The sequence below is a fragment of the Agrobacterium sp. RC10-4-1 genome, assembly GCF_014138475.1.
In the GTDB taxonomy this organism is placed as follows: Bacteria; Pseudomonadota; Alphaproteobacteria; order Rhizobiales; family Rhizobiaceae; genus Agrobacterium; species Agrobacterium pusense.
Genome location: NZ_JACJIT010000001.1, coordinates 1 through 115,343, shown reverse-complemented (window position 1 = coordinate 115,343; position 115,343 = coordinate 1). Strand labels below are relative to the sequence as shown.

Below are 115,343 nucleotides of genomic sequence, written 5' to 3'. Positions count from 1 at the left end.
CGGCCTGTTGCCATCACCAGTTTCCGGGTGATGATCGGATCAGCCTTCCCGCCGTCGATCTCAAGCTCCAGAAGCCCATCGGGCCGTGGTATGACGCGGGTGACGTGGATGTTGTTTTCCACCGGGATCTCCATCACCTGCCGGTACCAGCGCAGATATTCCATCCACATCGGTCGCGGAATGCGGAAGAGTTCCTCCCAGGCCTCTTCGCCAAAGCGGGCGGTGTACCAAGCCCTGAAGGTGAGCGATGCCATACCGAGCGCCGGACCGAGCAGGTTCTTGGGCGAGCGCAGGGTTTCCATGCGCGCGTAAGTCACCCAGGGCCCCTCTTCACCTTTTGCGGCGCGGTCCACAATCCGGATATTGGCGATCCCTGCCCTTGTCAGGGCATGCCAGGCGACGAGGCCGCACATGCCGCCGCCGATAATCACGACATCGCTGGCAAGCTGACCGTCTGAGGTCGAGACCGGTTTCGACCAGTTTGCTGCGGGATAGTTGAGGTAGGATAAATCCTGCCTCACCCGGGCGTTGAGCGCAGCTAGTCTCTGCTGCTCGGTCCGGTTTTGCTGTTCTAAAGTCATCAGGTGATCTCCTGAAATTCATTGTTGCCCATCGGCACCGACGGGCATGAGGATTAATCGGCGAGCACCACGGCGTCGCGATCGCGCCAACCCACCCAGACCGTCTCGCCATCAAGATGCGAGAGCGCCACCGGATCGAGCTGGGCCGACAGGAGCGCGCCGTTAACGAGGCGGATCGTCAACGTCGTATGCGCGCCTTTGAACACGCGCCGCTCGATCTGGCCCTTGAGGGCAAAACGATCACTCGGCTGCTCGGGCAGACAGAACAGGGCTTCCGGACGCAGCGCGATCGTGACGTGGCTGCCAACCGCGTGATGGTGGCCGTTAAGATCGGCCCGGATCAGACTGCCCTGCCATTCAATTGTTGCAACATCGCCCTCGGCAGACACCAATCGGCCTTCGAGAAAGTTGCTCTGACCGATGAAGTCGGCGACGAAGCGGCTACGGGGGCGGGCATAGAGATCATCAGGCGCTCCCATCTGCTCGATCCGCCCCTTGTTCATCACCACCACGACGTCAGACATGGTCAGGGCCTCTTCCTGATCATGGGTAACGAAGATGAAGGTCTTGCCGGTCGTCTGCTGGATCGACTTCAACTCGATCTGCATCTCATGGCGCAGCTTGGCGTCGAGTGCCGATAGCGGCTCGTCGAGCAACAAGACGTTCGGGTCCGGCGCCAGCGCCCGCATGAGGGCCACGCGCTGGCGCTGACCGCCCGACAGTTGCTCAGGCATTCGCCCGGCAAAATCCTGCAGCTTGACGAGACCGAGGAGTTCCATGACCCGGCGGTGGATGGACGCCGAATCCAGCCCCTTCAGTTCAAGTCCGAAGGCAATGTTGCGCTGAACTGACAGGTGCGGAAACAGGGCATAATCCTGAAAGACGATATTGACGTTGCGCCTGTTGGGCGGCAGATGCGAGATCGGCTGCCCGTCGAGGTAGATTTCGCCGGAAGATGGCGTTTCGAACCCTCCGAGCATTCTCAGCGTCGTGGATTTGCCGCAACCGGAGGGGCCAAGCAGGGTAACGAATTGGCCCGGCGCGACCGCCAGGTCCAGATCATCGACAGCAAGAGAAGCGCCGTAAGACTTGTTGACGTTTTTAAAATGAACAACCGGCTGCATAACTCAGCTCCTCGAACGGCGGGTAAAGTGCTCGGCATAAAGGCCGACGGCGGCGGTGACGATGAGGACGATGGTCGCCATCGCGTTGATCTCGGGCGACATGCCGCCCTGGACTTTAGCGAAGATGAGCATCGGTAGCGTCGGCTTGTATCCACCCAGGAAGAAGGTACGCACGAAATCGTCGATGCTGGTCAAAACACAGAAAATCATGCCGCCGGTCAGGGCCGGCAGGATGTAGGGGACCGTAACGCGCATGAAGGCGATAAATGCGTCAGCCCCGAGGTCCCTTGCCGCATCGACGAGATTGGCGGGCATGGAACGCAGGCGCGTCAGCACCATGATCACGACAAACGGCACCGCATGGACGGTATGGGAGAGGATAATCGCGAAGGTGCCCGTGGGGATATCGACCATCCGGATGAATATCCGCATCGAGATGGCGTTGATCAGGCCGGGAACAACGGCAGGCAGGCAGGCGAGCGCAAAGAGAATGGCCCTGCCGCGGATGCCCTCGGTCGAAATCAGCAGGGCAATCCACACACCGATGACGGTCGCTCCGATCGTGGTGGCAAACGCTATTCCGACCGAATAAAGCGAGGCTTCGATGAACTGCTTGTCCTGAAGTACCTTGCCATACCAATCCAGAGTCCAGTTACTGATAGGAAAGGCGATGAAGTTTGCATCCTTGAAGCTCATCGCCATCATCAGGGCCAGCGGCAAAAGCAGATAGATAACGAAAATGGCATAACAGGCGCCAAGTGCCGTCTTCGGAAGGTCGTTTAAGGGGGACCGCATCATCATCTCCTACATCAGCCGGACAGAGCGACCGCCAACGACCCGCATGAAGAGACCAACCGTTGTCAGCGACACGGCGAGCATCAGCATGGCGAAGGCAGCGCCTTCAGGCCATTTGTCGTTGGAGGAGTGGAAGAGCGTCGCGATCACCTCCGGAAAGATGACGGCGTTCGGCCCGCCGAGCAGCAGCGGAGCGGCGAAGACGCCGACGGCGGTGAGGTAAACCAGGCTGCAGCCGGACACGATACCGTCTTTCGATAGCGGCAGGATAACGCGGCGGAAGCGTTGGAAAGGGCTTGCGCCTAGATCGGCAGCGGCGTGCACCAGCTGTACCGGGATCTTTTCTATGGCTGAATAGAGCGGGAGCAGCATGTAGAGCGCCAGGAGGTAGATAACGCCGAAGCTCAGCGAGAAGGACGTGTAGAGCATCGGGATGGGCCGATCGATGACGCCGATCTCGCGCAACAGGACGTTGACGGCTCCCCGATTGGCCAGAAGCATGATGACCGAGAAGGTCCGGATCAGTTCTCCGGCCCAGAACGGGATGAGCAGGAGCAGCAGCGCCCGCATACGCTGCTTCGGCTGGAGCACCTTCGCCACGTAATAGGCAACCGGATAAACGATCACCAGGGTCGACACGGTAACGACGGCGGCAAATACGAGGCTGCGTATGAAGGGCAGCACGTAAATCGAATCCGAGAAGAACAGGGCATAGTTGGCGAGCGTATAGCGCGTGGCCTCGTTCGGTTGAGGCGGATAGTTGTCCGTGAAGCTGATATTGGCCATTTGCAGGATCGGCCCGACATGCAGGACGAAAAGCCATATCACGGGTATCCCGGCAAGGAGTGCAAGGCGCGCATGGCGACTGTCTGCCAGCCGGCCTATGGTGGTTCGGTAAAGGGCTGAGCCTGTCACCTTGCCAATCCATCCGGAATAATGCGCCGGGGCTGGCGCGCCTTCCTCTCGCAGTTCAGTCATTGTCGTGTTCACCATGATCGTTCCCAGCTCTGGACAAGCTTTTTATTGGGGTCCTGCGAACCCGGCCGAGGTCGGGTTCGCATCGCAGCCGTAACTCAGGCAGCCTTGATTTCGGCAGCTGCCTTGTCGATCATCGCGTTCTTCATGGCCCGGTTGACCGAGCTGAAGAACTTGATGCGCTCCATCTGGTCCTGTGGAAGCGCCATGGCGGCCCGTTCGCGGTCGTTGAGCAGCTTGTCGACGCCATCAAAGGCCGAGGCGAAGCCCGACTGCCGAACCATGGCAGCCCCGATTTCCGGCGAGGCGAGGATAGCGTCCAGGAAGGTATAGGCAGCGTCCGCATTCGGACCGTTCTTCACCACGTTGAAGGAGTAGAGGAACCCGTAGGTGCCTTCCTTCGGAACGGACAGCTCGATGGGGTGACCGTCCATGATCAGCTTGGACGTCGGACCGGACCAGGCCTGCGCGACATAGATGTCCTCGTTCAGGAACATCTGCTGCACCTCGGAGCCCGCATCGTAGTATTTGCGAACCTTGTCCTTTTGGCTGATCAGGAAGTCGCGCGCCTTGTTGGTGGCTTCCTGGGCAACGGCTTCCTTGCCTTCATAGGTGACATAATCGCCGTCATTGCCCTGATAGAGCATGGTCAGCGAAAGGAAGTCCGAAATGATGTAGGATGTCAGGCCCTTGTATTCATCGTCGAACATCATGCCCCAGCTATCGGAAGGCTTGGTGTATTCCGTATTGCGGGCCAGACCTTCAAAGCCCGCCAAAAGCGGAACGCCGTAGGTAGAGCCGTTGATGGTGAGCTGCGGTGCGCCTTTGTAAGCTGCTGCCAGCTTGTCCCAATTCTTCAGTCGGCTGGTATCAAGCGGCGAAAGGAGATTGGAGCCGATGAACTGGGAGAGCCGGTGGCCGGTTACCGTCACGATATCGGTCGACGGCGTGGCGCCTTCAGCCGTAAGGATGTTATATTGCTTGCCCTGATCGTCCGTCAGACGGATGCGGATCTCGATCCCCGTGTCCTTCTGAAACTGGTCGATGAAAGACTGCGGCACGAACTTGTCATATGTCGTGATATTGACGACCTTGCCCTGCGCGTGGGCGGAGCGCATCAGGCTGGGCGCCGCCAGGATGCCAGAGCCGGCAGCGAGCAGCTTGAGGGTGGAACGACGGGTCGCTTTAAACTCTTTCATGGCAATCTCCTTGTTTTTGTTTGACCGGTTTGATGGGCTGAGCACTTGCATTTTTAGGGAACATCTCCTTCGACGGTTCCCCCATAGGTGACATCCGCAACACGGCCTGATGCGCCAGGATCGTGAGCGGTGAAATCGGGCATGCGTGCGGAAGCAACACGGATGATCAGCTGGATCAGCTCCTGGGCAGTGGCCGACAGCGGGCGCGCTGTTGCCGAGAAGATTCCCCAGAGGAACGGGATGTCGACGTCGAGCGGTCGCACAGTCACGCCCGCGGTCAGGGGACCGTAAGCGGTTGCCGGTTCGACAATCGCAATCCCCATCCCGGTCGAAGCGATCTGCACCGCACTCATCGCCGCGCTCGTCGCTATGATCCGTCGTGCGCGAACATTTGCCTCCTGCAGAGCCTTGTCCACCCGGCGACGCAGACGGAACGGATTAGCAAGCGTAATGACTGTCTGGCCGGCCAGGTCGGCCACGGAAATGACATCCTTGGCGGCCAGCGGATCGTGAACGGACAGAACGGCTGCACAGCGGCCCTGAAAATATCCGTGCGCTTCGAGGCCGGGCTGTTCGGCCGGGAGCGACGTCACACAGAAATCGGCGGTACGCCCCAGCACCGCCTGAACGGCGGCTTCGGCAGGCATGCTTCTTAAAAAGACCGTATGCGGAAGAAGGGCTTCCGGTAGTTCGGCGAGAGCAAGCGGCACCATACCCGTGGCAAAAGCAGGCGTAGCGGCGATCTCGACCGGTTCGGGCTCCTTGAGACTGATCCTTTGCGCTCGATTGCGCAGATGCTCGATGCCGCTGATGAAGCGTTCCGCTTCAGAATGAAAAGCGATCCCCTTGTCACTCGGCGTTATGCGCGGGCCATTGCGATCAAACAGCGGAAATCCAAGCGACGTTTCAAGGTCCTGGATAAGACGTGTGACCTGGGATTGCGAACGGTCAAGCAGGCGCGCAGCACCGGTGATGCTGCCTGCGGACATAACCGCAAGAAATGCCTCCAGTTCGCGTATCTCCATCGCTATCATGCATCCTTTGCATTATGACAAATTTAATGTGCATTAAACGCATGATGTCTGCTAGTGACAAAAGAGAATTTTTCGTTTGGGACGCGGAAGATGAAAAAGATGGCTTGCTGACTTCGAACTGTGCAGAAAATTAAGCCTCGGGGTGTGGCTTTTGCTCGTGCAGCACATGCATTTACTGGAAGGAGCCAGAATTTGCTGAGGGCGTAGGCAGGCGCGCGGATAAATGAGGCAGGGGAACCGCAAACACAGCCTCTGGCGCGCCAGAAAAAATGATGCATTTGCGCAACGATCGGCAGGCAATGTACAGAACCGGTTTGTGTTCTACGCGAAAGATAGAGACCAGAGGGTGGCGCCATGTCCACTCCTACAACCGAAAGGACAGATGACATGCGGATAGCCATTCTCGGTGCGGGTTCGATTGCTTATGGCATGGCGGCTTTCCTCGCCAATGCGGGGCATCATCCGTGCCTATGGTCGCCCTCCGGCCGCAGTGCCAAGCCGTTGTCGGAAGGCGAACCGCTCGTCGCTACCGGTGCGTTGGACTTCGTCGGTCCGGTCGAGGTCGCGGCGACCTGCGAGACCGCCATTGCGGATGCAGATGCGGTCATCATTGCAATGCCCGCAAACGGTCATCGTGCCGCCATCGACGCGGCGCTGCCGCATTTGCGGTCGGGACTGCCCGTCATCATCAGCTCCCATAGCTCCTTTGGAGCGCTCTATCTGTCGAAGCGGCTTTCCGAACGACAGCTCCGTCTGCCGATCATTGCTTGGGGGACCACGCTTCTGACGGCCCGCCGCCAAACCGACGGGCGCAGCGTCGTCGTCAACACCATCCGCCAGAAGGTGGACTTTGCCACCCTGCCGAAGTCGGCAGCCGCTGAGGGTCGGAGCCTGTGCACTGAACTCTTCGGTGATCGCTTCGTCGAACGTGACGGTTTGCTTGCCATCGCGCTCTCAAACCTCAATCCTCAAAATCATCTCGGGATCGCATTGCTCAACCTGACACGGATGGAAAAGGCGGAGAGCTGGGGACAGGGCGAACATGTCACACCGGCGGTCGGTCAGTTGATTGAGGCGCTCGACGCCGAGCGACTGTCAATTGCCGAGAGCTTCGGCCTGGAGGTCAAAACAGTTCGCGAACACTTTTCTCTCTCCTTCCATGTGCCCCTCGCCTCTGTTTCCGAAATGAACCAGCAGATGCATCGTGAAGGACGAGGCGGAATGGGCCCTTCCTCCATCGAAAGCCGCTACATTTTCGAAGATGTGCCGTTCGGCCTACTCCCAACCGTGCTTCTCGGCCGCATAGTCAACCGGCCTGCGATCCTGCACGAGGCAGGCGTTCGCATCTTTACCGCATCGGTCGCACACAATCTGGAGGCAGACAATGACCTGCTGCCGGAGCTTTCACTTGATCATCTCGGTCCGAGCGAGCTGCGGGAGCTTTGCGAGAGCGGATTTTAACGGAGCAGAGGAGCCGCCCGTGATCCCGACCGGCAGGAGCCGAGGGCCTTTCAGCGGGCCTTTGGCAATCCGCAGATCCTGAGAGAGATCGGCTTCCTGCAACGGCGGGCTGGCACGCGAACCGCAGTCCTGGATCGATTACACGAGCAGCTGGGCAGGCTCAGTCATCGTTACGGCATAGCTAAGTGAGCGCTTTCCGTCATGGCTGTAATTGGCCCGACGCGGATGTTGCCGGTTATTCACGAGGCCACAACTCTATTGCGTCCTTGTGCCTTGGCGAGCAGAAGGGCCGCATCCGCCCGTGCCAGCAGCGTGTCCAGCGGCCCGGCCTCCGGCGAGGTTGCCACACCCACGGAAATTGTTACGGTTCCAAGAAGTTTCCCAGCATGGGAGATGGCTGTAGCACTTACTGCCGTTCTCACTTTATCGGCCAAACCAGCAGCGTCGGCCTTGAGCATCCCCGGCAAGAGCGCGGTAAATTCCTCTCCCCCATAACGGTAAGCCTCACCGTGATCGCCCAGCGTGTCACGAAGCGTTCGGCCCACATACTGCATGACCTTGTCGCCGGCATCATGACCATATTCGTCATTAAAGCGCTTGAAGTGGTCGATATCGATCATCAGGCAGGCAAGTGGTGTCTTTAATTCGTCGCTCGCGAAACGTTGCACCCTTTCATCCAGATGCCGGCGATTGAACAACCCGGTCAAAGGGTCTTCGATAGCCATCAGCGTCAACTTCTCACGCAGCTGCAGATTGGCGATGGCAAGCCCGACATTTTCGGCAATCAGTTCGAGATAAAGCCGTGACGCATCGAGGTGCAGCGCCTGCCCTTCTTTTTCTTCCAGGTAAAAAAGCCCGATCATGTCGCCTTGCGCGGTCAACGGGACGCAAAGAGCGATAGCATCCGGATCATCCAGATGCTGACACGGCACATCGGTGTCGGAGAACCCGTTGGCGTGCGCCCGCCCGCGGCGCATCCCCCAGCACGCAGACGCAGGAAAACTGTCTCCGGCATTGTCAGGCGCTAGCCACTCCGAACTGCGGTTGAGGATATTCTTGCTTTCGTTCAGGATATAGAGACCGCCGGCAATGCCGGGAAAGATTTGCGGCGCAAAGCGCGCGACGATGCTGGCGAGCTCGCCCTGGTTCTGGCAGGCCTGCAGGCGGTGCATCATCTGCAGGATGAGGTCCTTGGTCTGTTGGTCTGCCCGTCGTTCCGCGTCGAGCCGATCGCGCTCGATGCCGCTCGCCCGGAAGATTTCAATCGCGGTGTTCATCTCGCCGATCTCGTCCCGGCGACTGTCGGGCAGCACCTCGACGGAATAATCCTGCTTTGCAAGCCGGTCGATGATCCCGCTCATCCGCACCAATGGCATGGCGATCCGGCGTCTCAGGATGAAATAGAGCACCGCCAGGAACAGCCCCCCCGTCAGCCCCAGCATGATCTTGGCGATGACGCTCCACCAGTCGCTACGCGCTCGCGCCGCGGCCAACTGCGATCCGGTTCTTGCGGCTGTCAAATCCCGAAAATGCGCGACAGTCGCCAGAAGATCCTCTTGCAGTCTTTCATGCTCGGGGCCGAACAACGTGGACTGGGCAGCGCTCTTCTCACCGCGCTGAAATGCTTCGACCGCCGCGATCTCGAACTTGTCGAGTGCGTCCGCATCCCTTTCGATCTTTCGCAGCGCATCGACCTCGGCCTTCGGCAGCACTTTCGACAAGAGCTGGTCAACTGCGGCTTCCCGGCTTCGCTCGCTTCCATCTTCAGCCCGGAACGCGTTGAGATGACGTGCTTCGCCACGCATGACAAACAGCCTGGCCTCGTCGGACCGGACCTCTGCGCCAAGTGCGAGGTCTTCCGCCAGACTATCCAGCGTCAGATGCTCTTCCACCGCGACACGCTCTTCGACGGCGCTGCGAGACGACATGATGAAGGCCGCGCCGGACAAAGCCGTCAAGACGACTGTCACTCCGTAAGCCCAGTTGGTGATCGCGCTTATTCTCATTCTCTAATACTACACACCGCTGCTTGCGGGAGGATTAAGACGCCGGTTGCGATTGCATGGTGCCTGCTCGACATTGCCGGCGCCGGCAGGCCCAGAGTTCAGCAAGCTGGCCGAAGTTGACTGGACAGTCAACGAGGGCAGCGCATGAATAGTTTGAACCTTTACAGGAGCGCCCACGGAGATCACTCATTCCGTCCGTGCGGAGATCGAGGTTCCAAATGATGCCTGACATTTGCCGAAGCATTAGTCACACTGAACAATTGCGGCTATGTTATTGTGGCAGATCACGGGAGGCGGCCTTCGAGGGCCGGTGATTGATGGGTTTTACGGACCACGTTAAGGAAATCGAGCGGGTCGGACAGGGAACCAACACGGGCCGCGACGCCGTTGTCCTGGAGTCCTGGCGGCGCTGTCTGGACGCCTACCAGCTCGATCCGGCGCAGGCGCGCGAGGCAGTGATCGTTTCGGAAACACGGCTGCGGGAACACCGTCAGCAGGCGGAAGATCTGGTACACATCGCCCGCTCCGGCCTGGAGCGGCTCTACCGGCAGGTTGCCGAACAGAATTACGTGTTGCTGTTGTCGGATCGGCTTGGTGTCACCGTTGAATTCCTGGGTGACCCCTCCTTCAACAACAATCTTCGCAAAGCGGGGCTCTATCTCGGTTCCGAGTGGTCCGAGCCCCGGGCCGGCACCTGCGCGGTGGGCGCCTGCATTGCCACGGGCGAGGCCCTGACGATCCACCAGACCGACCATTTTGACATCACCCACACACCCCTGTCCTGCACGGCAGCCCCAATCTATGATACGCAAGGATCATTGGCGGCCGTTCTCGACATTTCACTCCTCAGTTCGCCAATCCTGAAAGCCAGCCAGAACATGGCGCGTCATCTCGTCTCGTCGACGGTGCGGCGGATCGAGCTTGCCAATCTCATGGCAAACAGCCGTCACGATCTGGTCCTGCGCTTTGCGGGAGCGCCGGAGTTTCTCGACGTCGATCCGGAAGCGGCGATATCCGTAGACGGTGCGGGGCGCATCACCGGCATGACCCACGGCGGCGCCCGGCTTCTTGCCGCGTCGCGCGGTCTCGACTGGCGCACGCCCGAGCTTCTGATCGGCAAGCCCGTTACGGACTTCTTTCATGCGGGGCTCGACGAGTTAGCCTCGCTGACCCGGGCCAGCCTGCCCCAGGACCGGCGGATCGCCGTTCGAGACGGCTCGCTGCTCTTTGCCCATGCCATAGAACCGCAGCAACGCACAGGCAACGTGCCGCCTGCCCGCACTTCCGGCCGATCGCCGGCGATCAACAGGCTCGGCGGCAATGTTCCGGCGATCGACGACCTCAGGCGCAAGGTAGTCAAACTTGCACCCAGCAGACTGCCGATATTGCTGCAGGGAGAGACCGGGACGGGCAAGGAATATCTCGCCCGCATCATTCATGAGATGAGCGGGCTTTCTGGCCGCTTCGTGGCAGTCAATTGCGCCGCCATTCCGGAGCAGCTGATCGAGAGCGAACTTTTCGGTTACGTCCCGGGGGCTTTTACCGGGGCGCTGGCCAAGGGGAAAAAGGGGTTGATCGAGGAGGCCGAGGGCGGAACGCTGTTCCTCGACGAGATCGGCGACATGTCCTATGCCGCCCAGAGCCGGTTGCTCAGGGTTCTCGCCGAGGGCGAGGTACTTCCCGTCGGCGGCTCGGTCGCGCGCAAGGTCGGTTTCCGTGTCGTCTCCGCTTCGCATCGATCGCTGGCCAGCATGGTCGCGGCAGGCGGGTTCCGCGAAGACCTCTATTATCGGCTCAACGCCGCCGTCCTGTCGCTACAGCCGCTCCATGAACGCGAGGATTTGCCGTGGCTACTCGAGCAGCTGCTCGATAAACACAATACGAAGGACGGCCGCCTGACGCTGTCGGGCGCGGCGAGGCTGCTGCTCCTCAACCATCGCTGGCCAGGCAATATACGCGAACTCGACAATGCCATCGCCTTTGCCGCAGCGCTGTGCGACGATGGTGTGATCGAGATCACGGACCTGCCGGATCATTTGTCGCAGCCTGCCAGCGTGCGCATCGGCGACAGCCTCGAAGCAGACCTGCGTGCCGTCCTCACGAGTTGCAAGGGCAACGTCTCCGAAGCCGCCCGCCGTCTTGGTATCGATCGCACAACGCTCCATCGCCGGATGAGACGGTTCGGTATAGAGCGTCCGCACTAAGCCATTCATTGCGGCATCCACCACACCTGTCGCGCCACAGCTGTGGCGCAATCGTCGTCACATTCCCTGAAAACGCTGTGATTTCCAGCCCTCTCGACGATCGGCTCGGCTGGCACGGCGGTTGCTCCTCCTGATGGCATGAAAAGCAGCCTTAAGGAGGAAACATGCGCGCCCTCAGATTTCACGCAGCAAAGGACTTGCGGCTCGAGGACATCCCCGAGCCGAAACAGGCGGGACCGGGCCAGGTCATCGTCCGCAACCGCTTCGTCGGAATTTGCGGAACGGATCTTCACGAATACAGCTATGGCCCGATCTTCATCCCGACCGAGCCGCATCCGTTTACCGGCGCCCACGGCCCGCAGGTCCTCGGCCACGAGTTCGGCGGCGTTGTCGAAGCCATCGGTGAAGGCGTGACCTCGGTCGCCATCGGCGACCGCGTCTCGATCCAGCCTCTCGTCATGCCGCGCTCCGGCGACTACTTCGCCGACCGCGGCCTTTTCCATCTCAGCCCGCAACTCGCACTCGTGGGTCTCAGCTGGAATAGCGGAGGCATGGCTGAAGCCGCGCTGGTTCACGAATATAATGTCCAGAAGATCCCAGACGAGATGACCGATGAAGAGGCCGCACTCGTCGAGCCGACGGCGGTTGCCGTCTATGCCTGCGACCGTGGCGGCGTCACCGCCGGTAACAGCGTTCTCGTTACGGGTGCCGGCCCGATCGGCATGCTGACGCTGCTGGCGGCCCGAGCGGCCGGTGCCACCAAGCTGTTCGTCTCGGACCTGAACGATGCCCGCCTCGAGCTTGCCAAGAAAGTCCTGCCCGACCTTGTCGTCATCAATCCGAAGCGCGAAAAGGTTGGCGATGTCGTCCGCGCCCAGACCGAGGGCCAGGTGGGATGCGACGTTGCGATCGAATGCGTCGGCAACGAACACGCCCTGAAGGCATGCGTGGATGCTGTGCGCAAGCAGGGCGTCGTCGTTCAGACAGGCCTGCATCCGCATGAGAATCCGATCGACTGGTTCCAGGTCACGTTCCGCGATCTCGAGGTCAAAGGCTCCTGGGCCTATCCAACCCATTACTGGCCGCGTGTCATCAGCCTGATCTCATCCGGCCTCCTGCCGGCGACGAAGATTGTCACCAAGCGCGTCACGCTTGAAACGGCCGTGAAAGAGGGCTTCGACGCCCTCCTCGATCCGGCTGGCACCCACCTGAAGATCCTGATCGATCTCTCGAAATAAGCATCTCGGCCAAGGCCTGAAGGGAGAGGAGCCCTGAAGGCGGCGGTTTGGAGGCTTTGACGGAACGCCCGGCAGCGGCGTTCCGTGACCATCACCAAGCAATCATGGAGGAGAATAAATGCTCGATATCAGCCCCGGAACCAAGATCGACACGGCCCTTGCGAAGCTCGAAGGAGCGCTGGCGAAAGGCGACGTGGACGCGGCCGCCAACCTGTTTCAGGCGGATTGCTACTGGCGAGATCTGGTGACCTTTACCTGGAACCTGAAGACCCTCGAAGGCCGCGAGCAGGTCCGCGACATGCTTTCCAGCCAGCTTGCCGCAACCAAACCGTCCAACTTTGTGCAGGACACCAAGGAGGCCGCTTCCGAAGCGGGCGGCGTTACCGAAGGCTGGTTCGAATTCGAAACGGGGGTTGCCCGCGGCTATGGCCATATCCGTTTGAAGGATGGCCTGATCTGGACCCTCTTGACCACCATGACCGAACTGAAAGGCCATGAGGAGCCGAAGGGCTTCCGCCGCCCGATGGGGGCGGAGCACGGCCATGACAGAAACCGCACGACCTGGAAGGAAAAGCGCGAAAGCGAGGCGGCGGAACTCGGTTACACGTCCCAGCCCTATGTCGTCATCATCGGTGGCGGCCAAGGCGGCATCGCGCTCGGTGCACGCCTTCGTCAGCTCGGCGTTCCGACGATCATCATAGAGAAGAACGAGCGGCCCGGTGACAGCTGGCGCAAGCGCTACAAGTCACTCTGCCTGCACGACCCTGTGTGGTACGATCACCTTCCTTACATTCCCTTCCCGGAAAACTGGCCGGTATTCACCCCAAAGGACAAGGTGGGCGACTGGCTGGAAATGTACACCAAGGTGATGGAACTGAATTACTGGGGCTCCACGACCTGCAAATCCGCCCAATACGACGAGAAGACCGGCGAATGGACCGTCGTCGTCGATCGCGACGGCAGAGAGGTCGTCCTCAAGCCGAAGCAGCTCGTGCTGGCAACGGGCATGTCGGGCAAGGCCAATGTGCCGAAATTCCCCGGTCAGGACATCTTCAAGGGCGAGCAGCAGCATTCTTCCCAGCATCCGGGTCCGGATGCCTATGCCGGCAAGAAGGTGGTCGTCATCGGCTCCAACAACTCGGCCCACGATATCTGCGCAGCGCTCTGGGAAGCCGGCGCCGATGTCACCATGCTGCAGCGCTCGTCGACGCATATCGTCAAGTCGGACTCGCTGATGGAGATCGGCCTTGGCGATCTTTATTCCGAGCGGGCGGTTCAGGGCGGCATGACGACGCGCAAGGCCGACCTGATCTTTGCGTCGCTGCCCTACCGGATCATGCATGAGTTCCAGATCCCGATCTACAACAGGATTCGGGAAAGGGATGCCGAGTTCTACCAAGCGCTCGAAAAGGCCGGTTTCATGCTCGACTTCGGCGACGACGATTCGGGCCTGTTCATGAAATACCTGCGGAGGGGATCAGGATATTACATCGACGTGGGGGCCTGCGATCTGGTCATCGACGGTTCGATCAAACTGAAGTCTGGCGTCGACGTCTCGCATCTGACAGAGAACGCAGTCGTCCTGAAGGATGGGACGGAGCTGCCGGCTGACCTCGTGGTCTACGCCACCGGCTACGGTTCAATGAACGGCTGGGCCGCCGATCTCATCTCGCGCGACGTGGCGGACAAGGTCGGAAAATGCTGGGGCCTCGGCTCCAACACCACCAAGGATCCAGGCCCCTGGGAAGGCGAGCAGCGCAACATGTGGAAACCGACACAGCAGGAGGCGCTGTGGTTTCACGGCGGCAACCTGCATCAGTCACGCCATTACTCCCAATATCTGTCGCTGCAGTTGAAAGCCCGCCAGGTGGGCATCGAGACACCCATATACGGAATGACCAAGCCGCATCACCTGGCCTAAGCACAAAAAGAGCGTCGGCTTTACCGGCGCTCTTTTTGTAAGCATCCTCCGTTGTTGAGTTAAATGGCCGGCCCCATCCTTCACGCTTGAAGAAATTGCCCGCCATGCAAACGTATCAAAGGCGACAATCTATTCGCGCGTTGCAAACAAGGAAGAACTCATCGAGGCGGTAATCCAGCGAGAATCCGACCTCACGATCACCGGCGGGCAGTTTCGAGCGTCCGAGTCACTGTCGATCAAGGAAGCTTTGATCGCTTTCGGCACGCGCTATCTTAATTTCATCAATGGACGTGAACTGCACGGATGGGACAGATTGATCGCATCGGCATCAACGGCCCATTCCGATCTACCGCGCAAATTTTTCGACGCTGGCCCCGGCCGCGGCCAAAAAATGCTCACCGAGATTATCGCAAAGGCTTTGTCCAAAGATGAACTGTGTGCTCTTGATCCCGGCGTCGCTGCGGAAGACTGACCGGATTGTGGCTGGGTTTTGTCAATCTGGAGATAAAGCTTGGAGCCCGCCAGCCTCTGACGGACGCCGAGATCCAGCACAAGGTTGCAAGGGGCGTGGACCTCTTTCTCAAGATCTACGGACCTTCAGACACGGTTTCACGCTGAGCAAGACCAAGTCACTCCCGGAAAATTGAACCGCGTGTCGGCAATCCCTGGCCCGTCTTAAAACCTGACGGTCAGTCCTGCCGTGCCGACAAGACTGTAGCTGCTGCCGAAACTGACGAGACTTGTGTTGACGCCCACTTGCCCGTGGACGGCGTATTTTTCGTTACCCCAGGCATATGTCCCGCCGATCCCGAGACCACCCCAGAGGTTGTCCTGGGTGTTGACGAGCGCCGTGCCGGCGACCTCGGTCCTGCTATCCGGCAGACCGTTGTAGTAGAAATTGGCAATGCCATAAGCATGAATACGGCTGGTGTCGCCGCCCTCATCCTTCCAGCTGTTCTGGTAGTCGGTCGAAAGGCCCAGCCGGATAGTAAGGTCGTCACCCTCGTCCAGCGAAACGGCGGCGCCATAGACGTCGGTAAAACGATCATACGTAACGTTGGAATAAGTGAGTTGCGCCTGCGGAGTCATCGACCAATTGCCGGCGAGTGCGATCTGCTGGCCGGCCTCGACGCCAATCGCATAGCCAAAGCCGCCATTGTCCGATGCCAGACGGGTTGCCGCGGTTGAGGAATCAAGTCTGCTGTCATACCAGGTCAGGCCGGCTTGGGCATCAAGGTAAAAGCCGCCAGATCCGTACCAGGTCAACGATCCACCCACACCATAGCCGTCGCTGCTGATTGAACCGTTTCCGAAAACCGACGTCACGTCACCTGCAATGGTGCCATATCGTACCGATAGCCCTCCGAAAAGATTGCCTGCCTCGCCTGAAAACAGCTGCTGGTCGAGGCCGGCCTGCAGTTGCCATGTGTCGATGTCGAGGTTGGCGCCGGTGGTGGAGAACCGGGAATCCATGCTGGCGTGGCGGCCGACAATGCGGCCCCATATGCCGGTTTTGTCCTCAGCTGCTTCGGTCAACGCGCCTGTCTCGCTCGTGCCGGTCATCCATGAACGGTTGCCGACGCGCTGCTGCAATGTTTCAGGCTCGTTGAGCCCCTGCAGCGCCGCGGCGTAGACCTCGTAGACCGGGGCTCCCGCCTGGTATAGCGGCCCAGTCGGAACGCTGCCATTGAGCAATGCCGACCGCAGATACCAGTCGCCGTCGGCGGGTGAGCTTATGCCCCCCTGGTTGAGACGATAGGCATAGGCTCCAGCAACGACGGCAGCGTCCCCCTCGAAGGTATAGTTCCCAAGCAGGTGGAAATCGCCCGTGGATACGCCGCCGACATCGACGATTTTGATGCCTTCGCTGGTCTGCGCACCGACGCCGCCGAGATTGATGACGCGAACATTTGTGCTGCCCGAGGTACCACCGGTTACCACCAGCAAATCCGTGGCCGAATTGTCGCCACCCAGAACCGTTTCGATTTCCAGCACGCCGCCATTGCCGGCATAATCGCCTGCGACTGTAAGGGTGCCGATCGAATTGCCCGGCGCGATGGTTCCGCCGGCAAAATTCGTCGTAGTCCCTACCTGACCAACGCCCTGCAACCGTCCGCCTATGACTTCGATCGACCCGCCAAGCACACCATTAACCGAAAGGATGCCACCATACACCCTGGAGACACCCGAGAGGCCTGAACTATCGGCACTGAGAATGGTCTGCCCGGGACCCACCTGCCAAACGCCACCCGTCCCGGTAATCGTCCCGCCGAAGGTCACTATGTCGGAGCGATTGAAAGCCAGGACGCCGCTGCTGTCGACATTTCCGAGGATGCTGCCGCGCGTCCCGCCATCGCCCAGCTGCAGGACGCCGGCTGCAATCGTCGTACCGCCGCCATAACTATTGGCACCCGTGAGCGTCAGCGTGCCCGGGCCGTCCTTCGTAAGACTACCCGGTCCGGTCATTACCGGAGCGACGCGGATATTGTGACCGTTGGTATCAATGATACCGCCGCCGGAACCCAGGGTGACCTGCTGCGCGCCATAATTGCTGAAAAAATTCGTATTGTCTCGGATGGCGCGGACAATGCCGCCATTAACCGTGACGTTCGCCGTGCCCAGCCCGCCTCGGAAACCGCTGGTTTCCAGAACCCCGCGCGCGCCCGGCGCACCCAGCACATTCAGCGTGCCGCTGGCCGTGGTGTCCGATATGCCAAGATAAACGCCGCTGTTCGCGTAGACCCTCGCGCCATCGTCGATGGTCATGACACCGGTTCCGTAATTGCCCAGGTTAAGGTTGAAGCTGGTCATTTCCCAGTTCGATCCCGCGCCGGTGACGGTGACGTTGCCATTGCCGCCGGAATTGGCGCCCACATAGCCCTGGCTGCTGGTCAGGCTGGCGCCGTCTTCGATCCGCAGATCGCCTTGGCTGAACAACCCCACCGTGAACTGATCCGTGACGGTCCAGGACGAGCCCGACGTTAGAAGGGCCTCTCCGTATCCGCTGATACCGATAATGGCGTCATAGCTTGAGATTGTGGCACTATCGGAAAGCTCAACATTGCCTTGCCCCCAGGAACCGACGCTGACCCGCCCCGCGATAGAAACATGACCACCCTGCCTGACGTTCAGAGTACCGGCCCCCTCCTCTCCGATATTCAGGTCCTGCCGGAGAGACCAGCTGGATGCAGTGCCGGAACCGTCATCGCCCGAAACCGTCACGATGCCGATGCCGCCGGTGCTGGCGCCGATGTAGCCGGTTTCCCCGGTCACGAGCCCACCTGCCAGGATGTCGATGGTTCCTCGGCCATATTGCCCGATGACGACATTCTCCAGATTGTCCCATCGCGAATCCTGGCCCGAGACCGTTACGACGCCAAATCCTCCCGCATCGCCGCCGACGTAGCCTGCGTTGTTCGTCAATATGCTGCCATTGAAAACGGTCAACCTGCCGAAACTGGTAAAACCGATGTCCAGGTCGACACTGCCATCGACGAGCGCGGGATCCGATGGTGTGCTGTCGCCGCCAATCGATACCTGTGCCCAGGCGGGCGAAAGCGTCGCCTGCGCCACGACCAACAGTGCCGTCGACATGAGGCATTGGCGGGATGCACGAACGTTATGGAGGAAACGGCTGTTCTGCATCGCAGACCTAGTTGAAAAATTGAACCAAGCAACAGCGATGGTGGGAGGATTATGCTTAACAAATCACTAACTTCACTTCTCGCCGATTAGCAGGTTGCAAAGAAATCGCTATTTCTGAAAATATCAGCTCCTGATTGCGGTTTATGGATACTGCAGAAGCCATTCCCGAAATCGAGTGAGCAGCTCAGCCGGACACGTGTGGAGCGTAAGGCCGGACGTTGAACCAACGAAACGAGCGACAGTCGCCTCATCGATCCGGAAAAGCCTTTGCGCTCCTCGCCGGGCCGGCTGGACGTCAGGTTTCCCTGAGGTCGCTGATCAGTGTCGGCACCAGCTCTCCGACCGTTGGATGGATTGGCACAGCCCAGCGCAGTTCTTCAGCTGTGGCCCCCAGGTTGATGGCGTCGAGCACGCCATAGACCGCCTCGTCACCTCCGACCCCCAGGAAAGCGGCACCGAGTATCCGGTCGGTTTCGGCGTCGGCGACGAGTTTCATGAGGCCAAGCGTTTCACCTTTCTCAACGGCCCGGCCGACGCGGCTCATCGGTCGGGTCGAGACCTTGATCCGGTGACCGGCCTCCTTCGCCTGACGCTCCGTCATGCCAACGCGTCCGAGCGGCGGATCGATGTAGAGGCCGTAACCGAGGGTGCGGTCTGACACTTTTCGATTGCCGCCATCAAGGAGGTTTGCCGCGACGATCTCGAAATCATTGTAGGACGTATGCGTGAATGCGCCTCGCCCGTTGCAGTCACCAAGGGCCCAAATGCCTTCTGCGGTGGTCTGCAAGCGCTCATCCACCGTGATGAAGCCGCGTTGATCAGTCTCGATGCCAGCAAGATCGAGACCGAGATCATCGGTGTTCGGCCGCCGTCCGAGGGCGACCAGGACATGGCTCCCACTGACTTCGCCCTGATCGGTCCGCACGACGACGCCCACATCTTCCTTGGTGAAGGACAGGAGTCTGCGGTTCAAAAGAACCTCGATGCCATCCCTACTCAGAATCTCCGCAATGGCTTGCGAGATATCGGTATCCTCCCTGGGCGCCAGTTGCTGCCCACGCTCAATGACCGTAACCTCGGCGCCGAAGCGCCGATACATCTGGGCGAATTCCAGTCCGATATAACTGCCACCAAGAACAATCAGATGTTTCGGCAATTTCTCGAGCGCGATCACCGACGTGCTCGTGAGGTATGGCACGTCCTCAAGGCCAGGAATGTCTGGGATGTGTGGCCGCGCGCCGACATTTATAAAAATCTGCGGCGCAGTATAGTCTGTCCCGTCCACGGACACGGCCTTCGCACCGACGAATTTGGCCTGGCCGTGGATCACATCCATCGTTTCGAGACTGTCAAACCAGGATGCCAAACCGTTTCTCGCATCAAGGGTCACCTTCCTGGCGCGGGCCGCTACGGCCGGCATGTTCACTATCGGCTCACCGCTGATGGTGACGCCGAATTCGGATGCGCGCCGCGCAACCTCCGCGGTCTTGGCGCTGGCGACCAATGCCTTGGTCGGCATGCACCCGGCGTTGACACAGGTGCCGCCAAGATATTTGCGTTCGATCAGGACCACCTTGCGGCCCATCGCCGCCATGCGGGCGGCAAGGAATGGTCCGGCCTGACCGGCCCCGATGAAGATCGCGTCATACTCCCTCATGACACGGACACCACGACGATCAGTGCGAGCAGGATGGCGACCGCATCCTCGATCAGGGCGGCGGGAAGGTCGCGGCCGAAATGCCTGGCGAGATAAGCGCGGCCGGATGCACCGCCGAAGGTTCCGACGACAGCGCCGATGACCCCCGCGAGAAGCCCGGGAACCACCATTCCTGCAGTTGCGGCGACCGTCGCACCGCTGAGAGCGCCCATTATAACCCTTGCTCCGAATTGAACGGGTACCTTGCGTGAGGGCGTGCCGGGAAGCTGGTCGGCAATCAGTTCCACGATGGCAAGCACAGACAAAATCGCCGCAGCCCAGAGCGAGCCCATGAAGGAGAGAACGCTTGGAGAAATATCGAACCACCCGAGATAAGCGCCCCAGGAGACTGCGGCCGGGGCAGTCATGGTGCGCAGACCGGCGACAAGCCCTATCAGCATTGCGAGAAGAATGAGCATTCAGATCCCCTAAGCTAAGTCGGCATGCCGCGGCGCCCGGCTGATGCGCAGTTGACAGTTCCCTTGCCCGTCCGGGCCGTCCTGGGTCGACACCTCCGAAGGAAGGCCGGAAGATCGGTCGCGACGGCGTCCCGGATTGATCCTCAACTTGCCGTTACCTACCGGACAGATCGCAACCGTACCATGGCGTGCCAGTTTGGTCGACAGGGCCGCTGCGTGGTGCCGTGAGCCAGCGCCCCGTCGTTTCGGTTGTTTGAGGTCCTGCAAATTTGTTGAAAGGGGGCACGCTATCTGCTTACGGCAGGCCCTTAATTTTTTCCCGAAGAACAGTGCCGCCCCGGGCACGGGCACGTCTTGCAGTAATCCAGTCCGTCGATCAGATATCGGATACAACAGACGCGGCGGAGCCGCTCCGGCTGGCCATCGCTTCCAGGGTAAAGGATAGGTCTGAAAAGCGGGTTACGTGAGCCATCTGCCATCTGAGGCAGCTCAAGCAATGCCAGTGCATCCGCGACGCCTGCACCAGGGCAATCATTATCCGCGGCGTAACCGCGGGCGATACCTTCGAACAGGTTGCCCGCATTTGACCAAAGGACGTTGCGAGACAGCCCGCTCACCTCGGACACAGCTCGGATAACTGCTTCGATATTGCCCCTGATCAGAAAATCGAAACGCTCCTCTGCGGACTTCGCTCGGACCGGGTGGCCGAAATCAGTCAGGCCGAGCGAAACGACCTCCCCTTCACCGCTTATTTCGATGCTCAAGTCCGCCGGCGTCAGAGTTACCCGCCAATCCAGTAACATGGCTGCGGTGGCAATCGGTCTCATCACCCTTGCGAAGTACCGCTTTGACCACTCCCCGGCAACGGCGGCAATGGGCGCGTTCGCCCCGTGGCGGCGACTGTAACTGTTGAGGACAGCCAAAAGACAATCGGGCTCCAGCAATTCAGTGAAAGCCAGATCAGTGGGCCGCCTGCGCCGGAAGCAATCCCGCCATTGCGAATGTGCCGACTGCCGCAGCAATTCGCCAAGAATCTCCGACCTTCGCATACGCTCCCGCAGCCTAAACGAGCCGGGTGACAATCTGGCGAGCCAGATGCTGCAGTGATGCCGTGGAGCCGAATGGCCAGGATGGCATGCCGGTCAAACGGACATTTCCTTGCGCTACGACCGGCAACATAGGCCAGAGCGAAGCATTGAGAAGATCAGCCGGAACGGTCTCGCCGAGGACGAACAAGGTGCTGTCGCTCCCAAGGGAGGCAAGTCCTTCAAGATCGATTGTCGTAAAACCGAAAGGTTGCGCTGACATTTCAATGCCATCGGCAAAGCCGATCTTCCTGAGAAGGCCGGAAATTGCGGCGTTGGGCGCAAAGACGCGCAACCGCGGAACGCCCGGCAACGGTTGCGCCACGACCAGCTTGCGGCCTGCCACCTGCCCGGCATGGCGCGATTTCAGGTTTTCGATCTCATCATCGAAACGTCCGAGGAGCCTTGCGACGTCATCCGATCGCGAAAGCGCTGCGCCCGCCTGACGGGCGCTCTGACAGACGCCCGCCAGCATGTCACCGCCATTTTCCTGATCATCGATCAGATGAACCGGAGCGATCTCACCGAGCGCATGAGCAATGGACGCGTGCCGATACCGCGACGTCAAGATGAGGTCAGGCTGCAGTTTGCGGACCGCCTCGAGGCTGGGCTGCTGTCGTCTTCCGACGTCGACGGCATCGGAAAGGCCTTCATTTGCGACATCGACCCATGTTCTGTACCCGGAGATTTCCGCGCATCCAGCCGGCGATATTCCAAGGGAAAGCGCAATCTCGGTCGCAGTCCAATCGAGCGTGACCAGGCGCGAGGGTCCTGAGGCGGCAAGCGACCCTGGCGCCGCAATCAAAGCCACCGCGCCACTCAAGAACGATCGTCTGCCTATATCCGCTACCACTTCACGCTCACTGTTCCGACAACAGTCAAACCCTGCCCGTAATAGCACTGCGTGGTGGTGTTGCAACCGGCGACGTAGGTCTTGTCTCCGAGATTGTAGCCGTTGAGCTGGAACGAATAGCGATCATGTTCGTAACGGGCAAAGGCATCGACCAGCGTATAACCGGGAACGAAGAATGAGTTCGCGGTGTCCCCGGCAGTCTTGCCGATGCGTCGGACACCACCACCGACTGTCAGCTTGCCGTTCCAGCTGTCCGGCATCGGCAGATCATAACTCACGAACAGCGACTGCTGCTGCTTTGGAACGGTATACGGCATTTTCCCGATCTGGGTGGGCGTCTGGCTCTCGGTTACCACAGGATCCTGCCAGCTCGCCGCCGCAGTAACATTGAGACTGTCCCAAAGGGTGGCGTTGGCCTCCAGTTCGATCCCGCGGACGCGCACCTCGTCAGTCTGGTAATAAACGCCTGCAACACGGTTGACGACATTCTGCTGCGTCGCCTCGAAGCCGGAAAGAGTGAGGCTGAAGTCCTCGCCCTGTGGCGCAAATTTCACGCCGATTTCCTTCAGCTCGCCTTTGGTTGGCTTCAGCGGCGTTGGCGCCAATGTCAGCACCGGGGAGAAGGACGTGGAATAAAGCGCGTAGGGCACAAGGCCGTTATCAAGGACATAAGCGGCACCGACCCTGCCGGTGAAGGCTCTATCGTCCTGCCGGTATCGGGTGGTAAGACCGCTGGCAAGCGTGGTGCTGTCGGAATCGTTGCTGACATGGTCCTGGCGGCCGCCAACCGTCAGTCGAAGCCCGCCGAGTTCCATTTGATCCTGGAGATAGAAACCGACCTGACGCTGCGTCTGATCAAGACGTGTCGTCAGTGCTGCCGGCTGTACGCCAACGCCGTAGACCGGATTGAACAGGTCGAGTGTGGGGCCACTGCGTGATCCTGTCCTGTTCACAAGGTTTTGCCACTGCACGTCGATACCGCCGAGAAGCGTATGGCTGATTGGCCCACTGTCGAACTTGTACTCAAGATTGGTATCCAGCGCCACGGCGTTGAGCGTTGGCTGCGCATTGTAAACGAGGCGTGAAAGTGTGCGCTGGTTGGCCGAAAGGCCGTTGCCGAAAAGGTTTTGATAATTGACGTCCAGATATGAGTACCGGAAATTCTGGCGTAGAACGAGATCGTCGTTAATTGCATGTTCGAGCCGATATCCAATATAGGCCGTTTCCTTGTCGTAAATCGCCAACGAGGGATCGCCGTCCGAAAAGCTGCGCGGTATCGTCAAACCGAGACTATTGGAATAGATGCTCCCGAGTGCTGGAATAAGCGAAGGCACCTGGCCGGCGTCATCCTTCATATAGGCGCCATAAACCGTGAGACTGGTATCTTCATCCGGCGACCACCTGACTGTCGGGCTGATGGCGAAACGGTCGTTCTTGCCGAAATCGTTCATTGTTTCGCTGTCGCGGATAATGCCTTCCAGGCGATAGGTAAGATTTGAATCCGCACCGACAGGGCCCGTGACGTCAAACCCTGCTTCCTTCTGATTATAACTTCCGAAGCGCGCGTAGACTTCTCCGCCAGCGGTCTCTGACGGATCCTTGCTGACCATGTTGACGACGCCGCCGACATTCGTTTGTCCAAAAAGCGCCGAACTTGGTCCGCGCAGCACTTCCACGCGATTAAGGAAGTAGGGTTCCACTCGAAAGCCGGCATAGCCACCGGTCTGGTTTGCAATCTGCGGCACGCGTAAGCCGTCGAGATAGAGATCGGCGCTAAAGCCGCGGATGCTGAAGTAATCCGAACGGGGGTCGTTACCGTAGCGTTGGCCGTTGACGTTCGCGCTATAGAGCAGGCTGTCCGCCACCGTCTGCACGGCTCGATCCGTCATCGCGCCACGGGTAATCACGGAGACGGATTGCGGCGTCTCGGCAATCGCCGTCGTCGTCTTGGTGGCCGAAGCCGATTGCGTCGCAACGTAGCCACGCTGTTCGACACGCGCCCCTTTGGCGCCCGTCTTTCCCTGTACGACGATTGGCTCAAGCACGGTGGACCCATTTGCCTCTTGCGCCTCAACCCTTCCCGGCTGGAGGACAAGCGCCCCCAACGCAACGCCTGACACCAGAAACAGGAGCTGCTGTCTGGTGACGTGGCAGGTTGATGTGCGAAGGCGAAGGTGGGTGTTCTGCATTCGAGGACCTGTGATAGGAATACTGCGTAAGGGCTACTCCGGACTGTCCGCAGTGATTTTCTTTTCCCGCACGCTTGGCCGCTTAACTAGACTTTTTTTATCAGCATTGTCAGGTCAAAATCGAGCTCTTGCGGGCCATTTTGTGGCCCGATCCTGTTAGATGATATTATTCTGCTCCATCGGGCCAATTTTTCCTTTTGAAATACGGACGCGACGCGACTATGGCTCTTCCCGTTGGATGCGGCGGCAAGGCCCCCGTGAGGAATCCCATTGCCTGGAAACACGATGAAACAGCCGCAAAGGGCAGCCGATCTTCAAAATGTGCCGCGGCCTGTCGCTGCCATGGCGCGGACCTACGAGCAAAGCGTCGATTTTGGCTGGCACAGCCATCGCCGAGGGCAATTGCTCCAGATCATCGACGGCTTCATGACCGCCCGCACCCCCGACACCTCGTTCATCATCCCCTGTGGTTACGGTTTGCTGATAACGCCGGAGATACCACATGCCGTCCATTCACACGGGCGGGTTTCCATGCAGTCGGTCTATATCGAGCCGGACCCGGGGATCGCCATGCCGTGGGAGCCGCCACGTGTCATCTCGACCTCGACGCTCCTTTCGGCCACGGTTGGAGCGTTCCTGAAGGAACCAACTCTTTATGACGAAAATGGGCGCGGCGGACATCTGGCAGCTCTGATACTCGAAGAAATTGCCAATGCGGAGGAAGGCCCGTTTGCGCTTCCAATGCCAAGTGACAGGCGATTGCAGCGGCTGTGCCGGGATCTTTCCGAAACCCCATCGCTCGATCTTGATATTGACCGCTGGGCAGACAATCTCGGCATGAGCCGGCGCACCATGACCCGGAAATTCCGAATCCAGACGGGCATGAGTTTCGCCGAATGGCGGCGTCGCTTGCGCATGGCGCATGTCATGCGCCGGCAGGCGGAGGGAGCGCGCCTGGAAGAGGCGGCCGCAGACGTCGGTTATCGCAGCCTGTCCTCTCTGCGCAAAGCCATGCGCGAGGCTGCCGGATGACGGGGCTCGCAAGCAAACAGAAGACGCAGACAATCGCCGCTCAGGCGATTGGTCTCAGCGTCATCTATGATCAGACTCAAGCGCTTCGGCAGGTCGATTCGATCGCATTCGAAGGCCGTATTACCGTCATATGCGGCGCGAACGGTTCCGGGAAAAGCACGCTGCTCAAATGCCTCGCCGGGCTCGAACAACCGACGGAGGGCGAGGTCCACCTGTCCGGGCAGCAACTCAACGCTTTGTCACGGCGCACCGTCGCCCGTCAGGTTGCCGTCATGAGCCAGACGCCGGAGGTTCCGATCGGTCTGAGCGTCGAGGAACTCGTTGAACAAGGCCGTTATCCTCATCGCCCCTGGCTGGGACGCCTGTCGGCACGGGACCGCAGAATTATCGAAAGCGCCATCTTTCGCGTCGGCCTCCAGCACTTACGTGCGCGTCAACTCACGACCCTCTCCGGCGGTGAAAGGCAGCGCGCCTGGCTGGCCATGGCTCTGGCGCAGGAACCGCGTGTCCTCTTTCTTGATGAACCCACGAGCTTTCTCGACATCAGACATCAGGCCGAGCTGCTGACACTCCTGCGCAAACTCAACTCGGAGGAAGGGCTCACGATCATCGCGGTGCTTCACGATCTCAATCAGGTTATGGATGTCGCCGATGACGTCGTCCTGATGCAGAAGGGTCAGGTTCTCGCGGCTGGGCCGACACACAAGGTGCTTCGGGCTGACCTGCTGCGGCAGGCCTTTGAGTGTGACGTCGATCTCGTTCCACATCCCGACGGAAGCGGGCGAACCTATTGCATGGTCGATTGGGTCGGCACCGGCAATCGGCAAAACCGCCCGGCTTCGGCTCAACCATGACTTTGTCTCGCCTCGCCCTTCATCGATTGGCTCCATCCCTTGTCTGGCCCGTTGGCGTGATACTTTTGCTGCTCCTGGCGGCGCTGGAACTCAGAGTGGGGAGCAGTCTGGTCGGCTGGAGGGACGTGTTTCTTTTTCCGACAGCCCCGGAAACACTCGCGCAGGCAATTCTGGAAACGACCCGGGCGCCCCGTATGGTCGCAGCAATATCAACTGGCGCCGCCCTCGCGCTGGCAGGTTCGGTTCTCCAGACCGTCTTGCGAAACCCTTTGGCGGCTCCGGATATACTGTCCGTTACCAGCGGCGCGCAGCTTTTCCTCGTTGTATCGACCTTGTTGCTGCCCTTGGCTCTGCCACCCATCATCGCAACAAGCGCAGGCGGCCTCGCCGGCGCAGCTGCATGTCTCGCGCTGGCAGGCGGCTTTCAAGCCGCGCCCGGCCGGCTGGCTCTTTCGGGTATCGCCGTATCACTTTGTTTTTCCGCCATATCATCGGCCATCGTGCTTCTCGCCGACGAACGGGCGTCCGGTTTGTTGCTCTGGTCCTCCGGTATCCTGGACCAGACCGGATGGGCCAGGGTCGCCACGGCGATCCCCTTGGTGCTCCTGTCTTTCCTGATGCTGATGGTGATGGCGCGCGCCCTGGACTTGCTGGGACTGGGAGATCAGGCCTCGGCCAGTCTCGGGGTGACGCGGGCCGTCACACTTTTCGGTCTGCTCGTCGGCGTTCTTCTCTGCGGCGCCGCCGTTACCCTCGCAGGGCCGATTGGCTTCATCGGCCTTGCAGTCCCGAATGTTTTGCGCGCATTGGGTATAATTCGGCATCATCGCCATCTGCCGCTTTCGATGGTTTGGGGAGCAAACACCCTGCTCCTCGCAGATGTCGTCACGCAGTCCCTCGCGCACAATGGCACGAGCATACCCACAGGCGTTACGGTTGCCTGCCTTGGTGCACCGGCCATGCTGCTCCTGCTCCGGAAGGCGAAGATCGGGGGAGAGCGCCGAATCGGCTTGCCCGTAGGGATAGCGCCCCCGCCCCTGCCCCTTGCCGCGGCAGCGCTTGCCGCCTTGGGCCTGATAGTCATCGCGGCAAGTCTCGCGACAGGCGACGGACTTTCACTGACGATTGCCGAGGTGACGGGAAACCTCGACCTGCGCGCGCCTCGCCTTCTTGTGGCACTTGGCTGTGGTGCATTGCTGGCTACTGCCGGCACCGTCTTTCAGGCGGTGACGCGCAATCCGCTGTGCGGGCCGGAGACGCTGGGCCTTACACAGGGAGCAGCGCTGTTTAGCCTCGTCGCGCTCCTATTGGGATTTGCGCCCGCAACGCCAACTTTCCAGGCGGTCGCTCTGGCCGGGGCCATTACCGTGCTCTTGCTGCTCCGGTTGCTGGCGCCGAAATATTCTCCTGAGAAATTCGTCCTGGCCGGTGTCGCAATCGCAGCAAGCCTGGGCGCGGCCGCAACGATCATCGTCGTGGAGGCTCGCCTGCAAACGGCTCAGGCACTTTCGTGGCTCATCGGCTCGACGCACGCCCGTGGTTACGCCGACGCAGTCGTATTGATGCCATGGGTCTTCGCCCTGTCGGCCATCGGCCTGTTGTTCAGCCGTCATCTTGATGCGTTTTTGCTTGGGGACGAAAAAGCCCGCTCACTGGGCCTCGCGACGGGAAATGCGAGCAAATACGCGATGCTCTATGCCGCCGTCGCGGTGGCAATCGCCGTTTCTTCCATCGGAGCCGTCAGTTTCGTTGGCTTGCTCGCGCCCCACGCGGCTCGGCTCCTTGCCGGAGCGCGCCATGCCAAAAGCCTTCCTGTCGCGATGGCGCTCGGCGCTGTGATGCTCGCTTTCGCCGACACGATCGGTCGCAGCATTATTGCGCCACTCGAACTTCCGGCGGGCATCATCACCGCAATTATAGGTGCGCCCGCCTTTATGCTGCTGCTCCGTTCCGGATTGAGGTCGCGGTCCTGATCGAATGGAAGAGGTGCAACTCTATGGTCCCGGGTGTTCGACTGCGGGGCGGTAAAATCCGGCGACAACGCCCATCGCCTACACAGCAAGGGGCGGACGAAATCGACAGCCTCATGCGGTGAAAAACGAGATGAGCTCATGCGCCAGTTCCGCTGGAGCCTCTTCTGCCATGTGATGTCCGCAGTCTATTCCCAGACCCGAAAGGGGAAGGGTTGACCAGGGCTGCCATACCGACAGGACATCTCCGTACAACATTTCCAGATCGTCCTGCAGCGACCAAAGGACATGAAGTGGGCATGTCAGCTTTCTTCCGCAATTTCGATCATCAAGATCGTGGAGATGGTCTATGTGCATACCCGCGCGATAATCACCCAGCATGCCCTGAACAGTCCTGGGGTCTTCGACGGACGAGCGGAAGTCCGCGAAGTTTTCTTTTCCCATCGAAGCCTCGCTCCCGCCATACCATGCCAAGGGATCGGCAAGGATGGCCCGCTCGGGTTTGTCGTGTTGAGCAAAAAAGAACCAGTGCCACCATTGCTGTGCAAAGCGAAGATTGCATCGCTCCAGCGCGTCGAGGATCGGAACACCGTCGAGGATCGCGAGCTTCTCAACTCTTGCCGGGTGGTCCATCGCGGTGCGAAATGCCGTGTAACTTCCACGGTCGTGGCCGGCCAGAAAGAACCGGTCGAAACCGAGATGTTCCATGAGCGCAACACAGTCACGAGCCTTGGCCCGCTTTGACGACGCTTCATGATCATAGGGGTCAGACGGCTTGCCAGACTTGCCAAAACCTCGCAGATCGGGGCAAACAACCGTGAACTTGTCGGCCAGAATGGGAGCCACCTTGTACCAGGTTGTGTGTGTTCTCGGATGTCCGTGAAGCAGAAGAAGCGGCGGGCCCTTGCCGCCATGGCGAACCCGTAGTGTCGTTTCCGGGACATTGATCATTTCCAGCCTGAAATTTTCAAACATCGCGCTCCCCTTGGATCATGGAACGAACGGTCTCTGCCACCAGCGGTTCCATCTCGGCCTGCCGTGGCTTGGAACCGCGGGTCCCCTCAAAACTCTGCTTCGGTAGCGATCAGGGTGTGATGGCGGAGGGTAACGGATGACGAAGTGCCACCCGGTTACTCCTCTGCTCGATCGAAACGGTTGCGGTCCTTCCCGCAACGAGCCGAACCGTCTTTGGGGCGTCATCGATCTCGATCCGCACCGGGATTCTCTGGGCAAGTCGGACCCATGAGAATGTCGGGGCGACGCTTGCCAGAGAACCCGCATTATCGCTTCGCTCCCGATCCTCAATGCCCGCGGCAATGCCTGCGACACGTCCGGTGACCGACTGAGCTTCGCCCATGATACTGATCGTTACCGGATCGCCAATGTGGATCCGGGGGAGCTTCGTTTCTTCAAAATATCCTGCGACATAGACGGATTCTTCTTCCACCAGGGCTCCCACGGCGTTGCCGGAAACGACATAGTTACCCCTGCGCAGGGAAAAGTTGGTGATTGCACCGGATGCCGGTGCCCTGACCGTTGTGCGCTCCAGGTTGAGCCTTGCCAGATCCCGGGCAACCAGCGCAGATTGATAGGCGGCCTCTGCCTGATACATCCGGCTTTCGGCGTACTGACGCTCCTTGAGGCTTGCCGCCTCCTTTGATGCAAGCAGTTGATACCGTTCGAAATCGGTTTTCGCCAGCTCCGCCGCCGCCCTTGTCGCTGTTACCTGCGCTTCTGCCTCGCGCAGCGCGAGCTCGAAGCGATCTGTTTCGATGCGAAACAGCGGCGTTCCTTTCTCCACCTGTGCATTGTCCGACACCAGAACCTCGGCGACAGGCCCGGAAACATCTGGTGCCAATCGGATGATATCCGCCCGGACATGGGCATCACGCGTCCATGGTGCCTCCATGTAGAAAGACCATAGGTGCCAGCCCAGCACCGCAGCGCATCCCGTCATGGAGAAGGTGAGAAGCACTCGACCCGCGGTAAACGTCAGATTTTTCATGATCATGGAAACCAGTCGATAGCGGCAGAAAATCCGCCGACAAGGGTAATGTAAAGCGCAAGGTTGAACAGGGAGCGGTGCCATACCATCCGGTAAAACCCCATCTTTTCGAGAAGTGATGTGAGAAGACGAAATCCTGCATACGCAAACAATGCGAGCGCTGCGAACGAGGGCAGAAAAATGCCATAGAGATCGAGCTGTTCCTTCAAGCGGCTTTCCTCCAAGACCCGGGTATCTGGGGAACGGGCGCGTCAGCGTCCGGTGCAATGCACAGGCGAAGAGCAGCGGCGCGCAGCAGAAGTTCGTTATCCATCACGGTGATGGCCGCAGGAGAAAGGATCAGATCATCCAGCGCCAGGACGGCGCTTTCCAGGATTTTTCCACCTTTACCGGCACGGCCGCGGTATAGAATTGTGACCGCCTGAAAGACCGGTTGTGCAGCAAGGTGAATACCGTTCGAAACCTTGGGTAAAAGCTCCTGCATTGCAATCAGATGCAGCCCTGCCCGGATATCCCTTAACGGGTCATAGCCGCCGACCTCCGACACCGGAGGCAGTTTCGCCAGTCTTGAGGCGAACAGGCCGGCAACGTCAATCATGCGATAATGGGCGGCGAGAATGTCGGTTTGTTTACCAACGGCGATGTTCGCGACATGTTTCCGGACAACAGAAAGAAGCCTTCTCGCATTTGTCTCAACTCGCACGGATCGAAAGAGGCCGCAAACCGTGATCGTCCAGACCATTGCGAGTATGGTCGCCCCCGCAGCATTCACGAATGTGCCGAAATCTGTCGCGGGATGTGCCTGAAGGGTGAGAAAAAGGGGAAAGTTTATGCAAAGCCCCATGCCGACAATGGCGAGTGAAGGCACTGCAAGACATATGCCCGCCGGTATCAGAAACAACCCCAAAGCAGCAGAGAGCGATGCAAACCCGTCGATTACCGGAAGGACTGCAAAGCCGTAGACGAATGCCGCAATGGCTGCACCGATCGTCACATTAACAAACTTGCGCATGGCAGGAACCGGGTCGTCCATGGTGGCAAGGAGGCCGCAAAGGACACCGGATATCTGGGCGAAGGTAACTCCGTCGGACCAGCCGGTGGCGATCCAGAAGAAGAGCGATGTTACGAGGCATACTGCAACCGCCACCGACGACAGCCACGCCATTCCGATATCGCGATGCGGTGCGGGCGTTCTATCAGGCGCGCGGGCGCCTCTTGCTCCGTTTTCATCTTCAATGGATTTTCGAAGAGTAAGGCACTCGTCAGAGAGCCGAGAAACAGTCCGCAAGTCTCGGGTAAAATTGACAAGGAGGAGTTTTTCCCATGTCGGCAGCGAGGCGGGGAAGGCAAGCGCATCGATCGTGGAGAAGGAGCCTCCCGGACGCGAATCCGCCTCCGCGACTATCGCCAATGCCTTGTCCCGGCCGGCAGGGTCCAACCTTCCCAGCGATCGTCGCAAATCCTCCAGTTCGCTCAGTAGGGGCAGGAAGGAAACCATCCGGTGCTGCAGCGACTTCACCAGCGCCACTCTGCTTCGGTATCTGGATCCGTCATACTGAAGATGCACCGCGAACGACCGCAGATCGGCCGCCTCCCCCGTCAGGGCGTGGCGTTCCATCCGATTTTGGGTTTCGTCCATTTTGCCGGTTGCTGTGACTTCGAAAAGCTTCTGCGCTCTGGCCATCCATCCATCGATCCGGTTGAGAAGCGCTGTCCCCACGTGAACCGGAAAAACTACGTGACTGACAATCGACGCGCATATGATCGCGAGCCCGATCTCTTCGGTGCGGGAAACGACAATATCGAAGGTGTTTGCCGGGGCGTTGACGAGCGGCAGTCCTGCGAGAAGAACGGTATAGCCGGCTAACAGGAAAACATAACTGCGTGGTGTGCGATCGAGAAGACTGACAAAGGTGCACCCGGAGACCCATACGATGATCGCGCCGGAAAGCAATATCGGTTCGTTCACCAGGTTCGGGACCATGAGGATCGTCGCACCGCCGCCGATGACCGTGCCCAGAAGCCGATATACCGATTTCGACGATATCGCACCGGAGAGGGGATGAGCGACAATATAGACGGTTGCAACTGCCCAGGACGGTCGGTTCAAATCGAAGCTGATGGCAACAAAATATGCCAGCATGGCCGCAAGGAATGATTTCAGCGAAAAGACGACGTTCCCGCTGGTGACAACTGGCCGGCTGCTCACACCGCATCCTCCGGCGCGGGGGCGCTGCGCGCAATGCCTTGTTTATTGCTGGTGATCTCGTCTGCGAGGCTATAAGTCGCTGGCGACACATAACAAAAGAAGGGTACGGCGAGGCAGGCGTGCAGATAGGCTTCGGCCGGGTCGGCGGACTCACCGGGCGACATGGCCGGTGGATGGCGGGCAACGAGCGCTCGGGCTTTCGAAACGAGCCCGTCTGTCATCTTTTTCAGCACCGTAGCCCGGGCCAACCTTGCTCCCGGTCGTAACGGGAGAAGGGCGCAGAACCCGCGAGGTCCTTTCAGGGGAAGACGAATTTCAGTCCGGATAATATCCGACCACCAGCGGTCGTCGTATTTTTGAAGTGCCATAATCTTCTTCTCCAGCATCTTTCCGGATGACCCTATCGACAAAACCGGAAGAAGAATTTAGATATTCTCTCTAATGATCACTAAATACCACCAGAGGCCGATATCCCTGTCCGGCGCCCTCGCCGACCATGATCTCGAAAGCTCCTCGTCGCGCGTTCGCGCTGTGAGGATCGACGTGTCGCAGAACGAACGCGAGGCTCCGGAACACCAGCACCGCAAAGGCCAGCTTGTCATGCCCCTGCGGGGAGGCGTGACATGCCGCGTCCCAAGCGGCATGTGGATGGTTCCGCCTCATTGTGGCGTCTGGGTTCCAGGAGGCATGCGTCACAGCAACGTGGCGACCGCCAACGCGCGTTTGTTCTTCCTGTTCATCGAGCCGGGGGCCGCCGATCTGCCGAACCGGTGCTGCACGCTTTCCCTGTCCCCGCTCGTCAGGGAGTTGATCATCGAGATGGCCGACCAGTCCGCAGTGGCGACTGCTGACTCGGAAGTCATGGCAACGCTGCTTCTGTCAGCCTTGTCGCGGATGCCGGTTGAGCATCTTCATCTGCCGCTGACGGATGAGCCCCGGCTTGCACGCATTGCATCGGAACTGGCGGAAGATCCATCCGACCGTAGTACGATGGCACAATGGGCAAAACGAATGGCGATGAGCGAGAATTCGCTTGCCCGCCTCGTCCAAAACGAGACGGGCCTGACCTTCGGCCGCTGGCGACAACAATTGCAGGTGATTGTCGCGATCCGAAGCCTTGCCGCGGGGGCAACGGTGCAGCAGGTTTCGGGCGATCTTGGATATCAATCCGTGTCTGCGTTCATAACCATGTTCAAGAAAGCGCTTGGCACATCACCTGCCCGATATCTGGGAAATTTCGACCGCTGAACGTCAGAAAACACCGCAACACCTGAGAGGAGATAAAACATGTTCACCCACATCATGATCGGCAGTAACGACCTAGAGCGGGCCAGGAAATTCTACGATGCCGTCTTTGTCGCACTGGGCGGCAAGCCCGGCGAAATGGATGCAAGAGGCCGACTGATTTACGCCCATGAGGGTGGGCGGCTCATGATCACGAAACCGATCGATGGCAAGCCGGCGACTGCTGCCAACGGCGGAACGATCGGTATTGCGGCGGCGACCCCCGATCATGTTTTAGCCTGGCATGCCGCCGGCGTCGCGCATGGCGGCACGGCAATCGAGAGCCCGCCGACGGCGCGTCCGAACGGGGCGTTCGTCGCATATCTTCGCGATCCCGATGGAAATAAACTGACCGCTCGGACGCCTCCGACGACATGAGGCAGGCAACCTTGCGCTCGGTTGGCTGCAGAAATGAAGCTCGGTCGTGGCTCCGGAGCGGAACTTATTGAGCCATCCGCTCGCGCAGGCGGGGTGTGAGCCAGTCGAGAAAGCACCGCACTTTCATCGACAAGGGCTCGGCCGGCCCATGAATGACATTAACAGGCAGCGGTTCAGGTGCGAACTCGGTCAAAATTTCCTGTAAGGCGCCGGAACGCAGTTGATCGGCGACCTGGTAGGAGAGCACCCGGATGATGCCAATACCGGACATGGCTGCCTGAATTGCGGCCTCTGTCGTGTTGACCGCAAGCCTGGGGCGGGGTTCGACATTGAAGGTCGTCCCGTCGCGGCGGTAACGAACTTCGGGCGCGGTCGCGAAGCCCTGAAAGCTTATACCGTCGTGCCGGGCGAGGTCATCGGGATCAAGCGGAACGCCTCGCCGGGCGATATAGTCAGGACTGGCGCAGACGACCCGACGGACCGAACCGACACGGGTTGCGATCAGCGCGCTATCGGCCAGATGGCCGATACGCAGCGCTACGTCAACGGGTTCATCCGCCAGACTTATCTGACGGTCCGTCAGCGTCAGCCGCATGTCGATTTCGGGTTGTTCCCTCAGGAATTCGAGCACTATGGGCAGAACGTGGCGCTCCCCGAACGCGATCGGAGCCGTCATATGCAGCCCTCCGCGCAGCGCGCCGTAATCGCCGCTTGCCTGCCGCTCAGCCGCGTCCAGTTCCCCCAGAATACGCCGGGAAGCGGCGACGTAATTTCGCCCTTCCTCCGTCAAGGTCAGCCCGCGGCGGGTACGCAGTACCAGACGGGCTCCAAGATGCTTTTCGAGGTCGGCGACCTTGCGGCTGACCGTGGCGAGCGGCGCCTGCAATCGCCGTGCGCCGGCCGAGAGGCTGCCGGCATCGACCACCGCGAGCAGCACTGACATCGCTTCGAACCGATCCATTTCATCCTTCCATAAATTGAGAGGTAATCTCCTGAAATCGCAGGATACCCTATTGGTTTTGGATATCCTAGCTTTCATGATGTCGGGGATCTTCCCCCCATTGCCACAATAAGGAGAAAGACATCATGCCCGATCTTTCGCGTCGTGCCTTTGCCAGCGCCCTTCCTTTTGGCCTCCTCGGGGGAGGACTGATCCATAGTGCGCAGGCCATCGCCGCAACGCCGGAACCGGTCGCGACGCTGGCCAGCGTAACCCCGCTGGCGCAGATCCGCATCGGCCGCTTTACGGTGACGGCGCTGACGGATGGTTATGCGGATATGCCCTACAACTTCTTCCCGGGGCGGGATCCGGCCGAGGTGGAACAGGCGGCTGCCGCCCAGTTCACCGCCAGGCCAAGCGGAGTGCGATTTCTGTTCAATCAGTATCTCGTCGATGATGGCCAACGCCGCATCCTGATTGATGCCGGCGCAGCGGGCTCCATCGGGCAAACCGGCAACCTGCCGCAGGCCCTCGCCAGGCTCGGTCTGCGGCTTGATCAGATTGACGCGGTGATCGTGACGCATATGCATCAGGACCACATGGGCGGCCTGATCGCCGGCGGCAGGAACAACTATCCGCACGCTGAAGTCTATATCGATCGACGCGACGTCAAGCATTGGACCGACCCGGCCAAGCGTAGTGGCGCACCGGATTACCTTCAGACCAGCTTTCAGATGGCGGAAGAGATCGTGCGTCTCTACCCCAGACTTCAGGCGATGGACGGGGAGCGCGAAATCGTGCGGGGCGTCTCGATTGTCGACCTGAGCGGCCATACACCCGGCCATATCGGTGTTCGCGTGGAAGATGAGGGAAAGAGCCTTATCATGGTTTCAGACATGATCTTCCCGGTCGTACATCCGGCAGCGACTGACGTGTTCTTTCTGTTCGAACAGGACCGGGCAGCGGCCAAGGCAATGCGCGACCGCTTCTTTCCCCGCGCTGCGTCGGAAGGCACACTCATAGCGGCGACGCACATGCCGTTCCCGGGGCTGGGCCACGTCGTTGCCGATCGGGGACAAATCCGCTGGCAGGTTGCGGACTGGGCTTTGCAAGACTGAGGCCGGTTCAGGCCTCTGGAAAGGCAGATGGAAAATGAGCAGATATCTCGATATTGCCACGACTCCTTCCGTCGCGGCCGCGCAGGATAAGTATGGAAGCGCGGAGCAATGGGCGCGGATTGCCGCGCGCGGTGGCGTGGATGAAACGACCCGGGGTCAGCGCCTTGGCCCCGCAGAGGCAGGCTTCATCGGGGAGCGTGACGGTTTTTATCTTGCCAGTGTCTCGGAAACGGGCTGGCCTTACGTGCAGTACAGGGGCGGACCAGCCGGTTTTCTCACCGTTCTCGAGCCGGCACTCCTGGGCTTTGGAGATTTTCGCGGCAACCGGCAATACATTACGACAGGTAATGTGACGGCAAATGACCGTGTGTCACTGTTCCTGATGGACTACGCGCACCGGCAACGCCTGAAAATCTTTGGACGCATCCGGATCATCGACGCAGCAGATGACCCGTCGCTGGCGGAGAGGCTGACCATGCCAGACTATTCCGCTCGGGTGGAGCGTCTTGTCCTCATCGGCGTGGAGGCTTTCGACTGGAACTGCCCCCAGCACATAACGCCGCGCTTTACACTTGCTGAGCTGCAACGATGGCGACAGACACCAGGCGCGGCGCCTTGAAGTTGGTCCGAGGCGCCCGCGATGACGGCTCTTATGAACGACGTGAGCCGTTTGCGGAAATCATGTCCGCATTCGGCTCGCGTCTGTCATCAAGTAGATTGCTTCGACGGAAATGCCCTCTCCTTTTCCAGGTAAGCAATAACAAAAGCGAGAGACAGTAGCGCCAAAACCGACCAGGAGAGCCAGTTGATGCCGGAGTGTTCGAGCAACAGGCCACCAATGATGCCGCCGCCCGCAATCGCAAGGTTCCAGGCGGTCACGATCATGGCTTGCGCTACCTCCGACGCCTTTCCCGAGGTTTTGGCGGCAGCGGTCTGAAACAGTGTGGCTGCGCCGCCGAAAGCCAATCCCCATACACCGGTTGCCAGCCAGAAGAGTTCAGGCACGTTTCCTCCGAGGCCGAAGGTCAAGGCGGCGCCAGCGAAGAGCATGATGCTTGCCAGCACAAGTTCGCGCAGCCAGCGCCCGATCAGATAGCCGACAATACCAATCCCTGCGATGGCCGTTACCCCGAACAACAGCAGAACAACGTCGAGCTTCTGAGTTAATTCCGCAGGAGCCACGAGCGGGGCGATGTAGGTATAGAGGATGTTGTGCGCCAGGACGAACAGCAACGTCACCATCAAGACAGACTTGATCCCACCTGTTGCCAACGCTCCGCCGATCGTGATCCGTTCGTTGATCGTGGTGCCCGGATAATCGGGCACCTTCACCAACACCCAGCCGATCAAAACCACGGTGAGCGCGGTCATGGCCGAAAATGTACTTCGCCAACCGATCTCGGACCCTATCAGCGTCCCGGTGGGAATACCCAATGACAGGGCCAGCGGCGTACCGACCATCGCGACAGCGATGGCGCGCCCCTTGAGTTCATCCGGAACCATGCGCGCCGCGTAACCGGCAACCATCGCCCAAAGCAGGCCTGCGGATACGCCGGCAAAAAATCGCGCCATCAGCAGGATGCCAAAACTGTCCGTGACGGATGTTATCGTATTGGCCACGGCAAAACCGGCAATGGCGCAGAGGAGAAGTGGTTTGCGGCGAAACCGCTGAGTGGCTGCGGTGAGCGGAATGGCCGCCACCAGAGACCCTATGGCGTAAACCGTGACGAGTTGGCCGACTACAGCGGGGCTGACGCCAAGGTCCGTGCTCATTTGTGGAAGAAGCCCTGCTGGCAGGGCCTCCGTCAAAATGGTTATGAAGCCAGCCGTGGCAAGGGCAAGCAGCGCCGCCATCGGCAATCGATTGCCATCTGATCCTGCGGCCGTTTTGCGGTTGTCCGGGAACGAATGTGACATGGTGTCAGCCCGTCTTGCCCAATTTGGGCAAAACGAGATCGCCGACAGAGTATGTATGGAATTCGCTGGTGGAGACGGTGTCGAGCTTACGGAATTTTTCAACGAAAACCGGATCTGAAAAGAATTCGTCTACGTTGCCCGCCCCCTGAATTGCTTCGATATTGACCACGGTCAGCCCGTCAGTACTCTTCGCAAGATTGCTCCACAGAAATCCGGGCTTTCGTTCTGCCACGTAGTGGACCACGTCCTGAATGATTTGAAACGCTTCATCCTGCTTGCCCGGATGGGCATGAATGACATTGACGATGAAAGTTGTCGGCTCCGGGGCGATGGCAAATCCGGCGGTGAATGTGCTGTCCATATGCTTTCCTTTCGTGAAAATCGGTACCCATTGTCGGGTCCCACTGGATATCGGCCGAGCGATAAGCGATAAACAGTCGCGTATTCCAATCAGAGCGGAAGAATATTCCTTAATGGGAGCGATATGGATAAGCTTGGGACGCTGAGTATTTTCGTTCAGGCGGCGGAAGGCGGCAGCTTCGTTGCAGCCTCTCAAAGGCTGGGTCTCTCCAGCTCCGCCGTTGGCAAGGCCATTGCGCGGCTTGAGCAGGAGATGGGAGTACGGCTTTTCCATCGCTCGACCCGCAGCATGACGCTGACGGAGGAAGGGAGCTTTTTTCTCGATACCTGTCGGCGCGTTCTGTCTGAGCTGGACAGGGCGCAGGCGCAGCTTTCAAGGTCCCACAGCGAACCTCATGGCCTGTTGCGCGTGAGTTTTCCGCTGACGGGAATGCTGCTAATGCCCGCAATATCCGCGTTCATGAAAGCGTATCCCGACATCACGCTGGATCTCGATTTTACCGACCGACTGGTTGACGTGATAGAAGAAGGTTTCGATGCCGTTGTCCGCACTGGCGAGGTGCGCGACACGCGGCTGATGAGCCGCAAACTTGGTTCTTTCCGACACCGGATAGTCGCCTCGCCTGCCTATCTGGAGAGAGAAGGCATCCCGCTCGTTCCCGAGGACCTGTCAAGTCATCGCTGCATGCATCACCGATTTGCCAACTCGGGCAAACTGGAGCCATGGCCGCTGGCCAGAGGCGGCAAAGATCTGCGCATCGCGCTGCCGACGACGACGGTTGCCAGCACGCTTGAACCGCTTATCCACCTTGCAGAAAACGGCTTTGGCATAACCTGCCTGCCACACTTCGCCGTGGCTCAACAGATCGAACAGGGCACGCTGGTCTCGATACTCCAAGACTTCACAGCAGAAGCGGGTGTTTTCCGCGTCCTCTGGCCGACAAGCCGTTATCTATCGCCAAAAATCCGCGTGTTCGTTGACTTCATGGCTGATAATCTTTTCGTGCCGGAAAGGGCTGCAGCTCATGTCAACGGGCAGAAAGCTGGCTAAAGGTTTCCTTCACCCCGTTATTTCCGGCCGGTGTCGCGCGAGCCAGGCCACCGCAGGCAGCCGACGCCTGAGACTGCGGGCGAAGGGCTGCCGCCTATTTTCGCCAGGCGCGGTCCATGCCATTGTGTTCATGCACGTTTTGAAGGCTAAGGCAGGTTCGCATGCAGCGATTTTCATTGGGATCCATCGATCTTAATCTACTCAAGGTCATCTATGCCCTCGTCGTCAAAGGCAACATGACGGCAGCAGGCGAGTATATCGGTCTCTCCCAACCCGCCATGAGCCATGCGCTAAAGCGCGCTCGTGCCATAACGGGTGACGAATTGTTCCGGAAGACGTCAGGTGGTTTCGTGATGACGCGGTTCTGCGCGGAGATTTTTCCGGCAGTGCGGCGTATCATCGAAGACACCGAAACAGTGATGCTGTCACATCTCAAATTCGAACCGGAAACATCGCACCGCGCCTTCAGGATCGGAATGAACGACTATTTCTCCGTCGTCCTGATGCCTCGCCGAAATTTCCTCCCCGTCGTACAGGAGCATCTCGATGAAGGCACGATTGATGTCGCCGTCATGACGGCGGACAATTTTCCGGCCCGTTACCGCTGTACCTCACTCTTTACGGAGAGGCGCGTCTGTATCATGTCGGCCACCAATCCGGCCGCGCAGAAGCCGCTGACGCTGGATGCGCTGCTGTCGCTTGGACACGTCAAGGTCACCTCCGCGCCAAGCCGTCGTGGCTGGATCGACGAGCGGCTGGACGCCATGGGGCTTGAGCGAAGAGTCGTTGCCGTCGTGCCCCATTTTTCTGCCGCGGTGGCGATCATAGCCCGCAGCGATCTTGTGGCGATCATGCCGGAAAGCGTTGCAAAACTCTTCGAACGCTCGCACGAACTGCTGCTGCTGGAATCTCCCTTTGCAGAAGAAAAACAGTCGACCAGCATGATCTGGCTTGCCGAAAAGGAGCGCGATCCGGCAAGCCAGTGGCTGCGGGAGCAGATTTCCGACTGTTTCATCGGGGACGCGCCCTGATGGATCAGCGGCCTTGCAGCATCATCCGGTCGTCAACTTTGCGCGGATGAAATGATCGGCGACGCCAAGGAAATTTTCCATGGTCACCGCCGGCAATTCTTCCTTGAAGCTGCCGTCATTGCGGGCAATCGCCAGATGATCAGGGATTGCTCTCCTGTTGACGAAAACCATGTCGAGCGCTGGCAGGCACAGGATGAACTGCCCGAAATGGCCGGCGGCAACACAGGCGCCCTGCCATTCCGGCGTCTCATCCGTCACCACGGGAATCCACCAGAGATAGCTGTAGCCGGCAATCCGCGACTTTTCGCTCTCATTCATGCTTTCCGCAGGAACGCGGATCTTTGTGCTTTCTGCAACCCATTCGGTCGGCATCACCTGCGTGTCGCCCCAACGACCCTGTCGGACCATCGCAAGCCCCAGCCGCGCCATGTCGCGCCCGGACAGGAAGAAGTGATAGGCAAGGTATCGCGATGCGCCCTCGTAACCCATCATCCGCTGGCGAGAAAGGTCGAAATCCTGCATTTGCATCGGGCCTGCGAAATCTTCCTCGAATGCCTTGAAGACACTGCGGCCGGTCAACTGTTCAAAAGCGGCCCCGAGAACGTTGAAATCCCAGTTGTTGTAGTGGAAATACGTGCCGGGTTTCTTCGAGCCGCGCTCGGGAATGTTCTTGGTATTGCTGCCGGGGCTCCCAGGCCGATGGTAAACGCCGGAACTGCTGATCAGAAGGTCCCGCAGCGTCGCCGTCTTTTCGATAGGCAACAGGCCGTGATCCTCATCGATGCCGAGGTCCGCCATGGTCAGATCGAGATCGATCTTTCCTTCGGCAACGGCTTTGCCCATCAGCATCGACAGGATGCTCTTGCGGGTCGAGGCGAGATAGCTCACCTCGGAAATATCACCGTAGCTATAGAGGATTTCGCCACCGGCAACCGCGATAAACGACGTGGTCGGCAAGGCCTCCAGAGCCGCATCGACTTTCGAGCGAACATCGGCGGAAAGACCGTGGTCGGCAGGATTAGCTACCTGCTTCCATTCCTGTGAGGGAAATTCCTGGCCTTGCTCGGCAGACAAATGTTCCAGAGGTGCTGAAACAGACATATTTCTTCCTTTTGCGGTTTTGGTTTTGGATTTGCCGACGTCAGTCGTTCAGATGGCAGGCGCTCTTGTGGCGCGAACCAACCGAACGCAGCTCCGGCCGCTCGACACGACAGCGTTCCATCGCCAGCGGACAACGCGGGTGGAAGTGGCATCCTGACGGCGGTGAAAGCGGGTTTGGTATTTCCCCTTCGATCGCAGAAAAACTGCGCTGCACGGGATCGAGGCTTGGTCGTTCCTGAAGAAGGGCGCGGGTATAGGGGTGATTGGGATGGGCGAACAACTCCTCGACGGTCGCCTCCTCCACGACACGGCCGAGATACATCACCACCACACGATCGGAGATATGCTCAACAACCGAGAGGTCGTGGCTGATGAAGATGTAAGTCAGGTCCAGCTGTTCTCTGAGGTCGAGAAAAAGGTTGAGTATCTGCGCCTGGATCGACACATCAAGAGCCGCGACCGACTCGTCACAGATCAGCATGTCCGGTTGAACCGCAAGCGCGCGTGCGATGCCGATACGCTGGCGCTGCCCGCCGCTGAACTGGTGAGGGAAGCGGGACGCCATTGACGGATCAAGGCCGGCGCGCGCCATCTGCTGGTTGACGTAGTCATCCAGCTCCCGCGCCGTGGTCAGCCCATGATGCAGTGGCGCAGCACCAATGATCTCACGCACCCGCTGCCGCGGATTGAGGGAGGAGGACGGGTCCTGAAAGATCATCTGGACCTTCAGCCGCGCCGTCTCTGCCTCGTCGCCCTGCATGTCCTGAAGGCGCTTGTCCCGAAAGAGCACGGTTCCGTCTGACGCCTGCAGCAGACCAGCCACCACCCGTCCGAGCGTCGACTTCCCGCAGCCGGATTCACCGACGATACCGACGACTTCACCTTCTGCGACGGTAAGACTGACATCATCCAGAGCGCGGACGACGGGATTGGGGGATTTCAGGCCGATGAATTCGGCGCCACGTTCGATCAGGCCGGATTTGCGGCTGAAGCGCTTGCTGACGTTGCGGACCTCCAGTCGATTGCTCATGCTGGCGCTCCTTCCATGACGGGGTGAAAACAGCGAAGAAGTCGGCCTTCTACGGGCTCAAGCTGCGGTGGACTGAGACAGAGCTCGGTGGCTGACGAACAGCGGGGGTGAAAGGCGCAACCTTTCGGCATATTGGCAACGGAGGGCGTCGTGCCCGATATCTGTCTGAGCCTGAAACCGCGTTTGTTGTGCGCGGGAAGGCTCGCCATCAAGCCGGTCGTATAGGGATGCATGGGGCGTCGAAGCAGATCGGCCGTCTTGCCCTGTTCGGCGATGCGGCCGGCATACATAACCGAAAGGCGGTCGGCGAGGCCAGCGACAACCGAGAGGTCGTGCGTAACCCAGATGAGAGCAGTTCCCCTTTCGCGCGCGAGCTTCTGCACGATCGAGAGGATCTGCGCCTGGATGGTGACATCAAGTGCCGTGGTCGGTTCATCGGCGATAATGAGATCCGGTGACATCAAGAGTGCGATGGCGATGGCCACTCTCTGCCGCATTCCGCCGGAGAATTGATGCGGGTAGGCGCTCAGCCTCTCCTCAGGGCTTGGAATGCCGACCATGCCCAAGGCATCACGCGCCCTCTCGCGGGCCGCCTGCTTGCTGATCGTTTCATGGGCACGCACCACCTCGATCATCTGCGTATCGATACGCAGCACGGGGTTGAGCGTAGACATGGGATCCTGGAAAATCATGGCAATCCGGTTGCCGCGAATGGAGCGAAACTCCCGTTCAGAGAGCGTCCGCAGATCCCTGCCCTTGAAAAGTATCTGGCCACCCGTCACCTGCGCTGGTTTATCGATCAACCCCATGATCGACAGGCCGGTTACCGATTTCCCCGATCCTGATTCTCCCACAAGGCCCATAACTTCACCGGCCGCGAGGTCGAGATTGATGCCGTCGATAAGGGTGACGCGGCCTTCGGCGGTCACGACTTCAGTTTTCAAACCTTTGATTTCGAGCATGGCGGTCATTTCTGTGCAGCCTTCGGATCGAGCATTTGACGCAGGCGGTCGCCGACGAGGTTGATCGCAAAGATGGTTACGAGCAGCGCTATTCCCGGGAAAAGCGCGATCCAGTAGGTGCCCGACAACATGAATTCATAGCCGCTGGAAATGAGGAGCCCGAGCGACGGTTCGGTAACGGGCACGCCAAGGCCAAGAAAGCTGAGCGTCGCCTCAAGCGTGATGGCGCGCGCGACCTGCATGGTCAGCAGCACCACCAGCGGCGACAGACAGTTCGGCAGAAGCTGGCGAAACAGGATATTCCGGTGGGGAAGGCGCAACGACCTTGCCGCTTCAACATATTCGCGGCGCAGTTCGGTCAGTGCGGCGCCGCGGGCGGTGCGGGCATAGGTCGCCCACTCCACGAGCACGATGGCGAAAACGACGTTGCCGACGCTTTTCCCGAGCAGCGCAAGAATGAGGAGCGCCGAAAGGATCGTGGGAAAGGAGAGCTGAAGATCGACAATGCGCATCATGGCCGTCTCCACCTTGCCGCCGACATAAGCGGCTGTCAGGCCGAAAGCGGTGCCGATGACGAAGGCGATAGCCGCCGATCCGAGACCGACGATCAGGCTGATCCGCAGACCGTGGAGAATGGCGGAGAGCATGTCGCGCCCCTGATCGTCCGAGCCGAAGACGAAGATGAAGCCAGCGGAAGCCTCCGATCCCGGCGGCATGCGGCCATCCATGATGTCCAGTTGCATCAGGTCGTAGGGGTTTTGAGGCGATAACATCGGAGCGAAGATCGCCAGAAGGGCAATAAGTATGATCAGGATGAGGCCGATGAGCGCAAGCGGTGGGCGTGAAAACTGCCGCAGGAATTGCAGCCCGGGTCGGAATTTTGCGGAGACGGGGATAGCTTGCACGTCACTCTCCCTGAAGTCGGATACGTGGATCGAGCAGCCTGTAGGTGACATCGACGACGAGATTGATGATGACGAACATGATGACCACAAGCATGAGATAGGCCACGATCACGGGGCGATCGAGCGCGGCGATGCTGTCGATGATGATCTTTCCGACGCCGGGCCAGGCAAAAATCGTTTCGGTGACAACAGAAAAAGCGATCGTCTGGCCGATATCGAGCCCGACGACGGTCACGACCGGTATCATGACATTCTTGAGGACATGAATGCCGAGTATGCGCCGTGGCGAAAGGCCCTTGGCCTTGGCAAACCGCACATATTCGCTGGACATGGCCTCGCGGACACCGGCTTCCGTCAGGCGCGTCACCATGGAAATGTTAAACAGCGAAAGGCTGATTGCCGGCAGCACCAAGTGCCTGAGGCCATCCAGCGTGACGAAGGACCATGGAATGCCAAACAGGGTTTCGGTTGCACCGCGGCCGGAACTCGGCAGCCAGCCCAGCTGCACGCTGAATATCATGATAAGCAGAATGGCTATCCAGAAGATCGGCAGGCTGAAACCGAAGATCGAACCGACCATGATCATGCGGGAAAATGGGCTATCGGGCTTCCAACCCGCCATGAGGCCGAGGGGCACGCCGAAGACGAGCGACAGCAGGACGGCCGCAAAGGCAAGCTCCAACGTGGCCGGCAGGCGGGACAGGATCAGCTCGACAGCCGGCTCCTTGTAGACATAGCTGATGCCGAGATTTCCCTGGAGTACGCCTTTCAGAAACAGAAAGAACTGCTCGTAAAGCGGGCGATCAAGGCCGAGATCGGCGATCAGCCGCAGGCGGTCTTCATGCGTGGCTTCCGCCGGAAGCAGGGTTTCGATCGGGCTGCCTATCAGATGAAGACCAACAAACACGATCACGGCCATTGCCAGAGCGACCAGTATCGCTTGCAACAGGCGCTGGATAATCCATAGGGTCATGATACCCTCAAAACATTGATGATGTGGCGCAGGCCCGCCGATTTCGACATGCGGGCGCTGTCAGATATACCGCATTTCAGGCTTTGCCTTCTTGCAAAAGCCGCTCATCTGCGCGCAGGAGGTGACGGTGACGGATCGAAACAATTCCGATCCGTCAGGCAGACTTATTCGGATATATCCTTCACGAGCGTACGCTCATCAATCCGCGGTGCATAGGACAGGCCTTTGCGCGTAACCCAGGCGTTGCTCTGCTGGTAAAGCGGTATGATGGCGCCGTCATTTACCGCAACCTTGACCGCCTCCACAAGGGCCGTCTCGCGAGCCTTGTCGTCGTAAATCGTCATCGCCGTCGCGACGAGATCATCGAGTGCCGGATTGGAGTATCCGCTGTCATTTGAAGCACCCAGTCCACGCTTCGGATCAACGGTTCCGATAACGTTCACCAACATGGAGCTTGCATCATAGGTGGCGTTACCGAGCCCCAGCAGCTTCATGGAGAATTCCGATTTACGCGAAGAGAAGGTGGTCCACGGCAGGGCCTCCACATTCGTCTTCACGCCAATGCGCGTCCACATCTGCGCGACGGCCTGAACGACGGCAGGCGCATTGGGATAGCGGTCGTTCGGCACATGAACCGTCAGCTGGAAACCGTTCGGGAAGCCAGCATCGGCCAGCATCTTCTTGGCGCTTGTCGCGTCCGGCTTCGGTGGTTGAATGTCGTCGGTGTAGGAGAAGGCACCTTTGGGCAGCCACTGGCCGGATGCCGTGGCTGTACCTTCCATGATCTTATCGACGATACCTTGACGGTTTATCGCCACGGACAAAGCGTTGCGGACGCGTGCATCGGCAAGCGGGTTTGTCTCCAGCGCTTCACCATTCGGCCCCTTTACATTGGCTTTCCAGCTCTCTCCCGAGGTCGTCGGCGCCAGATAGATCACGCGCAGACCGGGCGTGGAGACGAAGGAAAGATTTGCTGTCGACTTGAATCGCGCGATATCGGTTGCGGCGGGGGCGTCGATAATGTCGACATCACCCGCCAGAATAGCCGTGGTGCGCGCGCTGGCGCTGGAGATCATGCGGTAGGTCGCATGGTCCCAGGCCACTTTCTTGCCCCACCAGTCTGGATTGCGCTCCAGCCCAACTTCGATGCCCTGCTTGAAAGTCGAGAAGCGAAAGGCGCCGGTGCCGATTGCCGCTTTTCCGGAATTGTAGTCTGCTGTGTCCGCGCCCTCCCCGACGTGCCGGGATATGACCGCTATATTGGCAAGATCGCCCGGAAGGGTAGGCGCCGGTGCCTTCGTGGTGATGAGGACCGCAAGATTTCCATCGGTTTCGACGCTTGCGACATTTCTGATGAAACCGCCGAACCCGCCGGGGCTATTTGGAACATTTCCAGCGCGGCTGAGCGTGAAAACAACGTCATCGGCGGTGAAGGGTTTTCCGTCGTGCCATTTTACGCCCTCACGAAGGGTAAAACGCCATTTGGTTTCGGAAACGGCCTCCCATTTCGTTGCAAGGCCCTCGACAAGCTGCCCTTCGGCTGTCCGCTCGGTCAGCCTGTCGAATATCTGCATGGCGATACTGTTGTTTGGAGAGGCATTATAAAAATGCGGATCAACCGATGTCACGGTGCCGCTCAATCCTACCTTAATATCCTTCGCAATAGCCGGAGAAACCGCAAAGCTGGCGCAGGCCGCCAAGCATAGAAAAACCGCACTTTTCCTCATTTCGTTCCCTTTTTATTGATTTCTTTGAGCGATGAACCGCCTTGGCCACGTTGGCTCGTAAAGTATTATTCCGGCCTCGGCCTGATTTATCAAATGAATGTTTTTTTCATTCATCATTCGCCAGGCGAATATACGGCCGCGCCAAAATCGGTCCAGGTGATCGAGAGCAACGTGCAAGGGAACTGGCCGGTCGCCTGTAATTCGATTGTGTCAAGGACAGCCGTTTATAGACGGCGCTTCCGAGTGCTCGTGAAAAGAGCAGGTTGGCGGCCGCAGAGAAATAACGCGCTGAAACCGCTTAGCGAAAATCTGTCTGCGTATAGAAAACCGGCAATATGGGTATCATTCCCAACTCTTCGCCGGCAATGCTGTCGCTAATTCGTACTGAAGCAACCGCGGCGAAAGGCGGATGTAATCCCGAGGTGTTTTCGGATTGCGCGGCTCTTCACGTTTTGAAATGAGCAGTCACCGAAAATGAGTTCCCATCGGCCAACTATGCGGTCATGTCTTGCTCAGATCGTATGGGCACCTGCTCGACGAAACGCGAAGCAAAGAGTTGACAGTATGGAAAATCCGGTTGCGTTGAATCGTCTTTCCGAAAACACGATCTTCCGTAAGGGCGATGTTTTCGTACTCTTCGGCGAATTGTTCGGTCGCGGGTATGCCACCGGCCTGCTAGACGAAGCCAGACGGGCTGGAATGGAGATTGTGGGGATCACCGTCGGACGGCGGGACGAGAATAACGCCCTGCGGCCGCTCGACGCCGAGGAACTGTCTTCTGCGGAGGCCCAGTTGGGCGGTAGGATCATCAACATACCGCTTATGGCGGGTTTCGATCTCGATGCGCCAGCAGACGGCCCAACGCCCACCGATCTTCTGGCAAAGATGACGCTTGAGAGCTGGGAACACGACAGGCTCGACTGGGACTATCTGGAGCAATGTCGAGACATTGCCACTGCGCGTTTCAAGGCATCGCTGTCAAAGGTCATGACCGCTCTGGACGGAATGATCGCTAATGGCCGCAATGTTTTCTTCGCCCACACAATGGCCGGCGGCATTCCGAAGGCGAAGACATTCCTGGTCGTCGCCAATCGAATCTACAAGGGAACTGGCCCCCGCCACATGTCTTCTCAGACGCTGCTCGACAGCGATATGGGAAAGCTCATTCTGCAGAATTTTGACGATGTTTCTGCGAACACCTTTCGCCATCTCATCGACTTTAGCACAGCGATCCGCGAGCGCATCGAAGCCTCGGGCGGACAAGTGCGATATACGGCCTATGGCTATCACGGATCGGCGGTCCTGATCGATGGGAGCTATCGTTGGCAAACCTATACCAACTACACCCAGGGATATGCGAAGATGCGTCTCGAAGGCATCGCCGAGGATGCCTGGGCGAAAGGCATTAAGGCAACCGTCTACAACTGCCCTGAAATCCGGACCAATTCGTCCGACGTGTTCACCGGTATCGAGCTGCCCCTGATACCACTGCTGCTTGCGTTGAAGAAGGAAAACGGGAGCGAATGGGCCGACGAACAATGGCAGGCCTGCGAGCAGTTGCTCATGGACGGCTTAACCATGAACGATGTTTTCCGGAAGATCACCGACATGCAGGCCAGCGAGGTCATGCGTCCATTCTATGATTTTTCGGCATGGCCCATGGCAAACAGCCAGGCACAGGCCGATTTGACCATCGGCACGTCAAACGAGATCACCCGGATGCATCGGGATGGCAAGACGATGATTAGTGATCTCCTGAGCAGTCTCGTTGTGACTGCAACAGGGCAACTGATCTTTGGCGAATCGTCTGAACCCGCGGGTCCCGTCCTTTGGCTCAACCACGATATTGTTGCCCGGCGACTTAACGCTTCCCACCCGCATTCTAAGTCTTCTGCGCCGCTCGTCGCTCACGGGACGGAATCCCCGCATCCTGAGATGGCGTGACGACGTCCCCAACCTGGCTTGGAAACCAGATGTCTTGGCCTGGAGCGACAAATCCCGCCAGGGGAACGCCCCTCCAATTGGTCCTGTGTACTGGCAGCTTGTCGCAGGCGTCATCAGAAGCGAGTCCGTTGGAGCATCCAAGAAGGGCCGAAGCTCTTTTTTCCGCGACATTGGAACAAAATCGGAAGTGGCCCATTTCATCGGCGTACAATTCTCAGGGCGCTGAATGATCGACAACCAGAACTCCCGGCAGGACGCCAAAGACGCCGGTGAGCGTCTTGTGTCAGCGCATGCATCAGAAGATCCGTTTGCGGCCGCATTCAAGGCCACCCGCATGCCGATGCTGATTACGGACCCACGGCAGCCGGACAATCCCATCATTTTCTGCAACAAGGCGTTCTGCACCCTCACCGGCTACGAGGTTGGCGAGCTAATTGGACGCAACTGCCGACTTCTGCAGGGACCACAGACCGATCCTGACGCCGTCACCAAACTTCGTGACGCCGTTGCATCGCAAAAAGACATTGCCGTCGATATCCTCAACTACAGGAAAGATGGATCCAAATTTTGGAATGCACTTTTCGTAAGCCCGGTGCGCGACGTGTCCGGAGCCGTGATCTACTTTTTCGCCTCGCAGCTCGACTTCACCAATATCAAGAGTAAGGAAGCCGAACTCGCCCGCGCCCGGCACATTGCCGAGGAAGAAGTGGCGCTCAGAACGGCCGATCTGACCGAGGCCTTGCGCGCAAAAACCGCGCTCGTGCATGAGGTCGACCACCGCGTGAAAAACAATCTTCTGACGATCGCTTCCATCGTCAAGCTCCAGGCGCGAATGACAGACAACGAGGTCGTCGAGCGGACACTGATGTCCGTGCTGAACCGCGTCGAAGCACTGAGCACCGTTCAACGCAAACTTCTGAACGATGAGGATGTTGGCCATTTCGACGTGGCGGATTTCGCCAACACCCTGATGCTGGACAAGATCGGTGCCTTGAAACGGAACGATATCAGTCTCACGACAGACCTTCACGAGGTCGTGGTTCCAGCAACCAAGGCATCTCCTCTGGCCTTGATCATCAACGAACTCATTGGAGACGCGATTGGCCGGGGACTGAAAGAAGGCGGTGGTGAACTGCATCTGGAAGTGAAGCGACTCAACGGTCACTTCCTCATTCGCGTCGTTGACACCGTTGTCCCGGTGGAAGTGGATAGCGAACAAGCCGCCTTCAGCAAGAAGATGCTGGAAGCGTCACTAAAGCAGTTGCGTGCAACGATCGTAAGGACCGTCGATGGTCGCCGTACTGACGTGCGGGTCACGCTCTCTGTAAAAGACTGAAAGGATATCGCGTGAAAATCTTGATTGTTGAAGACGAGGCTTTGCTGGCTATGGAGCTTGAGAGCGAGGTCGAAGAGGCCGGGCATGAGATCGTCGGCGTCGCCGCCGAAAGCAAGCAGGCTCTATCCTTGATCGAAAAGTCCTCGCCACAGTTCGCCTTTGTGGATATTCAGTTGCTGGACGGTCCCACGGGCATCGACGTCGGCCGTCACCTCGCGTCCCGTTCGATTCCCTATGTCTTCGTTTCCGGAAATCTGAAGCGGATTCCTGAGGATTTTGCGGGCGCCCTTGGTGCGATCGAAAAACCTTACACCATGAACGGACTGCAAAATGCGCTGGAATTCATCGACACCATTGTGAACGGTGAGCACCAGTCCGTCACCGCGCCTCCAAGCCTCGTTTTGTCACCCCGTTTGCTCGCTGCTCTGTCGGCGTGAAACGCATCCGTGATTAGGGATTGACCTTGAACTCACCATCTGAACGCATTGAAGCCGTTCGCAATTCTGGTTTGCTTGATGTTCAGGGCCAATCCGAATTCCAGGATATTATCGAGGTTGTCAAAGCCGGGCTGAAATCTCCGGTGGCACTGATTTCCATTCTTGATGAGCACCGGCAGGTCTTCATCGCCCATCTCGGCCTTCCGGAAAAATGGGCCGAGGCGGCAGAAACGCCGCTGACGCATTCCTTCTGCCAGCACGTGGTTCGCGACAAGATACCCCTCATTATCGGGGATGCCACGCTCCACGACCTCGTCAGGGACAATCTGGCCATCGCCGATCTCGGCGTGATTTCATACATGGGTGTTCCGGTCACCATGCCGGATGGCCTGGTAATCGGTGCGCTCGCGGCAATCGACGGAGAGCCGCGAAACTGGACCGAAAGCGAGCTGGAGTTGCTGAGCCGGATCGGGCGCGTCGTCTCCAATCAGATTGCGACCTTCCTCTCCGAGCGTCGATGGGGAACACTCTTTCAACAGCTGGAAGAAGGCATCGTCGTCGGCTCCGTGATCCGCGATCTTGAAGGATCGATCATCGACTGGCGGTTTGATACAATCAACCCGGCCTGGAGTGTTCTCCTTGGCTTGCCCGGAGATGGCGTCCCGGGCCGAACAATGCGGGATGTCTTCCCCGACTTCGAGGAAGAATGGATTTCCGATGTCGGCGAAGCGATGGAGACCAGGCAAAGCAAGCGTTTCACTCGCAAGATTCGCTCCCTGGATCGCTGGTTCGACGGCTATGTCCAGGCGACTGGCAACGATAAATTCGTCATCATCTTCGTTGACGTCACCGATCGGATGCAGGCGGTGGAGGCGCTACGCAACAGCGAGACGAAGCTGCGACTGATCGTCGAAGGCGCCAAGGATTACATCATCCTGACGCTTGATGAAAACCAACGCATCACCAGCTGGTTCGGCGGCGCGGAGGAGACTTTCGGCTGGTCGGAAGCGCAGATGCTCGGCAGACCGTTCGAAGAAATTTTTACACAGGAAGATCGGGCGGCGAATATTCCGCAGTTTGAGATCGAAACGGCGGGCCGCGACGGTGTTGCACTTGATCGCCGATGGCATCTTGCCGCCGATGGTACGCGGGTGTTTCTTGACGGCACCATACGCCCGATGCCCAATCACTCCTCATCCCATCTTTCCGGCTTCATCAAGGTGGCGAGAAACGCGACAGCCCAAAAGCTGTCGGAAGACCGGCAGCTCGCTTTTCTGGAGCTGGGCGAAAAGATCCGCGAACTCGACTCGGTCGCCGAGGTCGCTTTCGCAGCAGCGGAAATCATGGCTCGAAACCTGCAAGGGGCAACGCGAGCCGGTTATGGCATCGTTGATCCGATCGCCGAGACCGTGGAGATGCTGCCTGACTGGCGCGCGCCCGGAATGTTCACCGTTGCCGGCCAGCATCAATTTCGCGATTACGGTTCCTATATTGAAGACCTCAAGCGTGGCGAACTGGTCATCATAGCTGACGTTGCGGCCGATCCAAGAACCTCGGCGTCAGCGGAGCTTTTGAACTCGCTGCGCATCTCCGTCCTCGTCAACGTCCCTATTCTCGAGCGGGGCGCTTTCGTCGGCGTCATGTTTGTGCATTACGAAAAGCCGCACGAATTTTCTTCAGAAGAACGGGATTTCGTGCGGACGATTGCCGATCGCACCCGCGAAGCAATATCGCGGATACGTGCGGAACAGGAACAGCAGGTTCTCAACCATGAGATAAGCCATCGGCTGAAGAACACGATGGCGATGGTTCAGGCAATTGCGACCCAGACCCTTCGGCTCGTCACCGACAGAGCGCCCGTCGAAGCGTTTGTCAGCAGGCTGCACGCACTTTCAAAGGCGCATGAAGTACTGCTCACTCACGACTGGTCATCGGCGCGTATGATGACCGTGATCGATACCGCGCTTCGACAACTCTCTCTTCCGGATCGTTACCGTCTGTCAGGTTCCGACCTTGAAATCGGGCCGCGGACTGCGCTCAGCCTTGGCCTTCTCATGCACGAACTCGGCACCAACGCCCTGAAATATGGCGCGTGGTCGAGCGACGGTGGAAAGGTCATAGTGACCTGGAGGGTTGAGCCCATCGGTGGGGATGGCATGGTTGTTGTGGAGTGGAACGAACAGGACGGCCCGCCGGTGGAACTGCCGTCGGCAAAAGGGTTTGGATCGAAGCTGATCCGCATGGGCCTTCTGGGAACCGGGGGCGTCGAGATCAATTACGATCCTGACGGACTGCGCGTGACCATGCAGGCGCTGGTTTCACAGCTTGAGCAGTGACATCGAGCCGAAGCCATAATGAGGGGCAACCATGATCGGCAAACCAGTTTTCGACCGACCGTCCATGGCTTCCGACTGCAACTGTCAGCACCAGGGCACACCGGTGAAATACCTGCTAGTTTAGCGCTGAACCTGCAGTTAAGGATGTAGCCGAACAGCTCCGATAAGGCTCAGCAAGCACTTTGAACGTGGCCTTCGCCCGGCGCATCGGCATACCCTCTTCCTCTATACGCCCTGATGACAGCACGCAACGGCGAGGGGAAGGAGACAACCGATGGAATTCAGACAATGATGTTGGAGTATCGGCGATTTCTTGGCTGGCTGGCCTACTGAAAGAGCCGCCATCGAGGACGGCAGAGGTCGTCTGTCTAATTGGGAACCTGTTGGGCGAGTAGAGTTGTCCGGTAGCGCTGATCTGGCGTTTCTAAACCGGATTGGCACTTTCTCCTCGGACCTGAAAACGGCTGATAAGAATCGTCCTCAGGCTGGTAAGACCGATACCGGCTCATACACCAGGCAACATGGTCGTCGTTCAGCGAGGCGATTTGCAGTCGCTTCTCCGTCTCGACCAGATCTATCGGTGGGACGCAGCGCCTGCGCGGCCCGCCACTGAAGGGTTGGTAACTTTTATCGGCCTTCACATACGACCGGTATTTGCGGGAGCACCATTCATCTGATTTGTGCTCCGCGACATCAATCTCAGTCGCTTTTCCAAGCGGTAGACCGCTATCTTCTATGGATGGCTTGCTTCGCGGGACATCATTGGAAGCGAGGAGCGCGTCATCAACGTCAGCCGGTAAACGCTCATAGGCTTGCTGATTTGGATCAACACGCTTGACCTGCGTGGTCCACAAGGGCTCCTCATTTACATCAAGAATAACAGGTGGCTGGGACTGCGACCTGAGATCGGATGCAATCCTCATTCCACCGCCAACAACGGGTAATGAGCAGAGAAACAGTAGGGAGCCGACGATAACGTTTTGCATGGCACATCACTAAAAAGCATCGAAATATCGCCAGAGCAGCAGGACGGAAAATTTCGTGCCGCTCGGCACACGGGTAGCCGATCAAATTGTTGGTCGCGCCACCGCGACCAACGCTGAGTGGCCGGGAAAGCTGTCAGATCGAAAGAACGTCGATGATCTTACAGCCTGCAGGATCGATGAACGACGACGTGACATCTCGCCTCCATCGACCGCCCGGGTTACCGGCTTAGTTCATGATCCTGATGACCTTGCGGGTGCCGGGATCGACGATCGCGGTCTTTCCGTTAACGACGACGTAGCTGTAGGTGACATCCGGTGCATCAATCCTGTGCAGCTCCACCGTTTCCGGAAGGGCAGTGCCAACCACGACATCGACATCTGGCACATCCACTGAGGTGACCGTGTGCGCAGTCACGTATTTTTGGATCACAACTTCCTGTTCCGGGCTGATCACGACGGTCTGGGCGTGCAGAACGCTCGACATGCCCATAACGATCATTGCAGTCGTCATTGCGAGGACTCGGGTTTTCATATCATTCCACCTTGGCAAGTGTTGCTTTTTGCCTGCGGTTGCAGGTGGGATTTCAAGCAAATTGGGCGGAAAGTGTTCCAGACAGGGCACAAAGTCCTATGCCCGGAACTGATGCAGATCGAAAAATATTGTTTGGCTGTAGAAATTCTGCCTGAAGGAGGAACACCCATGCAGATGAAACAGCTTTCTTTCCTGACGTTCGCAATACTGGTCGCCGGCGGAGCTCAAGCTCAGGAATCGACTGTGACCGGCGCCGCTGGCGGCGCGATTACCGGGGCAATCGTAGGCGGCCCGGTCGGCGCAGCCGTTGGTGGCGTCGTGGGCGCCGTCGCAGGCACAGCTATCGATCCGCCGCCACCGCGCGTCGTTACCTATGTTCGGGAGGCTCCGATGCCGGCCGAGACAGTTGTCGTGAAGGAAAAGGTCGTTGTCGGCGAGCCTCTTCCTTCGACTGTGGTCATTCATCAGGTTCCGGACGAACCGAAATATTCTTATGCCATCGTCAACAAGCAGCGAGTAATCGTTGAACCGACCACGCGCAAAGTCGTGCAGGTTATCAACTGATGGCATTGCCTGCCGGGTTTTCTTCCCGGCAGGCCTTTTCCTGGGGGAATAAATTAGTATTTTCAGAAATAAAAATCTTCATGCCTTCAGGCTTCGCTTTCCGTCCTCGAGATCATAATTTACTGTTGTCTGAAGTTCGCTGGGCTGACCCTCGGCGGCAAAGTCACAGGCACGCGTGTCACTATGTCAGGTCGCACAATCACTCGTCTTTCATCGAAGACCTTGGGCTCATTGTCACTCGCCCAACAGTTTTTCCTCGCCGGCGGTCTTGTTACGTTGGGTGCGACGGTTTTGATTGGATTGCTGGTGACAGATCAGATTGTTGAGACTGTAACAAGAAATGCTGGCTCGACAACCGCGCTTTACGTCGACAGCATCATTGCACCTATCCTGCCGGATCTTACCCGCGCGACAAAACTCGACGATTCCATCGAACGAACGCTGGATGAAACTCTGGGACAGGGTGCACTGGGCAGACGACTGGTTTCCTTCCGGCTGTGGACAAAAGACGGAACCATTATCTACTCGAACGACAAGCGGCTGATGAACATGGTCGTGCCGCCTGGCGAAAACAGGACAAAAGCGTTCGCTGGCGAGCTCGTCGCGAATTTCGAAGAGGCAGGAGACCCAGAGAGCGACGCGGAGCGAGCGCTCGGGGAACCCCTCCTGGAGATATATAATCCCGTCTTGCAGCCATGGTCCGGAGAGGTGGTTGCCGTCGCAGAGTTTTATGAGCGGGCAACGGATCTTGAGAAAAGCCTGGCGCGAGCGCGCTGGAAGAGCTGGATCGTCGTCATCGCGGTTGCCTCTGCATTTTTCGCCGTTCTTTCCACAATTGTACTCAAGGGCAGCAGGATGATCCGGCATCAACTGCGTGAGATCGAGGACCTGGCGCGTCGCGTGCAGAAAGGATCGCAGCGCACGGTGGCCTTGAACGAGCGGCTGTTGCGCAAGATCGGTGCCGATCTGCACGATGGGCCTGCACAGCTCATCGCCTACGCAGCACTGCGGGTGGACAGCGAGAAGCTCGTCAGCGACCAGACAAGTCGGAATGAACGAGAATCCGAGACGACATCCATCAAGGCCAGTCTGGATGAAGCTATCCGGGATATCCGCAACATCTGCCGCGGCCTTGTTTTGCCAGATATAGAAAATCTGCCCATCGAAGACGTTGTTGGTCGGGCAGTTGAACATCATCAGTCCCGTGCTGGTACGCGAATAACGACCTCAATTGAGGATGTGAACGCGCAAGTCGGAGTTCCCGTTAAAATCTGCACTTACCGGTTCGTCCAGGAGGGTCTGAACAACGGTTGGCGCCACGCAGCATCAACAAATCAATGCGTGTCACTCCGACAGGAAGGCACAGAGATCGTCGCTACTGTTTCAGACGGCGGCAGTGGTTTTTCGTTCGACGAGATTGGACCCGATTGCATCGGGTTGTCAGGCCTTAAAGAACGAATTGAAAGTCTGGGAGGCCGTTTCGAAGTGCAGACATCGGCACGCGGAACGCACCTCACCATGAGACTGAACACCGTCGATGTGAGCGATCCATGACAGAAAATATAAAGGTCGTCATCGTTGATGATCACCCGATGTTTCGCTCGGGTGTATCGCAGAGCCTGAAAGAGTGTGGTTTCGACGTCCTGGGTGAAGGAGAAAACGCCGACGACGCACTAGCCCTTGCGACCAGATTAGCGCCGGACATCATCCTCCTGGATATCTCGATGCCCGGCAACGGCCTAGCGGCGATCAAATCCATATTGAGCCTCTCTCCGTCCATTCGAATTCTCATTCTCACAGCATCTGAGAGCGTGGATGATCTTCAGACAGCAATACAGTCGGGCGCGGCGGGATATGCCTTGAAAGGCGTCGGCTCTCGTGAGCTGGTACAGATGCTGCGGACCATCGCAGACGGCGGGCGTTACATTCCACCCGAACTGGGCGCCAAGTTGCTGGCTGAAAGAAAGGCCGCATCGGAACTGATCGAGCAGCGTCAGGATCTGAGCAGAAGAGAGCGGCAAGTCATGGACCTCATCGCCATCGGAATGAGCAACAAGCTTGTCGCCCGCAAACTGGATCTCCACGAGAAAACGGTGAAGCATCACGTGACAAGGATTTTTGCCAAGTTAAAGGTCAGCAATCGCACGGAGGCGGCACTTCTTTGGAGAGATCGTATCTCTGCTCAGCGTGAGCCCTGAAACCTTGAACGATCCTTGACCGTCGCAAGCCGATCAACGATGACACGGCCCTTATTGTCGCGCATCGAATACCGGCCTTTTCGTAAAGTCTCGGTGATGCCATTGGCGTGGCGCACTTCGAGAGCCTGGCCAGACTGCTGAACGCCAGCCCCGTTCTGACCGGAATTTCCGGCTGCTCCAGGATCTGGTGCTTTCCCGCTTCCGCTTCCGCTCTCGTTTCCGTTCCCTTTGCCACCTCCATTTCCATGTCCGCCATCATTGCTGCCGCCGTTGCCGTTGCCGCCACCGTTCGCGCTTCCGTTTCCGCCGCTGTTACCGCCATTTCCGTTTCCATTGCCGCCGCCGTTGTTTCCTCCGCCATTACCGCCGTTATTCCCGTTACCGTTGCCGCCGCCGTTGTTCCCTCCGCCATTACCGCCGTCATTCCCGTTACCGTTGCCGCCGCCATTGCCTTGAGCGACAGCAACCCGAACACCAGCGGCCTGCAAGAATTGGACAGCGATCAACGCAACCACGGGCCGTCCGACCATGGGAAAGGTGAAGAGGTACTTAAGCATGTTTCTTCTTGTACGCACTCCGTTCTCCATATCTGCCGTCCTGCCGGAATGGACGCGAACCAATTATCTCTGCGCAGGCTGCCAGAGTTTGGCTCGGTTGAGAACTGACCTGGGGTAGTCTTGAACCCGCTTGTTCTGAAATAATCGCCGTCTGAAAGCGACTGACGTGATGGTTGCACAAGAGCCGCGCGTAAAACAAAGTGAAGAAACCCTGCACTTTCCCGCTGGCTCAGCGCGACCAAAAAAGCAACGTCGTCTCAAAAGTAAGCGTCAGCAGCTCCCGTCCGTATCGCTTTTCGGATGAGCATCGAGCTGCTTCTGGTGGCATCTCTTCAACATTTTGTCGATCAGGGCCCTGTCTCCGTTACAGTGATCCAGAATGTCGACTGCCTTCGAAATGCTCAGAGAGTATTTTTGTTGAAGTTGCTCAACGGTGTAAGGCTCAGGTCGTAAGCTCTGGTCCATCTTATCCTCTTTACGTTCTGCAATCAGATGCTGTGCGATCGATTGCGTATCCGAGACGCCGGGCGCGAAATGCGCCCATGATTGGCTTGTGTCGAGTTCTCCGGATCGTTTCCGGCTGGAGTTCCTCGAGCGACAACTTCCAAACGATCAACACTCATTATGCGGAGGGGTTCATCGATTGGGACTTAGTGCCCAAATTTGGGTGGGACTTATTCGACTGGAACGGAAGGAGGCCTTTTTCCTCAAAGCCGATCCTCGCACGGTGCGGGTGACATTCGCACCACCCCCAAACCCAAAGCTTCCAGATCGGCAGGAAGCCCGCGCGGCGGAGATATCGCTCCGCGGTAAGCGAGCCTGGCACCAGTGAGGTCTTGACCCATGTGCCGCAGGTCGAAAGCCAAGCTCCGTCGCTTTCCAGGCGCGCGCAAGCCGGCGGCAATTAGCAAACGGGGATACGAAGTATTTGTACAGCTGGTAATTGCGGCGATCGCAACGGCGCCATGATTCGGGCTACTCTCGACAAAAATGGCCAGCACTTCTCGCATGTTGAGGATTGCATCGCGAGTGCCGCAGACCTGGATCTTGTCCTGAGGTCGGCAAAAACCTGCAAGGCTCGGCTCGACCGTTGACAGGTCGAGCTCGCAAGGACAATTGAGGCCTGATTACTCGAAGAGTAATCGGACGGAGGCAGATTGCTGGTCATCGGCCTCCGCCCGTCTTCCTGTGTCACATTTCGGGAAGAACAGCGATGTCGCGGACTTCTTTGTCCGTGCCGGTGATAGCGCCTACTTCGGTAGCGTTGCCGGTGTCGAGATCAACGGTGTAAAGCATTTTGTTTGCAGCGAGATAGGCAGTGTTCTTTCCGGCTTCCGTGCCCTGAATGTCAAAAGCATAGGTGGCTGGCTTGTCTTTGAAACCCAGCTTGCCAATTGCTTTCAAAGTGCCGTCATTCGGCTTGGTCTGCTGGATCAAGGCGCCAATCGTCGCATCGATATTGTACATTGCGGTCTTTTCAGGCTTGCCGATGGAGTTGGTATAGGCGGCTGCGACAATGTTCGGCGTCTCGCCCTTGTGCATGTCACCATCTTCGAAGGCCAGGACACCGTCGACCGTCACTGCACCGGTGTCAGGATGGACACGGTGGTTGGTGGTGCCAGTCATGAAACGAAGACGATCAGCCACCGGATTGAAATCGACGACGATCGGAGCCTGTGTCACCATCAGCGTCTTGTCCATTTTTGCGAGATCAGTGGCAGCACCGCTTTCAAGGTTGATGGTAACGATACGATGGTCCGCAGTAACACCGATCACTGTCTTGTTGGCGGGGCGGTAATCAATGCCGACGAGCTTATCGACGCCAGTTACTTCCATGGTCTTTGTAACGGCGGGCTTCGCGGTATCGAACATGACAAGTGTTTTGTCACTCGTCAGCCCGAGAACGGGTGCCGAAAAGGCTGTCGATGCCATGGCAGCAAAGGCGGCGGAGGCGGTCAGTGCGAAAAGGATGGTCTTCATGTCTTTCTCCCGTGCGTTCAACATTCGAGAAGGCGTCAGGCACTCGGCGCTTGACCCTTCATCATTGAAGACACCGCAAGGGAGGCGAATGGATGCAGGTCGTAAAAATAATTCTCAGGATGCATCCATTTGATCGCCGGATGGGTATAGTTCGTGAAAGCTGACGATTTTCACCGCTGGATCATGGAAGGATATTAATGGGTTCCGGGCCGGACGATCTGGATAAGGCGCTTGCTGCCTGCGCTAAGGGTGACCGTTCGGCATTACGCCGAATTTTCGATCAGGAGGCTGGGCGGTTGGTCGCCGTGGCGCAACGCATCGTTGGACGTCGCGAACTTGCCGAAGAGGTCGTGCAGGAAGCCTTTATCCGAATATGGACCCACGCTTATCAATACAGTGCGGACCGTGGCTCCGCGCGCGGATGGATTTATGCCATTGTTCGAAATAGAGCGCTCAATCTCCTGCGGGATGGCAAACTTGAACATTCGGTCGAAGAGGTAGAAGCGCTTCAGGAAGCCGAACAGGCAGACGCGATCATGGGTGCGTGGCACCGCCTGGACACACAATCGCGCCTGCGCGAATGCCTGGGATCGCTCGATGAGACAAAGCGACACGGTATTCTGATGGCCTATGTTGGAGGCTATTCTCACGGCGAGATCGCCGGAAGGCTGCGCATTCCACTTGGCACAGCGAAATCCTGGATCAGGCGCGGGCTTCTGACGCTTCGGGAGTGCATGGGATGATCTACGACCGCAAGGATATACCGAACCTCGCTGACGAGTATGTGTTGGGCTTGACCGAAAGCACGGCCGCCGCGGAAATCGAGGGCGCCATGGAACGAGATTCCGAACTCAAGGCCGCGATTGCTGCAAGCCGTGAGCGTTTCCTGCCGCTCGACACCGCTATAACACCGGCAACCGTCAACGAGAGCCTGTGGCATCGCATTGAATCTGGCCTGACTTCGCAGCCTGTGACCCGCCACATGTCTGTTTCCACGCTCGCGAATGACAATAACAGCAAAGGCTGGAAGATCGCTGCGCTTTCGTCAATTGCCGCCGCATTGTTGCTTGCCATCGGTCTTGGATACAGCCTCATTCACAAGGCTGAGCCGCTTGTCGTCGCCGTTTTGATCAATGAGGCTGGAGATATTCAGGCGGTTGTCGAGGACTTTGGCGATGAACGGACGATGATCCGTATACTGGCCGACTTTGCGGTGCCGAACGATAAGACCATAGAGGTATGGACGCTTCCGTCTCGAGAAATTGGGCCTGTTTCGCTCGGATTACTGAAAGGCGTTCGCTCGGCTCGCCTTGATGGACCCGCATTGCCCACCCCGCGTGACAACCAGCTATACGAGATTACGCTCGAACAAGCGGGAGGATCGCCGACAGGCAGACCGACCGGACCGATCTTGGCCAAAGGGCTGGCGAAATTTCCGCGATGAAATCCACCGTCTGAGCGTTGCTTCAGCGCCTTATCTGACAGGCGATTTTTGTCCCATCTGCTTGCTTTCCAAATTTCCAGGAACATTGGCCCTGGTCTGTGGTTCGTCGTGGCACCAACCTCATGAACTGACAGGACGGATTATGGCGGATGTATTTTGGCTGGTTGTTGTCGCTGGAGGCCCATTGCTGCTGGGTGCAGTGGTCGTTTATGTCCTGCTGCGTCAGCGCAGGTTATCCGCCAAGGAGCAACAAGAACAAGCTCGCAAGGTTCATAAGCTTTATGACGGAAAGTAACCGGAAGCGGAGACTGATATGAAATATAGAACCATATGGCCCTTGGTAGGGGCCGCGGCTGTGGCTCTCGCGATGATCGTGGCCGTCTACTTCGTCAGGACGACTCCGGATACAGCACCGTCAAATTCACCAGACAGAGGGCAGATGGAAGACCAAGCACCTGCGGGGCCTGCTGACAGGAATGCGCTGCCGGGCAGCCAGAACACGACGCCCTGACCACAATAGTCATTGAGGGAGAGTTTAACATGAAGCCATTCCATGCCTGCTGCGCCGCTCTATGTCTTTCGATGTTAATGCCCGCTTTCTCGAACGCGCAATCACCCGCGGACTTCACTGCCGAGGCGGCTTCCTTCAATCAGTTTGAAGTGGAGGCGAGCAGGCTGGCGCTTAAAAGCGCACAGGATGACGCGACGAAAATGTTCGCTAATGACATCATGCGCGACCATGAGAAAGCGCTCGTCGATCTCGCCGATGCTGCTAAAAAGGATGGTACGTCGGTCCCGACGGACCTGAGCGCCGAATATGCCGAGAAGATGAGAGCTTTAGAAACCGCTTCACAAAGTGAGTTTGACCAGGCTTACCTCTCGACGCAGGTTTCGGTCCTTGAAGATGCAAAGACGATGTTCGAAGCCTTCATCAAAACCGGAATTGCAGGCTCGCTACGTGCATACGCTGAAAATCAGCGTGGCACCGTACGAACCTATAATGTGCGTGTTCAGGGCCTGACAAATCCGTGAAAGCGACCGGATCCACTCCAGCTCAACATTCGGAATTTGGATCACCATCGACAATTCAGCGGCGAGCTATGTTGACCCAGCTTGTCTGCGCCCGGCCGGCAACCGTACTTACGTTAAACCGGCCGATCGATGAAGATATTCGATCTATTCCACCCTACCCCACCGCGACGATCAATACGTAACTTTTCATCGGGTTAGTATATATAACTCTCTGACGAGGCGCAGGCGCGCGGGGCCGTTATGATGCGTCCCTTAACCCACGCCATCCTCCCAATAGGGCGGGTCCCCGAACGACGCTTTCAAGTGAGCCGCCAGTGCGCGCAGTTTTGCCGAAGGACGGCGACCCTCGGGGTGCGCAAGAAAGACGAATTCCGCATCCGGCCGAACGCCGACATCGACGATCTTGAGCTTCCCATCGCGAATGTCCGGTCCTGCGATGAAGAGCGGAAGGAGTGCAATACCGAGACCGGCGATTGCCGCATCTCGCAGCATGTCGCCGTTGTTCACTCTGAATCCAATGCGTGCACGAACGATTTCAATGCCTCCAGGCGTAAGGAAACGCCAATCCGCAACACCCCGGTTCGTGTAGAACAAACCCTTATGGGCAGCGAGTTCGGTAGTTGTTGCAGGCATCCCGTTGACCGACAGATAGGCCTCGGAGGCCACCAGGACACGGCGGCTTGGCGCCAAACGCCAGACCATCAGTCTCGAATCGTCAATCGCCCCATGGCGCACGACGCCATCGTAAACGTCTGATGCAATATCGACTCGCCGATCGTCGAGTTCGAGCGACATCTCAATTTCGGGATTGGCAGCCAGAAACGGATACAGAGCCGGTCCCAGGTGCATCCGCCCGAAGGTAACAGGCGCAGCAATGCGGATTGGACCGCCCAGCGTTCCACGCCGCTCGGACAAATCCGCCGCTGCCTCAGAGACCTCTCGCAGGATGCGCTTGGCGCGTTCGAGAAAGGCAGCGCCATCTTCCGTCACCGAAACGCGACGTGTCGTACGGTGGAGTAAAGTAGCGCCGAGGCTGCGTTCCAATTCCGCCAGACGTTCGCTCACGACCGATTTTGACAGCCTGAGCGTGCGTGCCGCCCCGCTGATCGAGCCCTCTTCGGCGACAGCCACGAAACTCGAAATGCCATCCAGCTTCATTGTTCGGCCTTTCCGAAAGGTACGTCCGCCATTGGCACAGTAGTACGAACAGCATGCTTGCGCCACATTCGCACTTACGAAAACCCACACAACGAGAAGGAATTCGGATTATGGGTAGGCTCAAAAGCAAGCGGGCGCTCATCACCGGTGGCACCAGCGGCATCGGACTTGAGACAGCACGTCAATTCATCAGTGAGGGTGCGCGGGTAGCAGTCACGGGAACCAATCCCGAGACGCTGGAAGCTGCACGGCGGGAGCTTGGTCCCAGTGTACTGGTCATCAAGGCAGACGCTGCCGACGTGAAGGGCCAGAAGGTCGCCGCTGAAACGATCAGGGAGGCATTCGGGAGCCTGGACATCGTCTTCATCAATGCAGGCGTCGCCCTTCTCAAGCCTTTGGAAGCATGGGACGAAGAAGGCTTTGACATGGTTTTCGACATCAATGTGAAAGGCCCTTATTTTTTGTTGCAGGCACTGCTGCCGATACTGGCCAACCCGGCTTCGATCGTACTGAACACCTCGGTCAATGCCCACATCGGCATGCCTAACTCGAGTGTCTACGCCGCCTCGAAAGCGGCACTACAGTCATTCATCCGCACGTTGTCCGGCGAACTGATCACACGCGGTATCCGGCTGAATGCGGTGAGCCCAGGTCCCATTTCTACACCGCTCTATGGCAAGCTGGGTTTCACCGAGACTGACCTGAGGAATGTCGCTGAGAGCATACAAAATCTGGTCCCGGCCGGCCGCTTTGGCGAACCGTCCGAGATTGCAAAGGCGGTAGTGTTCCTGGCATCGGACGAAGCCGCCTACACGGTCGGCAGCGAGATCATGATCGACGGTGGCATGGGCACATTGTGACACTCCCCAAGCAACGGAATCCGGTGACAGCAGCGCGCCGGGCTCCGACGGTTGTCGGATGTCAAGGCGCGCATCGCTGGTGACGTCTGCTTTCGGTCAGCGGCCAAGCTGGTTTCTGTGGCCGGCATGAAGGCGCAAAACGGTTGCAACTGGCGGTCGGCATACCACGCAAGAAAATGCCGTTTCGGCGTCCTCGATCTTGAAGAGATGATCCGGTGACGTGCCAAATTGCACTTCGTGGATACAGGTCGCTTCGGCTCGAAAAGCGAAGTCCTGTCTCCTCGGCTTTTGTTATGAGCGCCGCCGTTTCTTTAATTACATTTAAACGATAACTAATTTACCATACAGCCGACAGAGCAAAATCAGGTCGCCATGACGGCATGCACCTTCTGTAATTCTTCATATCCATGCCGAATCCCCTGCAGCAGAGTTCTTTTTTCATTCGACCAGTTCCCGGTCGCAATGCTCCCTGCTTCGTGTTCGCGATTTCAAAACAGAACCGCGAGGAAATATGTCGTTTCTTAAAAATGCGAGCATTCGCACGAAAATTCTATCCCTGATCATACCTCTGTGCGTGGTGGGCCTGTGTGCCACGGCGTTTATCGCAACCCGATACAAAGCAGCAGATACGAGCTACTCCGATTTCATTTCCAATGATGCTGGCGCCAGTGTCGAGATGTCGCGCGTAAACCGAAATGTCGTCGCAACTGCTTACGCCGCCTATCAAATCCTGACCTACCGCCAAGACGATCCGGCCATGAAAACAGCCATCGACTTTTACAGCGATAGCAAAGGCAAGCTTCTTGAGCGCCTCCAGCACACGAAAGAACTTCTCCCACGTGAGAGCGCTGCGATAGACAAAATCATTGAGAGAACGAAAGAAGTCATCGTCTTGACTGACCAGGCCGTTCAACTGGGTAAAGCTGATCAGGACGAACCGGCAAGGGCGACCCTGGCAAAAGCGGACTCTTTGATTCTTCCCCTGACGACCGACAACGCAGCGTTTCTGGACCAGGTCTTGAAATCCGTGGCTGCGAGAAGTGACGAACTGACCGACCAAACAAACTCCACCATCTTTACCTCGCTGATGGTTGTCGGCATCACATTCACACTCGGCATCATCGCGTCACTCGTTGTTGCCGCCAAGGGGATCACGACGCCTATCGCCTCTTTGCGCGAGCGCATGATCACTCTGGCGCAGGGGGAGACCACTGCACTCGTCGATGGTCAGGATCGCAAGGACGAAGTGGGCCAGATGGCAAAGGCGGTCTCCATTTTTCGCGACAATGCTCTTGAGAAAATCCGTCTGGAAAAAGAAGCTGATGCCAATCGCAGCCTTTCCGAACAGGAACGATTGGAACGCGAGGCCCAAAAGGCGAAGGACGCTGCCGACACCCAATTTGCCGTTGACCAACTGGCCAAGGGGCTCGACCGTCTCGCCGATGGTGATATCGCGTATCGTATCGAGACACCGTTTGTTGCCCATCTCGATACTCTGCGCAACAACTTCAATGGCTCGGTCGCGAATCTGAATGACGCGTTGCGCGCCGTCGGCGAGAACGCTCGCGGCATCGATGCCGGTGCCAACGAAATTCGCTCTGCCGCCGACGACCTGTCCAAGCGCACTGAGCAGCAGGCTGCCTCAGTCGAAGAAACAGCTGCCGCTCTGGAGGAAATCACCACGACCGTGAAGGACAGCAGCAACCGTGCCGAAGAAGTCGGCCATCTGGTCGCGAGGGCCCGTGATGGTGCGGAAAAGTCCGGAGCAGTCGTACGTCAGGCCGTTACCGCCATGAACGAAATCGAACGTTCATCCGGTGAAATTACCAACATCATCAGCGTTATTGATGAAATTGCCTTCCAGACCAATCTTCTGGCTTTGAATGCAGGCGTTGAGGCCGCCCGCGCCGGCGAGGCCGGCAAGGGCTTTGCGGTCGTCGCACAGGAAGTCCGCGAACTTGCCCAGCGGTCTGCAAAGGCTGCGAAAGAGATCAAGGCATTGATCACGACATCCGGTGAACACGTTCGCTCCGGCGTGACACTGGTGGGTGAAACCGGCAGGGCACTCGAAGTGATCGTCACGGAAGTGCAAGAGATTAACCGTCACATCGCCGCGATTGTCGAATCCTCGCGCGAACAGTCGGTTGGCCTTCAGGAAATCAACACGGCCGTCAACACCATGGACCAGGGCACACAGCAGAATGCCGCCATGGTCGAACAGTCGACAGCCGCAAGCCACAGCCTCGCCAAGGAGGCGGCATCCCTCAACCAGCTGCTATCGCGTTTCAATCTAGCCGATGGCACAAGCACAAGTCGTTCGTCTGTAGCCCCTGCGGCCGTTCGCTCGGCATCGCCAGCTTCACGACCTTCAGCATCACCGGCTAGAGCCCTTGGCCGCAAGATTGCGAACGCGTTCGGGGGTGGTTCGGCTGCCGCGGTTGCGCAAGACAGCTGGGAGGAGTTCTAAAAATCTACGGCCGCGGCGCGAGACCAACCGCCCGGCCGTTGATCATCATCGCGAGTGCCTTGGATCGGAAACTTCGCTTGCAGATTAAAAGCGGGTTTTCGGTCGAAGGAGCGACGCAAGTCGTGAGAGTTCCCTCGGCTTCCACTTTCAAGACTTGGATTTTGCCTCTGCTGCGACGAAATCATTAAGCTGTATCACGTTACCGCTGATCGCAGCGCCAGACGAACCTCTATAGACAGAGTATCCGTTTCGACTACGTTTTTTGGTCTCGTATAATGCACGGTCCGCCTGGTCGAGAAGTTCCTCAGGATCGATTTTATCCAGGGTCGTGCAGCAGGCAATGCCAATGCTTGTCTTTATCACCAAGGGACAGTCATTCCATATCATCGGTGTTGCCGTGAGCGCCTTGATCATCGCCCTCGCCCTGGCGGCGGCATCGACGGGTGACACGCCGGGTAGAAGCAGACAAAACTCGTCCCCGCCAAGCCGAGCAAAAACATCGTTGGCAGATAATTTCTCGGAAACAACGGCAGCGGCATGCCGGAGCGCAGCATCCCCGGCAGCATGCCCATACTTGTCATTGATCGCCTTAAAGCGGTCGAGATCGAAAAGCAGGACGCTAAAAACACGTTTGGTATCGGACGGACCACACATAGCTGCAAGCTTGTTCATCAGCATTCGACGATTGGCGAGACCCGTCAGTTCGTCTTCATTGGCGAGGCGTTCGACTTCACCTCGAAGCCGATCGACAGCCGACAACAGGAACCCGAAATTCCAGACCACTGCGGCAAAAAGGAATGCCAAGAGATCAACAGCGGCTGCCGCTTTGAGGTCCAGTTCTGGCGTTAGGCGGGTGACGATCAAGATGTTGCCGCAAGCAATTACCGCATGCGAGGAAACGGCCACTATCATTGCACCGCTGCTGACAATTGCGCCCAGTTCGCCGCCATGGTGTCGCAAGAGAAAGACTGCGGTGATTGCTAGCGGCAACAACTGCGCCAACGTGTAAACAGGATTGCGCGCGTACCAGGGATAAAAAGTTGCCAGCATCAGCACTACGCTGACCACGAAAAGACAAGCAACAGAAAGCAACTTTAATCGAGCGCCGTGGAAACAGCGGGCGCCCACGCAGTTCAGATAAAATCCCAAAACTATGAAACTGTTACCGAGTACAGTCTGGATGAGCAGACCATCATTTCCCTGGAGGGCCAGAATAGCTCCTCCGAGCACACTGGCAACGCTGCCTGAGAACCAATGACGTGCCGCTCTCAGCTCGCCGTAGCGATAGACCACCAGACCCCAAATAAGGCATTGAGAAAGACCGAGCAGCAAGACAACGAGAAAGAGCGTATAAAAGTCGGGCATTTGATGTCCCATTCTCAGAAGTTGTGACCAGTACGGCGAAACCCGTGAACGGCGGGTAAAAAACTTGGCGGGCCTTTAATCCATCGCCAAAATCATCTGTTTTGACCACAGCAATTAGATGGAATCTGGTGCACGCAGAGGCCGGGTTAACTTCACTAACAGCATTGAACAAAAAACGAACCGGTCTTCCAAAAAGCCGCCCCATCACCGCGCTTTAATTCGACCCGAACTTTCAATTACTGCAGTTAGACCATGTTCGTTACATTGGCCGTTAAGGAGATACAGAGACCTGATAGAGGCGTCTGGCCTCTAGGCCGCCCGTCGCGCTCTGCGCTGCCAGCGCCCTCTATCCCTTCCGGCAGCGAAACATCATGATACAGTGCGCCTCCGACGCTCCCGTGGAGGCGCATTGAAAATCGGCATGCGGCAGGATTGAAGGTGCAGATTTATGACTACGATCGTCGTTTCTTATTTTGATCGCGCTGAAGTTGAACTGGACGAAGAGCCTGATCCTGACGCTCCGGGGTCCGCTGTTGCTCTGGCCTCGTTTCTTGCGCTGACGGAGGCGGACAGGCTCTTGGACACGCGGAACGTTTTTGCCTTTTACAAGGACTATTACGAAGAGGCCGGGAAACCAGAATGGCTGGACGCGGAAATGGGCGTCCCACAATCACCCGCCGATATATGGGATCATGTCACTCCCGGACCTGTTACCGTCAAGAAAGGGCGAAAGGAGGATGAAAACTGGTACGTCGTGATGCAGGCTGAGTGCGGCTGGGATGTCGAACGCGGACTCATGATGGTTTGGCGAAACGGTGCGACGCTTACGAAAGTCGGCGGATATAATGGTCACCTGACCAATGTGAATGCCTACGCAGATCCCGCTTTGGAGACTGTCGTCTACAAGGCGCGAAACCCGGAATACACGACTGGGATTGCCGAGTGAGTACCCGAGACTTGCTTACGGGGGTGTGAACCTATCAGGAAAAACGCTCACCACACGTCGTTTGAGAAAGCCATGAAAGGCGAGACGACCTGGGCTATACATCGGAAGTCCCCACCTCCTCGCCGCCATGGCGCACACTCGCAGCAGAAACAAGATGCTAAACGACGTGTCGAAACCGTGCAGAACAATCGGTCGCACAATGCCGCCCCTCTCCAGTCGTTGTGATCTCGTCCGTAATCACATCAGCATTCCAAAGGTTTTGCTCTTCGAGCTCGGTGAGGATGCAAAATACTCTGTGCAATCTCGAAGGAGACGAACTGTTCGGCGTCCGAGATTCTAGCCAGACCCACTTCAACGCCGACACATGAAGACCGGAGATGCCTGCATGACGGAGGCGTCCGCAATACGGAGGCCGCCGATCCCGTAGACTTTCAGCTTGTTATCGACAACAGACATGCTGTCACGACCCATCTTTGCAGTACAGGACTGATGCCGGTAGGTGACGGCCGAGCGGCGAATAAAATCGATCATGCCCGATCGGTCGCGCGCGCCCGACGCAGTTTCGCCTTTCACCGGAGGCGCGAAACTGTCACTATTCCCGAGCATGCGGCACAATTCCACGGCGGCCAAGGCGGCAGCCATGTCCTCCGGCTCACTGAGTGAATTCGATTCGATCAGGATCGGATCAGTTGCGTCGGAGCCGGAGAGTAGCAACCGGCCCCGACTCGTCGGATGGGCAAGTTCCGGTGTTTCCAGACCTGTTTCGACCAGGGAATTTGGCTGTTCCGATGACGCCGTGCCTGGCATTACTTCTTCGCGGAGACGGCCTTGGCGGCCTGATCAATGGTATCGGCCACGACCTCCGGCTGGGTCATGAACAGTGCGTGACTTGCCGAGACCTTTGTGATTTTTGCCTTGATGCGCTCGGCCATATGGATCAGCATTGCCTGATCGAACGCCTTGTCTTCGGTTGCGATAACAGCCCAGCTGGGCTTCATACGCCAGGCAGCATGTTCAAGCTTCGTGCTGAACGCCGACATATTGATCGGTACCTGGGCATCTTTCATGAACGCAAGATCGGCGTCGCTGACGTCATGGGCAAACCCAGCCTTGAACTTGTCCGGGCTGACATAGCCAAATCCATCCTTCGTGGTTTCGATGACGAACTCCGATGCAGGAGCAAAACCGTTGTATTGCTGAGCAGTCGTCTCGCCGACATCCGGAGAAAGTGCGGAGACGTAGACGAGGCCTGCAACCTTTTGATCGATACCGGCTTCCGTGATGACAGTGCCGCCCCAAGAATGTCCGACAAGAATGACCGGACCATCCTGACGCTCAAGCGCGCGGGCAGTCGCGGCAACGTCATCAGCGAGAGACGTCAGTGGATTCTGGACGATGGTCACGCGGTAACCACGCTTGGTCAGATTATCGTAAACCCCTCTCCAGCCGGAGCCGTCCGCGAAGGCTCCATGAACGAGGACAACGTTTCTGACGGACTGCTCCCTGGGGATGGTATCGGCTGCGTTTGCCGGCAATGCGGCAGTTAATGTGGCTGCGGCTGCAATTGCTGCGACGGTGGGCGGGATCTTGCGTGTCATGACTTTCTCCTCTTTCTATTCGCGATAACATTTATCGCGATATATTCAAGCTCGCAGATTTTGAGCTGTGCGTCAACATAATTATTATCGCGATATTGTTTTTCGTGCTTTCGTTCGTTACATTTGACGCAACAGGAGTTCACAATGACCAGACCCCATAACGATCCACCGCCCCTGCACGACCAGCTATGCTATGCGATCTACACCGCCGGCATTGCGATCCAGCGTGCATACAAGCCTCTTCTCGATGAACTGGGCCTGACCTATCCGCAATATCTCGTACTCAACGTGTTATGGAGCCAGGACGGACAGACGGTTGGCGCCATCGCCCAGGCCCTTGCTCTGGAATCAAGCACGCTGACACCGCTGCTGAAGCGACTCGAGACGGCCGGCTTGCTGCGCAGGACGCGCAACCTTAGCAACGAGCGGCAGGTTGTCATCGCCTTGACCGACGACGGCCGTGCCTTGCAGCACAAGGCCGGCTGCCTCAGCGACACTTTGCTCGCGGCCTCTACACAGACGCCAAAGGAACTCGCTGCTCTTAACCGCGATGTCCGGTATCTCCGTAACGCGATCTATTCCCAGATCGGCGGATGGGACGCACCCGCCTGACCTTCGATAGTGGTAAATCGCCTCAACGCTCAGGCGGTCGGTACGGTCCCACCGTCAATCACATGCTCTGTACCCGTGATTGACGACGCTCGATCCGACGCAAGGAACGCGATCAGGTCGGCGATTTCTCCAGGCCTGGCCGGCCGGCCAAGCGGTATACCACCAAGCGAGTCCATGATCGTCTGCACAGCTTCGTCGTAGCTGATGCCGGCTTCCTCCGCGATACGAAGCGCAAGACCGTTGGAGCCCGGATCTGCAATCCAGCCGGGAGAAACACGAACCACCCGTACACCCTTGGGAGAAACCTCCTTGGAGATGCTCTTGCTGTAGGTATTGAGCGCGCCCTTTGCGGAGGCGTATCCGGTCGTCGCCTGGTGCAGCGGAAGGACGCGCTGGATCGACGTCACGTGAATGACGACGCCGCTTCCTTGCGCGATCATTCCGGGGATAAGGGCGCGGTCCAGCCTCACCGCAGGGAAGAAATTAAGGTTAAATTCCTTTTCCCATTCCTCTTCGGTCAACGCCGCAAAGCCGCCAGAAGGTGCTGAGGATCCGCCCAACACGTTGACGAGGATATCGAGTCCGCCGAGCTCCCGGTGGACTGCGTCAACAACTGTCTGAACGCCATCCATCGTGGTCAGGTCGGCCTCGACGAAGGCCGCGCCGGAAAAGTCCTCCGGCTTTCTGCGTGCGGTTGTCAGCACGCGGGCGCCGAGCTCCTTGAACTGAGCCACAGTCGCAGCGCCAGCGCCCGACGTCCCGCCGGTGATGAGAGTTCGACGGCCCTCCAGTGTCAGAAACGGCGTCATAGGGTGATCTCCAGCTCAGCAATCCTGTCGCCCGAAAGGACGAAGATAAAGCGAAGGTCGATCGGACTTCCAGGGAAGGTGCCGGCTGCGTGGGCCATCACCTGGGTCTTTCCATTCTCGACGGCGATCAGGAAAGGCCTGACCGTGTAGCTGTACTGCTGGGCCTCATCGGTCATCCACGCCCGAATGGCCTTCTGCCCGATGTGAATCTTCCCCTTGTCCTTGACGACCCCGTTTTCGGTGAAGGTGGCAGCGATGGCGTCCGGACAGCCTGACCTGTCGGCTTCGAAATAGGCTTCGATAGCGCTGGGTAGTTCGATCATCGTAGTATCTCCCGTCGTTTTGGTATCTTGGGCTGTGGCTCCGCCTTCGCGATATCCACTGGCTGGAAGATAGATGAAGCTTATTGACGGGATAAGCAGGATAAACAAGGATGAGGTATTGCGAAAAGAGGGATAAATGACCCGTTCCGTCCTTGCTGACCTTGATGCCGTCCTCAGCATCGCCCGCCTTGGAACCTTCCGCGCAGCGGCTCTCGACCTTGGAATGTCAACAACGGCCTTGAGCAACTCCATCGCGAAGCTGGAGCAGCGCCTCGGTATCCGGCTGTTCAACAGGACGACGCGAAGCGTGTCCCTGACCGATGCGGGGAAGACGTTTGTAGAACGGGTCGGACCAGCGGTGACCGACATCCGCGACGCAATGCTCGCGGCCCAGTCGCTTCAGGAGACCCCGAGCGGAACATTGCGCATCAACGCCTTCGCCACGGCAGCACGGGAAGTAATGGCGCCGCTCGTCCTGTCATTTCTGGAGAAGTATCCGCAAGTGCATATCGACCTTGTCACGGAGGGACGGATTGTCGATATTGTCGCGGCGGGTTTTGATCTGGGTCTGAGACCGGCCGATCTCGTTCCTGCCGACATGATCGCCGTGCCCTTGGGCTTGAAGCGCAGCAATGCGGTCGTCGCATCACCGGAATTCCTGCGCAGACATGGCAAGCCAATTGTACCAACTGACCTCTACAGGTTTCGCTGCATTCGCGCGCGCCTTCCGAACAACGCGCTTTTCCGTTGGAAATTCGAGAAAGACGGAAATGCACTCCAGATCGACGTGCAAGGCGCGATCACTCTGGACGAGCCAAGCCTCGTTACGATAGCAGCCCAAAATGGGGTTGGGCTTGGTTATCTCATGGAAGCGGATGTTCGAGAGGATATTGAGGCTGGGCGACTGGTGCGCGTTCTTGAGGACTGGACGCCCTCGTTGGCCCCGCTGGCGTTGTATTACCCTGGTAGGAAGACCCCCCCTGCAGCGTTCACCGCATTCATTCAGGCTGCTCGCGAATTTGCAAGAAAATGACCGGCGTGCAGATGTTCGATGCCAGTGAACGCTGGACGTTCTTAAACTCTTGAAGCTATTTGAACCGGTTAACTGCTGGGACACAGCTAAAGTTCAAAAGTCCCTTGTCGAGAGGTTTACTTCGCCTCAATAAAATGGGCGGATACCTTCCGCGAAATCATCGAGGCAGAGATATTCCCGAAGGCTGCGCGCGTTTGTCCGCGACTGCCGCCATGATCAAGCGGCCACGGTGTTCGTGGGGGCGCCGCGATCGAACGCCTCGACATTATCAATCAGTTGGTCGACCAGCGACTGCACAGCCTCTCGGCTCGCCCACGCCACATGCGGCGTCAGGATGAAGTTCGGCAGATCGAGCAGCCGCATCAGCGGATGATCGTGTGCAGGCGGCTCGGTGGTGACGACGTCGAAGCCGGCGCCGCTGATCTGGCCGCTTCTCAAGGCGTGTTCCAGCGCGGCCTCATCGACGAGTCCGCCGCGTGCGGTGTTGATCAAAAGAGGCCGCCTAGCCATCCGTGCGAACTCCGCGGTCGAGATCATGTTGCGGGTCGAAGGCATCAAGGGAGAGTGCAAGGTGATGATGTCGCTGAGCGCGAGGACCTTCTCGAACGGCGTATAGAGCGGCCCCATTCCGCTGGTGCCCTTGTAGTCCGAAAAAAGAACCTTCATCCCGAAAGCACGACCAAGATCGGCCACCGAGCGCCCGAGGGCACCGTCACCGATGATGCCGAGCGTCGAACCGGCGAGATCGTTAATCGGGAAGTCGAAATAGCAGAACTGGTTTGCTTCCTGCCAGCGTCCGGCCTGCACCGAATTGCGATAGGCGAGCAGGCTGCGGCGAAGCGCAAGGATCAGAGCGAAAGTGTGCTCGGGAACGGTGTTGACGGCGTAGTTGCGGATGTTTGAGACGATGACTCCACGCTGCGCGCATGCTGTGACGTCAACGACGTCGGTGCCCGTCGCCGCTACGGCGACCAGTTTAAGTTTGGGAGCGGAGGCGACCGCTGAACCGCGCACAGGGGCCTTGTTGGTAATGACGATGTCGGCATCCTTGATGCGCTCCGGCACCTCGTCGGGAGCCGTCTGGTCAAACTGAACGAGCTCATGAGCAAAGGAGAACGCACGAAAGTGAATATCGTCGGGTAAGGTCTTCCGATCGAGAAGGACGATCCGAAGAGGCTTGCCGGAAGCATGAGGCATTGGGGGACACCAGGTTCAGAGGGAGAACAGCGGCCGCTTTCAAGCGGCCGCTCAATTTAAGATCAGCCTCAGGCTTCTTCTTCCTGAAACGCTTCTTCGCGTGTTTTGCGGAATGACGGCAGGATCATCAGCAGAAGCACGCCGGCTGTCGCGATCAGCAGGACCAGACTGATCGGCCGCTCCACGAAGACACTGGGGTTTCCGTGCGAAATTGTCAGGGCGCGACGGATGTTGGTTTCCAACAACGGTCCCAGGACGAACCCCAGAAGTAGCGGACCGGGCTCGCACTTGGCCTTGCGGAAGGCATACCCCAGCAGGCCGAACCCGGCAGCCAGTACCACGTCGAATATGCGGTTGTTGATGCTGTAGACACCGACGCAGCAAAAGAGAAGGATTGCCGGATACAGCAGACGATACGGGACCGTCAGGAGCTTCACCCACACGCCGATCAGTGGCAGGTTGATCACGACGAGCATCAGGTTGCCGATCCACATGCTGGCAACGAGTCCCCAGAAGATTTCCGGCTGGGTTGCCAGTACCGTCGGTCCCGGGGTGATGCCGTGTATGATGAACGCACTCAGCATCATCGCCATCATGTTGTTCGATGGGATGCCCAGGGTCAGAAGCGGGATAAACGAGGACTGTGCGCCGGCATTGTTGGCAGCCTCCGGTCCGGCGACACCCTCAACGGCACCCTCGCCGAACTCCTGGGGACGCTTGGATACTTTTTTCTCGACCGAATAGGCGCAGAAGGAGGCAAGAGTGGCTCCGCCGCCCGGAAGTACGCCGAGAAACGTCCCGACACCCGTGCCGCGAAGGACAGCCGGCCAGGCCCGTTTGAAGTCCTCTCTGGTCGGCCACAGACGGCTGAGCTTGCTGACAAGCACACCACGAGCTTCGACGTTCTCAAGATTTTCGATGATCTCCGCGAAACCGAACAGACCTATGGCGATGACCACGAAGTCGATGCCGTCGAAGAGTTCGACTGCAGTGAACGTAAGGCGTTCCTCCCCGGAACTGGCGTCGATCCCGACCATGCCGAGCAGCAGACCGAGAAGGATCATGCCGATCGCCTTCAGGACTGGCCCGCGGGCGAGGATAGTGGCCGCCAGAAGGCCGAACAGCATCAGCGACACGTATTCTGCCGGGCCAAAGGAAAGGGCGAAAGACGATAGCGTCGGACCAGCGATAGCAATACCGAACGTCGCGACCGTTCCGGCGAAGAAGGAACCGAGCGCCGCGACGGCAAGCGCCGACCCGGCCCTTCCTTTCTGAGCCATCTTGTAACCGTCGACAGCGGTCACGACCGACGACGCCTCTCCGGGAAGATTGACGAGGATAGCCGTCGTCGATCCACCGTACTGCGCGCCGTAATAGATGCCGGCGAGCATGATGAGGCCCGCCAGAGGCGGAAGGTAGAACGTAATCGGCAGCAAAACCGCGATCGTCGCCGTCGGCCCGATACCTGGTAGCACCCCGATCAGCGTTCCCAGCAGAGCGCCAAGCAGACAGAAGCCCAGGTTCGTCGGCGTCAGGGCCTCGCTGAAGCCCAGCATGAGAAGGTCAACGAAGTTCATGTATACCTCCCTCAGAACGGCCAGATAGGCATTTGCACGCCAAGGCCGACAATGAAGACCAAAACGCCAAACGCTGTAAGCCCAGCGGTCAGCAGGATGACTTCACGAAGCCGTGAATCGCGGTCAGCGATGCTGCCGACCAGAAGCAACCATACGGACGCCGCAACGAAACCAAAGAACTCCGCGATGAAGGCGAAGCCAACAACTGCTGCAAGGATGACCACAAGCGGCCAGAGCTTCGGTTTGTCGATGTCGACCCGTGCCCGGACCGCGCCCAACCCGCCGATCGTGGCGCCAATGATGATAAGAAGCCAGCACACTATTCGAGGCAGGTAACCTGGGCCCATGGCGGATGCCGTGCCCATGGTCAGGTCGCGCCCGGCCCATAGGCCAAGCGCGCCGAATCCCATGAATAACGCTGCGGTGAAGAGGTCCGGCCGGTCACCGGTGCTTCCAGCCTTGCGGGGAGCGGCCATTACTTCTGTTCCTTGGCCAGTTTCCAGATCGCGCCCAGGCGCTCAGCGCGCACGGGAAGCTCCTTGTCCCAATCTTGGGACGAGCGATAGGAAATGGCCAGCGACATCTGCTTCGCCTTTGCCTTGAACTCTGGATCGTCGAGAGCTTTCTTCACCGCGGCGGAGAACTTCGTCCGAATTTCCTCCGGCACGTCACAGCTCATTGCGATTCCGCGCTCCGAACTCATCAGGACTTCAAAACCCTGTTCTTTTGCGGTTGGGAGATCGGGAGCGATGGAGGCGCGCTCTTCGGCAAACTGGCCGAGATTCTTGAACGCGGAGTGATCGCTGCCCACGAACTCTCCGACGTTGATGCCGATCGTGTCGACGTGCCCACCGAGAAGCGCGGTGCGAGCCTCGTTCGCCCCATTGAAGGTGACCGCAGTCAGATCGATACCTGCCGACTTCTCCAACTGAAGCATGGCAAGATGCTCGTCGGTTCCGAGGCCAGTTGTGCCGACGGTAACAGCCCCGGGGTTCTCCTTCGCATAGGCGACGAGGTCTTTGAGCGTATTGAACTTGGAATTGGTTTGGACAATGAACGAACCGGGATCTTCGACAATGCGCGCGACGAGGCAGAGCTTTTTCGGGTCGAACCGCACCTTGCGATCCATTTGCATCGTCAGATAGCCAGGCGTGTTTAGCGAGGAAACTGTGTAGCCATCGGGGCGAGCCTGGGTCATCGCAGTATAGGCGATTTCACCGGACGCACCTGGGCGGTTTAGGACGGTTATCTTCGCGTCCAGCTCCTTTTCCACATAAGGAGCAAGCGTACGGTTCATCACATCAGTGCCGCCGCCCGGAGCAAACGCCACGATAAATTCGATCGGACGATCCGTTGGCCAGTCAGCGTGGGCTACGCCTGTGGCGAGAAGCAGCGTCGTTGCCAGTGCGGTATTTCTAATCAAATGCTTCATCTTATCCTCCCAGGATAGTTTGTATTTGGACGGTACCGTCCAAGGTCTCGGTGACTGGCCGACGCTTCCCCTCCGGAACATCGGCCAGCTTCGTTCAGTTAGTCGACGGTAGCTCACATCCGGCCTTGACGAGGGCGTCGTTGAACCAAGTCGGCTTGTGCGTGCCAGCTTTGATATTCTCGATCTGCTTTTGCTCGGCGGCGTGCTTGGCAACCGTCCGTTCGTAAACCTCCGCCACATCGTCGATCGGAACAACGACGACCCCGTCCGCGTCGCCTACGATCAGGTCGCCCGGCATCACAACCATTCCTCCAATGGCAATGGGCGTATTGATTTCGCCTGGGCCGTTCTTATAGGGGCCACGGTGGGTCACGCCGACCGCGTAGGAGGGGACGTTCATCTCGAGAAACGCGTCCGCATCGCGGATCGCACCGTTGAGAACGAAGCCCACAACACCGCGGCGATGAGCGTAGTCGAGCATCATCTCCCCCATCAGGGCGTGGGTCACGTCGCCGCCGGCATCCATGACGATGACGTCGCCGTCCACGGCCATGTCCATCGCCTTGTGGAGCATAAGATTGTCGCCCGGAGGCGCTTTGACGGTCAGTGCGCGGCCGACAAGTTTGCCGTGGCGGTGCATCGGGCGAAGCTGAGCGCCGCCCGCGTACATGCGGTGCATGCTATCGCTGATGTTGGCGACGGGAAGCTCCCTGAACTTGTCGATCCATTCCTGTTCGACGATCCTGTCCCTGTTGCGAACCCTAAATCCTATAGTCAACGTATTCTCCTCGATGCTCTTGATTGTCTTTTTCAGGCAGGTGTCTTTGCCAGCGCGCGATGGTTCACGATCCTCTCGAGGCCAAGCTCACGACCTTCCACGATCGCAAGAATGCCCTCAACGGCATCGACGCCGACGCGAACGTTCGCCTCCTGGGTTACGCCGCCGATATGCGGCGTGACGACGATCCGCTGATTCTGCCAGAATGGGTGGTTGTCTCCAGGAGGCTCTGTCTGGAACGTGTCAAGCCCGGCCCCGGCAATCTGTCCGCTTTCGACAGCGCGAAGAAGGGCATCCTCATCGATCAGGCCGCCCCGGGCTGTATTGATAACGAACGATCCCGGCTTCATCAGGCCGAGCCGGCGGTCATCAAGCAAATTCCGCGTGTCGGGCGTCAAAGGGCAGTGCAGGCTCAAGATATCCGACGAGGAGAGGAGGCGGTCGACATCAGTCACCTGGCGGACACCTGCCTCGGCAAACGCCGCCTCATCTGTAAAGGGGTCGAAGGCTTGGACCTTCAAGCCAAAACCCTTAGCGAACAAGGCAGTTTGCCGAGCAATCGCGCCGAACCCGACAAGGCCGATAGTCATGCCAGCCAGTTCCTTGCCAGCAAAGCCCGCCTTCTCCCAGCGCCCAGCGCGCAGGCTGCTGTCGAGCGGCACAATCCGCTTTACCACGGCAAAAAGTAGTGCAATCGCATGTTCAGCGACCGAAAGCGCATTTGCGCCAGCGGCGACGACAACGGGGATTTCGCGGCGAGACGCGGCGTCCACGTCGATGTTGTCAACCCCAACCCCGTGCTTGGAAAGGACACGTAGCGAAGGCGCGGCTTCAATCGCTGCGGAGCCGAACCGCCCCATGCGCACCACCACGCCGACAGGATCAAGTTCCGTCACAATCCGGACCAGGTCGTCTTCGCTCGTGTAAGGGGGAACGTAAGACACCTGATAGCCGTTCTCGGCGATCAGCTTGACTGCTTGTTCGTTGATCGCTGGTCCAGTGACCAGGATGTTTCGGCTTCCCATGCGTACCTCGAACTGGAATGCGCGAGGACGCGAGCGCTGAGCGCGCAGCGTAGCCGTCCTCCCATACGCCAAAGCTCCTCCTGGCGTCTCCTGAGTGGAAGTTAACATAAGCCTCTCTTGATTAAAGCGAATAATTTTGGCTATGATGAACAGAAAATCTTAATTAGTCGGAGGATGGTTTGGATACGCGGCAACTGAAAACCTTCATCGCGATCGCTGAGCACGGAACTTTTGCAAAGGCTGCGGAGGCCGTCGGTTTGACCCCATCCGCAGTCAGTCAGCAGATGCAGGCACTGGAATTAGAGGTCAACGGAGAACTCTTCGATCGCTCGAGCCGGCCGATCACGCTTAACGGCCATGGGCTGCAGATGCTCGAAGCAGCACGTACTCTGGTGCGTGATGCAGACAACATCATTGACACTATCTCCGGCAGAGCCATCAGCGGGACCTTCACAATCGGCTCCGTTCGCTCAAGTGCGCTTTCGCTCCTGCCTCTCTCAATCGTCGCCCTCAAGGCAGATTATCCTGATCTCAGGATCAAGCTACAGGTCGCCAATACAGATGAATTGATGAGCGGCGTCCTGTCCGGCCGCCTAGACTGCGCGATGGTCGCCGAGTACTCTGGAATCCCTTCAGCGCTTAGGTGGCACCCCTTTATCAACGAACCTCTGCTGGTGATCGCTCCCAAGGGCACTCCCCAAATGTCCGGCATCGACATGCTGTCGACCATGCCTTATGTCAGGTTCAACAGTCGGTTCAGATTGGCCCAGATCATCGAGACCGAGCTTGCAAAAACCGGCGTCGCCCCGAACCTGATAGCCGAGATCGACACGATCGCGTCAGTGGTCTCTTGCGTAATTCATGGTCTCGGCGTGTCCGTGGTGCCCTGGATCGCGCTGAGAGATATCGCTGTGCCGTTTGTCTCTGCGCCATTTGGTGAGCCGCAGATATTTCGGCCTATCGGGCTCGTGCAAAGGCGAGCCGGGACGCGCGTCGCGATTATAGATCGGCTGCACCAGCACTTGAGCAGGCTTAGCGATCCGTACGGTATAGCCCGTTGACTGACGCTGGCATACTGATGCCCATCGGTTGACCTCAATCCTCCCCGATCGACGATCAAGCTCGTGGACGACGGATAAAAGCCTCGCCGCTGCGGCTCAGAAGATCGGCGTGGCGCTTCATGCTTTCGCGAATATTCCTCAATAGACATCCGGCGCGGAGCTCTCGAACGCCGATAGATCAACACTTGTCGAGATTCGAACCCAAGCGCCCCGGCAGACTAATCCAGATCCAATTGATTTCCTGTTTGGATATCCACTTTCTTGTTAAGCGTTCTTTTCCCGCAATAGGACTCGGGACTTCTGTATTTCATCGACCGGTAGAACGCCGCACGTGCGATGGATGGAACGTTGATATTGCCTCCGGACTGCATCATCGCGCGCTGTGATCGCACGTCTCCAAAATGGGCCTCTGCTCCATGCTTCGAAGGAGCGAAGGTTGACGAAGCAATGTTGGCGGAATTGATGTTGGCTGGCCCAAAATCAGCTTGTCAACGAACTTTGCTATGGCGAATTCAGCCTGCGTCTGAATCCACGCCAGCTTCGATTGCAGCGATCAAACGTGTCGAAGCCTCCCGAACAACTGCGCCGGATGTTCACACTTTCCCGGACGCACCGCTTTCGAACGGCATATTCCGAGCCATTCACAGGCGGACTGAAAATGTTTTTTAATCAATGTTTTAGCCCCTGCGGGTGAAGATGCTTTCTGTAGAAAATCCGGATGATTTGTGGGCATGTCGACATCTCCATTGTCATCACAAGCTTGACTTCCGAAAAACCAACAGATATATCAACTTATATTCTGATATCTCAGTTTGGTTATTGATATGTCTAACGCCATTGAATTCCCATCTTTGCCTCTGTCCGATCTTGTGACGCCGCAGGACTTGCCGGTTGAGGGAAACATGACCAATCGGATCCACGCGTTGCTTCGCCAATTGATTGTGGAAGTGAAGCTGCTGCCGGGTCGGGCTTTGTCCGAAAAGGAAATCGCGGCGTTGTTGCATGTGAGCAAGACGCCGGTGCGCGAGGCGATCATTCGCCTTGCAGAGGAAGGTTTCGTGACGGTTGTACCGCAGGGTGGTACCTATATCTCGCCGATCGACGTGCAGCGTTACATGGAAGCGTGTTTCATCCGCTTCAAGCTTGAAGAAGGCGCGGTGATAGAGGCTGCCAAGCGGCACTCACTTGAAGATATCGCCCGCCTGAAGACCTGTCTTTCGCAGCAGCGTACCGCCGCGGCCGATGAAGAGTTTACTGACTTTTTCCTGCTCGACGAGGAATTCCACCGCACGATTTTTGCAGCGGCTCGCCTGCCCGGCGCCTGGAGCGTCGTCAATCAGGCCAAAGGTGAAATGGACCGCATGCGCCACCTGAAAAGGGTATTTGCTGTACGTCGCACGGAAAAGGTTATCGAAGAGCACGATGCGATCGTGAATGCGATCGAGTCTGGCAACGTCGAGGCAGCGCGTGACGCCATACAGCGTCATCTGGGATCGCTGGAATCCAAAATCGCAGAGCTCTCCAAGAACCCCAAAATCTGGACCTTCATCGAACAGGTCAATACGCGCGTCACCAGGAAGCGTGTGTCAAGAGGAGCCAAGGCCCCTGCCTGACTGAACATTCAAGGCTTTTGAGGAGGGGCCTTTCATGTCCGCAGTTCAAATCAACGACGTCGTCAAGCGCTACGGTGCTCTCGAAGTCGTACATGGCATCAACCTTTCCATTCAACCGCAAGAATTCGTCGTGCTCGTCGGCCCCTCGGGCTGCGGAAAATCCACCACACTGCGCATGCTCGCAGGTCTTGAGGATATCTCCGGCGGCACCGTCGCGATTGATGGGCGGGTGGTCAACAAGATCGCCCCGAAAGATCGCGATGTCGCCATGGTGTTCCAGAACTACGCGCTTTATCCGCATCTCAACGTCGCCGAGAACATTGCTTTCGGCCTGCGCGTGCGCGGTGAAAAGCGCGATGTGGTCGACAAGGCCGTTGCCGAAGCCGCCCAAATCCTTGGTCTGACGGAATATCTGGCACGTAAGCCAGCCGACCTGTCGGGCGGGCAGCGTCAGCGTGTTGCCATGGGGCGCGCGATCGTACGTCGCCCCAAGATTTTCCTCTTCGATGAGCCACTTTCCAATCTTGATGCCAAGCTGCGCACCCATATGCGGGCTGAAATCAAGCAGCTGCACAAGCGCATGCAGGCGACGAGCGTCTATGTGACCCACGATCAGGTCGAGGCGATGACACTGGCCGACCGTATAGTCATCATGAACCGCGGCAATATCGAGCAAGTCGGCTCGCCGATGGAAGTCTTTCTTGAGCCGGCCAATGTTTTTGTCGCCAGCTTCATCGGCTCTCCGCCCATGAACCTTTTTGACGCGACAATCGACAAGCAGGGTGGCTACGCCAAAGCCGTGCTCACGGGTGATGCCGGACAAAGCCTGACGATCCCCGATGCCTTTGCCCGGAACGCGGTGCAAGGCCAGCCGGTGAAACTCGGCATCAGACCCGAAATCATGTCCGTAGAAGTGGCCGATGGACAGGACGTGCTCAATTGCAGCATCGACCTCGTTGAACCGCTTGGTGCCGAGGCACTGCTGCACGGGAAGGCCGATGGCCAGTCCTTCATCGCCAAAGCCGAAACGCTTTATGCGGATCACTCGCTAAACGGCGTTACCCGGCTCGGTATCGATACGGCGCGCATCCATGTTTTTGACGCCGCAAGCGGCAGATCTCTCAAGGCCGCCGGCAGGGCGCGGCCATGAGACAGTATCTTCAGGAGTCGCTCCACGATCTCTGGCAAGATGTGCGCCGTGACTGGCAGCTTTATTTGCTTCTTGCCCCGATGGCCATCTGGTTTGCACTCTTTCTTTACAAGCCGATGTACGGCCTGGTCATCGCTTTTCAGGATTTTTCGATTTTCCGTGGCATCGAGAAAAGTCCGTGGGTCGGCTTTGCGAATTTCATCGAGCTTTTCCAGAATGACATGTTCGTTCGTGCATTCTGGAACACCATCACCATCAGTGGCCTCGGTCTCATCTTCGCGTTTCCGGTCCCCATCATTCTGGCCTTGATGTTTAACGAGGTTGAGAGCGAAATCGGCAAGCGCTGGGCCCAGACGATCGTTTACCTGCCCCACTTCATCTCCGTGGTGATCGTTGCGGGTATCGTCATCAATTTCCTCTCCCCATCCATCGGCATCGTCAATCTTCTGCTGAAGGGCATCGGGCTTGAACCGATATATTTCCTTACGCAGCCCGAATGGTTTCGGCCTGTGTTCATCGGCTCGTCGGTCTGGAAGGAGTCGGGGTTTGAATCGATCGTCTATCTGGCAGCAATCGCCGGTGTGAGCCCAACCCTTTACGAATCCGCGAGGGTCGATGGAGCCTCGCGCTGGCAGATGATGTGGCGGATCACGCTACCGTGCATTCTCCCCACGATTGTCATCATGCTCATTATTCGCATTGGCAATCTGGTCGAGGTCGGTTTCGAATACATCATTCTTCTCTACCGCCCTTCCACCTACGAGACTGCCGACGTCGTTTCGACCTTCATCTACCGCACCGGTCTGCAAGGTACCCAGTACGACCTGGCAACGGCCGCCGGCCTGTTCAATGCGGTTATCGCTTTCGTGCTGGTCTATTCGGCAAACCGCATCAGCCGACGAGTCTCGTCGACATCGCTGTGGTGAGGAACTGAAAATGACAAGTTTCAATCTCTATTCGCGTGGCGACAGGATTTTTGGCTGGGCTAATGCCATTCTTCTAGGGCTATTCGTTCTGTCGACGCTTTACCCGTTCATTTACGTCGCAGCAGTTTCGATATCCTCAGGGCCGCGGTGACTGCCGGTCGCGTCACCCTTTGGCCGGTCGATGTCACGCTGGCGGCCTATGAACATGTGCTCTCGGACAGGATGTTCTGGATCGCTTACGGCAACACGTTCATCTACACGTTCGGCGGTACATTCATGAGCCTGCTGATCATGATCCCGGGCGCTTATGCATTGTCACGCAGGCGTCTGCGCGGTCGCACGTTCTTCAATATCGCGATTGCCTTCACGCTCTGGTTTCATGCCGGCATGATCCCCTTCTTCCTGAACATGCGGGATCTCGGCCTGCTCGACAGCCGCTTTGGTATCATCATCGGGTTCGCGGCCAGCGCCTTCAATGTCATCCTGTTGCGAAACTTCTTCGAAGCCGTGCCGAAATCCTTCGAGGAAGCCGCCAAGATGGACGGCGCAAGCGAGTTGCAACTGCTGTGGAAAGTATTCATTCCGCTTTCCAAACCGGCCATCGTCACGGTGGCGCTGTTCTGCATCGTCTCGCGCTGGAACGGGTATTTCTGGGCAATGGTGCTCCTGCGTGGCGAGGAGAAAATCCCGCTGCAGGTCTACCTCAAGCGCGTCATCGTCGACCTCAATTCGAACGACGAGTTCGCTTCGAGCCTGCTCACAGCCCATTATTCATTCGAGACGGTGACCTCCGCGATCATGATCGCGTCGATCATCCCCGTCCTTATCATTTACCCCTACGCCCAGAAGTATTTCACAAAGGGAATTTTGCTGGGCGGGGTCAAAGAGTAGCTGCACAAGGGAGGAGAACCTGTGAGAAAACTGCGAAAAGGCACGCCCCTTCTGGCGTTGATGACTGCAGCGACAATGGCCTTGCCGGCCTTCGCGCAAGATACGGGCAAAATATCAGAAGACCCGTTGGAGCTGACGATCCACTTCCACTTCCGCGACAAATACGTCTATTCGGAAAAGTGGCCGGTGGAGCAGAAGGCTGCGGAGATCACCAATATCCGTGTGCGCAACGTCGCATCGCTGGCAACCACCAGCAGCCGCGATGCCTTCAACCTGTTGATCGCTTCGGGTGACCTTCCCGACATCGTCGGCGGTGATGCGTCGGGCGGCCTGAAGGAAGACTTCATTCGTTACGGGCTGGAAGGCGCATTTGTTCCGCTTGATGATTTGATCGAGGAACACGCCCCCAACCTCAAGGCATTCTTTGACAGCCACAAGGATATCCGCAACGCGATTTCCGGACCGGATGGCAAGCTCTATTTCATTCCTTACGTGCCGGACGGAAAATACTCCCGTGGCTGGTTCATCCGCCAGGACTGGCTGGACAAACTGGGACTGAAACAGCCGGAAACGCCTGAAGAAGTCTATGAGGTCCTGAAAGCCTTCCGCGACAATGACCCGAATGGCAACGGCAAGAAGGACGAAGTACCGTATTTTGCCCGTGAAGAGATCGACGCGGTTCGCCTTATCAATCTCTGGGATGCCCGCGTTTCAGGTTCAGAACGCTATGGTGACTTTGCCGTCTATGACGGCGAGTTGCGCCATCCATGGGCTGAAGAAAACTACAGGACCGGCATTTCGAACGTCGCCAAGTGGTACAAGGAAGGCCTGATCGACAAGGAAATCTTCACGCGCGGCGCCCGGTCGCGTGAATATCTTCTAGGCAACAATCTCGGCGGCATGACGCATGACTGGTTTGCCAGCACCTCGACCTATAACGACGCGCTGTCGCCAAAGATCGAAGGTTTCGCGCTGAAGCCAATGTTGCCGCCGAAGACCGTCTCCGGTCAACGTTTCGAAGATGCCCGCAGATTGCGTGTTCAGCCGGTTGGCTGGGCGATCTCAGCCGCCAATGAACATCCGGTCGAAACGATCAAGTACTTCGATTTCTGGTTCTCCCAGCAAGGCCGTGTCCTGTCGAACTTCGGTGTCGAAGGCCTAACCTATGAGATGGTCGACGGCAAACCGCAGTTCAAAAAGGAAGTTCTTGAAAACAAGGACCCGGTTAATGCCCAGCTGTGGGCCGTGGGTGCGCAGGTACCGCGCGGCTACTGGATGGACTACGAATATGAACGCCAGTGGACCAACAAAATCGCGCTTGAAGGTATCGATATGTACGACAAGTGCAATTGCCTTAAGGACGAGTTCATGGGCGTGTCGCTGAACGCCGAGGAAAAGGCAACCTTCGACCGCTATTGGCCGAGCATTCTCACATACATGACCGAGATGCAGCAAACCTGGATCCTAGGTGCGCAGGATGTCGATGCCGGTTGGGATGCCTACAAGAAAAGGCTGACGGCACTCGGTTACGATGAGGTCATCAAGATGATGCAGTCAGCCTACGACCGTCAGTACAAATCGGCCCAATAAATCAGGCTATTGTGATGGCGGCCCTGTCGCCGCCATCTCCTCTCATTGTTCTTATAGGAGTTAGAGCGCAATGCGTCCCTCTGCCTCGGCGATTGCCAGACAAGCTCATCTCGATGAACCGCGCCCAGGTTCCCTGACCATTGGCTACATGCCGAGTGAGCAATTACCGCCTACCGAAAATCCCCCGCGTTTTTCCTGGCTTCCCGATATTGATGATGGTGCGCGCTATGTGCTGCGCATCTCGACTGACCCCAATTTCCCTGACGCACAGACAACTGTGTTTGAAGATCTGGCTTGGAATTTCTTCACCCCAGACGTGGCGTTGGAGGATGGCCACTATCACTGGAGCTACGCGCTCTGGGACCAGAATGCACGGCAACCTCTTTCCAACTGGAGCAAGGCGCGGGGCTTCGAAATCACTGCCGCATTGCCAAAAACCCCGTTGCCCGGCCGGGCGGCGCGACGTGCCGCCGCCCATACGAGCCATCCAAGGCTCTGGCTGAATGGCGACCAGTTGAAAGCTTTCTCGGCTGCTGTGGCTAAGGATGCCGATCATTGCGGGTGGTCTGACTTTTTCGAAAAATCTGTCCAGCCCTGGCTGGACCGGCCGATCATCCTGGAACCGAAACCCTACCCCAACAATGTCCGCGTCGCGACCTTGTGGCGGCAGATGTATATTGATTGCCAGGAAGTGATTTATGCCATTCGCCATCTGGCGATTGCGGGACGTGTTCTGGGGCGGGAAGACCTGCTCGACAGGTCGCGTGACTGGCTGCTGGCCGTGGCCGGCTGGGATCCGACTGGCCCGACCTCCCGCGCCTATAATGATGAAGCCGCCTTTCGTGTCGTTGTTGCACTCGCCTGGGGATATGACTGGCTTTACGACCATCTGAGTGCGAAAGAGCGCGAAACGGTCAAAGCCGTTCTGCTGCGCCGTACGCGTGAGGTCGCTGACCATGTGATCTCGCATGCGCGTATCCACGTCTTCCCCTACGACAGCCACGCCGTACGCTCCCTGTCTGCCGTGCTGACACCTGCCTGCATTTCATTGCTGGGTGAAAGCGACGAAGGCGGCGAATGGCTCGACTATACGGTTGAGTTCCTGTCGACACTTTATTCTCCATGGGCTGGCACCGATGGTGGTTGGGCCGAAGGTCCGCACTACTGGATGACTGGCATGGCCTATCTGATTGAAGCGGCCAACCTGATCCGGTCCTATATCGGTTACGATCTCTATCAGCGCCCCTTCTTCCAGAACACCGGCCGGTTCCCTCTCTACACCAAGGCGCCCGGAACACGTCGCGCCAATTTTGGTGACGATTCCACCATGGGCGATCTGCCCGGTCTGAAGGTTGGTTACAATGTGCGCCAGTTTGCTGGTGTGACCGGCAATGGCCATTACCAATGGTATTTCGATCGCATTAAGCAGGATGCCACCGGCACAGAAATGGCCTTCTACAATTACGGCTGGTGGGACCTGAATTTCGACGATCTCGTTTATCGTCACGATTACCAGCAGGTGGCGGCCGTTGCGCCGACCGATCTTCCAGCCCTTTCCGTGTTCAACGATATTGGCTGGGTGACAATCCAGAAACACATGGAAGATCCGGACCGGCATCTGCAATTCGTATTCAAGTCCAGTCCCTACGGTTCGCTGAGCCACAGCCACGGCGATCAGAACGCCTTTGTGCTTTACGCCTACGGCGAAGACCTCGCGATCCAATCCGGTCATTACGTTGCCTTCAATTCACAGATGCATGTGAACTGGCGCCGTCAGACCCGGTCAAAAAATGCGGTGCTGATCGGTGGCAAAGGCCAATATGCCGAAAAGGACAAGGCGCTGGCGCGGCGTGCAGCCGGGCGTATCGTTTCGGTAGACGAGCAACCCGGCCATATCAAGATCGTCGGCGATGCAACGGCGGCCTATCAGGTTGCGAACCCGTTGGTGCGCAAGGCAGAGCGAGAAATCCATTTCGTCAACGACAGCTATTTTGTGTTCGTCGATGAGGTTGAGTGCAGTGAGCCACAGGAACTGCAATGGCTTTGTCACACGATCGGTGCCCCCCAGACCGGCCGTTCCAGTTTTCGCTACACTGGCAAGAAAGCCGGCTTCTACGGCCAGTTTGTCTATTCATCCTCTGGCGCACCGCAGATTTCCGCCGTTGAAGGTTTCCAGGGTATCGACCCGAAGGAATTTGAAGGGCTCGAAATTCATCACCACGTTTGCGCGACCGTGCCGGCAGCAACGCGGCACCGTCTGGTCACTCTTCTGGTGCCTTACATCCTGAGCGAACCGAAGCGGATTTTCAATTTCATCGATGATCAGGGTTTCTCGACGGACATCTACTTCAGCGATGTCGATGACGAGCGCTTCAAACTCTCTCTTGCCAAGCAGTTCTAATCAATACGAGGTTTCCAAAATGCTACGTTTCAAAAACAAAACGGTCGTCGTCGCAGGCGCAGGTCGTGATATTGGTCGCGCATGCGCTATCCGGTTTGCTCGGGAAGGCGCCAATGTTGTGCTGACCTATAACGGCGCGGCGGAAGGTGCAGTATCGGCCGTTTCCGAGATCAAGAAGCTCGGTGGCGAGGCACTGGCCATCAAGGCCGATCTCACCAAGGCGGCCGATGCAGAGGTTGCAATTTCCGGTGCGACCGACAAGTTCGGAGACATTCACGGTCTGGTGCATGTGGCAGGCGGTCTGATTGCCCGGAAATCTCTGGCCGATATGGACGAAGCTTTCTGGCATCAGGTTCTTGATGTCAATCTAACGTCGCTTTTCCTCATCGCCAAGGCAGCCGTGCCGAAGATGGCAAAAGGCGGTTCCATCGTGACCTTCTCGTCGCAAGCCGGTCGTGACGGCGGCGGTCCCGGCGCCCTGGCTTATGCGACATCCAAGGGTGCGGTAATGACCTTCACACGTGGTCTCGCCAAGGAAGTTGGTCCCAATATTCGCGTCAACGCAGTTTGCCCGGGCATGATCTCGACCACGTTCCACGACACCTTCACCAAACCCGAAGTACGTGAAAAAGTGGCCGGTGCGACTTCGTTGAAGCGCGAAGGATCGAGTGAGGACGTTGCCGGTCTGGTGGCCTTCCTTGCATCTGATGATGCCGCTTACATCACTGGTGCCTGCTACGACATCAATGGCGGCGTCCTGTTCTCCTGATATCCTGGTAAAACCATGTCCGTATCGTTACCGAGAGCGAGCCGCGTTGCCATTCTTGGCACGTCGCTCGTCCAGCAAAACCACATTGGCGATGCCAGGATGCTTGCGACATCGGCACGCGGCTGGATGAGCTGGGCCGAGGTTCTGTCTCACGGCAGGCTGCATTGCCCGGTCCATCACGATCCATCGGTGCCAGCGGGCTGGGAGCCGAGCAATCGGCCGGGCGTCAGCCGGTTTTTTGCCGGCCTCAACTTCGGTGTCTCCGGTCAGAAGGCGATCGAAATCGAACGACGACTGCCGCGATTGCTGCAATCAGATTTCGATCTGATCCTGCTGGATGCCGGCACCAACGATATGATGGTGGAAACGCGCCAGACAATTGCAGATACCAGAGCACGGATTGCGTCCGCTTTACTGGCGGCTGGAAAGACGGTCATTCTGCTGCCCATTCTGGCGCGTGGCGTGGGTAAATGGCCGGCGCATGGCTCCGAACGGGCAAAGGCGCACTGGATCAATCGCCAGAGTGCTGAATTTGCCGCCAGTCACGCCAATTGCCATGTATTCGACTGGAACGCAGCATGGGTCGATCCGAACAGCGAGTTTGGAGAGCCCTATCCCGGTTACTCCGACGATGGAACGCATTTTTCGGTGCGCGGTGCCTTTGCCGTCGGCAAGCTGCTGGCAGGCTATCTCGCAAACATTGTGCCGCGTGCGGCAGACCGCGTTTTGCCAAGAGATGATCGTTTCGACGCCGTCAACAACCCGACCGGCAATCTGGCAACCGAAATGTCCGCGAGAACTCTGACAGAGAGCTTGGAGCAAAGCCACCGTCTTGGTGGGCAGATTGTGCATCCTGGAACCGGTAACTGGGTTGAGGCAATCTGCGATATCGACGTGCCAGCGCATTCAGGCATTCTCGGAGTAACACTACGTTTGAAAGATATTGCCGAGGAAGGGCAAGAGGCATGTGCGCTAAGTCCCTTTCGTGCCGAAGACGGCTCAGTATTCCCCTTCCCTGATACACATTGGAAAGGTGCTTTGCGGACGCCGCCGTTAAAACTCCGGCCGGGTGCTGCACCGCCGGAGCTATATCTTGATGTCCTGCTGCAGGCTGGTTCAAAGCCGATCAGCATCGATATTACGCGCATTGATGTACGGCCCGTTTCAAGTCCGGTGTGTGCATGAGCAAGGGTGGTGGAAAGCCGAAGCTGCTGATCGCCATGCGCAGCGAGCTTCCGCAAGGGTTTTTCGGCGCGCGCGAATGGGCGCGACTGAATGCGGTGACCGATATCGTTGACGGATTTCCCTATACGGACTTCGACACGGAGGAAGGTCGCCGTGCTTTGGCTGAGGCCGACATTCTGCTGGCGGCCTGGGGGACACCTGCGCTGACAAAAGAACGCCTTGCCCGAGCACCTAACCTCAAGATGTTGGCCTATGCGGCATCATCCGTTCGCGTCGTCGCGCCTGCTGAATTCTGGGACAATTCCAATATTCTGGTGACAACCGCAGCGTCTGCCATGGCCGCGCCGGTGGCGGAATTTACCTATGCGGCCATCATCATGTGCAGCAAGGACGTGTTTCGCCTGCGAGATGAACACCGGGCTGAGCGCGGCACCGGTGGGTTTGGCAGCCGCCGTGGCATGAACCTGCCCTGGCTTGGAAGCTATTCCCGCAAGGTCGGCATTGTCGGTGCCTCCCGCATCGGGCGACTGGTCATCGATATGCTGACACGGGGCCGTTTCGAAATCGGCGTTTATGATCCATTCCTGTCCGCGGTTGAGGCAACGGAACTTGGCTCGATAAAAATGGAACTGCATACGCTTCTCGCATGGTCCGACATCGTCTCGCTGCATGCACCGATCCTGCCGCAAACCCGTCACATGATTGGTGCGCAAGAGCTTGCGTTGATGGCCGACCATACGGTGTTCATCAATACGGCGCGTGGCTGGCTGGTCGATCACGAAGCACTGTTATCAGAGGCGCGATCCGGTCGCCTGCGGATCCTGATCGATACGCCGGAACCCGAACCGCTACCGGTCGACAGCCCGTTTTACGACTTGCCGAATGTCGTGCTGACCCCACACATCGCCGGTGCGCTGGGCAATGAATTGCGCGCGCTTTCTGATGTCGCAATCACTGAAATCGAGCGCTTTGTTGCGGGTCTTCCACCGCTCTACCCCGTTCGCAAACATGACATGGAGCGCATGGCATGAGGGCTTTCAACTATTGTTTTTCCACGCTTGGCTGCTCCGAACTCAACCTGCATGAAACCGCTGACCTGGCGAAACGGCACGGTATTTCGTCCGTGGAATTGCGCACGCTTTGCGGTTCCGTCGACCTGATTTCGGCACTGGAGGGTGAGTTTGGCAGCCCTTCAATCTTTGCTGCGTTTCTGGCGCAACGTGACCTCAAGGTCACGGCCCTCAATACATCGATCCGGTTGTTTGATAGCGACGATATGTCTGCCGTTGAGCCCTTCATTGCGTGGGCGGAAGCGGCAGGCATTGCACATCTCAGGATATTTGACGGCGGAAATCGGTTAACGACCGGCGAGATGACACGTGCAGGTGCAGTGCTCGATCAATGGCAGGTCGACCGGCAATCACGGGGGCTGAATGTCGATCTGATGATCGAAACCCATGATGCTCTAGCGGATGCAACGCAACTCTCTACCTTCATCAGGCTTGTGCCAAATGCCCTGATATTATGGGACACCCATCACACCTGGGCCAAGGGTTCCGATATCAAGCGCCTTTGGCCTGATATTGTCGACAATGTCGTTCATTTACATGTCAAGGACAGCAAGATGGGAGACGACGGCCGACGCCATTACGTGCTTCCAGGCCAGGGTAACTTCCCCATGGCGGATCTTCTGTCGCTTGTCGGATCGAATGACCGACACCTCCCTCTCAGTCTCGAATGGGAGCGCCACTGGCATCCCGAACTGCCACGTCTGGATGACGCGTTGATCGCAGCGCGCGCCTGGTGGCGATAGGAGTACTTATGCGTATTGCCGACATTCAGCTAACGCCGGTTGCCATTCCCGACAAACCATTGCTGAACTGCAAGGGTGTTCACCAGCCTCACGCCCTGAGAACCATCATTGAAGTCACCTGTGATGACGGCACCGTTGGTTTGGGAGAGAGCTACGGGAGTATCAAAGCACTGGACGGTCTAAGACGTGCGGCTCCATCATTGATCGGTCTCGATCCGTTTCACCTTCACGAATTGAAGGCACGGGTCCTTGCCGCTTTGCCAGGTGGTGGTGGCATCAATGCAAAAAGCGCCGTTGCCGACCACAAACTGACGGACGTTGTCGCCTCGGCGTTTGAAGTTCCATGCCTCGATATTCAGGGCAAGCTGCTCGGGCGACCGGTGTGTGACCTGCTTGGTGGTGCGGTTCGCGACAGGGTTCCCTTCAGCGCCTATCTGTTTTTCAAATTCGCCGCTCATATTGGAGAAGAACCGGACGAATGGGGGGAAGTGCTGACGCCAGACCAGATGGTCGGGGAAGCCCGACGGATGGTGGATAAATACGGTTTCCAGTCACTGAAGCTCAAAGGGGGTGTTTTGCATCCCGATCTCGAAATCGAGACGATGCTGAAACTGCGCGAAGCCTTTCCAGATCACCCTTTGCGGATCGACCCCAATGGGGGGTGGACCATCGACACCGCTATCTACATAGCGCGCAAATTGGAAGGCGTTCTGGAGTATCTCGAAGATCCTGTCATCGGTATGGACCAGATGGCACAGGTCGCAGCGGCGACGTCAATTCCGCTCGCCACCAACATGATCGTCCTTGAGTTTGACCAGATTGCTCGAGCCTTCCGAAAGAACGCCGTTCAAATCGTCTTGTCCGATCATCACTATTGGGGCGGTCTTCGTGCTTCAACGCATCTCGGCAAAATCTGCGAGACATTGGGGCTCGGAGTGTCGATGCACTCCAACTCGCATCTCGGGATCACGCTCGCTGCTATGACCCATGTCGCTGCGGCGACACCCAATCTAAGCTATGACTGCGATACGCATTTTCCCTGGACTGGTGTTGATGTGACTGAAGGAGTCCCTTTTGTCTTCGAACGCGGCAGCCTGGAGGTGCCAAAGAATCCAGGATTGGGGATATCGTTAGATCGACACAAACTGTCAATATTCGCTGGTTTGTACGAACAGACGGCCATGAAAGAGCGGGATGACACGGCCTACATGAAGCTCTTTGAACCAGATTACGAACGTCGCGTGCCGCGGTGGTGACCGCCCAAATGTTGAGCGACATCTGATCCGCATGGCGGTTTCCGGACTGTGGCTTTGCACTGCGACCGTTAGCGACACAAGCACGCCATGGAGTACGCCAAGAATTCGAACTGTTGTCTCCGCAATCAGGCGGCGACGTAGGGCGGACCATTGATGACGAGCTCGCGTGTCCTGGCGAATCTACCCACGCGCCTACTGGCAGGAAAACAAGCGTCGTTTTGACCCCACCTTCCCGATCATCTTGTGATTGACGATGTTGAACCTGAACAGAGGGCTTGGGACATATGCCGATTTCAGAGCTTACGCAGCGGCGTACGCCTGTACGCCAAGCGGCTTGAGCATGGCGATTTCCAGGGGCATGGCGCAGTTACGCAACGTCTGGCAGGCCACCAATAAGCTTGTCCAAGGTCATCGGATAGTGTCGCAGGCGGATGCCGGTTGCGCTATGAATCGCGTTCGCTATCGCTGCCGAAACTCCGCATAGTCCGAGTTCGCCAATACCCTTCGCCTTCATTGGCGAGGAAACTGGATCAGTCTCATCCATGAACACGACTTCCTGGTACGGGATGTCCGCGTGAACCGGCACCTCGTAGCCAGCGAGGTCGTGGTTGACGAAAAACCCGCGACGGGTGTCGACGGCAAGTTCCTCTGACAACGCCAGACCGGCGCCCATCGTCATCGCACCAATCACCTGGCTGCGGGCCGTGATCGGATTGAGAATGCGGCCGGCAGCACATACCGCAAGCATCCGGCGAATCCGCGTCTCGCCCGTGGCAACGTCGACGCCCACTTCCACGAAATGCGCACCGAAGGTCGATTGCTGATGACTGTCTGAAAGCTTTTCCCACTCGACCGTGTCTTCGGCGACGAGCCCTTCGGAACCCGCCACTTCGGCCAGCGGAACCGAACGCGAACCGGAACGGACCTGACCATCTTCGAAGACGACGTCCTGTTCGTTGAAGCCGAGCTTCTTGACGATAGCGTCCCGAAGCTTGACACAGGCTGCGTAGACACCTGAGGTCGAGCAGTTCGCGCCGAACTGCCCGCCGGAGCCTGCAGATACGGGAAAGCGAGAATCGCCAAGCTGCACGGCGATCTTATCAATCGGTAGGCCCATCATTTCCGCCGCGGTTTGGGCGATGATCGTGTAGCTCCCGGTGCCTATGTCCGTCATGTCGGTTTCGACGGTGACGACCCCTTCCTTGTCCAGACGGACGCGAGCGCCCGATGGCACCAGAAGGTTGTTGCGGAACGCAGCCGCAACACCGGAACCGATCATCCAGTTGCCTTCGCGACGAGAGCCAGGACGAGCTTGCCCGGGCCAGCCGAACCGTTCTGCTCCGAGCTTGAGACAACCGACAAGATCGCGATGCGAAAACGGACGTTCGGGCTTTTCCGGATCCACTTGTGTGTCGTTGAGGATACGGAACTGCACTGGATCCATTCCGAGCTTTTCGGCCATCTCGTCGATGGCGATCTCGAGCGCCATCAGTCCGGGCGCCTCCCCGGGTGCGCGCATGGCGTTGCCCTCGGGAAGGTGCAGCGTCGCCAGCCGCATCGCCGTCATTCGGTTTTCACCGGCATAGAGAAGCCGCGTCTGCATGGCAGCCGTTTCAAGCTGGCCATCGGGCTGATCGCCCGACCAGCTTTCATGGGCGATTGCCGTTATTTTTCCATCGCGAGCTGCACCAATGCGGATGCGCTGGATCGTTGCTGGACGATGCGTCGTGTTGTTGACGAGGAAAGGCCTCGGCAGCGCCACCTTTACAGGCCGCCTTGCTGCCTTCGCGCCGAACGCGGCCAGAACAGCGTCGGCACGCAGGAACAGCTTACCGCCAAAGCCGCCGCCGATGAACGGCGACATGAGGTGGATTTCCTCCTTGTCGACACCAAGCGTCGTTGCAAGGTCGGACCGCCACCAATCGATCATCTGGCTGGAAGTCCAGACCGTCAGCTCGTCACCATTCCAGGCAGCGATGGAGGCATGCGGCTCCATCATCGAATGTGACTGGTCCGGCGTTGTGTAGGTCTCGTCCAATGTCACCTCGGCGGACTTGAACGCACCTTCGAAATCTCCCACGGCGGTATCGGGCGGGGCGCCGCCCGCATCTTCCGGCTTGACTGCCGAACCCATCGCCTCGGCGAGATCGTAACTACCCTGTTCTTCCGCGTAATCCACCTTTACTAGCGCTGCCGCTGCGCGGGCTTGTTCGAAGGTTTCGGCGACGATCACGGCAATCGCCTGGTGATAGTGCTGGATCTCATCGCCACCGAAAAGTATCGCAGTATTGTACTTGCCCTTCTCAAGTTTGCCGACGTCAAGCGTCGTTACCACGGCAAGCACGCCCGGCGCGCGTTCGGCAGCTTCGATATTCATCGAGATGATGCGGCCCTTGGCGATGGTCGATCCGACAGGGTAACCGTAGGCATAGGCCAGGTTCGGATCATGCCACTCATAGGCGTACATGGCCCGCCCCGTTGTCTTGAGCTCACCGTCGATGCGGTGAACGGGCTGACCGACGATTTTCAGCTGGTCGATCGGATTGGTCGTTGCGGGTGTATCGAACTTCATGGCAATCACCCCCTCGCTTCGGCGATTACAGCGCCGAGTGTGCGCTCCACCAGATCGATCTTGAACTTGTTCTGCTCGGTCGGATGAGCGCCGTTGAGGAGAGCTTTCGCTGCGACCTTCGCTCCCTTTGAGAGTTCGTCATCCGCAGCTTCCACGCGCCACGGCTTATGAGCAATGCCGCCGATTGCTACCCGGCCAGTACCATCAGGCTGAATGACTGCACCCACAGAGACCAGAGCAAACGCGTAGGAAGCGCGGTCGCGGACCTTGCGGTAGATCTGTTTTCCTCCAGTTGGCGGCGGTAGCACCACTGCGGTGATAAACTCACCCTTTTGCAAAACCGTTTCGATCTCAGGGGTATCGCCCGGCAAGCGATGGAAGTCGGCGATTTGGATTGATCGGCGGCTACCATCGACCTTTACCGTCTCGATAACCGCATCGAGTGCGCGCATGGCAACGGCCATGTCACTGGGATGCGTGGCGATACAGCTATCACTCACACCCACCACGGCGTGCTGGCGACTGAAGCCGCCGATGGCGGAACAGCCACTTCCCGGCGAACGCTTGTTGCAGGGCTGTGCGGTGTCGTAGAAATATGGACATCGTGTTCGCTGCAAGAGGTTACCTGCGGTTGTTGCCCTGTTGCGAAGCTGGCCCGAAGCCCCTGCAAGCAAGGCGCGCGACAGGAGCCCATAATCACGTCGAACAATTGGATCGGCGGCAAGGTCGGTATTGCGAACCATCGCTCCTATGCGCAGGCCTCCCTCAGACGTCTTTTCTATTGTATCGAGCCCGAGACCATTCACATCGATCAGATGTGTCGGCGTCTCGATCTCCAGTTTCATCAAATCGAGGAGATTGCTGCCGCCTGCAATGAACTTTGCTTGCGAGTTCGAAAAGGCGGACCTGGTTGCAGCCTCGATAGATGAGGCCTTTTCGTAGGTGAAGGCTTTCATGCTTTTGTCCCCGCAACTTCGACGATAGCCTCGACAATGTTGGAATAGGCGCCGCAGCGACAGATGTTGCCGCTCATCCTCTCGCGAATTTCGCCCTCACTCACCGATGTCTGCGCGTTAAGATCCAGCGTGACATGGCTCGGAATGTTTGCCGCGATCTCCTCAAGCACCGCCACGGAGGAACAGATTTGTCCCGGCGTACAGTAGCCACACTGGAAGCCGTCATACTTGACAAACGCCGCCTGCATCGGGTGCAGATTGCCGGGCTGTCCCAGGCCCTCGATCGTCGTAACGTCGTCACCATCATGCATCACGGCAAGCGAGAGGCACGAGTTGATGCGGCGTCCATCGACCAGTACGGTGCAGGCTCCGCATTGACCGTGATCACAACCCTTCTTGGTTCCGGTCAGGTGAAGGTGTTCGCGCAGTGCGTCGAGAAGAGACGTGCGATTGTCAACTTCGAGGTCTCGGACCTGTCCGTTGACCTTCAACGATACGCTTGACGTGTGTTTCATGATTTCTCCTCCTGACTGGGCTGCCGCTCCCTTGGTGACAGTGGTGGCAGCGACGGTCGCGGCCGAAGATATAAGTAAGTTTCGGCGTGAAAGTTCAAATATGCCGGTGCCTGGCATCGCCAGTTCCACTTCATCGATTGGAGAAATCAAAGGTTTCGCATCAAGGGGCGAGAACGCGGATCATTGAAAACTGACCCGTGAACGAATGAGCAGCAGAAGGAGTTCCCGATAGGCCTTGTTCATAGCGCGAAAGGACCGGCTAGGAGATCGAGGCTCCTTGCCGATTGTGGGGCGGGTCAGGACATCGGTTCTTGACACCAAATCCTGGAAGAGCGGTTTTAGCCGTCGTCCCGATCGAGCCGCATGCTCTTACTTCCTAGGCGGTTCCCGTTAATCTCTGGCAATCGCACTGGCAGATAGAGACCTCTTGTGGAGATCTCGGCCTCATGGGTAATCCTCTTGCATTGCATGCGTCTCCCATGTGCATATAAGGGCGTTTGGAGAGCCACTCACGTCTCAAGTGCCTCCACATTATCAAGCACCCGCCGAAGCAAAGACACCAGTGTGTCCACCTCTTCCCGCGATAATCCCTTGGTCATGTCCCGGATTGCCCTGGCGCAAAAAGCGCGGCCAGCTGGCAACCGCGCAAGTGCCGCCTGCGTCAATGATACCAGACTGGACCGCTTGTCTCGCGGATCGGGCTCACGCTTGATCAAGTCATCCCGCTCCATCCGCGCCATGGGGCATCAGCTGCCAAGGACGAAACGGGAGAATGCCAGGGCATTGCGCGCATCCTCGTCCATTTTCGCGAGATCGGCGCCGCCGCTCAGATCGCGCCACACCTTGATGTCGGAGCCGATCGTGCCGCCGGTCTTGACGAAAGGCTCCATGACCACCGCGCCGGTGTAATTGATATCGCGCAGGGCGAGGCCAATTTCGTGCCAGGGCATCCTGCCCTTGCCCGGTACGCGGCGATTACTTTCTCCGGTATGGAAATGCCCCAGCAACGGGCCAGCCGTGCGGATGGCCTCGCCAAAGCTGTCTTCCTCGATATTCATGTGGAACGTATCCAGCATGACTTTCACGTTGTTCTTGCCGACATCCTTGACGAAAGCGACGCCTTCGGCAGCCGTATTGAGCACGTGGTTTTCAAAGCGGTTGAGGACTTCGATGCAAAGGTTGATGCCGAGGTCATTGGCGAAATCGGCAATGCCGTGAATACCTTCCACGCCGCGCGCATAATCGCCTGCCTTGTCGACCGGCTGCGAGTAGTCGATCGGCCAGTAGGAGTGCAGCGCGCCGCCAATCGTATGGATGTCGAGCTTGGCGACATTGGTAAGGGTGCGTTCAAAGAACGCCTTGCCGGCTGCGCGAACCGCGGCATCCTCTGACGACAGGTTTTTCGTTTTCGAAGGGCCGATACCGGCAGTGAGTATGATGCCGTTATCCTTCGCGCTCTGCCTGATGACGGCGAGTTCGGCGTCACTGTATTCATTGATGTGATGGGCGGCGACTTCGATGATATCGAAGCCGAGCTTGGCAACCTTCTCGATATAGGGGCCGAACTTGGCGCTCCACTCATGTTCCCAGTAAGAGTAATAGATGCCGTGTTTCATGGGGGTCTCTTTCGCTTTTCTATTTTGCTTGACTTTGGGTGGGGAGGCGCAGCCCTTCAGGCCGTTTCACGACGCGGGAGTGCTTCCCGGATTTCCGATGCGAAGGTCCGGCTCCGTGCTTGTGGATGTGATGAAGCGGCCATTGGGGAGATCGTTTTCCTCCACCTTCCGGTTGATCTCCCCCTCGCCGAGACCGAAGCTCCGCCAGCGATCCCGCAGCCGCGCACGCAGATCGTCCTCGTCGACATCAACGAAGACAGTGAGATCGAAGATCGGTTTTAGACGATCCCATGGCGACTGGCTGGTGAGGAGATAATTGCCCTCACAGACGATGATATCGACGGATTGCGGGATCAGACGGCCGCCGGCGCGGGCGATCTCGATGGCGCGGTCAAAGACGGGGACGGCAACGACGTCGTCCTGATTGGCTTTCAGGCGCTCAAGCATATGGCGCAGGCCGTGAGCATCGAACGTATCGATGGCGCCCTTGAAGGGCCGGCGGTTCATCTCCTCAAGCACCGCATCATCATAATGAAAGCCATCCATCGGGAACAGTGCGGCGGACACGCCTTCGCCCGCGTTCAACGCATCGACCACACGCTCGGCGATGGTTGATTTTCCCGATCCGGGGGCACCGGCAATCGCAACCATCACACGCCGGGCCTTTGACCCTTCCAGTCGCTGGAGAGCAAGGCCCACAATCTCGCGGGCATTATCGTCAATAGTGTTCAAGGTGCTTGCCCCGATAATGAGTGCTTTCAGAAAATGCGGTACTGGTTTGCCTTGTCGCGCAGGAATGGCAGTCCCTTGTCGAGAACCTCATCGGCGCTGGGCGCAACCGGGCGCCAGGTTGAAATCGCGCCCGCCATCTCCTTGGGCATCGCGGCGAAGCTTTCGAGCGTCAGCACGCCCTTGAAGCCGATGGCTGCGAGCGCTGAGAACACTTCGTCCCACGCAACGTTGCCGCAGCCCGGCGTGCCGCGGTCGCTTTCCGACATATGCATGTATTTCAGATGGTTGCGGGCGGCGATGATGCCATTGGCAATGCCCTTTTCCTCCATATTCATATGGAACGTATCGAGATGGATGAAGACGTTGTCCGCACCGATGCGCTCCACCAGCGCCACCGCCTGTTCGGCGGAGTTGAGCAGATGGTTCTCGTAGCGGTTGACCGTCTCGATGCCGAATTGCAGGCCGAGTGTTTTTGCGTGGCCGGCAGCCCTGGAGAGCGCCCTTGTCAGGTTGTCATATTCACCCTGTGTCGGCGGAAATCCGGTTCGCTCATTGGTGCCGCCATAGGTAACACCCGTCAGCGCTTCCGCGCCCATTTCTGCGGCCTTGTCGAGCGCGGCATTCAGATGGTCGATTGCCGCATCCGGACGCACGGACGCCCATGCGGGCTGCGGCAGCACCAGCGAGCAGACGGCGCGCAATCCGTATTTCTCCAGCAGCGTGCGCGTGTGTTTTGCATCGACGGAGGGGATATCGATAAGCGGAATCTCGATGAAATCCTGACCGTAATCCGCAGCAGCGGCGATGGACCGTCTGGCGTTTTCGTGGTCCCATTTGAGAGACCACATCATTGCGTGAACACCGAAGCCTTTCACGTCATACCTTCTTTCTGAGAGATGCGAAGTAGCTTGAAAACAGGCCGCGCGCCGCCATGACAACAATCATCAGGACACCCCAAAGGGCCGTTGCGAGATGCTGGTTGGCGCCAAGAAGATTAAGGCCGGAGGACAGGAGCTGCAGGACGATGAGCGCGACAAAAACGGGAAGCACACGACCGAAACCGCCAAAGGGATTGATGCCGCCGAGAAAGGCCGCGAGCACCGTGATCAGCAGATAGGACTCCCCGTGGCCGACACGGACGGAATTGAAACGGGCAAGCATGATGATGCCGGCGACCGCACACATCAGACCCGAGAGCGTGTAGACGAGCACCTGGATCTTGCGCGTGTTGAGGCCGGAATAACGCGCGGCTTCGATATTCGAGCCGATCATCAACAGCCCGAAGCCGAGCTTCGTGCGCGTCAGCAGCACATGCCAGAGCGCCACGCAGACGATGAAAATCAGAAGCGGGATCGGCAGACCGAGAAGCGTGCCATGGCCAAGCGGCGCCATGTAGGCGGGAAACCCTGACACATCACCGCCGCGCGTCAGAAATTCGCCGAGGCCGCGCAGGAAAATCATCATCGACAGCGTCACCAGAATGGGATGCGCGCGGGTATAAGCGATCGCCGCACCCGTCATGGCACCGGCAGCCCCGCCGGTGACAAATGCAGCAAGGCAGGCGAAGAGGAAGGCGCTCGGCGGTGCATCTACGCCGCCATGGGCCTGGAGTACCCAGGCTGCGGCAAGTCCTGAGAGATTGGCCGCGAAGGTGACGGACAGATTGATCCCGCCCGTCAGCAGTGGCAGCAGCATCGCCAGCGTGAGAAGGCCGAGTTCCGGCAGCTGGAAGGCCACCGAACCGAATGTCGCAAGCGAGAGGAAGTTATTCGCGAACGTTCCGAAGATGAGCATGACTGCGATGAAGGCAATCACCGGTCCAGCCATATCGGCACCGAAAATGGCGTTGAATTTCCTGACAAGGCTGCTCATCACTGGGCGCCCCCCTTTTTCGTACACGTGCGAAGCGCACTCGGCAAAAGCTTGTCGAACCGGGTGGAAGAGAGGGTGATCGCGATCAGAATGATGGCACCGACGATCATCTTGAAGGCAAAGGGTGACACGCCCATCAGGTTAAGACCGTTCTGGGTGATCGACACCATGAGAACGCCGAGCACGCAGCCGATGACAGAGCCTTTGCCGCCGCCAAGCCGCGCACCGCCGAGGACCGTTGCTGCAAGTACATCCAGCTCGCGGCCATAAAGCGCGTTGGGCACCACTTCCTGCGCATAATGCGCCTGCATGAGACCCGCAATGCCCGCCATCAGGCCGAGCCAGCCGAAGGAAATGTAATGCATCGCGCCGATATTGATGCCGAAGCGGCGAGCACCTTCCGGGTTGTCGCCGAAGGCGTAAAGTTTGCGCCCAACAGTGGTGCGCGAAATCATGAACCAGGTTGCAATACAGCAGAGGATCATGACCACGACCGGCAGCGTCAGCTCTACCCATGAACCATCAGGCATTTCATGTTCGTAAAATACCACACGCGTCGACAGCCATTCCGGCAGGTCGTAGATCGACACACCCTTGGTGAAGAACATCAGCAACCCGAAGAAGATGTTGAAGGTGGAGATCGTCGCGACGATTGAAATGATGTTGAGCCGCCAGACGAGGAAAGCGTTGACGAAACCGAGACTAAGGCCAACCGCGCCGGCAATGATGAAACCTTCCGCCCAGTTGCCGCCGCCGAGCGCATTGAGCGCCAGCACCGTCACATATTGAACGACGGAAGCGGCGACCGCGAAGGAAATGTCGATACCGCCCGAGATCAGCACCACGAGCAGGCCGACCGCAAAGATGATGTTGACCGCAGAGACATTCAGTACATCGAAGGCGTTTGGGATGGTGAGGAACCGGTCGGTGGCGAAGGACAGTCCCGAGCAAAGCAGCACCATGACCACAAGCAGCGTAAATTCGGTCGTATGTCCGAGGATGAGCCTACGCATAGATGGCGGCCTCCAGTTCGCTCAGCGACAGTCGTCGCGGATCATAGGTGGCGTGGAACCGGCCTTCGACCATGTGGATGACCCTGTCTGTATTGAAATAAACTTCCGGCGGCTCGTCGGAGATCACGATGATCGAGAGACCTTCTGCGGCGAGCTTGCGGACGATTTCGAAGATGCCGGCGCGCGCGCCGACATCGACCCCCACGGTCGGCGCGTCGAGAATGAGGATTTTCGGCCCGATCGCCAGCCACTTGGCGATCGCCACACGCTGCTGGTTGCCGCCCGAAAGCGTTCGGATCGGGTCTTCGGGCAGGCCGATCTTCACCCCGAGCGCAGAAATCCAGCGGGAAACGACATCCGCCTTTTTCGACGGTGAGATCAGGCCGCCGCGCAGCAGCCGGTCGAGCGAGGCCATGACCAGATTGTCGGCAATGGATTGCGGCTGGTTGAGACCAAGCGCAAGCCGGTCCTCGGAAAGATAGGCTACGCCCGCCCGGATCGCATCGCGGTTGGAACGGAAATCAACCTTCTCACCGTCAATCAGTACTTCACCCGATTGCGGCCGATGCATGCCGAACAGTGTCAAAGCCAGTTCCGTGCGGCCGGCTCCCAGTAGGCCGGTTATGCCAAGCGTTTCGCCCCGCCGCAGATCGAACGAAACATCCTCGAACTCGCCGGCACGGCTCAGCCCGCGCACCGAGAGAACGACGGGTTTGTCATCGCGATCGGCGGCAATGACGGCACTGTCGAAATTGCGGCCGGTCATCAGCTCGGTCACCCGTGACTGGGTCATGCCTTCAACGGGAAAGACACCGACAAGCGAGCCATCCCGCAAAACGGTTATGCGGTCTGAAATCTCAAGCACTTCCGCAAGGCGGTGCGAGACGAAGACAACCGCGACACCCGAGGCCGACAGGTTGCGGACGATGTCGATCAGGTAATCCGTTTCCGACTGCGTGAGCGACGCGGTCGGTTCGTCCATGAAAACGAGCCGTGCCTCACCGACCAGCGCGCGGGCAATCGCCACGATCTGACGCTGAGCGATGGGCAGTTCCTTGAGCGGCCTGTCGAGATCGATCTCGACACCGAGCCGGGCCAACGCCTTTTCGGCAGCCTGCTCGATGGCGCGCTTGTCGACCAGCCCGTATTTTGCATTCACCGCGTACTGGAAGCCGATATTTTCAGCCACCGTCATTTCATCGAACAGCGCCAGATCCTGCCAGATCACCTGAATGCCAAGCGATTGCGCAAGCGTTGGGGTCATTGCGGCGATCGGCTTGCCGTCGAAATGGAGTTCAGCATCACTTTGGGGCGTGTAAACGCCCGTTATGACCTTGATCAGCGTGCTCTTGCCGCAGCCGTTTTCGCCGGCAAGGCAATGCACTTCACCCGGATTGACCTCGAAAGAAACACCCTTCAGCGCGCGAACACCGCCGAAGGTGACTTTGACATTTTTGAGGGACAGGAGCGGTTCTGCGCTCATGATAACGTAAATCTCCTTCGCCGCGGCAGCATTGCAGACGTGGCGCTCGGCATGTTTTCCAGATGAGGCGTCGCGCGAGTATGACACCTCGCGCGACGCCCTGGCCTTGGGGAGGATCAGAGGCCCATGGAAACGAGCTTGTCGATGCTTTCCTTGTCGATCTTCAGAAGCTGGTCGACGACGATGGTGTTGCCCTCGGGATTGATGGTGCCGAGACCTTCGATATTGTCGCCGGCCTTGGGTGTCTCACCCTTGGCGATGCGATCCGCGAGCGTGATGAAGACCTCACCGGCCTGCTTCGGGTTCCACATGAAGCCTCCCGTCAGCGCCCCCGTCTTGATGAGCTTGGCGCCCTGTCCCGGCGAGAACGGGCCGATGACGAAGACCTTGCCATCCTTGCGCCGCTCTTCAACTGCACGCCCGGCTCCGATCGGTCCCTGCGAGCCGAAGGCCAGAAAGCCCTTGAGGTCGGCATTGGCGGACATCAGGTCCAGCGCGGTTGAACGGCTCTTGTCGAGGTCCTCAGCAACGCCGTAGCGATCACCGACCAGCTTCATGTCAGGGTAGTTCGCCTTAATATAGGCGATGGCGGCATCGGCCCAGGCATTGTGAAGCGGAACGGTGAGAGAACCGACGAAGACGGCATAGGAGCCCTTGCCGCCCATCTTCTCCGCCAGCAGCTTGCCATGCGCTTCACCGAAACCCTTGGCGGAGGCGAGTTCGAAATCCCAGTCGGCACCGAGCTGCTTCGGGGATTCATGGGTAATGACCTTGATACCGGCGGCCTGGGCTTTTTTCAGCACTGGCTCCAGCACCTTTGCATCATTGGGCACGACGCCGATGAAATCGACCTTCTGGGCGATCAGGTCCTCGATGGCGCGGACCTGCAGGGCGGGATCGGCGCTCGTCGGGCCGACCATGAAACCGTCAACGCCGAGCTTCTTGCTCTGCTCCTTGATCCCGGCCTCCATGGCGTTGAACCACGGAATGCCGCCGATCTTGACGACGACGCCCACCTTCGGCCCTTCGGCAAAGGCTGCGGACGAGAGCAGCGCGAGCGACAGACCAACCGCTGCAGCAATAATTTTCTTCATGATGTTCCTCCTCAAAAACAGGCAAACGAAACCCGCCGCAGCCATTTTTCATCTGGCGCGCTCAAAATTTCTCATCTCGCTTATTCGAGACTCTCCCTTGCCACTCCCACAGCAACCATCTTGCACAATCGATATTGCCAACTTGCACAATCGATGGTGCAATAACCATATCATGAAGCTCCCTTCCGTCAAGGGGACGCCTACTCTAATAATTAGAATCAGTTGGGGAGATCACAATGACGGGCATGAGTTCCAAGAAGGCCACTATATACGACTTGTCGCTATTGTCCGGCGCATCAGCGTCGACGGTCAGCGCCGTCCTGAATGGATCATGGCGAAAAAGGCGGATTTCCGAGGAAACGGCCAACAAAATTCTATCGCTCGCCAAGACGCACCGCTACACCGCCAACCTGCAGGCGAGAGGTTTGAGGAGCTCGAAATCCGGACTCATTGGCCTACTGGTCCCGATTTATGACAACCGGTTCTTTTCCTCGATGGCACAAACATTCGAGGGACAGGCACGCAAGCGCGGCCTTTCGCCGATGGTTGTATCGGGGCGGCGCGATCCTGAAGAAGAACGCCGCACGGTGGAGACACTGATCGCCTATTCGATCGATGCACTCTTCATTGCGGGCGCGACCGATCCCGACGGCGTGCACCAGGTCTGCGCCCGCGCAGCACTGCCGCATGTCAATATTGACCTTCCCGGCAAATTTGTACCCTCGGTCATTTCCGACAACAGACATGGTGCGGAAATATTGACATCGGCAATCCTTGCCCATGCGGAAAAACACGGACCTCTCGGCCCTGACGACGTCATCCTGTTCGGCGGTCATGACGACCACGCCAGCCGCGCCCGTATAGATGGCTTCCACGCCACCAAGGCCGCCTATTTCGGGGTCGATAACGGGGACGATATCGAAATCACCGGCTATTCACCACGCATGACGGAACTCGCTTTCGAACGTTTCTTTGAACGCAAAGGCCGCCTGCCCCGCTGCTTCTTCGTCAATTCATCGATCAATTTCGAAGGATTGCTGCGCTTCATGGGGCGCCATGACGGCGAGGCGTTTGGCGATATCGTTGTCGGCTGTTTTGACTACGACCCCTTCGCATCGTTCCTTCCGTTCCCGGTCTACATGATCAAGCCCGATATAGCGCAAATGCTCAACAAGGGGTTCGAACTTCTGGCAGAGAACCGGACCGAACCCGAAGTCACCATTATCGAACCGACGCTCATTTCGCCGCGAACCGCTCTCGAAGGTCCGCTCGACGACATATGGGACCCCCTGGCATTGCGCCGCATGGCGCGATGAACATACGAAATGCCACTTGACCTCAACGGTCGGCGCGTCGCGATAGATTTCAATCGGCTGGAGCACTGGAGCGCCATGGCTGACGAATGCACCTTCGGCGACCGCCTGGTGATCGGCGCAAGATGGACGTCGAGGCTGTTTTCATCCACGAGTATCTCCTTTCGCCCCGCAGATCAGTCGGCAACCTGTCGTAAACTCGACAAGATGACCGCCGCTTTCGCATACGGAATCCGACCTGCCGAAAGCCCGACGAAACCGCAATTCGCTTCAGCTGTTACTCAAATCGCTGATTGCCATTTTGATCGTCTCGATACCCCGCTGCGCCTGGCGAGAGCCGACCTGCGACAAGAGCATAATATCGCGAGTCGGCAGCCGCGGAAGGCCGAAAGTATCGCCAAGGTCGAGCAAACCGTTTTCTGTCACATTGATCGATAGCGCGCCGACGCCAAATCCCGCCAGGATCGCCGCGCGGAGGTTAGTGGCTGACGTAGCGATGAAGGCTTCGCGCCATTGCACGTTCGCATCGCCCAACGAGTTAATGACCATATTTCGCATACTGCATCCTTCGGGATAGATGACGATCGGAATTTCTTCGCGCGTCCCGCTCTCGAAATCCGGCGCCCCGAACCAGCCGAAACGGGCAACGCCGATCTTCTCTCCATGCCGTCTCCCTGACGCGTGCTTCATCAAAATAATTGCGTCCATTTCGCCCTGCTCATAGCGGGCGAGAAGGGCCTGCGATCCGTCCACAGTGAGATTGACAATCAGGCCGGGATTCTCGCGAGCGATAGATGCTAAAACCTGTGAGACGTCGAGGCCCACCAAATGGTGGCTTATTCCTATGCTCAATTGTGGTCGATGCGTTTCGAACACTCCCATCGCCCGGTCATGCGCGCTCAGAAAGTCTCGCGCCGGCTGTATAAAAGCCTGCCCTGGCGAGGAAAGTTTCAGGCTCCGTGTCGATCGCTCGACAAGCAGGACCCCCAATTGTTCTTCCAACCGACGCAAACGCATGCTGACGGCCGATTGAGTGGTGTTAAGCGCGTGCGCCGCCTTGGTAAAACTCTTGTGTTCGCTCACCAAAATGAAGGTCAGCACCGCCTCGGGATCCAACATTAGTAATGCCATTTATTCCAGATCGTGATCACTGAAATCTATTCCAACCTGCTTCTAAAGGCCATCCCAGACTGCAAAAACGGCGTATCCAATTCACAAAACAACAGGGCCGGACGCCTCTCGCGCTAAGGTCCAGCGGAGCTTGAAAAGTGGCTGAAATTGCCGAACCTGAAATCGGGGCCTCCCGTGGCCGATTGACGTATGATTTTAATCTAATCAGCATCCGTATCGTGACGGCCGTCACGCTCTTTGCCGTTTTGGGCGAAGCTAATATCTGGCTCGATGCTACCACGAATACCGTGCTGGCCCTCGGCTATCGCTTTGGCCTCGTTTTGCTGCCAGTGACAATTCATCTGTTTGGTGGCCGGTCCTTGCTCGTCTCGCTTGCCGCCATGGCGGCAGGCGCCGGCTTGCTGTCTCTTAATGGCAGCCTGATACAATCGCTTTCTGCGGCATGCCTCTTTTCCTATGGCGCGGCAAACAGTGGCTATCTGATCAAGAACGTCGCGGCGCAATCCAAACGCGGCTCGGCCAATAACCGCATCGCCATGAATGTCGGTGCGTTCACGGCGGGACTTGTGATCATGCTGCCATTTCTTAGGCAGGACGTGTTTTTCTGGGGCGCCGCCGCGCTGATCGCGGGTTGCGCGCTTGTCGCAATGCCTCGACGCTTCGATACAACCCTCATTCACGTCAAAATATTCCAGGGGCAATCAGCCGGTGCCATCGTCGCGTGGATATCTGTCGGCACAGCAATGGGAATGATGCTTTTTGGTGTTTTTTCGGTGCTACCACAGACAATTTTGAAATCGGGGCAGTCGCTTCCTGCCTGGTATGGTCTGATGATCATCCTCAACAGTGCGGTGGTGGTCCTTGGCCAGATACCGACGTTAAAATTCATCGAGATGACCGGCCGCTTCCGACTGTTGGTGATCTTTGCCTTTATCTTCTCCGGCTTTCTTCTTCTGGCTTTTCCGGGTGCATTCCACGTGCATACATTCACCGGCGCTGTGGTCTGGGTGTTCCTGATTTCGCTGGCAGAATGTACCTTTGGTCATATCGACTACTATTCTGTCCGGCAGAAAACCATGTTCATCAAGGAGATCTGCATAGGCATCGGTGCGGCGTTGACTGTCGGGCTCATGCGCTGGGTATCGTTTTCGTTCAGCGCCATACTCGTCGCTGTGATCGGCATTCTCTTGACCCTGACATGGTGGCTCCTGATGCGGCGCGAGTTGCGCGCGTTCGACTAGAGGGATGCATATGCATCTGAACCGCAGAAGGAACGTCGAATGAAATTGGCTACATAATGATCTATTTCGCGGACGAGCCGGTCACGATCGAAATTTATGGAGACGCTTCCAACGATCCGTCTGGCAATTCGATATCGGTTTCCAGTCGCGCTTTCCGATTGATGGATTGATCGATAGAGGCCCGAGCTAATCTTGCCTGCCCTTCAGCCGCGTTGACGGTCACGTTCCCAAGCCCTGATTCGCAGGCGACCGCGCGCGGCGGGCAGAATTTGATGTTTCAAGTGGCTTTTTCGAATACATCTGCCTCACTCTGGGTCGTGAAGGTGAACGTGACCAGTTCGCTGTCATCGTCCTGCCGGAGACCCATGGCAGTTACAATCAAACGCGCGATCTCGTCCTGTGCTTCACTTCCCGAGCGGTACGACCCCACCGCCTTCTCGATGGCGGGGCCGAATACCTCGCTGATTACACCGAGGCGCATATTGTATTTCATGATGATATCGCGGTCCTCGATGATCGCTGCCTGTTCGGCCTTTGGGATGCCGGCGTTCTCCATTGCGGTTATCGTTGCGTTCGTCGCGAGCTTGATCGGACCTTCTTCCAGCCAGCGATCAACCATCTGATGGAACTGGCGCATCCGCTCGGCAGGAATTGTTCTCTGTACAGTGATCGACATCCGGATTCCTTTGTCAGCTCTCATGCGAATACACTCTTTGCTTCGCTCCAGCTGCGACGCGAGGCGCTACCCTGATAGTCAAAACACACCGGGAATTCCAGATGGAGTCCACGCAGAACCGGTTCGTCAGACGGTCGCATCCGTGAAGCAATCCAGGAGCGTGAGGGTGCCTCGCTCTACAAGGAAAACTTCAGGCCTATCTTCCTACCGCACTCCCACGAGGAAGCTGCGCGAGCTGTTCCTAAACTCAAGACCTGCGTTGATCGTCCTTGAATGCGCCATGGTCTTCGAAGACCCCAATGGCTCCACGCTGTTGCAAGACGTACTGACTTTCAGCAAGTATTTCGCGATACCTCTGGACCTTTGCGGCGCCCATCCTGCGCAAATCGACCCTTGATGGAGGTGCTGACTGGACTGGAAAAACGGCTTCGTTTTCCAGAAGGTCCAGCAGAAGATTACGCATGACCGCGTTTTCCTCTCGCAGCTCCGCCAGTTCGATAACCTTTCCGCTCGATTCAAACCGCCTTGCGATCGCTTTGTCGATTTCGCGTTCGACAAGGAGAGCCTTGGCGGCGAAATACCGACAGGCAAAGAATGTTACCGCGAGCGCGCACAACGCGAAAATAACGTAGATCATTCCGACCTCCAGGTTACCCCTGAAATCGATACTCTGCCGCCGGTTTTCAATACGGATTCGGGCCACTCGACTGAAAAATCACATGCTCCTGAAACCCGCAACTTGTGAATTGCGAAGACGGCCTCACTCCGAGATTGCAACCCTCGGGCGCTCCGCCGTCAGACGCTTCGTAATCTCGTCACCATGAAAGGTAGGTCGCTTTTCTCACAGGATATGCGAAAGGCTCACCATTCTCAAAAACGAAACCCTTGCGATACATGCAACTGCGCACGTGGGCGGAGCCATAGGCACCTGCATAGAAACCCACGTCGCCATATGATGGGTAACGTTCGAAACTGCATCTGTCGAGGGCTGCCTGATAGGCCATCTCCAGTACATGGTTACCCGTCACCGGAACGGTACCGTAAAGATGCAATTGGGTCCGCGCTTCCGCCGCTGCCGCCGTAAAGGTAACGCTTAGAACCACGCTTAAAGCCAGCTTGAGTCTCATGACGCGCCTCCAAAGAAATTATTGTGCGAGCAACGGGGATTTTGCCCTGTTTGTTCCCTCAATCAGAAGTTTCTCCCACATTGTGGTGGGGCGGCTTCCATTATGTCCCGGCCGGAACTCTATGCCACCTTCCATTCCGCGAAGGTCGACCCAGGCCCGCGGCCACGATTGATGCTGCTGATAACAACAGAACGTTCCGTAACGCTGGAGGGACAGCCTCTCGAAATCGCTGGAGGCACCATGTTTGGTGCGATTGCCTAGCGAAGGAACCCATCCCGATCGAACTCTCCCCATCCACGAAGGTCGGCCGCACCTTCCTCGACCTTTTGACCCGCCTTTTCTCCCGGCTTCATCTTCTTTTTGAGCGATCGAGCCAGCCGCCTCTGATAGGCCGCTTTCTGTCGTTTTTCTGCCTTCGCCTCGGCGTCCTCCACCCGCCACTCTTCCACGAGCCCGCGATCGAGAAGGTCCTCGACCACCTTCGGATCGAAGACATGGAAGGTGATGCGCCGGGCACGGCCGTTCAGCCGCACGGTTCTCGTCCCGGCGCTCTTGAGACGCCCATCCGCGAGCCAGCGATGTCGCTCGCTCGTCTTGATGGCGAGGATGTCCTGTATCTCGCGCGGGATCACCGGAAGAGTTTCGGCTTCCATCATCACGCCGGCCACGGTCCTCGCAGCGGCGTCGAAGGCGTTTTTGTCGCGGGCTGGCATCGCGAGCGTGATCTCGTTGCCCTCCAGGCTGATCGCTTTCTTCAAAGCCGCAGGCAGTCGGGCCTGCATTTCCTGCAGAATGCCTTTCGCTCGCACGGACGATCCCAGCGTCATCGCAGGCGACAACATCCACGTCCTGATCAGTTCGATATCGCTCTTCTCGAGTTTCCGCATCTCTCCTAGATAGTGCCGATCTCCTTTCGTTCAACGAAGTGAACTGTTCGGCGACCGCAGATCCGAACCAGCCTACGATTATCGGAAACGTCCTGCTTAGCCGGGGTATGGCTCTCCGGTTTAAAACGACGAGCCTTCCGGCCAGTAGGTGCTCAAGCGGCCATCGCGATATCAGCGATGATTTGCCCTGTTGTCATAAAGCAGCGCAGCGGCCTCGACCTTATCGCCATTAGCTACTGCCCATGAGCACAGGGCCTCAAACGGTTGCCGCAGAGAATGGCCCAGCGGGGTGATCGCGTATTCTACACCCACCGGCTGGGTCGGCAGGACGGTCCTCGTCACAAGACCGTTCCGCTCAAGCCTCTTTAGAGCATCGGCCAAGGCCTTGTGGGTGATACCGTCGAGACGGCGCTTGATCTCGTTGAAGCGCGAGGGCCTGGGACAAATCACCGTCAGGATCAGGATTGTCCATTTGTCCGCGATCTTGTCGAGCACGGGGCGAACCTGCGCCATGTCTCTAAGGGCGCACTGAGAAAGTGCTTCAAGGTCAGTATACTCGTCCATATCTAGGCTACTTAAGGTGCGTAATTGATACCAGATATCTAATGTATATCATGCAGCGACCATCAATTGAAAGGACTTACGATGGCTCGGATGAGTAACAAGGTTGCCCTGATTGTCGGGGGCGCCAAGGGTATCGGCTTGGCAATTGCAGAGCGGCTTTCGGCCGAAGGAGCGATGGTTTTCATCACCAGTCGCCGAAGTGAAGATGCCGAAAAGGTGGCAACTGCCATCGGTCATGGTGCGGTCGGCATTGTCGCCGATGCCGCGCTCCCCGAAGATATGCGGGAGGCGGTCGAAAAAGTGAGAAGGGAACACGGCCGTATCGACGCGCTGGTCTTGAACGCCGGTCTTTCCGAGCCCGCCCAGATCACGGAGATAACGCCTGAACACTTTGACCGCCACTTCGACGTTAACGTTCGAGGAATGGTCTTCGGCTTCCAGGCGGCTCTGCCGGCGATGAGGGACGGCGGCTCAGTCGTCCTCGTCGGATCAATTGCAGACAGCGGCGGCTATGCTTCCTATGGCACATATGCTGCGACCAAGGCAGCCGTGCGTTCCTATGCACGAACCTGGACTGCAGAACTGGCATCCAAGGGTATACGCGTTAACGTCGTCGCACCGGGCCCAACCGATACGGAAATGATGGCTGCGGTTCAGCCAGACATGCGCGCGGCCATTGTCGCTCCGATCCCGATGGGACGGATGGCGCGCCCCGCCGAAGTGGCTGCAGCTGCCTTGTTCCTGTTAAGCGATGAGGCGAGTTACATCGCCGGTGCCGAACTGTGCGTCGATGGCGGCTTGCGGCAGGTCTGAGCCAGAATTCGAAACGCCGTGCCCGATCTGGAATGACCGGGTACAGCAAACGCTCGACAGAGAAGCGACGGATCGCAATTTCGCTGATTACAGGCCCGCCTCAGCCATCCATAGCGCTGCGTCTGCACCTGCCGGTATGCGCAGTGGCGCAGACGGATCGGTGGCAGCCTTCCAGATCGCTTCCGCGACATCGCGCGCGTGGGTCACAGGGCCCTTGTCGTCCTGAACATTCCTGACGAACTGCTGCAAAAGAGGCGCATAGTCCGCATCGTCCATGCCGCGCAGGTGTGGGCGGGCACTGGCGCCGAAACTCGTTTCCGGCGAACGTCCGGGCAAAACGATGTGGACGCGAACGCCGAAAGGCTCCATTTCAATCGCAAGGGACTCGCTGAGCGCATTCACTGCGGCCTTGCTGGCGCGATAAACCCCGATGACCGGTAGCGGTTTCAGTGTGACCGAGGACGTAACGTTGATAATGACGCCAGCCCGGCGACGACGCATTTGCGGGCCGAGGGCCTGGATCATCGCCAGAGTGCCTATCGTGTTCGTCTGAAATAGTGCCTGTGCGGTCTGGGATGCAGTCAGTTCGACAGGAGATGGTGCTCCGAACCCGGCGTTATTGACGAGCACATCGATTTGACCCGTTGCCTTCACAAGCTGTGAGATGCTGTCCGGGACGGTGACATCGAGTGCTACAACACGCAGACGCCCGGACGCAGGGAGTAAGCTCTCGTCGGGCGTTCTCATCGTGGCGATCACGTCCCAGCCTTTTTCAAGTGACCTTGCCCCGTTGAAATAATCCATTTTGAAGTAAGGTCTGGCCCAATGAGAGGACCAGGGAATGAAGCGCAATCGTTTTACAGAAGAACAGATCATCGGCATTCTGAAGGAGCACGAGGTTGGCACGCCGGTCTCGGAGCTTTGCCGCAAGCACAGCGTCAGCGATGCCAGCATCTATAAGTGGAAAGCCAAGTTCGGCGGCATGGACGTATCCGAAGCCAAGCGCTTGAAGACGCTGGAAGACGAGAACACGAAGCTGAAACGGCTCCTGGCAGATGCGATGCTGGACAATGCGGCTTTGAAAGACCTTTTGGGAAAGAAGTGGTGACGCCCGCAGCAAGGCGAAAAGCTGTCGCTCATCTGATGGATCACCACCAGATGAGCGAACGGCGGGCGTGTAAAGCCATCGGCTTTTGCCGGATGACGATCCGTTACGAAACCAGGCGCAGCGATGACTATGACCTTCGTGAGCGGATGAAGGCGCTGGCGCATGAACGTCGCCGCT

At 58.0% G+C, this 115,343-nt stretch carries 104 protein-coding genes and 4 pseudogenes (1 of these 108 running past the window's edge); 47 read left to right on the top strand and 61 right to left on the bottom strand.

All coding sequences use genetic code 11. The features are described from left to right. From FHW77_RS00540 to FHW77_RS00515, 6 genes are all read right to left on the bottom strand, one after another. Positions 1 to 581, bottom strand: partial view of an NAD(P)-binding domain-containing protein gene (locus FHW77_RS00540; RefSeq protein WP_111814663.1) — the start only. It extends 901 nt beyond the left edge of the window; the window shows 581 of its 1,482 coding nt (coding positions 1-581); its start codon is at positions 579 to 581; its stop codon lies beyond the left edge, outside the window. Positions 582 to 634: 53 nt separating this feature from the next. Further along, positions 635 to 1,705, bottom strand: coding sequence for an ABC transporter ATP-binding protein (locus FHW77_RS00535; protein ID WP_111814665.1), 1,071 nt, complete (start codon positions 1,703 to 1,705; stop codon positions 635 to 637). A gap of 3 nt (positions 1,706 to 1,708) precedes the next feature. Next, on the bottom strand, positions 1,709 to 2,500 hold the full coding sequence (locus FHW77_RS00530; protein ID WP_111814667.1) for an ABC transporter permease: 792 nt from the start codon (positions 2,498 to 2,500) through the stop codon (positions 1,709 to 1,711). A gap of 9 nt (positions 2,501 to 2,509) precedes the next feature. Continuing rightward, positions 2,510 to 3,493 (bottom strand): ABC transporter permease, encoded by a 984-nt coding sequence (locus tag FHW77_RS00525; protein WP_004446007.1) that lies wholly within the window; start codon positions 3,491 to 3,493, stop codon positions 2,510 to 2,512. Positions 3,494 to 3,573: 80 nt separating this feature from the next. Then, positions 3,574 to 4,674, bottom strand: a complete 1,101-nt coding sequence (locus FHW77_RS00520) for an extracellular solute-binding protein (RefSeq protein ID WP_052808808.1) — start codon at positions 4,672 to 4,674, stop codon at positions 3,574 to 3,576. Positions 4,675 to 4,727: 53 nt separating this feature from the next. Then, positions 4,728 to 5,708 carry a LysR family transcriptional regulator gene (locus FHW77_RS00515; RefSeq protein ID WP_048902906.1) on the bottom strand — a complete coding sequence of 327 codons (981 nt, stop codon included), beginning with the start codon at positions 5,706 to 5,708 and terminating at the stop codon, positions 4,728 to 4,730. Positions 5,709 to 6,095: 387 nt separating this feature from the next. On the opposite strand from FHW77_RS00515, the gene FHW77_RS00510 reads away from it, so the two are divergent. Further along, complete coding sequence (locus FHW77_RS00510) at positions 6,096 to 7,169, top strand: NAD/NADP octopine/nopaline dehydrogenase family protein (protein ID WP_111814669.1); 1,074 nt, start codon at positions 6,096 to 6,098, stop codon at positions 7,167 to 7,169. A 239-nt stretch (positions 7,170 to 7,408) separates the two neighbouring features. Here FHW77_RS00510 and FHW77_RS00505 read toward each other — a convergent pair whose 3' ends face one another. After that, positions 7,409 to 9,175: a diguanylate cyclase gene (locus FHW77_RS00505; protein ID WP_182590343.1), complete on the bottom strand. Its 1,767-nt coding sequence runs from the start codon at positions 9,173 to 9,175 to the stop codon at positions 7,409 to 7,411. Between the two features lie 317 nt (positions 9,176 to 9,492). Here FHW77_RS00505 and FHW77_RS00500 point away from each other — a divergent pair, with 317 nt between their 5' ends. The 5 genes and pseudogenes from FHW77_RS00500 (at position 9,493) to FHW77_RS26575 (ending at position 15,010) form a co-directional block, all read left to right on the top strand. After that, on the top strand, positions 9,493 to 11,379 hold the full coding sequence (locus FHW77_RS00500) for a sigma-54-dependent Fis family transcriptional regulator (RefSeq protein ID WP_111814673.1): 1,887 nt from the start codon (positions 9,493 to 9,495) through the stop codon (positions 11,377 to 11,379). A 164-nt stretch (positions 11,380 to 11,543) separates the two neighbouring features. Then, the gene (locus FHW77_RS00495; protein ID WP_111814675.1) at positions 11,544 to 12,617 is read left to right on the top strand and encodes a 2,3-butanediol dehydrogenase; all 1,074 of its coding nucleotides are present in this window, start codon (positions 11,544 to 11,546) and stop codon (positions 12,615 to 12,617) included. A gap of 118 nt (positions 12,618 to 12,735) precedes the next feature. Continuing rightward, positions 12,736 to 14,538: an NAD(P)/FAD-dependent oxidoreductase gene (locus FHW77_RS00490; RefSeq protein ID WP_044459060.1), complete on the top strand. Its 1,803-nt coding sequence runs from the start codon at positions 12,736 to 12,738 to the stop codon at positions 14,536 to 14,538. A 91-nt stretch (positions 14,539 to 14,629) separates the two neighbouring features. Next, positions 14,630 to 14,698 (top strand): annotated as a pseudogene (locus FHW77_RS26930) (TetR family transcriptional regulator); the annotation flags it as partial. An 87-nt stretch (positions 14,699 to 14,785) separates the two neighbouring features. Then, positions 14,786 to 15,010 (top strand): TetR/AcrR family transcriptional regulator C-terminal domain-containing protein, encoded by a 225-nt coding sequence (locus tag FHW77_RS26575; RefSeq protein WP_210276959.1) that lies wholly within the window; start codon positions 14,786 to 14,788, stop codon positions 15,008 to 15,010. Positions 15,011 to 15,213: 203 nt separating this feature from the next. On the opposite strand, the gene FHW77_RS00475 is transcribed toward FHW77_RS26575, so the two are convergent. The 6 genes from FHW77_RS00475 to FHW77_RS00450 all read right to left on the bottom strand — a co-directional run bounded on the left by FHW77_RS00475 (position 15,214) and on the right by FHW77_RS00450 (position 24,425). Continuing rightward, complete coding sequence (locus tag FHW77_RS00475) at positions 15,214 to 18,132, bottom strand: autotransporter outer membrane beta-barrel domain-containing protein (protein WP_111814677.1); 2,919 nt, start codon at positions 18,130 to 18,132, stop codon at positions 15,214 to 15,216. A 346-nt stretch (positions 18,133 to 18,478) separates the two neighbouring features. Continuing rightward, positions 18,479 to 19,840, bottom strand: coding sequence for an FAD-containing oxidoreductase (locus FHW77_RS00470; protein WP_111814679.1), 1,362 nt, complete (start codon positions 19,838 to 19,840; stop codon positions 18,479 to 18,481). Then, positions 19,837 to 20,298 carry a DUF4126 family protein gene (locus FHW77_RS00465; RefSeq protein ID WP_111814681.1) on the bottom strand — a complete coding sequence of 154 codons (462 nt, stop codon included), beginning with the start codon at positions 20,296 to 20,298 and terminating at the stop codon, positions 19,837 to 19,839. The genes FHW77_RS00470 and FHW77_RS00465 overlap by 4 nt, the downstream gene beginning before the upstream one ends. 308 nt (positions 20,299 to 20,606) lie before the next feature. Next, the gene (gene fhuF / locus FHW77_RS00460; protein ID WP_286086085.1) at positions 20,607 to 21,125 is read right to left on the bottom strand and encodes a siderophore-iron reductase FhuF; all 519 of its coding nucleotides are present in this window, start codon (positions 21,123 to 21,125) and stop codon (positions 20,607 to 20,609) included. 235 nt (positions 21,126 to 21,360) lie between these two features. Next, on the bottom strand, positions 21,361 to 22,194 hold the full coding sequence (locus FHW77_RS00455) for an iron-siderophore ABC transporter substrate-binding protein (RefSeq protein WP_353618947.1): 834 nt from the start codon (positions 22,192 to 22,194) through the stop codon (positions 21,361 to 21,363). A 35-nt stretch (positions 22,195 to 22,229) separates the two neighbouring features. Then, positions 22,230 to 24,425, bottom strand: a complete 2,196-nt coding sequence (locus FHW77_RS00450; protein WP_111814687.1) for a TonB-dependent siderophore receptor — start codon at positions 24,423 to 24,425, stop codon at positions 22,230 to 22,232. A gap of 285 nt (positions 24,426 to 24,710) precedes the next feature. Between FHW77_RS00450 and FHW77_RS00445 the strand changes: the two genes are divergently transcribed. Genes FHW77_RS00445 through FHW77_RS00435 form a run of 3 tightly spaced genes read left to right on the top strand, consistent with a single transcriptional unit; the run spans position 24,711 to position 28,284 of the window. After that, on the top strand, positions 24,711 to 25,457 hold the full coding sequence (locus FHW77_RS00445) for an AraC family transcriptional regulator (protein ID WP_044459055.1): 747 nt from the start codon (positions 24,711 to 24,713) through the stop codon (positions 25,455 to 25,457). Next, positions 25,454 to 26,311: an ABC transporter ATP-binding protein gene (locus FHW77_RS00440; protein WP_111814689.1), complete on the top strand. Its 858-nt coding sequence runs from the start codon at positions 25,454 to 25,456 to the stop codon at positions 26,309 to 26,311. Before FHW77_RS00445 ends, FHW77_RS00440 begins: the two co-directional genes overlap by 4 nt. A 56-nt stretch (positions 26,312 to 26,367) precedes the next feature. Next, complete coding sequence (locus FHW77_RS00435; RefSeq protein WP_353618946.1) at positions 26,368 to 28,284, top strand: iron ABC transporter permease; 1,917 nt, start codon at positions 26,368 to 26,370, stop codon at positions 28,282 to 28,284. Positions 28,285 to 28,395: 111 nt separating this feature from the next. Here FHW77_RS00435 and FHW77_RS00430 read toward each other — a convergent pair whose 3' ends face one another. From FHW77_RS00430 to FHW77_RS00410, 5 genes are all read right to left on the bottom strand, one after another. Then, complete coding sequence (locus tag FHW77_RS00430) at positions 28,396 to 29,256, bottom strand: alpha/beta fold hydrolase (protein WP_111814693.1); 861 nt, start codon at positions 29,254 to 29,256, stop codon at positions 28,396 to 28,398. Between the two features lie 109 nt (positions 29,257 to 29,365). Next, positions 29,366 to 30,286, bottom strand: a complete 921-nt coding sequence (locus tag FHW77_RS00425) for an efflux RND transporter periplasmic adaptor subunit (RefSeq protein ID WP_111814729.1) — start codon at positions 30,284 to 30,286, stop codon at positions 29,366 to 29,368. 2 nt (positions 30,287 to 30,288) lie between these two features. Further along, positions 30,289 to 30,495 (bottom strand): DUF1656 domain-containing protein, encoded by a 207-nt coding sequence (locus FHW77_RS00420; RefSeq protein ID WP_022563183.1) that lies wholly within the window; start codon positions 30,493 to 30,495, stop codon positions 30,289 to 30,291. Continuing rightward, positions 30,492 to 32,495: an FUSC family protein gene (locus tag FHW77_RS00415; RefSeq protein ID WP_111814695.1), complete on the bottom strand. Its 2,004-nt coding sequence runs from the start codon at positions 32,493 to 32,495 to the stop codon at positions 30,492 to 30,494. The genes FHW77_RS00420 and FHW77_RS00415 overlap by 4 nt, the downstream gene beginning before the upstream one ends. After that, positions 32,492 to 32,863 carry a hypothetical protein gene (locus tag FHW77_RS00410; protein ID WP_045531398.1) on the bottom strand — a complete coding sequence of 124 codons (372 nt, stop codon included), beginning with the start codon at positions 32,861 to 32,863 and terminating at the stop codon, positions 32,492 to 32,494. Before FHW77_RS00410 ends, FHW77_RS00415 begins: the two co-directional genes overlap by 4 nt. 73 nt (positions 32,864 to 32,936) lie before the next feature. On the opposite strand from FHW77_RS00410, the gene FHW77_RS00405 reads away from it, so the two are divergent. Together FHW77_RS00405 and FHW77_RS00400 are read left to right on the top strand one after the other, a co-directional pair. After that, entirely contained in the window at positions 32,937 to 33,743 is an 807-nt protein-coding gene (locus FHW77_RS00405) for an AraC family transcriptional regulator (RefSeq protein WP_162696271.1), read from the top strand. Positions 33,744 to 33,782: 39 nt separating this feature from the next. Further along, entirely contained in the window at positions 33,783 to 34,157 is a 375-nt protein-coding gene (locus FHW77_RS00400; protein ID WP_045531285.1) for a VOC family protein, read from the top strand. Positions 34,158 to 34,221: 64 nt separating this feature from the next. On the opposite strand, the gene FHW77_RS00395 is transcribed toward FHW77_RS00400, so the two are convergent. After that, a complete protein-coding gene (locus tag FHW77_RS00395) occupies positions 34,222 to 35,118 on the bottom strand; it encodes a LysR family transcriptional regulator (protein ID WP_113732067.1) in 897 nt (298 codons plus the stop codon). 125 nt (positions 35,119 to 35,243) lie between these two features. Between FHW77_RS00395 and FHW77_RS00390 the strand changes: the two genes are divergently transcribed. Then, positions 35,244 to 36,215 (top strand): MBL fold metallo-hydrolase, encoded by a 972-nt coding sequence (locus FHW77_RS00390; protein ID WP_111814699.1) that lies wholly within the window; start codon positions 35,244 to 35,246, stop codon positions 36,213 to 36,215. A 34-nt stretch (positions 36,216 to 36,249) separates the two neighbouring features. Beyond that, a complete protein-coding gene (locus tag FHW77_RS00385; RefSeq protein ID WP_004446044.1) occupies positions 36,250 to 36,834 on the top strand; it encodes a pyridoxamine 5'-phosphate oxidase family protein in 585 nt (194 codons plus the stop codon). Between the two features lie 89 nt (positions 36,835 to 36,923). On the opposite strand, the gene FHW77_RS00380 is transcribed toward FHW77_RS00385, so the two are convergent. Then, positions 36,924 to 38,069, bottom strand: a complete 1,146-nt coding sequence (locus FHW77_RS00380; protein WP_182590342.1) for an MFS transporter — start codon at positions 38,067 to 38,069, stop codon at positions 36,924 to 36,926. Positions 38,070 to 38,136: 67 nt separating this feature from the next. Beyond that, entirely contained in the window at positions 38,137 to 38,493 is a 357-nt protein-coding gene (locus tag FHW77_RS00375) for an antibiotic biosynthesis monooxygenase (protein ID WP_004446047.1), read from the bottom strand. A gap of 123 nt (positions 38,494 to 38,616) precedes the next feature. On the opposite strand from FHW77_RS00375, the gene FHW77_RS00370 reads away from it, so the two are divergent. Continuing rightward, a complete protein-coding gene (locus FHW77_RS00370; protein WP_111814703.1) occupies positions 38,617 to 39,543 on the top strand; it encodes a LysR family transcriptional regulator in 927 nt (308 codons plus the stop codon). Positions 39,544 to 39,704: 161 nt separating this feature from the next. After that, positions 39,705 to 40,574 (top strand): LysR family transcriptional regulator, encoded by an 870-nt coding sequence (locus FHW77_RS00365; protein WP_182590341.1) that lies wholly within the window; start codon positions 39,705 to 39,707, stop codon positions 40,572 to 40,574. A 21-nt stretch (positions 40,575 to 40,595) separates the two neighbouring features. On the opposite strand, the gene FHW77_RS00360 is transcribed toward FHW77_RS00365, so the two are convergent. From FHW77_RS00360 to FHW77_RS00335, 6 genes are all read right to left on the bottom strand, one after another. Further along, complete coding sequence (locus FHW77_RS00360; protein ID WP_022563196.1) at positions 40,596 to 41,675, bottom strand: serine hydrolase domain-containing protein; 1,080 nt, start codon at positions 41,673 to 41,675, stop codon at positions 40,596 to 40,598. Between the two features lie 40 nt (positions 41,676 to 41,715). Beyond that, positions 41,716 to 42,705, bottom strand: coding sequence for an ABC transporter ATP-binding protein (locus FHW77_RS00355; RefSeq protein WP_111814705.1), 990 nt, complete (start codon positions 42,703 to 42,705; stop codon positions 41,716 to 41,718). After that, positions 42,702 to 43,676, bottom strand: a complete 975-nt coding sequence (locus FHW77_RS00350; protein WP_111814707.1) for an ABC transporter ATP-binding protein — start codon at positions 43,674 to 43,676, stop codon at positions 42,702 to 42,704. The genes FHW77_RS00355 and FHW77_RS00350 overlap by 4 nt, the downstream gene beginning before the upstream one ends. After that, complete coding sequence (locus FHW77_RS00345; protein WP_353618945.1) at positions 43,673 to 44,572, bottom strand: ABC transporter permease; 900 nt, start codon at positions 44,570 to 44,572, stop codon at positions 43,673 to 43,675. The genes FHW77_RS00350 and FHW77_RS00345 overlap by 4 nt, the downstream gene beginning before the upstream one ends. Position 44,573: 1 nt before the next feature. Next, positions 44,574 to 45,545 carry an ABC transporter permease gene (locus FHW77_RS00340; protein ID WP_162696272.1) on the bottom strand — a complete coding sequence of 324 codons (972 nt, stop codon included), beginning with the start codon at positions 45,543 to 45,545 and terminating at the stop codon, positions 44,574 to 44,576. A gap of 164 nt (positions 45,546 to 45,709) precedes the next feature. Next, on the bottom strand, positions 45,710 to 47,185 hold the full coding sequence (locus FHW77_RS00335) for an ABC transporter substrate-binding protein (protein ID WP_286086084.1): 1,476 nt from the start codon (positions 47,183 to 47,185) through the stop codon (positions 45,710 to 45,712). A gap of 651 nt (positions 47,186 to 47,836) precedes the next feature. Here FHW77_RS00335 and FHW77_RS00330 point away from each other — a divergent pair. The 4 genes from FHW77_RS00330 (at position 47,837) to FHW77_RS00315 (ending at position 53,325) form a co-directional block, all read left to right on the top strand. Then, positions 47,837 to 49,216 (top strand): enoyl ACP reductase FabMG family protein, encoded by a 1,380-nt coding sequence (locus tag FHW77_RS00330; RefSeq protein WP_111814713.1) that lies wholly within the window; start codon positions 47,837 to 47,839, stop codon positions 49,214 to 49,216. A 226-nt stretch (positions 49,217 to 49,442) separates the two neighbouring features. Next, complete coding sequence (locus FHW77_RS00325; protein ID WP_111814715.1) at positions 49,443 to 50,552, top strand: PAS domain-containing protein; 1,110 nt, start codon at positions 49,443 to 49,445, stop codon at positions 50,550 to 50,552. Between the two features lie 11 nt (positions 50,553 to 50,563). After that, a complete protein-coding gene (locus FHW77_RS00320; RefSeq protein WP_004446066.1) occupies positions 50,564 to 50,989 on the top strand; it encodes a response regulator in 426 nt (141 codons plus the stop codon). 26 nt (positions 50,990 to 51,015) lie between these two features. Further along, the gene (locus tag FHW77_RS00315) at positions 51,016 to 53,325 is read left to right on the top strand and encodes a GAF domain-containing protein (protein WP_111814732.1); all 2,310 of its coding nucleotides are present in this window, start codon (positions 51,016 to 51,018) and stop codon (positions 53,323 to 53,325) included. Positions 53,326 to 53,693: 368 nt separating this feature from the next. Here FHW77_RS00315 and FHW77_RS00310 read toward each other — a convergent pair whose 3' ends face one another. Beyond that, complete coding sequence (locus tag FHW77_RS00310) at positions 53,694 to 54,311, bottom strand: BA14K family protein (RefSeq protein WP_111814717.1); 618 nt, start codon at positions 54,309 to 54,311, stop codon at positions 53,694 to 53,696. 226 nt (positions 54,312 to 54,537) lie between these two features. Beyond that, positions 54,538 to 54,843, bottom strand: a complete 306-nt coding sequence (locus tag FHW77_RS00305; protein WP_111814719.1) for a DUF1236 domain-containing protein — start codon at positions 54,841 to 54,843, stop codon at positions 54,538 to 54,540. A 168-nt stretch (positions 54,844 to 55,011) separates the two neighbouring features. Here FHW77_RS00305 and FHW77_RS00300 point away from each other — a divergent pair, with 168 nt between their 5' ends. The 3 genes from FHW77_RS00300 (at position 55,012) to FHW77_RS00290 (ending at position 57,605) form a co-directional block, all read left to right on the top strand. Further along, positions 55,012 to 55,407: a DUF1236 domain-containing protein gene (locus FHW77_RS00300; protein WP_004446075.1), complete on the top strand. Its 396-nt coding sequence runs from the start codon at positions 55,012 to 55,014 to the stop codon at positions 55,405 to 55,407. Positions 55,408 to 55,590: 183 nt separating this feature from the next. Next, complete coding sequence (locus tag FHW77_RS00295) at positions 55,591 to 56,961, top strand: sensor histidine kinase (protein WP_045535594.1); 1,371 nt, start codon at positions 55,591 to 55,593, stop codon at positions 56,959 to 56,961. Next, on the top strand, positions 56,958 to 57,605 hold the full coding sequence (locus FHW77_RS00290; RefSeq protein WP_022563207.1) for a response regulator: 648 nt from the start codon (positions 56,958 to 56,960) through the stop codon (positions 57,603 to 57,605). Before FHW77_RS00295 ends, FHW77_RS00290 begins: the two co-directional genes overlap by 4 nt. On the opposite strand, the gene FHW77_RS27040 is transcribed toward FHW77_RS00290, so the two are convergent. The 3 genes from FHW77_RS27040 to FHW77_RS00275 form a co-directional block, all read right to left on the bottom strand. After that, positions 57,590 to 58,093, bottom strand: a complete 504-nt coding sequence (locus FHW77_RS27040) for a hypothetical protein (protein ID WP_111815132.1) — start codon at positions 58,091 to 58,093, stop codon at positions 57,590 to 57,592. The two genes, FHW77_RS00290 and FHW77_RS27040, sit on opposite strands and share 16 nt — an antisense overlap. Before the next feature lie 776 nt (positions 58,094 to 58,869). Next, the gene (locus FHW77_RS00280) at positions 58,870 to 59,259 is read right to left on the bottom strand and encodes an aconitase family protein (protein WP_502709245.1); all 390 of its coding nucleotides are present in this window, start codon (positions 59,257 to 59,259) and stop codon (positions 58,870 to 58,872) included. A 94-nt stretch (positions 59,260 to 59,353) separates the two neighbouring features. Continuing rightward, entirely contained in the window at positions 59,354 to 60,142 is a 789-nt protein-coding gene (locus FHW77_RS00275) for a DUF4394 domain-containing protein (protein ID WP_111815130.1), read from the bottom strand. 197 nt (positions 60,143 to 60,339) lie between these two features. On the opposite strand from FHW77_RS00275, the gene FHW77_RS00270 reads away from it, so the two are divergent. The 4 genes from FHW77_RS00270 to FHW77_RS00255 all read left to right on the top strand — a co-directional run bounded on the left by FHW77_RS00270 (position 60,340) and on the right by FHW77_RS00255 (position 62,618). After that, a complete protein-coding gene (locus FHW77_RS00270) occupies positions 60,340 to 60,885 on the top strand; it encodes a sigma-70 family RNA polymerase sigma factor (RefSeq protein WP_111815128.1) in 546 nt (181 codons plus the stop codon). After that, the gene (locus FHW77_RS00265) at positions 60,882 to 61,586 is read left to right on the top strand and encodes an anti-sigma factor (protein WP_111815126.1); all 705 of its coding nucleotides are present in this window, start codon (positions 60,882 to 60,884) and stop codon (positions 61,584 to 61,586) included. The genes FHW77_RS00270 and FHW77_RS00265 overlap by 4 nt, the downstream gene beginning before the upstream one ends. Positions 61,587 to 61,728: 142 nt before the next feature. Next, complete coding sequence (locus FHW77_RS00260; RefSeq protein ID WP_004446089.1) at positions 61,729 to 61,881, top strand: hypothetical protein; 153 nt, start codon at positions 61,729 to 61,731, stop codon at positions 61,879 to 61,881. A 245-nt stretch (positions 61,882 to 62,126) separates the two neighbouring features. Further along, on the top strand, positions 62,127 to 62,618 hold the full coding sequence (locus FHW77_RS00255; RefSeq protein WP_182590340.1) for a DUF4142 domain-containing protein: 492 nt from the start codon (positions 62,127 to 62,129) through the stop codon (positions 62,616 to 62,618). A gap of 252 nt (positions 62,619 to 62,870) precedes the next feature. On the opposite strand, the gene FHW77_RS00250 is transcribed toward FHW77_RS00255, so the two are convergent. Continuing rightward, entirely contained in the window at positions 62,871 to 63,776 is a 906-nt protein-coding gene (locus tag FHW77_RS00250) for a LysR family transcriptional regulator (protein WP_004446094.1), read from the bottom strand. A 110-nt stretch (positions 63,777 to 63,886) separates the two neighbouring features. Between FHW77_RS00250 and FHW77_RS00245 the strand changes: the two genes are divergently transcribed. Continuing rightward, complete coding sequence (locus FHW77_RS00245) at positions 63,887 to 64,636, top strand: SDR family oxidoreductase (RefSeq protein ID WP_111814426.1); 750 nt, start codon at positions 63,887 to 63,889, stop codon at positions 64,634 to 64,636. 511 nt (positions 64,637 to 65,147) lie between these two features. Beyond that, positions 65,148 to 67,103, top strand: a complete 1,956-nt coding sequence (locus FHW77_RS00240; RefSeq protein ID WP_111814424.1) for a methyl-accepting chemotaxis protein — start codon at positions 65,148 to 65,150, stop codon at positions 67,101 to 67,103. Between the two features lie 147 nt (positions 67,104 to 67,250). On the opposite strand, the gene FHW77_RS00235 is transcribed toward FHW77_RS00240, so the two are convergent. Continuing rightward, on the bottom strand, positions 67,251 to 68,468 hold the full coding sequence (locus FHW77_RS00235; RefSeq protein ID WP_162696254.1) for a GGDEF domain-containing protein: 1,218 nt from the start codon (positions 68,466 to 68,468) through the stop codon (positions 67,251 to 67,253). Between the two features lie 448 nt (positions 68,469 to 68,916). Between FHW77_RS00235 and FHW77_RS00230 the strand changes: the two genes are divergently transcribed. After that, on the top strand, positions 68,917 to 69,414 hold the full coding sequence (locus tag FHW77_RS00230; RefSeq protein WP_111814420.1) for a DUF6985 domain-containing protein: 498 nt from the start codon (positions 68,917 to 68,919) through the stop codon (positions 69,412 to 69,414). A 384-nt stretch (positions 69,415 to 69,798) separates the two neighbouring features. On the opposite strand, the pseudogene FHW77_RS00225 reads toward FHW77_RS00230, so the two are convergent. Both FHW77_RS00225 and FHW77_RS00220 read right to left on the bottom strand, forming a co-directional pair. Further along, positions 69,799 to 70,188, bottom strand: a pseudogene (locus FHW77_RS00225) (GMC oxidoreductase); the annotation flags it as partial. Positions 70,189 to 70,220: 32 nt separating this feature from the next. Further along, complete coding sequence (locus tag FHW77_RS00220; protein WP_111814418.1) at positions 70,221 to 71,012, bottom strand: alpha/beta fold hydrolase; 792 nt, start codon at positions 71,010 to 71,012, stop codon at positions 70,221 to 70,223. A gap of 144 nt (positions 71,013 to 71,156) precedes the next feature. Here FHW77_RS00220 and FHW77_RS00215 point away from each other — a divergent pair, with 144 nt between their 5' ends. Then, positions 71,157 to 71,624, top strand: coding sequence for a MarR family winged helix-turn-helix transcriptional regulator (locus tag FHW77_RS00215; protein WP_035210393.1), 468 nt, complete (start codon positions 71,157 to 71,159; stop codon positions 71,622 to 71,624). Between the two features lie 29 nt (positions 71,625 to 71,653). Here the strand turns inward: FHW77_RS00215 and FHW77_RS00210 are convergent, their stop codons facing one another. Together FHW77_RS00210 and FHW77_RS00205 are read right to left on the bottom strand one after the other, a co-directional pair. After that, complete coding sequence (locus FHW77_RS00210) at positions 71,654 to 72,433, bottom strand: SDR family oxidoreductase (RefSeq protein WP_045535050.1); 780 nt, start codon at positions 72,431 to 72,433, stop codon at positions 71,654 to 71,656. Beyond that, positions 72,430 to 72,756 (bottom strand): nuclear transport factor 2 family protein, encoded by a 327-nt coding sequence (locus tag FHW77_RS00205; protein ID WP_022563221.1) that lies wholly within the window; start codon positions 72,754 to 72,756, stop codon positions 72,430 to 72,432. The genes FHW77_RS00210 and FHW77_RS00205 overlap by 4 nt, the downstream gene beginning before the upstream one ends. A gap of 136 nt (positions 72,757 to 72,892) precedes the next feature. Between FHW77_RS00205 and FHW77_RS00200 the strand changes: the two genes are divergently transcribed. Further along, positions 72,893 to 73,789, top strand: coding sequence for a LysR family transcriptional regulator (locus FHW77_RS00200; protein ID WP_182590339.1), 897 nt, complete (start codon positions 72,893 to 72,895; stop codon positions 73,787 to 73,789). Between the two features lie 216 nt (positions 73,790 to 74,005). Here FHW77_RS00200 and FHW77_RS00195 read toward each other — a convergent pair whose 3' ends face one another. The 6 genes from FHW77_RS00195 to FHW77_RS00170 all read right to left on the bottom strand — a co-directional run bounded on the left by FHW77_RS00195 (position 74,006) and on the right by FHW77_RS00170 (position 79,906). After that, positions 74,006 to 74,986: a D-2-hydroxyacid dehydrogenase gene (locus FHW77_RS00195; RefSeq protein ID WP_111814416.1), complete on the bottom strand. Its 981-nt coding sequence runs from the start codon at positions 74,984 to 74,986 to the stop codon at positions 74,006 to 74,008. Between the two features lie 68 nt (positions 74,987 to 75,054). Further along, positions 75,055 to 76,563, bottom strand: a complete 1,509-nt coding sequence (locus FHW77_RS00190) for a tripartite tricarboxylate transporter permease (RefSeq protein ID WP_035210398.1) — start codon at positions 76,561 to 76,563, stop codon at positions 75,055 to 75,057. A gap of 11 nt (positions 76,564 to 76,574) precedes the next feature. Continuing rightward, positions 76,575 to 77,039: a tripartite tricarboxylate transporter TctB family protein gene (locus FHW77_RS00185; protein ID WP_111814414.1), complete on the bottom strand. Its 465-nt coding sequence runs from the start codon at positions 77,037 to 77,039 to the stop codon at positions 76,575 to 76,577. Further along, a complete protein-coding gene (locus FHW77_RS00180) occupies positions 77,039 to 77,995 on the bottom strand; it encodes a tripartite tricarboxylate transporter substrate binding protein (protein WP_004446108.1) in 957 nt (318 codons plus the stop codon). Before FHW77_RS00180 ends, FHW77_RS00185 begins: the two co-directional genes overlap by 1 nt. A 94-nt stretch (positions 77,996 to 78,089) precedes the next feature. Next, a complete protein-coding gene (locus tag FHW77_RS00175; protein WP_162696253.1) occupies positions 78,090 to 78,773 on the bottom strand; it encodes an RraA family protein in 684 nt (227 codons plus the stop codon). Between the two features lie 32 nt (positions 78,774 to 78,805). Continuing rightward, positions 78,806 to 79,906, bottom strand: a complete 1,101-nt coding sequence (locus FHW77_RS00170; protein ID WP_286086083.1) for a hydroxyacid dehydrogenase — start codon at positions 79,904 to 79,906, stop codon at positions 78,806 to 78,808. Between the two features lie 71 nt (positions 79,907 to 79,977). On the opposite strand from FHW77_RS00170, the gene FHW77_RS00165 reads away from it, so the two are divergent. The 12 genes and pseudogenes from FHW77_RS00165 to FHW77_RS00110 all read left to right on the top strand — a co-directional run bounded on the left by FHW77_RS00165 (position 79,978) and on the right by FHW77_RS00110 (position 94,453). After that, positions 79,978 to 80,859 carry a LysR family transcriptional regulator gene (locus tag FHW77_RS00165; protein ID WP_111814412.1) on the top strand — a complete coding sequence of 294 codons (882 nt, stop codon included), beginning with the start codon at positions 79,978 to 79,980 and terminating at the stop codon, positions 80,857 to 80,859. A gap of 902 nt (positions 80,860 to 81,761) precedes the next feature. Further along, a complete protein-coding gene (locus FHW77_RS00160) occupies positions 81,762 to 82,472 on the top strand; it encodes a GntR family transcriptional regulator (protein ID WP_035210402.1) in 711 nt (236 codons plus the stop codon). Between the two features lie 34 nt (positions 82,473 to 82,506). Continuing rightward, positions 82,507 to 83,622, top strand: coding sequence for an ABC transporter ATP-binding protein (locus FHW77_RS00155; RefSeq protein ID WP_004446116.1), 1,116 nt, complete (start codon positions 82,507 to 82,509; stop codon positions 83,620 to 83,622). After that, positions 83,619 to 84,548 carry an ABC transporter permease gene (locus FHW77_RS00150; protein ID WP_111814408.1) on the top strand — a complete coding sequence of 310 codons (930 nt, stop codon included), beginning with the start codon at positions 83,619 to 83,621 and terminating at the stop codon, positions 84,546 to 84,548. The genes FHW77_RS00155 and FHW77_RS00150 overlap by 4 nt, the downstream gene beginning before the upstream one ends. 10 nt (positions 84,549 to 84,558) lie before the next feature. After that, positions 84,559 to 85,439 (top strand): annotated as a pseudogene (locus tag FHW77_RS00145) (carbohydrate ABC transporter permease). A 60-nt stretch (positions 85,440 to 85,499) separates the two neighbouring features. Continuing rightward, on the top strand, positions 85,500 to 87,029 hold the full coding sequence (locus FHW77_RS00140) for an extracellular solute-binding protein (protein WP_111814406.1): 1,530 nt from the start codon (positions 85,500 to 85,502) through the stop codon (positions 87,027 to 87,029). A gap of 70 nt (positions 87,030 to 87,099) precedes the next feature. Then, positions 87,100 to 89,430: an alginate lyase gene (locus FHW77_RS00135; RefSeq protein WP_111814405.1), complete on the top strand. Its 2,331-nt coding sequence runs from the start codon at positions 87,100 to 87,102 to the stop codon at positions 89,428 to 89,430. Between the two features lie 19 nt (positions 89,431 to 89,449). Next, entirely contained in the window at positions 89,450 to 90,199 is a 750-nt protein-coding gene (locus tag FHW77_RS00130; RefSeq protein WP_035210408.1) for an SDR family NAD(P)-dependent oxidoreductase, read from the top strand. A 15-nt stretch (positions 90,200 to 90,214) separates the two neighbouring features. After that, a complete protein-coding gene (locus tag FHW77_RS00125; protein ID WP_182590338.1) occupies positions 90,215 to 91,384 on the top strand; it encodes an SGNH/GDSL hydrolase family protein in 1,170 nt (389 codons plus the stop codon). Then, positions 91,381 to 92,415: a hydroxyacid dehydrogenase gene (locus FHW77_RS00120; RefSeq protein WP_182590337.1), complete on the top strand. Its 1,035-nt coding sequence runs from the start codon at positions 91,381 to 91,383 to the stop codon at positions 92,413 to 92,415. Before FHW77_RS00125 ends, FHW77_RS00120 begins: the two co-directional genes overlap by 4 nt. Next, positions 92,412 to 93,197: a sugar phosphate isomerase/epimerase family protein gene (locus FHW77_RS00115; protein ID WP_072493380.1), complete on the top strand. Its 786-nt coding sequence runs from the start codon at positions 92,412 to 92,414 to the stop codon at positions 93,195 to 93,197. Before FHW77_RS00120 ends, FHW77_RS00115 begins: the two co-directional genes overlap by 4 nt. A gap of 8 nt (positions 93,198 to 93,205) precedes the next feature. Beyond that, entirely contained in the window at positions 93,206 to 94,453 is a 1,248-nt protein-coding gene (locus tag FHW77_RS00110) for a glucarate dehydratase family protein (RefSeq protein WP_006697911.1), read from the top strand. A 367-nt stretch (positions 94,454 to 94,820) separates the two neighbouring features. Here FHW77_RS00110 and paoC read toward each other — a convergent pair whose 3' ends face one another. From paoC to FHW77_RS00060, 10 genes are all read right to left on the bottom strand, one after another. Next, complete coding sequence (paoC, locus tag FHW77_RS00105) at positions 94,821 to 97,025, bottom strand: aldehyde oxidoreductase molybdenum-binding subunit PaoC (protein ID WP_111814430.1); 2,205 nt, start codon at positions 97,023 to 97,025, stop codon at positions 94,821 to 94,823. Positions 97,026 to 97,030: 5 nt separating this feature from the next. After that, positions 97,031 to 97,981 carry an FAD binding domain-containing protein gene (locus FHW77_RS00100; RefSeq protein ID WP_111814403.1) on the bottom strand — a complete coding sequence of 317 codons (951 nt, stop codon included), beginning with the start codon at positions 97,979 to 97,981 and terminating at the stop codon, positions 97,031 to 97,033. Beyond that, a complete protein-coding gene (paoA, locus tag FHW77_RS00095; RefSeq protein WP_111814402.1) occupies positions 97,978 to 98,613 on the bottom strand; it encodes an aldehyde dehydrogenase iron-sulfur subunit PaoA in 636 nt (211 codons plus the stop codon). The genes FHW77_RS00100 and paoA overlap by 4 nt, the downstream gene beginning before the upstream one ends. A 629-nt stretch (positions 98,614 to 99,242) precedes the next feature. Continuing rightward, positions 99,243 to 100,112 (bottom strand): D-psicose 3-epimerase, encoded by an 870-nt coding sequence (locus tag FHW77_RS00090; RefSeq protein ID WP_022563244.1) that lies wholly within the window; start codon positions 100,110 to 100,112, stop codon positions 99,243 to 99,245. A gap of 66 nt (positions 100,113 to 100,178) precedes the next feature. Next, positions 100,179 to 100,844: a nucleoside triphosphate hydrolase gene (locus FHW77_RS00085; RefSeq protein WP_111814399.1), complete on the bottom strand. Its 666-nt coding sequence runs from the start codon at positions 100,842 to 100,844 to the stop codon at positions 100,179 to 100,181. Between the two features lie 26 nt (positions 100,845 to 100,870). Then, positions 100,871 to 101,719 (bottom strand): sugar phosphate isomerase/epimerase family protein, encoded by an 849-nt coding sequence (locus FHW77_RS00080; protein WP_111814397.1) that lies wholly within the window; start codon positions 101,717 to 101,719, stop codon positions 100,871 to 100,873. A gap of 1 nt (position 101,720) precedes the next feature. Then, a complete protein-coding gene (locus FHW77_RS00075) occupies positions 101,721 to 102,716 on the bottom strand; it encodes an ABC transporter permease (protein WP_004446146.1) in 996 nt (331 codons plus the stop codon). Continuing rightward, entirely contained in the window at positions 102,716 to 103,729 is a 1,014-nt protein-coding gene (locus FHW77_RS00070; RefSeq protein WP_111814395.1) for an ABC transporter permease, read from the bottom strand. The genes FHW77_RS00075 and FHW77_RS00070 overlap by 1 nt, the downstream gene beginning before the upstream one ends. Beyond that, positions 103,722 to 105,212, bottom strand: a complete 1,491-nt coding sequence (locus FHW77_RS00065) for a sugar ABC transporter ATP-binding protein (protein WP_111814393.1) — start codon at positions 105,210 to 105,212, stop codon at positions 103,722 to 103,724. Before FHW77_RS00065 ends, FHW77_RS00070 begins: the two co-directional genes overlap by 8 nt. A gap of 116 nt (positions 105,213 to 105,328) precedes the next feature. Continuing rightward, positions 105,329 to 106,306 (bottom strand): substrate-binding domain-containing protein, encoded by a 978-nt coding sequence (locus FHW77_RS00060; RefSeq protein WP_111814391.1) that lies wholly within the window; start codon positions 106,304 to 106,306, stop codon positions 105,329 to 105,331. Positions 106,307 to 106,542: 236 nt separating this feature from the next. On the opposite strand from FHW77_RS00060, the gene FHW77_RS00055 reads away from it, so the two are divergent. Beyond that, on the top strand, positions 106,543 to 107,622 hold the full coding sequence (locus FHW77_RS00055) for a LacI family DNA-binding transcriptional regulator (RefSeq protein ID WP_006697922.1): 1,080 nt from the start codon (positions 106,543 to 106,545) through the stop codon (positions 107,620 to 107,622). Between the two features lie 267 nt (positions 107,623 to 107,889). Here the strand turns inward: FHW77_RS00055 and FHW77_RS00050 are convergent, their stop codons facing one another. Next, positions 107,890 to 108,750 carry a LysR family transcriptional regulator gene (locus FHW77_RS00050; RefSeq protein WP_111814389.1) on the bottom strand — a complete coding sequence of 287 codons (861 nt, stop codon included), beginning with the start codon at positions 108,748 to 108,750 and terminating at the stop codon, positions 107,890 to 107,892. A gap of 137 nt (positions 108,751 to 108,887) precedes the next feature. Here FHW77_RS00050 and FHW77_RS00045 point away from each other — a divergent pair, with 137 nt between their 5' ends. Beyond that, on the top strand, positions 108,888 to 109,991 hold the full coding sequence (locus FHW77_RS00045) for a hypothetical protein (RefSeq protein ID WP_210276958.1): 1,104 nt from the start codon (positions 108,888 to 108,890) through the stop codon (positions 109,989 to 109,991). A 277-nt stretch (positions 109,992 to 110,268) separates the two neighbouring features. Here the strand turns inward: FHW77_RS00045 and FHW77_RS00040 are convergent, their stop codons facing one another. The 5 genes from FHW77_RS00040 to FHW77_RS00020 all read right to left on the bottom strand — a co-directional run bounded on the left by FHW77_RS00040 (position 110,269) and on the right by FHW77_RS00020 (position 113,245). Further along, positions 110,269 to 110,691, bottom strand: coding sequence for a hypothetical protein (locus FHW77_RS00040; RefSeq protein ID WP_082055359.1), 423 nt, complete (start codon positions 110,689 to 110,691; stop codon positions 110,269 to 110,271). A 223-nt stretch (positions 110,692 to 110,914) separates the two neighbouring features. Next, a complete protein-coding gene (locus FHW77_RS00035) occupies positions 110,915 to 111,304 on the bottom strand; it encodes a hypothetical protein (protein ID WP_022563254.1) in 390 nt (129 codons plus the stop codon). Between the two features lie 178 nt (positions 111,305 to 111,482). After that, the gene (locus FHW77_RS00030) at positions 111,483 to 111,794 is read right to left on the bottom strand and encodes a hypothetical protein (RefSeq protein WP_022563255.1); all 312 of its coding nucleotides are present in this window, start codon (positions 111,792 to 111,794) and stop codon (positions 111,483 to 111,485) included. 257 nt (positions 111,795 to 112,051) lie between these two features. Beyond that, positions 112,052 to 112,681 carry a hypothetical protein gene (locus tag FHW77_RS00025; protein WP_111814387.1) on the bottom strand — a complete coding sequence of 210 codons (630 nt, stop codon included), beginning with the start codon at positions 112,679 to 112,681 and terminating at the stop codon, positions 112,052 to 112,054. A 171-nt stretch (positions 112,682 to 112,852) separates the two neighbouring features. After that, positions 112,853 to 113,245 (bottom strand): winged helix-turn-helix transcriptional regulator, encoded by a 393-nt coding sequence (locus FHW77_RS00020; protein WP_022563258.1) that lies wholly within the window; start codon positions 113,243 to 113,245, stop codon positions 112,853 to 112,855. 81 nt (positions 113,246 to 113,326) lie between these two features. On the opposite strand from FHW77_RS00020, the gene FHW77_RS00015 reads away from it, so the two are divergent. Further along, the gene (locus tag FHW77_RS00015) at positions 113,327 to 114,058 is read left to right on the top strand and encodes an SDR family NAD(P)-dependent oxidoreductase (protein WP_100911258.1); all 732 of its coding nucleotides are present in this window, start codon (positions 113,327 to 113,329) and stop codon (positions 114,056 to 114,058) included. A gap of 87 nt (positions 114,059 to 114,145) precedes the next feature. Here the strand turns inward: FHW77_RS00015 and FHW77_RS00010 are convergent, their stop codons facing one another. Continuing rightward, complete coding sequence (locus FHW77_RS00010) at positions 114,146 to 114,862, bottom strand: SDR family NAD(P)-dependent oxidoreductase (RefSeq protein WP_286086089.1); 717 nt, start codon at positions 114,860 to 114,862, stop codon at positions 114,146 to 114,148. A 37-nt stretch (positions 114,863 to 114,899) separates the two neighbouring features. On the opposite strand from FHW77_RS00010, the pseudogene FHW77_RS00005 reads away from it, so the two are divergent. Beyond that, positions 114,900 to 115,343, top strand: a pseudogene (locus FHW77_RS00005) (transposase); the annotation flags it as partial.

Bases quoted from the DNA above. Each gene is read 5' to 3' on its own strand.
- FHW77_RS00265 (WP_111815126.1), top strand. From the start codon at position 60,882: ATGATCTACGACCGCAAGGATATACCGAACCTCGCTGACGAGTATGTG.
- FHW77_RS00135 (WP_111814405.1), top strand. From the start codon at position 87,100: ATGCGTCCCTCTGCCTCGGCGATTGCCAGACAAGCTCATCTCGATGAA.
- FHW77_RS00210 (WP_045535050.1), bottom strand. From the start codon at position 72,433: ATGACGCCGTTTCTGACACTGGAGGGCCGTCGAACTCTCATCACCGGC.
- FHW77_RS00255 (WP_182590340.1), top strand. From the start codon at position 62,127: ATGAAGCCATTCCATGCCTGCTGCGCCGCTCTATGTCTTTCGATGTTA.
- FHW77_RS00050 (WP_111814389.1), bottom strand. From the start codon at position 108,750: ATGGCATTACTAATGTTGGATCCCGAGGCGGTGCTGACCTTCATTTTG.
- FHW77_RS00150 (WP_111814408.1), top strand. From the start codon at position 83,619: ATGAGACAGTATCTTCAGGAGTCGCTCCACGATCTCTGGCAAGATGTG.
- FHW77_RS00065 (WP_111814393.1), bottom strand. From the start codon at position 105,212: ATGAGCGCAGAACCGCTCCTGTCCCTCAAAAATGTCAAAGTCACCTTC.
- fhuF (WP_286086085.1), bottom strand. From the start codon at position 21,125: ATGAGACCGATTGCCACCGCAGCCATGTTACTGGATTGGCGGGTAACT.
- FHW77_RS00385 (WP_004446044.1), top strand. From the start codon at position 36,250: ATGAGCAGATATCTCGATATTGCCACGACTCCTTCCGTCGCGGCCGCG.
- FHW77_RS00160 (WP_035210402.1), top strand. From the start codon at position 81,762: ATGACCAATCGGATCCACGCGTTGCTTCGCCAATTGATTGTGGAAGTG.
- FHW77_RS00355 (WP_111814705.1), bottom strand. From the start codon at position 42,705: ATGAGCAATCGACTGGAGGTCCGCAACGTCAGCAAGCGCTTCAGCCGC.
- FHW77_RS00445 (WP_044459055.1), top strand. From the start codon at position 24,711: ATGAAACAGCCGCAAAGGGCAGCCGATCTTCAAAATGTGCCGCGGCCT.
- FHW77_RS00465 (WP_111814681.1), bottom strand. From the start codon at position 20,298: ATGCTCATTCTTCTCGCAATGCTGATAGGGCTTGTCGCCGGTCTGCGC.
- FHW77_RS00115 (WP_072493380.1), top strand. From the start codon at position 92,412: ATGAGGGCTTTCAACTATTGTTTTTCCACGCTTGGCTGCTCCGAACTC.
- FHW77_RS00250 (WP_004446094.1), bottom strand. From the start codon at position 63,776: ATGAAGCTGGATGGCATTTCGAGTTTCGTGGCTGTCGCCGAAGAGGGC.
- FHW77_RS00070 (WP_111814395.1), bottom strand. From the start codon at position 103,729: ATGCGTAGGCTCATCCTCGGACATACGACCGAATTTACGCTGCTTGTG.
- FHW77_RS00370 (WP_111814703.1), top strand. From the start codon at position 38,617: ATGGATAAGCTTGGGACGCTGAGTATTTTCGTTCAGGCGGCGGAAGGC.
- FHW77_RS00430 (WP_111814693.1), bottom strand. From the start codon at position 29,256: ATGTTTGAAAATTTCAGGCTGGAAATGATCAATGTCCCGGAAACGACA.
- FHW77_RS00350 (WP_111814707.1), bottom strand. From the start codon at position 43,676: ATGACCGCCATGCTCGAAATCAAAGGTTTGAAAACTGAAGTCGTGACC.
- FHW77_RS00300 (WP_004446075.1), top strand. From the start codon at position 55,012: ATGCAGATGAAACAGCTTTCTTTCCTGACGTTCGCAATACTGGTCGCC.
- FHW77_RS00470 (WP_111814679.1), bottom strand. From the start codon at position 19,840: ATGAGGGAGTATGACGCGATCTTCATCGGGGCCGGTCAGGCCGGACCA.
- FHW77_RS00190 (WP_035210398.1), bottom strand. From the start codon at position 76,563: ATGAACTTCGTTGACCTTCTCATGCTGGGCTTCAGCGAGGCCCTGACG.
- FHW77_RS00155 (WP_004446116.1), top strand. From the start codon at position 82,507: ATGTCCGCAGTTCAAATCAACGACGTCGTCAAGCGCTACGGTGCTCTC.
- FHW77_RS00130 (WP_035210408.1), top strand. From the start codon at position 89,450: ATGCTACGTTTCAAAAACAAAACGGTCGTCGTCGCAGGCGCAGGTCGT.
- FHW77_RS00440 (WP_111814689.1), top strand. From the start codon at position 25,454: ATGACGGGGCTCGCAAGCAAACAGAAGACGCAGACAATCGCCGCTCAG.
- FHW77_RS00365 (WP_182590341.1), top strand. From the start codon at position 39,705: ATGCAGCGATTTTCATTGGGATCCATCGATCTTAATCTACTCAAGGTC.
- FHW77_RS00405 (WP_162696271.1), top strand. From the start codon at position 32,937: ATGATCACTAAATACCACCAGAGGCCGATATCCCTGTCCGGCGCCCTC.
- paoC (WP_111814430.1), bottom strand. From the start codon at position 97,025: ATGAAGTTCGATACACCCGCAACGACCAATCCGATCGACCAGCTGAAA.
- FHW77_RS00205 (WP_022563221.1), bottom strand. From the start codon at position 72,756: ATGATCGAACTACCCAGCGCTATCGAAGCCTATTTCGAAGCCGACAGG.
- FHW77_RS00110 (WP_006697911.1), top strand. From the start codon at position 93,206: ATGCGTATTGCCGACATTCAGCTAACGCCGGTTGCCATTCCCGACAAA.
- FHW77_RS00515 (WP_048902906.1), bottom strand. From the start codon at position 5,708: ATGATAGCGATGGAGATACGCGAACTGGAGGCATTTCTTGCGGTTATG.
- FHW77_RS00330 (WP_111814713.1), top strand. From the start codon at position 47,837: ATGGAAAATCCGGTTGCGTTGAATCGTCTTTCCGAAAACACGATCTTC.
- FHW77_RS00425 (WP_111814729.1), bottom strand. From the start codon at position 30,286: ATGAAAAATCTGACGTTTACCGCGGGTCGAGTGCTTCTCACCTTCTCC.
- FHW77_RS00120 (WP_182590337.1), top strand. From the start codon at position 91,381: ATGAGCAAGGGTGGTGGAAAGCCGAAGCTGCTGATCGCCATGCGCAGC.
- FHW77_RS00340 (WP_162696272.1), bottom strand. From the start codon at position 45,545: ATGACCCTATGGATTATCCAGCGCCTGTTGCAAGCGATACTGGTCGCT.
- FHW77_RS00185 (WP_111814414.1), bottom strand. From the start codon at position 77,039: ATGGCCGCTCCCCGCAAGGCTGGAAGCACCGGTGACCGGCCGGACCTC.
- FHW77_RS00170 (WP_286086083.1), bottom strand. From the start codon at position 79,906: ATGTTAACTTCCACTCAGGAGACGCCAGGAGGAGCTTTGGCGTATGGG.
- FHW77_RS00020 (WP_022563258.1), bottom strand. From the start codon at position 113,245: ATGGACGAGTATACTGACCTTGAAGCACTTTCTCAGTGCGCCCTTAGA.
- FHW77_RS00375 (WP_004446047.1), bottom strand. From the start codon at position 38,493: ATGGACAGCACATTCACCGCCGGATTTGCCATCGCCCCGGAGCCGACA.
- FHW77_RS00060 (WP_111814391.1), bottom strand. From the start codon at position 106,306: ATGAAGAAAATTATTGCTGCAGCGGTTGGTCTGTCGCTCGCGCTGCTC.
- FHW77_RS00400 (WP_045531285.1), top strand. From the start codon at position 33,783: ATGTTCACCCACATCATGATCGGCAGTAACGACCTAGAGCGGGCCAGG.
- FHW77_RS00390 (WP_111814699.1), top strand. From the start codon at position 35,244: ATGCCCGATCTTTCGCGTCGTGCCTTTGCCAGCGCCCTTCCTTTTGGC.
- FHW77_RS00260 (WP_004446089.1), top strand. From the start codon at position 61,729: ATGGCGGATGTATTTTGGCTGGTTGTTGTCGCTGGAGGCCCATTGCTG.
- FHW77_RS00305 (WP_111814719.1), bottom strand. From the start codon at position 54,843: ATGAAAACCCGAGTCCTCGCAATGACGACTGCAATGATCGTTATGGGC.
- FHW77_RS00530 (WP_111814667.1), bottom strand. From the start codon at position 2,500: ATGCGGTCCCCCTTAAACGACCTTCCGAAGACGGCACTTGGCGCCTGT.
- FHW77_RS00520 (WP_052808808.1), bottom strand. From the start codon at position 4,674: ATGAAAGAGTTTAAAGCGACCCGTCGTTCCACCCTCAAGCTGCTCGCT.
- FHW77_RS00055 (WP_006697922.1), top strand. From the start codon at position 106,543: ATGACGGGCATGAGTTCCAAGAAGGCCACTATATACGACTTGTCGCTA.
- FHW77_RS00360 (WP_022563196.1), bottom strand. From the start codon at position 41,675: ATGTCTGTTTCAGCACCTCTGGAACATTTGTCTGCCGAGCAAGGCCAG.
- paoA (WP_111814402.1), bottom strand. From the start codon at position 98,613: ATGCCAGGCACCGGCATATTTGAACTTTCACGCCGAAACTTACTTATA.
- FHW77_RS00310 (WP_111814717.1), bottom strand. From the start codon at position 54,311: ATGCAAAACGTTATCGTCGGCTCCCTACTGTTTCTCTGCTCATTACCC.
- FHW77_RS00235 (WP_162696254.1), bottom strand. From the start codon at position 68,468: ATGCCCGACTTTTATACGCTCTTTCTCGTTGTCTTGCTGCTCGGTCTT.
- FHW77_RS00535 (WP_111814665.1), bottom strand. From the start codon at position 1,705: ATGCAGCCGGTTGTTCATTTTAAAAACGTCAACAAGTCTTACGGCGCT.
- FHW77_RS00525 (WP_004446007.1), bottom strand. From the start codon at position 3,493: ATGGTGAACACGACAATGACTGAACTGCGAGAGGAAGGCGCGCCAGCC.
- FHW77_RS00125 (WP_182590338.1), top strand. From the start codon at position 90,215: ATGTCCGTATCGTTACCGAGAGCGAGCCGCGTTGCCATTCTTGGCACG.
- FHW77_RS00490 (WP_044459060.1), top strand. From the start codon at position 12,736: ATGCTCGATATCAGCCCCGGAACCAAGATCGACACGGCCCTTGCGAAG.
- FHW77_RS00025 (WP_111814387.1), bottom strand. From the start codon at position 112,681: ATGCGGAAACTCGAGAAGAGCGATATCGAACTGATCAGGACGTGGATG.
- FHW77_RS00240 (WP_111814424.1), top strand. From the start codon at position 65,148: ATGTCGTTTCTTAAAAATGCGAGCATTCGCACGAAAATTCTATCCCTG.
- FHW77_RS00090 (WP_022563244.1), bottom strand. From the start codon at position 100,112: ATGAAACACGGCATCTATTACTCTTACTGGGAACATGAGTGGAGCGCC.
- FHW77_RS00180 (WP_004446108.1), bottom strand. From the start codon at position 77,995: ATGAAGCATTTGATTAGAAATACCGCACTGGCAACGACGCTGCTTCTC.
- FHW77_RS00030 (WP_022563255.1), bottom strand. From the start codon at position 111,794: ATGAGACTCAAGCTGGCTTTAAGCGTGGTTCTAAGCGTTACCTTTACG.
- FHW77_RS00200 (WP_182590339.1), top strand. From the start codon at position 72,893: ATGACCCGTTCCGTCCTTGCTGACCTTGATGCCGTCCTCAGCATCGCC.
- FHW77_RS00500 (WP_111814673.1), top strand. From the start codon at position 9,493: ATGGGTTTTACGGACCACGTTAAGGAAATCGAGCGGGTCGGACAGGGA.
- FHW77_RS00230 (WP_111814420.1), top strand. From the start codon at position 68,917: ATGACTACGATCGTCGTTTCTTATTTTGATCGCGCTGAAGTTGAACTG.
- FHW77_RS00290 (WP_022563207.1), top strand. From the start codon at position 56,958: ATGACAGAAAATATAAAGGTCGTCATCGTTGATGATCACCCGATGTTT.
- FHW77_RS00010 (WP_286086089.1), bottom strand. From the start codon at position 114,862: ATGGATTATTTCAACGGGGCAAGGTCACTTGAAAAAGGCTGGGACGTG.
- FHW77_RS00015 (WP_100911258.1), top strand. From the start codon at position 113,327: ATGGCTCGGATGAGTAACAAGGTTGCCCTGATTGTCGGGGGCGCCAAG.
- FHW77_RS00220 (WP_111814418.1), bottom strand. From the start codon at position 71,012: ATGACACGCAAGATCCCGCCCACCGTCGCAGCAATTGCAGCCGCAGCC.
- FHW77_RS00195 (WP_111814416.1), bottom strand. From the start codon at position 74,986: ATGCCTCATGCTTCCGGCAAGCCTCTTCGGATCGTCCTTCTCGATCGG.
- FHW77_RS00505 (WP_182590343.1), bottom strand. From the start codon at position 9,175: ATGAGAATAAGCGCGATCACCAACTGGGCTTACGGAGTGACAGTCGTC.
- FHW77_RS00475 (WP_111814677.1), bottom strand. From the start codon at position 18,132: ATGTCGACGGCACTGTTGGTCGTGGCGCAGGCGACGCTTTCGCCCGCC.
- FHW77_RS00245 (WP_111814426.1), top strand. From the start codon at position 63,887: ATGGGTAGGCTCAAAAGCAAGCGGGCGCTCATCACCGGTGGCACCAGC.
- FHW77_RS00040 (WP_082055359.1), bottom strand. From the start codon at position 110,691: ATGAGAGCTGACAAAGGAATCCGGATGTCGATCACTGTACAGAGAACA.
- FHW77_RS00495 (WP_111814675.1), top strand. From the start codon at position 11,544: ATGCGCGCCCTCAGATTTCACGCAGCAAAGGACTTGCGGCTCGAGGAC.
- FHW77_RS00215 (WP_035210393.1), top strand. From the start codon at position 71,157: ATGACCAGACCCCATAACGATCCACCGCCCCTGCACGACCAGCTATGC.
- FHW77_RS00450 (WP_111814687.1), bottom strand. From the start codon at position 24,425: ATGCAGAACACCCACCTTCGCCTTCGCACATCAACCTGCCACGTCACC.
- FHW77_RS00275 (WP_111815130.1), bottom strand. From the start codon at position 60,142: ATGAAGACCATCCTTTTCGCACTGACCGCCTCCGCCGCCTTTGCTGCC.
- FHW77_RS00395 (WP_113732067.1), bottom strand. From the start codon at position 35,118: ATGGATCGGTTCGAAGCGATGTCAGTGCTGCTCGCGGTGGTCGATGCC.
- FHW77_RS00140 (WP_111814406.1), top strand. From the start codon at position 85,500: ATGACTGCAGCGACAATGGCCTTGCCGGCCTTCGCGCAAGATACGGGC.
- FHW77_RS00075 (WP_004446146.1), bottom strand. From the start codon at position 102,716: ATGAGCAGCCTTGTCAGGAAATTCAACGCCATTTTCGGTGCCGATATG.
- FHW77_RS00510 (WP_111814669.1), top strand. From the start codon at position 6,096: ATGCGGATAGCCATTCTCGGTGCGGGTTCGATTGCTTATGGCATGGCG.
- FHW77_RS00380 (WP_182590342.1), bottom strand. From the start codon at position 38,069: ATGGCGGCGCTGCTTGCCCTTGCCACGGCTGGCTTCATAACCATTTTG.
- FHW77_RS00035 (WP_022563254.1), bottom strand. From the start codon at position 111,304: ATGATCTACGTTATTTTCGCGTTGTGCGCGCTCGCGGTAACATTCTTT.
- FHW77_RS00270 (WP_111815128.1), top strand. From the start codon at position 60,340: ATGGGTTCCGGGCCGGACGATCTGGATAAGGCGCTTGCTGCCTGCGCT.
- FHW77_RS00100 (WP_111814403.1), bottom strand. From the start codon at position 97,981: ATGAAAGCCTTCACCTACGAAAAGGCCTCATCTATCGAGGCTGCAACC.
- FHW77_RS00410 (WP_045531398.1), bottom strand. From the start codon at position 32,863: ATGGCACTTCAAAAATACGACGACCGCTGGTGGTCGGATATTATCCGG.
- FHW77_RS00295 (WP_045535594.1), top strand. From the start codon at position 55,591: ATGTCAGGTCGCACAATCACTCGTCTTTCATCGAAGACCTTGGGCTCA.
- FHW77_RS00325 (WP_111814715.1), top strand. From the start codon at position 49,443: ATGATCGACAACCAGAACTCCCGGCAGGACGCCAAAGACGCCGGTGAG.